Here is a 115343-nt window from a genome sequence, read left to right as displayed (position 1 = left end):
GCCACCATCCACCGCTCCCTCCAGCGCACCCGAAGCCAGGGCCTGACCATCCTGAACACCAAGACCCTCGCCTCCGAACGCCGCATCGCCCTCCCCACCGAATGTCTGAGCTCCCTCAAGATCCACCAGGAACAGCAGCAGGAAGAGCGCCAGGCGGCCGGAACGGGCTGGACGGACAACGGACTCATCTTCACCACCCCGAAGGGCAGGCCGCTCGACCCCGGCAACCTGACCCGCCGCTTCCGCCGCCTCCTCCACAGCGCAGGACTCCGGACCATCCGCTTCCACGACCTCCGACACTCGACCGCCACCCTGCTTCTGGAACAAGGCGTCGACCTCGTCGTCATCAAGGAACTCCTCGGCCACGCCCACATCGGCGTCACCGCCGGCGTCTACGCCCACGTACGACTCCGCCTCCAGCGTCAGGCCATCGACACCCTCGGCAACGCCCTCGGTAACGGCGACGACGCCCCGACGACCCACCCACCGCAGCCGTAGTCCGCTGACGTTGCCGTCAGCGTTGCCGTCAGAAGACGCCAGGCCCCGCCGGATATCATTCCGGCGGGGCCTGTTTGATCAATTTTCCCGAGCAATGGAGATGCTCAGATATCAGGCGTCCCGCGCCAGGCGTTTACCGAACCCCCCGACTCGGTTCAACCTATCCACGTGAAGAAGTATCACTCGCTGGGATCGTGTAGGCAGCTGCGAGGCTCTCGTCGAAGAACACGATCAGCTCGTCGGGCATATACGTAAATCCCTCCCCCTCAGCCGCACCTAGAGCAATAACCAGGCTTGACTTATTGGAGAATCCAAGGCGATACGCCCACGGCATTTCAGGACAACCTTCGTTGGGAACGTGCCAGGCGGGACTGATTTCCACAATATCCACCCCGAGAAACCTCTCCCAATCGACATGGTCGCTCACGTCGACAGTATCCCCAGGCAAGTCGGCGTCCGACTCTCCAGGATCCCTAAGCTCGATTGCCATCCCTTCATTGAGGCCATCCATCGCCCAGGACAGGGACAGTGCGGCCCCGGTGCTCATGACCAGGTCAACGGCCATGTCGACTTCATGAGCACGATCCTCCCTGTGCCCTTCGGGCCAGGTTTCCCCCTGTGGAACTACGTAGCGGACCGCACTCACAGACGCCCCCGCGATCGCACCCCGAAGGTCAGCGCGACTAGCGTCGCCGCGCGCCTTCGCGTCCCACGGCTCGATTACCAACATGCCTAGTACCGCCCGAAGTATTGGAACTGCCCATTTGCGTCGAAGGTTGCACCGATCCCGCGCCCACCAGCAGGGTCCGGCATGATATATCGCGTTCCGCCCGCGAAGTTGCCGGAATTTACAGCGGACGTAGCGGTTTGCGGATTGGTCAGAATGTCGTCCAACAAATCCTGCCCGGCAGTCTTCAACTCCTTGCCGGGAACCACAGGAAGATCGCCGCGGTTCATGTGCTTCTGGTACTCACGACCTGCATGAGTCGTCTTCCCCTTTGCTGGACGCATTCCGCTCTGCGAAAGCGCATCCAGATCAGGGCAGCCTCCGGAGTTATGCACGAGCACGGGAGTCTCGCCCGCCAGCACATAGTACGTGTGCAGGTCCGCGATGGTGAGGTTGTGAACGTCAGCCTGCTGCTTCGTGTGCCTGACGCTCGTGATCTGGAAGGTCTTACCGCTGGTGGTCTTGAGCGTTTGCCCTGCAGTCAGGTTACCGGCGGTGATCCAGGAGTTGAGGGCGGGTACCCAGAACGGATGGCCGTCGGTCGCGGTGATGCTCACCTCTTCGCCTTCGATGGCGAGGGCGATAGTCACCAGGTTCTTCAGGCCGGTGCCGGTGATCTCCGCTGTCACCGTTTTGACCGAGGTCTCGCCGGTCCGGGGATCGGTGGCCAGAACCTTGTCGCCGATACGGACGTCCTCGATGGGCTTCGTCGTGCCGTCGGCCATGAGGACTTCGGTACCCGGAACGAAGCTGTTGCAGCTCTTTGCGGCCTTCAGGACTTTGACGCCCTTCAGGGCGCGCGCCCAGGGCAGGTCAAGAGCGGCAGATCCGCATGCGGTAGCGCTCTGGCCCGAGAGGCAGCTCTTCCAGGCATCGACGTCGGGGACGATGAGCGCAGAGATGATCTGGTCGAAGAGGTTGGGTGTGTGGTCGATGATCCCCAGCGCCTCAGCAGCTCCGCAGAACGCCTTGGTTTCGCTGTCCCCGTTGCGGCACTTGCCTTCCGCCCAGGCTTCGATGCGCTTTTCCTCGGCGTACTGGGGGTACATGCCCTCCAATTCGCGGGCCGCGGGAATGATCACGCCCTCGATCTTGGTCTGCCCGTTCTTCTGGCTGACGTTGATCGCCACTGCCGGGCCGACTTGCGGCTTGCCCTTACCTGAACTCCCGCCGCTCCCTGCTGATTTGGGCTTCCCCTTAGGTGTGCTGCAGCCGTAAGTGCTGCAGCCCGGTCCGTTGCCCTTGTCAGGAGCCCAGGCGGAGTCTGGGTTGCCGTGGCTGCACCCGTCGCAGTAGAGGCCCGTGGGGTCGGAGAAGGTGAGGGGGTTGTTGTTGGCGTAGGCATAGCCGTTGATCTGCTGCGGGTCGGTCAGGTCCATGATCGGGTCGACCGAGAGGAAGCGTCCGGTTGCCGAGTCGTAGGAGCGGGCACCGACTTGAGTCAGGCCGGTGGACTTTTCGATGGTGCCGCCGACGAAGCCCTTGGTACCGGGCCAGGTGGCTGGTTCCGAGCCGCGGGTTCCGCCGAAGGGCAGACTTCGGCGCTGGCTGAGCTGCTGGGTGGCGGCGTCGATGGAGAGCAGTGCGGTGCCGTGGTGGTCGGCGGTGGTGAAGGAGACCTTGCCGTTGTCTTCCTGGACGGCCTGGTGGCCACCGCCGAGGTCGATGTACCGGGTGCCCTTGGGCGTGGTGGTGCCCTTGGCGACGGTGATCTCGGTGTTGCCGAGGTAGAGCGTGGACTCGGTCGGGGTACGGGCGATCAGACGGTTGCCGTCAGCGTCGTAGAGGTAGTCGGTGACCTTCGGTGAGCCGCCCTCGACGGGCTCGGTGACCTTGACGAGCTTGCCTTCGGCGTCCCACTTGAGCGTTTGGCTTGTGCCACCGCCCAAGGTGCGGGTTTCGGTGTTGCCGGTGGCGTCATAGGTGTAGAAGTCCCCCTGGGTGACGCCGGGGCCCTTGCGGGTGACCGATGTCAGGCCGTGCGGACGGACCGTGGTGGCTCCAGGGGTGGGGTAGTCGTAGGTGCTGGTGACGTTCTTCGTGGTGTCACCGGCGGTGTTGTGCTCCGTCTCGGCGGTGCGGTTGCCGGTCTTGTCGTAGCCGTAGGAGGACCAGTAGGGGACGGGGCCGCCGATGACGGCGGCACTTGGCGCGTCCGCGCAGGTATTGGTGGACTGGGTCCACGCCTTCGTCAGGCGGCGCAGGTGGTCGTAGGTGAAGCACTGGTTGTCAGTACCGGTGCGCGAGGTGTCCGAGACGGAGAGGACATTGCCGGCCTCGTCGTAGCGGAAGGTGGACGACTGGTCGACGCCAGGGATGTCCTCGCGATCGACCCGGGTGTTCAGAAGCCGCCGGGTGCCGGGCTCGTACTCATTGAACACCTGTGTCCTCTTGCCGCCCGCGTTGGACAGTTCGTGCTCCAGGGGCTTGCCGGTCAGGCTGTAGGAGGTTGTGGCTTTGATGCCCTCGCGGCCGTTCACGGCAATCGGCCGCAGTGTCGCGTCTTCATGGACGAATACGACGGACGAGGCGGCCAGGCTGCCCGCCTTGGGCAGGCCGACGCCGCTGACCACACCGGACGACTTGTAGGTGACGGTCGACAAGTGAGTGCCGGAGAGTCCGGCGTTGGCGGTGGTGGCCGGGATCGTCACGGAGGTGCGCAGTGGCCGGTAGAGCTTGTCGTAGGCGACCACCTTGTTGACATAGGCCTTGCCGTCGTCCGCGTACCGTGTGGACTCGGCGAAATGGCCCTTGGCGCCGCTGATGGTGTCGTACGTCCACGTGGCCCGCAGGGAGCCGCTCGACGAGTCGGAGCGGATCTCGGTTCGGCGGCCGAGTCCGTCGTAGGCGTAGGCGAGCTTGGTCTTGCGGGCGTCCTCGGTGGAGGTGAGGCGCCCCCGGTCGTCGTAGGAGTACGTGAAAATGCCCTTGTCGGGGTCCGTGGTCTCCTTGACCTGCCCGAGAAGGTCGTACTTGTAGGTCCACTGGTTGCCTGCGGGGTCGGTGGCCTTGGCCAAAACCCCTGTTGGGGTGAAGTCGTACTTCGTGGCGTCGAACGAGGCGTCGACCGTGCGCTGGTGGTGCTGGCGCAGTTCTGTGGTCTGGCCGCGAGCGTCGGTCAGGGTGGTGGTGGCGGTTCCGCCGACGGGCGGGATGACGGTGACACGGTCGCCGCCGTAGATGTTCCGGGTGATGCCGAGGACCTGGCCGCCGTCGCCGTCGCCGAACATCTGCCGGTGTTCCGTCTGCCGGCCGACTCCGTCGTGGGTGTAGCGGTTCTGCGTCTCTATGCCGCGGGCGTCCTCCGGCTTGACGAGGGTGGTGGAGGGCTTGCCAGTGGCGTAATAGGGCAGGAACTCCTTTGTCGCCAGGCCGCGTTCGTCGTAGAAGACGTCGGTGAGCAGCTTTCCGCCCTCCGGGCCGGGAGCCTGCGTCTGGCGCGGGCGGAGGAAGCCGTCGTAGAAGACGTAGGAGGTGTCCTGGCCGCTGTCGTTGCCGAGCGTCTTGGTACCGACGGCGATCGCCTGGTTCTCCCCGACGGTGTAGCTGTACTCGTACGTGGGGGTCTCGCCTGTCAGGCGGTCGGCGAGCCAGACCTTTGTCTTCCGCCCGAGTGCGTCGTAGGCGAAGTTGGTGACCTTGTCGTTGGTGTCCGTGATGCTCAGCTGCATGCCGCGCAGCGGGTCCCGGACGGTAGTGGTCGTATGAGCGGTGGCGCTGTCCGTGCCCTTGGCCGGCGGAGTGGTGACCTTGGCCGAGGCGGGGAAGCCGGAGCTCGGTGTGTAGGCCGTGGTGGTGACGAGGCCGTCGCTGCGCGGGGTCCGGGTCACCGTGTCGTTCTTGACGGTGACGGTGCCACTCAGGTCGTTGGTGGTGAGCTTGCGGCCGTAGCTGTCGTAGGTGGCCGCTGTCTCGGTGTAGGTGGCCGTGGTGCCGTCGTGCGTCTTGAGTATCGCCGTTGCCGTGGCGGTGCCCTTGGTGGGTGTGGCTCCGTAGCCGAGGCCGTCATATGCGGTGCGGATGTCGGATATGACGTCGCCAGGACGTGCGGGGGTGGTGGTGCATGCTTTGGAGACCGCCTCCGCCCGGGAGGGAAGCGCGAGGATCGTGCCCGCCGTCGGGTAGGAGGTGCGGGTGCACTTGTCGTCGCTGGTGGTGGAGTCGTCGCCGCGGTCGTCGATCTGGGTGATGCGTCCAGCGACGGTGTCGAACGTGTTGGAGGTCGTTGTGGTCCGCCACCGGCTGCCGGCGCCGTCATCGAGCGAGGTCCAGGACCGGGTCTGTGCGGTGCCGGTGAAGTTGGCCGTCACTGTGCCCCAGGAGCGGACCTTGCTCGCGGTCTCGTGGTGCCAGGGGCGGCTCACGGTCTTGCCGAGGACGCGGCCCTGGGGGCCTGAGTACTGCACGGTCTTGTACTCGAAGCCCGCGGCCGACTCGTGGTCGGTGAGAGCGTCGCCCTCTCCGGTACCGAGGGCCACGGTGACGGATTTGGTGCCGCCGGACGGCGCCTTGCGGTCACCGTTCATACCGCGCAGGAAGTAGCTGTCCGCCTGGGACTTCATCGCGGCGGCGCCGCCCCGTCCACCCGTCCTGACGCGGACGTGACCATAGCCTCGCCACTGCGACCAGGTCTTGGTCTCCTCCTTGGTCAGCCCGTCATCGTCGTCGTAGTGCCATGCGGCGTCACCCAGGTAGTCGTACATCGTGACCTGGTCGGGCGAGCCACCGGTGCGGTCGGTCAGCGTGACGGTCGAGGTGACGTACTTGTTGAACCAATGCAGCTCGCCGTCGTCGGTGCTGGTGGCTCCGATGGTCTGAGGGAAGCACCGGGTGGCGTTGGTCTGAGGGGTCGGCAGCGCTTCCGCGTTGCACGTGGGAGCCGAGTAGTTGGCGTCGATTTGGCCGCCGGCATCGTCCCAGACAGAGCTGAGGCGTTCCTTCACGAAGGGGGCGTAGCCGTCGTCGGGCCTGTCGAGGCGGTTGACGAGCTGGGTGTATCCGAGGGTGGTCTTCGGCAAGGTGATGGCCGGGGTGGCGCTCCTGCCCGTGCGCTGTATGGACTCCAGCAGCAGTTGGTAATCGGTGTCGGCCATTCCCCAGCGGTGGCTGAGCGTCCACGAGTCGACGTCCGCGTAGGTGCCGTTCCGCAGGACTTGGGTGGCGACGGAAGCGAGCCGCTTGGTGGTGAAGAAGACTGGTGCGAGTCGGCCCCGATCACAGGTCGCACCGGTGTCGCAGTTCAGGTCCCACGGAGTGTCCTTCCAGGGGAAGGCGTCCGTCTCCACCTCGGGGCAGGTGGTACTGCCCGAGGGCACGCATCGCTTGCCGTTGGTGAAGTCGACCTTCGCCAGGGCCTTGGCCGAGTACATGCTGTCGGAGCGCAGCCCGTACTCGATGCGGTCGAGGGAGCCGCCGCGGACGTAGCGGGTGTTGGCCTTCTCGTCCAGGTTGCGGCCGTAGGAGTTCGACTCTTTGTCGTAGTAGTAGGCGATCGCGTTGCCGTGCGGATCGACGACGTAGTCCAAGTTCCAGCGCCAGCCTTGCTGACACCAGGAGTTGGCGAACGTGGAGGCGTGGCAGGGCTCGTTCGCGTCGTCACCGAAGACCGGGGCGGTCCAGGTGGAGTCGGTGGTTTCCTTGCCGGTTGCCCAGCCGGGCAGACGGTTGTACCCGAAGAAGTACCGCACCCCGTCAGGTGTGGTGACCTGCCAGTACTCGTCGTCCCGGGCGCCATTCGCCCGCACGTCCGTGCTTGTTCCTCGCTTGCGCTGGATCTTTGTGCCGTCGTCCTCACGCAACCGGAAGGTGTCGGTGCCGGTCGGTACGAGTTCGCCGCCCTTGCCGTTGAAGGAGATGAACGCATTGTCGTAGGCCCAGCACAGGTCGGCCGGCTTGCCTCCGTCAGGGCGCTCGACCCCGTCATCGGCGCACGACTTGTAGCGGCGCTCGATGGATCCGGGCCACAGGTCGAACCCATCCCCGGCCCACGATGCCTGGTTGTTGCTGTTGCCGGTGCGCCCGTCGATGGATCCTGAGGAGTAGGACAGACCGACGCTGGGTGCCAGTCCACCGGGAACCTCCGGCACATTCATGGCGTACGACCAGGAGAAGTCACCGGTGTTGAGGCTTGTGCTCCACTGCGCAGAGGGTGAGAGGGGGGTCGCCTTGTAGTCGCCGCCCATACCGGCGTCGGCCGCGACCGCGGCCAGGACCGTGGCGCCGGAGGACGCGAGGGAGACACGCGGGGCGGTGAGGGTCTGCTTCTCGGTGTCGTTGACGGTATCGACCGGCTTGGCGAAACGGCACTCGGTCTTCGCCGGCGTGGACAGTGCGCAAGCCGGCAGCTCGACCAGCTTCAGTCGGCCGGCGTAGCCGCCACCGAACGCTCCGACGAAGGAGGAGTAGTCGAGACGGGCGCGGACGGATGTCTTCGACGTGGCCGTGCCAGCGGCTTCCAGACTGAACACAGGTCCGTTCGATCCCGCCAGCCGGGCCACCTGGCGGTCGAACATCCGGGTTCGTACGGACCCGGATGCCTCGGAGTTGCCCAGAGCAAGGGGTAGCCTCCCTGCGCGGACGACGGACGAACCGCTCTTCGGCACGTCCACGGTCACCGTGCCCGCCTCCGGCCACACGGCTCTTGGGACCTTCACGGGAGAGCTTGGCTGCATGGCATCGCGGGGGACGAAGGGGACCGGTGTGACCGCGACCGGCTTCTCCGAGGCGGGGAGGTCGGGGCGACCTGTATCAGAACTGACAGCCGAGGCGACAGGCTGAGTCGCTGCCTGGAGCAGAGTCCCCAGCATGACCACGGCCGAGGCCAGTGCTATCCGGCGGCGCAGGGAACGGACCCGGGTCCGTTGTCTACCGTTCATCCTCATCCTTCGTCGTGCACATCTGGCATAAATGGCGTGGGGAACAGGTGGCCGTACGAGATCCGTACCGCCTGGGCGGGGCGCGGGGGCCCGACGACGTGGTCGAACCTCCACACGGTCAGTCGTTGCCCGGGAGGGTGGTGTCGGTGCCGGGGACGCCCTGGGACAGATGGGCGATGGCGGTCTCGCTCAGCGCCCCCTGGAAGGCCCACAGGTCCGACACTGCACCCGGCCAGTACTCGCCCCACGTGCTCTCGCCGGTCTTGGCCCGGCCGATGTGGAGCCCCTGCGCGGCCTTGAACGTGATCACGTTTTCGGCGCGAGAGATCCTTTCCTCACAGGTCGGCTCGTCCGCCTCACCATCGCCGTCGCCGTCGGTGCACGACGTCTCCTCCAGCGACCCATCGACGTAGAGCCGCAGCTCCCGGGCGAATCCGTCGTAGACCAGGGCGATGTGATGCCACTCGTCCACACCGGAGAACGGTCCGTACGCCGCGTTGCTGCCGAGTGCTGATGCGGTGTCGGCCTGACTGGTGCTGATGCGCCAGCGGCCCCCGTGGGTCTGGGGTGTGGCGCTCGGGACGTACCGCACTTCGAAGGCGTTCTTGTTGGTTCCGGGGGCGCTGATCAGAACGGCCGGTTTGGTCGGCACGGCCGCGGCCTGTGCGAAGGCGCTGACGGTGAAGCTTCCGGAGGTGTCGATGGGGGGCGTGACGCTTACCGTTGCGGCGTAGTCGTTGACACCGTCCAGCTCCAGCCCGCCGTCGACCCAGCCTGATCCCACCTTGGCCCCGTTGTGCAGGCTCAGGTCGGCGTCGGTCGGGGAAGCGTCCGGTGTGATGGGCGGAGTTGTCGCGCTGGCCGTCTCGAACTTCCACCTGCTCTTGACGATGGGGCGCTGGCGGAAGATCTGCTGTACTTCTTCGAGGGAGACCGGGCGGTCGAAGAGGCGGACGTCGTCGATCAGACCGGGGAAGAAGTTCTCCGTGACGCCGTTGACGGAACCGGCTCCGATGGCCATGGACCGGCCGGCGGCGAAGGCGGTGCTGATCGGGGTGGATCCAGCCTTCACACCGTTGACATACAGGGTCAGTGTGCCGGCCGTGCTGTCGCGCACCCCCACCAGGTGTACCCACTCGCCGACCGCTGCTGTTTTGCCGGCCGGCTGCGTGGCCCGGACGATGGTGGCGCCCGGGCTGTCGGCGGTGTACTGGTTGATCACCCACTGGTCGAGGGCCCGGGAGTAGTACAACGCGAACCCGAAGGCATGGTTGCCTGCCTGCGCGACCACGATCGACGAGCCGTCCTGCTTGCGCTCCAGCTTCGCCCACGTCGACACCGTGAAACTGCGGAAGGTGTTGACGTGCGGGCCGGAGACCTGCCCGTAGCCCGTCCTGCCGTCGAAGCGGGCAGCCTTGCCCGTCATCCCGGCAACCCCGCCAGTGACCCCGCCGTGGTAGTCGGCGGGCAGCACCCCACCGTGGCCGCTGACCTCAGTGGCACCCTGCTCCTCGTCCAGATCGAAGACGGCCACCGCGGGCGAGCCCGGGCCCCCCACCGGCTCGAGCGCCTGCAGCCGGGCCACGTCCCCCGCCTCCAGCGCCCGGTCGAACAACTGCACCTGGTCGATCGCCCCTGGCAGGAAACCCGACACCGCATTGTCCGCGCCGGCCACCGCGCCGAGCAGCACACCCTGGCGTGCGTTCCACGGCCTGGTGAGCATGGCCTGGCCGGCCAGCTTGCCGTCGACGAACAGCTTGATCGTCCGGGTGTCGGCGAAGTAGGTACCTACCAGGTGGGTCCAGCGTCCCAGTTGGGCATCGCCGGGGGCACCGGCCATCGCCCGCACCACCGCGGAGCCGGCAGCGTCCTCCTCCCTGTGGTTGAACACCCACCGGTTCACAGCAGCCGAGTAGTAGAGCGACTTGTTCGCCACGTTGCTGCCTGGCAGCGACAGCACCGTTGCCGAGCCATCGGCCGGCAACCGGTCCAGACGTACCCACGCTGCGACCGAATGTCCCGGCGCCGTCTGGATCGGCGTCAGATCCGTCGCCGCGTAACCGTCCACGCCGTTCAGCGCAAGCGCACCGCCGGCCACCCCCGCCGCGCCACTCTGCGCACCACCGTGCAGCCCCAGCACCCGAGGCGGGGTGGAGCCCTTGGCCTGCGTCGCCCCCTCCGCCTCGTCCAGCTGCCAGGTCGCCCGCGCCGGCTGTCCGGCCTTCACCTTGAAGTAGTACGTACGGATCTCCGAACCGTTCCCGGCCGCGTCAAAGGCCTGAGCGGTGAGCCGGTTCACCCCTGGCTTCGAAGGCAGGATTGGGATGCTCCTCGGCGCACCGGCACTCGTGGTCAGCTGACGGGCCGAGGACGGGTCGCTGTTGATGCCGTACCAGTAACGTGTCACATCACTCGACGCCGCGCCGAACGTGAACGTGCCGTACTGACCCACCCCGTCCAGCCACGGGTCCTTCGGGTTCTCCGGCCGGGACTCCGGGTACTCAACCGAAACGATCGACGGTGCGGCCGGAACGGTCTTGTCGTACACGAAGTAACACCCCGTCGGATCACCCGCCGAGGACCACGGCGAATACTGAGCACCGTCGTGGGAACGGACATGCCAGGACACCGCCTTGTTCTGCGGGATCGACGTGGGCAGGCTCAGAGTGAATGTGGAACCCGACCTCTTGTACGGGGTCAGCGCCGGCTTCCACCGGACGATCGACCCCTTGCCGTCACCCGCGTCCCACGCCGCCTGGACCTGGATCGCGATGTTGTCGCCATCAGGGTCGGTGACGTCGTTGATGTTGATCGTGCCCAGCGTACGTACACGCGGAGCGCTGTCGGGGCGCTTGCAGACACCGCCGTACTCCATCGACAGCTGCGACATTCTCGGCTGCGAGGGCGGCCGGTTGTAATTCACGCGCAGGAACGCCTTGTCCGAGAACCGCTTCCAGCCCAGGCCGTCCGACTCGCTCGCCGCCTGCAGGCCGAACGTCATCGTGGACCACTTGCCGTTCGCCGCCTCCTGCACCGCCGACTTCACGTCGAACTCGGCGTCCTTCGCCGCACAACCGGTGTAGCCGTACGCGAACGACTTCGAGGCAAGCTGCTTGATCCAGAACCCGGACTCGTTCTGCGAGTTCCATGTCGTCGAGGACGAAATGTCCTTCGTACGCCACAGCTCCACGCCCTTGGCTGTACAGGAGGCCGACCAGGTGTTCGGCACCACGAACTCCGCCGACAAAATCGACTTTCCCGCGAACGCGGCGGTCGAGATGCGGTAGAACAACCGCTTGGTGTCGTTCGGCTGGCAGTAGTTCCAATTGCAGAAGCCCATACCGGCATCGGACTCACCGTTGAACTTCCACTGCGGGGAGGAGGCCCAGTACTTCGACGCCATCGTCCACGCCCTAGCATCCGGCGTGGACCACTGCGGATCGATGAACACCGGATACTTCGTGTCCTCGCCCCGCAATACATCCGCGTCCGGGGTCAGCACCAGCTCCTTGCCACCCGCCGGGAGCGTCACACCGACCGGAGCGAGCTTCCCCGACTCCGTCGCCGCAGGCTCACCGGAACCGTCCGGGCCCGACGCTTCCAAGCCCGCGCCCGCTCTGGCCACCGTGGCCTTGGCGCCCGCGGCCGATGTGCCTTCGGTCGGCGTGCTGGAATCCCACATCATGGGCCGTGGCGCCTCGAACACCGCCCCCTGGGCGCCCTTGTCGACCGCCTCCAGACCGCCGCCGGATACCTCGCGCACGTCCATGCCGTCCGCGGCCAGCTTCAGGCGCAGCTCCGACAGCTTCTCGTTCTCCGCTGCCTCAGCCGACTTGACCACCAGTAGCTGCGTGAAGCCGTCCTCCTGCGCCTCCATTCTCAGGTCCACATCCGGAAGCACCTCCCGGTACGTGGCCCTGGGACCTTCCAGCACGGGGGCGGGCAGCTTCTCCGGCCACGACAGGGCCAGTTCACGACCGGCCTTCCGCATCCGTACGAGCGGTGTGGCGCCGCCCCCGGAGAACGCCAGGTCCACCGTGGTCACCTTCGGCGCGACACTGCCGTCGGTCGAGCGGGTCAGGCCGGTATCGATGGGCTGCCATGCGCCCTTCACCCGCGCCCACACCGGACGCAGATACTCCCGCGCTTCGAAATCGCCCTCAGGCGTCGCGAAGACTTCTCTGCTCTCACCGCGCATCGGGGCGATCTCGACCGACCGTCCGGTTCGTTTCGCCTCGGTCAGCGCCGCGTCGGCGCCGGTGCGCGACTCTCCGGACTCCCCGGCCCCGCCCACCGAAGCGACCGGCGGGACCGTCGGCGTGGCGGCTGCCTGGGGTGCGAGGGTGACCAGTACGGCAAGTCCCACACCCCCCGCGACCAGCCCAGTTGCCCTACGGCTACGCAGCCGCCACCACAATCCCCACCCCGCCCACCCGTAATGCCCCCCTCACGTGTGAGGAGCTCCGTGGGGCTCTATGAAGATGCTGTGTGAATGACCAGGGACTTATGTGGATACCAAGCAGCAAAAACCGGACATCAGGTATGTGGGCTATGTCACTTCACCTGCTCTGGCGTGGCTGTCACCCCTTCGGCGCCCCCAGCCGCAGCAGATGCTCCCGGCCCGCGCTGAGCAGCCCCGGAAGGTCCGCCGCGCCCGGGTACCAGCGCTTCTCGTACTCCCAGCACACCCAGGTCTCCGGGGCCAGCGGCTCCAGGCAGGCGGCCAGCGGGAGGACGCCCGTGCCGAGGGGGAGCGGGGTGAGGTCGGTGTCCGAGGCGACGTCCTTCACCTGGACGTAGCCGAGGTGCGGGGCCAGTACCGCGTGGGTGGCGGCCGGGTCCTCGCCGGATCGCCAGGTGTGCAGGACGTCCCAGATGGCGCCGATCCTCGGGTGGCCGACCGTGCCCACGATCCGGGCCACGTCGGCGCCGGCGCTGTGCGTGTCATGGGTCTCCAGCAGGATACTGACGCCCATGTCGGCGGCGGCCGGCGCGGCCGTGCCCAGGCGGCGGGCGGCCGTCGCGTCCGCGTCCGCCTCGTCCTGGTCGCCGCCGCCCGGGAAGACCCGGACGTACCGCGCGCCCAGGTCCCGGGCGAGCTTCACCAGCTCGGCCAGTTCCGTGGAGATCTCCTCGTCGTCCTCGTCGGAGGCCACCTGGACGTACCCGGCCACCGCCAGGATCTCCACCCCGGCCGCCTTGAACTCCTCGACCACGTCCGCCCGTTCGACGGACGAGAGGCTCAGGTGTACCGGCTCGTCGGGGTGGGCGCGCAGTTCCACGCCCTCGTAACCGTGCTCGGTGGCGAGCCGGACGACCTCGGCCACCGGCATACCCGGCACCCCGAGCGTGGAGAAAGCGAGCTTCACGTGCGTGTCCTTCCATCGTGACCGCGCGGGACGTGTCCGGCGCCTGTCCCCGGCTCCTTCCCGAAGCCGGGGCCGCTACGCACGGCCGAGCTGGAGCCGGAGCCCGAGCCCGAGCCTGAGCCTGAGCTTGTACCCGTACCGGGCCCGGGCTCGTACCCGGTCCCGGTACCGTACGCGGATCCGTACCGCCAGCGGTTCAGCCGGTGCCCCGCAGCACCTGCTCCAGGCTACCGAGCAGCCGCAGCGCGTCCGCCCGCTCCGCTCCCTCCAGTGCCCGCCCGACGGGTGCGGTCACCGGCTCCGGCGTGATCACGCGCAGCGCCGCCGCCGCCTGCCGGGCGAACATCGCCAGCAGGTCCAGTTCCCGCACGCTGCTCCGGGCCTGCGGGGAGGCGTCCAGCACCTCCAGGACGCCGAGCACGCGCGAGTCGCTGATCAGCGGGGCCGCCATCAGGGAGTTCGGGACGTACTCGGTGGACTCCGCCAGCGAGCGGTCGAAGGACGGGTCGTTCGTCAGGTCGTCCACCACCATCGGCTCGCCCGAGGTCGCCACCCAGCCCGCGATACCGCGCCCGGCCGGGAACCGGCGGCCCACCAGGAACTCCTGGCCCTCGCCGGAGACCGCCCGGAAGACCAGCTCGTCGCTCTCCTCGTCGAGCAGCAGGACCGAGCCGGCCGCCGCGCCGAAGATGGCCCGGGCCACGTCGACGACCGACTGGAGCAGCTCCTCGCGCGGCGCGTCGGCAGGAGCGGGGGCGGACAGGGGAGCGGATTCAGTTCTCGGAACCATGGTGGTCATCTCCTGTGTCTCCTGGCGCTGTCGCGGGACGCGGGCGTGAAGGGCTCGGCTCGTGGCGCACATTGGCCGCCGACAGATAGAGGGCGTTCTTGAGCTGGAAGGCCGTCATGCGCGGGTGCGCCGACAGGATGCGCGCGCAGAGCCCGGCGACGTACGGCGTGGCGAAGCTGTTGCCGGTGGTGCGGATCGTCCGGCCGCCGAGCCACGGTACGGAGACGTTCTGGCCCGGGCCGAAGAACTCCACCGGCGGTCGCGGGTTGTAGAGGTGCAGCTCCGGGTCGTCCTCCTGGTGGCTGCCGACCGAGATCACCGAGGCGAACCGCCAGGGGAAGCTCTCCACCGGCGTGTTGTGGGCCGAGGCGACGATCACCGTACGGGCGAAGTAGGCGCTGTCCGCGAGTGCGTGCAGCTCCTGCGCGAACCGGGTACGGGTGGTCGACAGGCTCAGGTTCACCACGTCGAAGCGCTGCTCGACGGCCCACCGCAGCCCGGCCATCAGCACGTCCCCGGTGCCGGAGAACCGTTCGCCCAGCACCCGGACGCTGTGGATCTCGCACTCCGGCGCGGTCCGGCGGATGATGCCCGCGCACGCGGTGCCGTGGCCGCAGGTGTCGCCGGTGGTCGTCGGCTCGACCGTGATCGCGCCGCTCTCCCCGTCCTTGACGACCACCCAGGACGCGGCCGGCTCGCCGACCAGCGGATGGTCCCGTTCCACGCCGGAATCCACCACGCAGACGCGTACGCCGCGACCGGTGGCGGGACCTGCGGGGTGTCCGTCCGGCGGCCCCGGATCGCCCAGTACGGGGACGTCCTCGGGGCCGCGTCCGCGCAGGCTCCAGGTCAGGCCCAGTCCCGGCGGCGTCGTCTCTGCCGCGGTGCCCATCGGTCAGCTCCCTTCCCTCAGGAAACGTGTCGAACTCGCCGCACTCGTCGTGACCATGGCGGTCACCGAGCGGTCCCGGTGTGCCGTGAGGAAGGCCGCGACCCGGCGGGCCCCCGGCAGGTGCCCCTTGCCCGCGAAGTGCGCCCCGGCGCTCCGGGCCGCCGCCTCGGCCGCCGCCGTGAGGTCCAGCGCGGCGAGCGTGCGGGCCCGGTCCAGCTCGGCGGACGCCTGGACGAGCGGTGAGTCGGTGAGCAGCGACGCGCGTACGGCCCGCTCGGCGTGGTGGAGCGCCTCGTCCGGACGGGCCCGGGCCGCCAGCCGGGCGCGTAACCCTTCCAGGTCGACGGCGTCCGCGCGGCTCAGCCCCGACCCGTCGCCGATGCCCGCCAGCCACCTCGCCGCCCGCTCCTCGCCGCCCGCGTCCAGCTCCAGCCGGGCCGCGTCCAGCGCCACGGCCGTCCGCATCCCCGCCGCCCCCATCCGCCGGGCCGCCGCGTCCGCCCGGTCCAGCAGTTCCAGCGCCTCCGCGCCCCGGCCGAGCAGCGCCTCCACCGTCGCCCGGAACACCGGAAGGAACACCTCCGCCTCCGCGAACCCCAGCTTCCCGGCCAGCCGTTCCGCCTCCGCCAGGCACGCGTACGCCTCGCCGGGCCGGTCCTGGAGCGCGTGCAGCACGGCCAGCGGGCAGTTGAGCGTCACCCGCACCGTCGGCCGGCCCGAACCGTGGGCCGCCAGCAGCGTGCGGCAGCGTTCCACCGCCTCCGGTACCGGGACGGGCCCGCGCCAGAGCGAGATGCCGATCGCGCCCAGCGCCCCGGCCCGCTCCGGTTCGGCCCCGGCCGCCACCGCGTGCTCCAGCGCCCGCGCGTGGTCGCGCTCCGCCTCCTCGTGGCGGCCCGACTGCTGGAGCTGCTGAGCGAGGCGGAGGTGGGCGCGGGCCCGGCCGACCGCGTCGCCGGCCGCCTCGAAGACCGGCAGCACCGCACGGGCCGTGGCGGCGGGACCGGGGCTCGCCGCCGGATCCAGCACCGCCAGCGCGAGGCGGGCGTGCGCGGACTCCACGGGCGCGGTCGCCAAGTCTCGTACTGTACGTAGTAGTTCGGCGCCCTCCGTGACCCGGCCGAGCGCCACCCGTACCTCACCGAGCCCGAGCACCGCGCCCGCCGCGTCCGGCCGCAGCTCCACCGCCCGCTCCAGCAGCCCGTGCGCCCAGTGCAGGTCGGAGCGGGCGGCGGCCTGCGCACCGGCCCGGCCGAGCGCGGCGGCGGCGCGGTCACGCAGCGACCGGGCCCGGTCGTCCAGCAGGCCGAGCTCGGTGCGGTAGCGGTAGGCGCGCTCCAGATGGCCGCCGACCGCGCCGTCGCCGGTCCGCGCCACGCTCGGCAGCTCGGCCGCCCACGCGTGGCGCTCCGCCTTGGCCCGCTTGGAGAGCGAGGCGTAGGCGACCTCGTGGACCAAGCCGCTGCTGAACCGGTACGCCGACGGCTCCCCGGCCCCGGACGGCGCCGGCTCCACCAGCCGCCGCCGGGCCAGCGCGGCGAGCGCCTCGTCGACGCGGCGGAGGCCCTGGGGGTCGGTGGCGCCGGGCCGCTCCGCCGTCCGGACCGCCAGCTCCAGCCGCACCAGCTCCGCCGCCGCGAACTCCCGGCCGATCACCGCCGCCAGGTCCACCACCGAGCGCTCGGGCCGGGCCAGCGCGCCGATCCGGGCGCCGAGCAGGGCCTGGAGGGTGGGCGGCAGCTCGCCTTCCGGAACGGACGCGGTGGCGGTGGCGTCGCCGACCAGGAGCTGTTCCAGATAGAGCGGATTGCCTTCGGAGCGGGCCAGGAGTTGCTCGTCGGCCGGTGCCGGGCGGCCGTCGAGCCGGGCCAGACCGGCGGCGAGGCGGGCCGCCTCTTCGCGCGGGAGGCCGGTGAGCTGGAGGTGGTCCCGCGCCTCCTGCGCCGCGCCGGTGACCTCCGGGCGGCCCGCGCAGATCACCAGCGTGCGCCCGGGACCGGCCGCGCCCGCCAGCCGGTCCACCGTCCGGACCAGCAGCGGCGCCGCAGCGTGCCAGTCGTCGAGCACCAGGACCACCGGCCGGTCCCGGGCCGTCCGCTTCAGGACCACGGTCAGTGCGGCGCACATGTCCTCGAACGGCGCGTTCGGCGTGCCATCGTGCAGGAGGCCGCCGGAGAGCAGGGCCATCGCGTCGGCGGTCGCGTCGTCCACCGGGGAGAGGGCGGGCGGGAGCAGCGGGCGTACGGCGTCGGCGAGCGGCGCCAGCGTGCCGTGGTCCCCGTAGCTGCGGCAGCGCCCGGCCCCGTACGCGAAGGCCTCGCCGCGCCGCGTCAGCCACTCCCGTACCAGCCGGGTCTTGCCGATGCCCGCCTCACCGGTCACCCGCAGAAGTCCGGGCCGGTCATCTCGTACGGTCTCCTCCAACGCACTTTCCAGCGCGCCCAGTTCGGTGGTGCGGCCGACGAACGGCGCGTCGAAGCGGCGCAGCAGCTCCGGGTCGTCCGCTCCCAGGGCGAGCAGCCGGTACGCCTCCACGCTCTCGCGCTTGCCCTTGAGGTGGAGCGGTCCGGTGGGCTCGGCCTGGACCGTGGGGCCGGCGGCCAGGAGGGTCTGCGGGCCGATGAGGATCTCGCCCGGGCCGGCGTTCTGCTCAAGTCGTGCGGCGATGTTGACCACCTCGCCGGAGACGAGCGCCTGCCGGGCCGTGGCATCCGAACCAGCCACCACCTGACCGGTGTTGACGCCGACCCTGGTGGTCAGCCGGATCCCGAGCGCCGCGTCCAGCTCCTCGTTGAGGGCGTCCAGCGCGCGGCGCATCCCGAGCGCCGCCGCCAAGGCCCGCCGGGCGTCGTCCTCCCGGACCACCGGTACGCCGAACACCGCCATGACCGCGTCCCCGATGAACTTCTCCGGAGTGCCGCCGCGCGCCACGATCTGCGCGCTCATCGCCTCGAAGTACCGCAAGGTCACCGTGCGCAGCGTCTCCGGGTCCAGCACGCCCGACAGCGCGGTCGAGCCCACCAGATCGCAGAACAGCACGGTCACCGGCTTGCGTTCGTCCTCCGGCGGCGGCTCCGGGGCCGTCGGCGGACCGGCGCACGGCGTCCCGCAGGACGAGCAGAACCGGGCCGTGGCAGGAAGCTCCTGTCGGCACGAGGGGCAGGTCATGGCGGATCCTCAACTCTTCTGGTCCAACTCGCCCCGGAGAGCAGGGCGGTGACGGGACAGCGGCTGATCCGGACCCGGGACCGCCCGCGCCGGACCCCCGTCCTGGCGCGAGCGCTCCCGAGAGGCCCTAGAACAGCGCGCCGCCCGCGATCTCGCCGTGGGCCTGGACCTCGGGGCCCACCGCGTCGAGCCGGCTCTTGACGTCGATCAGCAGGGTCAGCTCCTGCGGCGTCAACTCGCTCAGCACCAGGCGCTGTTCCTGGGTGAGCAGGTCCACCGGGAAGCCCGCCTCGTACAACACGGTTTCCATCGGCCGCTGTTCGTGGCCGCTCGGGTTCGGTGGCGGTGGTGGTGGTCCGGTCATCGGGTGACTCCCGTCGGTGAGGTGGGTCCGGCTCCCCGCAGCGACGGCGCCGGTGCGGAGCGCCCGAGCCGGACGAACAGCCGGGTGAGCGCGTCGAGGGAGTGCAGCGCGCCGACCGCCACGGCCGCTTCCTGGTCCCGGGTCAGCGGCAGCCGGTCCAGCAGCGCGTACAGCTCGTCCAGATGGTCCGTGTCGAGCGCCGCGTGCTCGCGTACGGTCCGCAGCGCGGCGGCCGGCAGCGCGGTCAGCCTGGCGATCCGGTCGGTCAGACCGGGCGCCGGCGCGTACCCCTCCAGCACCGCGATATAGCCGAGCAGCACCACCGGGTGGTGGTGCTCGATCCAGTAGTACTGAGGGCCCACCAGCGCGGCCACGTCCGGCGGCGGCTGCGGGCCGAGCGTGTCCTCGGGGTCCGCGCCCGCCGCGCGCAGATCCTCCAGCAGCCAGGCGTCGTGCCCGGCCTCCTCCAGGATGTGCTCCGCCAGATACGCGGTCAGCGGCTCGGACAGCGGATCGCCGGGCCGGTCCGCCATGCGCCGCAGCGCCAGCTCCATCAGCGGCACGGAGGCCCGGATCACGGCGTGCATGGTGCAGAGATACGTCCGGTAGCGCGGCAACAGGTCATCGGGGCGCCACATGTGCGTGGTCGCTCCTCGGAACTCCGGTTCCAGCAGCAGGAGTTTGGTGCGCAGGCGCGCCGAAGCCTTCCCGGGGGCGGTGGTGCTCGTCCACGTGATGCTCACCGCGCGCTCCCCGCCACCAGCGGTGCGTACGCCGAGCAGCCGTGCCGCCGGACGACGCCTTCCGGCCCGCCCCGCGCACCGCGCTGCGCGGCGGCCAGGTCCAGCAGCGCACCCGCCGGACCCGCCGCCACCGCACGCGCCCCGGCCGCCACCGCCTCGTCGCCGCCCAGCGCCCGGCACCCGTCGCAGTACGAGCCCGGGTGCGGCACGGCGCCGGAGCGGGCGGCCAGATGCGCCGGCCCCACCGTCCGGATCATCCGCAACACCGGTGACTCCAGGGCCCGTCGGCGTACGGCTTCCCAGTCGTCGGTGCCGATGTGCCCGAGGTCCAGATGGGCCGGGGCCGGGCGGCGGTCCACCGTGTCCTGGTTGCAGCAGGCCAGCACCGTACCGTCGAAGGCGACCACCGGCCAGGCGGCCATCGAGCACGGCGCCGCCGCCGACGGGTCCGGCCCGGTCCGCGCGGGCCGCGCCCACGAGGCGGCCCGGCCGAACGGCCGCACCTCGTTGACCAGCGACGGCACCCGGCCCCCGAACTCCTTGTCGATGGCCCGCGTGATGTCGGCCAGATACGGGTCGTCCGCACCGGTCCCGGTGAGGTGGAAGCTGACGGAGACGCCCGAGTCGCGGATGCGGTGCAGCGCCCGGAACACGTCCGCGCGCGCCACCTCCCGCTCATGGTGGACGTCCAGGCTCGCGGAGAAGTGGTCGACCTGCGCGATCGCCCGCAGGATCGCGGGCGGGATCTCCTGGGAGCGCGCGAAGAACATCCCGCTCAGCACCGCCGTACGCGATCCGGAGCGGCGCGCCAGGAAGCTCAGCTCGCCGGCGAGCGTCGGCAGGAGCAGCGGCTCGCCGCCCGTCAGCATGACCACGTCCGGACGGTTCTCTGCGGTGAACGAGCCGACGAACCTCAGCAGTTGAGCGGCGTCCGGCTCCTCGCGCACGGTCAGGTCCGACCCGGTGGAGCAGTGCCAGCACCGCAGGGGGCAGCGGCGGGTGAGGCCGAGCAGCAGACCGGCGGCCGGGAAGGGCCGGAGTCCGACGAGTTCGGCGAGTTCCATACGGGCCGCCTCCTTCGGTGGCTGGGGCGCGGCCGGAGCTTCAGGGGCCGGTGCGCACCCGCACAGCCTGTGCCGCACCGGTTCACCGGCGGTCTGCGAACGCTTCGGCGACGGTATGGGCGCAGGTCAGGGAGGGGGCGGGGAGGTGCCGAGCGGGCCCGGCGCGCGGGTCCACGGCCGGCGAGCTGGCCCCATACCGCCGCCATACCGGCGCCGAAGCGTCTTCGAGGCCGGCGCTCCTAACTTTCTCGGCAACGGCAGGCAACGGCCCGCCGCACCGGAGACCGCGGCACGCATCCGACGGATTCCGGGTCCAGCAGTGACGAGTGGACGGAGACCACCATGTCCGAGAACACGAAGCCCGCCGCCGACGAGAACAACGAGAACGAGTCCGCCGAGGTCGAGGCGCACTCCGTGCTGGACCTCCAGGAGACGTCCGTCGACAAGGTCGTGGCGCCGGGCAGCTGCGTCAGCGTGCTCAGCGTCGTCCTGGAGAACTGACCGGGCCGCACCGGGGCGGCGCCACGGAGGCTGAGAAAGCTCTCCCCGCCGTGGCGCCCGGCCGGCCGGTGATGTGGGGCGGTTCCGTCACGACGGAGCCGCCCCGCCGTCGATTCCGGCCCGAGCCCGCCCGCCCGAACGGCACCTCGCAAGAAGCCACCCCCCCCCGGGACACCACCCCGCCGAACGGACCACCGACCGACCCTCGGACACCACCCCGCCGAACGGACCACCGACCGACCCCCGCCCACCACCGGGAGACCACGATGTCCAAGCCGCTACGCGAAAACCGGGACTTCCGACTGCTCTGGCTGAGCGGCCTCTTCGCGGTGCTCGGCGGGCAGATGAGCGCCCTCGCCCTTCCCCTGCTGGTCCTCAAGGAGACCGGCTCCCCGGTGCAGGCCGGGGCCGTCGGGACGGTGTCCGTGGGAGCCGTCCTGATCACCATGCTGCCCGGCGGCGTGATGGCGGACCGCATCGAACGCCGCCGGCTGATGAGGCTGTGCGACGTCGGTAGCCTGACCGTCGTCACCGCCCTGACCATCGCCGTCCTGTACGGGCACGCCCCCATGGTGCTCGTCCTGCTCGTCGCCGCGGCGGGTGCGGTGATCAGCAGCGTCTACGCGCCCGCCGTCTTCGGCCTGATGCGCGCGGTCGTCCCGGCCGACCAGATGGGCACCGCCACCGCACGGCTCCAGGCGCGCACCCAGACGGCCCGGCTGGTCGGGCCGCTCGTCGGCGGGGCACTCTTCGGCCTCCACCCGGCGCTGCCGTTCGCCGTCGAGGCGCTCGGCCTGCTCGCGTCGACCGTCTGCGTGGCTCTCGTACGCACCCGCTCGCGCGCCAGGACGGCGGCGGGCTCCGCGTTCAGCAAGCGCGAACTCACGGCAGGCCTCACGTTCCTGTGGCAGATCCCCTACCTGCGGACGCTCCTGCTCATCTTCGGCCTGGGCATGAACTTCGCCTTCGGCTCCCTCACCTTCATCGCGCTGACCGCCTTCTCCGACGGCGGCCGCTCCGGGATCGGCGGCGGCTTCGTCATCAGCTGTGTCTCCGCCGGGGCCCTGGCCGGGGCGCTGTTCGCGCCGAGGATCAAACCCGCCCGGCACTCCCGGGTACTGATCGTCGCCACCTGCTGGACCTGTGTGGCCGCCGCCGGGGTGATGGCGTGGCTCAGCCAACCCGTGGCGGCCGGGCTGATGTGCGCGCTGTGCATGTTCCTGTCGACGGTCGCCAGCATCGGGTTCCTGTCGAAGCTGCTGGTGGTGACCCCGGAGGAGAAGGTGGGCCGGGTGCAGAGCGCGGCCGGGTTCCTGTCCTCCATGGTCCAGCCGTTCGGGCCGCTGGCCGGTGGTGCCCTGCTGATGGCGTTCGGCGCCCGCTGGGCCTTCTCCCTGACCGGGTGTGTCCTGGCCGTGTCGGCGCTCGTGGTCACCTTCGCCTCATCGGCCCGGGCGGAACCGGCGCCTCCGGCCCAGGAGCCGGAGCCCACCGAGCCGGTGGAGCCCGCGGCCAAGCACGCCACCCCCGGGGCCTGACCCCTCCCGACCCCCCCTTCGAGAGGCCTTCGCCCCCTTCGAGAAGAGAGAGCCGAGCGTGCCAGCCGTCCAGGAAACCCAGCTCTACTGCCTCGCCGACCGCACGTACTACGACACCCCGGACCGGCTGCCCGACGCGGACTCCCGCTACCGCCTCGACACCGACCCGCCCCCCGCCGGCTGGCGCCGGTCGGCCGCGGGCCTGTGGACCTCCCTGGTGCCCGAGCACACCCAACTCGCCGAGCAGGGATGGAAGATCCACGTCTCCACGGTGCCCGACGAGGCCGAGGCCACCCTGCGGGACACCGCCCGGATCTGTCTGCGCCACGGCGTACCGTTCAAATTCCTGCGCAGCGCACGGGCGTTGTCGCTGATGGCGGACAAGCACATGAACCGCAGCGGCGCGGGCAAGTTCATCGCCGTCTACCCGCCCGACGAAGCCGCCTTCCTGGCCCTGGCCGGCGAACTCTCCAAGGCCCTCGCCGGGCGCAGCGGCCCGTACATCCTCAGCGATCTGCGCATCGGCGACGCCCCGGTGTACACGCGCTACGGCGCCTATGTGCCCCGCTGGTGCGACGACGGCGAGGGCGGCCGGGTCCTCGCCCTGCGCGACCCCTCCGGGAACCTGGTTCCCGACGAACGCGGCGTCGTCTTCCGTACGCCCTCCTGGGTCGAGGTGCCGCCGTTCCTGCGCCCGCACCTCGCCGCGCGCGCCGCCGCCCGCGACGACACCTTCCCCTACACGGTCACCGAGGCCCTCCAGTTCTCCAACGCGGGCGGGATCTATCTGGCCCAGGACCGGGACACGGGCCGCCGCGTGGTGCTGCGGGAGGCCCGTCCGCACTGCGGCCTCGACGGCGCGGGCGACGACGCGGTGACCCGCCTGCACCGCGAGCACCGGGCGCTGACGGCGCTGGCCGGGCTGGACTGCGTGCCGCGGGTGTACGGCGTACGGACGGTCTGGGAGCACCACTTCCTGATCGAGGAGCACATCGAGGGGCAGACCCTCCTGGACGAGATCGTCGCCCGCTTCGCCCTCGTACGCGGGGCGGTGACCGCCGACGACCTGGCGCCCTACATCGCCTGGACCGAGGCGATGACGGGCGAGCTCTCCCGGGCGCTGGACGCGATCCACGCGCGTGGGCTGCGCTTCGGCGATCTGCACCCCTCCAACATCATCGTCCGGCCCGACAACCGCATCGCCCTGGTCGACTTCGAGTACGCCACCGGGCTGGACGACCAGGACACCCCGCTCGCCGGTGCCCAGGGCCTCCAGGCACCCCCCGGCACCCCCGGCGCCGAGGCCGACGCGTACACGCTCTGGGCGACCTGGCTCACCATGCTGATGCCTCTCACCGAGATGGCCGGTCTTGAGCGGGCCAAGGCGCTCACGCTGGAGAGCTGGGCCCGCCGCAGGTACGGACTGTCCGCCGACGCGGGTCCGGCCAGGCCCGCCCTGCTGCACGGCCTGGACGCCTCACGGCGGCGCGAGGCCGAGGTGGCCGCCCTGTTCGAGCCGGACGTGGACTGGGCGGAGATCCGCGCCCGCCTGCTCGCCGGGATCCACGCCGGAGCCACCCCCGAGCGGGCCGACCGCCTCTTCCCGGGCGGTCCCGGCCTCTTCGCCACCGGCGGGACCGACCTCGCCCACGGCGCGGCCGGTGTCCTGTACGCCCTCCACCGCACCGGCGCCCTCGTCCCCGCCGAATGGACCGACTGGCTCGCGGACGCCGCGTACCGCAGGGACCCCGCCGAGGCGGGCGGTCTCTTCGACGGGCTGCCCGGCACGGCCCTGGTGCTCACGCTGCTCGGCCGCGCCGAAGCGGGCCGCGAGCTGTGGGGCCGGGCGATGTCCGCCGCGCCGCCGCCCGCGTCGGCCGACCTGTTCGACGGGCGCGCGGGCCTCGCCCTCGCCGCGCTGCGCCTGGCCCGGGCCGGCGGCCCCACGGCCCCCGACACCGGACTGGTCGACGCCGCCCTGCGCACCGCCCGGGACCTGGACCGGCTGGCGCGGGGCGGATCGGTGGACGGGATGCGCCTGCCGGAGTCGGCGGGGCTGTTGCGCGGGCTGAGCGGAGCCGCCCTGCTCCATCTGGAACTGCACGAGCTGACAGGCGAGTTGTGGCTGCGCGAGGCGGCCCGCACCGCCCTGGAGCGGGAGGCCGGCCACCTGGTCACCATGGACGACGGCACGATCCAGGTGCGGGACGGCCGACGCCATCTGCTCTATCTGAACCAGGGCAGCTCGGGCGTCGCGCTGGTGGCCCAGGCGTACACGGCCCGGCACGAGGACCCCGCCCTGAGCGCCCTGATCCCCGGGGTGCGGGCGGGCTGCGCCATGGAGTTCGTCCGCGAGCCGGGGCTGTTCACCGGGCGCGCGGGACTGGCCGCCGCCGCGGGCCAGCTCTCACCGGACGGCCGTACGGGGCCCGAAGTCCTGGCCTCCGTGACCAACTTGACCTGGCACCTGATCGCCGACGAGGACCGGCTGCTCGTCCCGGGCGCCACCCTGCGGCGCTGCTCCGCCGACCTGGCGACGGGCGCGGCCGGACTGCTGCTGTCCCTGGATTTCCTGTCGCGCGGAACAGGCGGAACAGGCAGGGCGGGCCGGACGGGCCGGACGGGCGGGGCGGGCGGAGTCGGCGGCTCGGGGCTGCTGGAGCTCCTCACTCTGGGATGAGCGCCCCCTCGCGCTCGCGCGCGTACAGACAGAGCAGCCGCGGCACCTCGTACAGCGCGGCATGGGCGGTGACCTCTCCGGTCGGTGAGGTCACCGCTCCCGCGTCGATCAGCGACTCGACGGTACGGATCGCGGCCCGCTCCCCGCACCCCAGCGCCTCCATCGCGCCGTCCAGCGTGAAGCCGCCGTCCTGCGCGGGCCCGGCCAGCCGTCCCAGCGCCCGCCGGTCGTCCGCCGAGAGGTCCTGCCAGCCGGACGCCATCCGCAGCCGTACGGAGATGTCCCCGGCGACCAGTTCGTCCAGGGCCGCCGACGGATCGGCGAGCCGGTCCGCGTACTCCGCCAGCGGCAGATGGCGCAGCACCGCCAGCCGCATCCCGCTCACGCCGACCGCCAACGGCAGTGCGCCACAGGCCCGGACGATCCGCAGCGCCGCCGCCGGATCGGTCCGCAGCCGCCCGGGCCCGATCAGCCTGCCGAGCAGCTCCAGCGCCTCGCCGTCCGCCAGCGCGGCCGTCGCGATCCGGTGCACGGGAGCCAGCCCGGCCAGCTGTCCGCGCGCGGTGAGCACCACCGAGGACGGCCCGGAGTGCGGCAGCAGCCCGCGTACGGAAGCCTCGTCCGGTACGTCGTCGAGGACGATCAACGCCCGGTGCAGCGCCAGCCACCGCTGCCAGGCGTCCTCCGCGCCCTGCGGCACCGCCGCCGGGCCGCCCTCCGGACCGGTCGGCACCGCCGGATCCACCGGCACCCGCACCCCGCACAACCGCCCGAGCTCGCCCAGCACTTCGGCCTGCGTACGGGTCGAGCCGTCCTCCCGCCGCACCTGTACGTGGAACCGCCCGTCCGGGAAGCCGTCGTCGAGCAGGTGCGCCGCCCGCAGGGCCAGCGCCGACTTTCCGGAGCCCGCGGGACCCGAGACGACCACCACCCGCTCATCCGGCGAACCCAGCAGCGCCAGCAGCTCCCGCAGCTCCTCCCGGCGCCCGGTGAAGTCCTTCGGCGCGGCGGGCAGCGCCGTACCGTGCGCTCTCTCCCGGGTGGCCGCGGCGGTCCTGGCGGTGCGGCCGCGACCGAGCATCGCCCGGTACAGGGCCGCCATCGCCGGACTCGGCTCCAGCCCCAACTCCCTTGCCAGCAGCTGCCGGTAGTCGTCGTAGACCGCCAGCGCCTCGGCCTGCCGACCGGACTGGTGCAGCGAGTTCATCCAGGCCGCCCGGAGCCGCTCCCGCAGCGGATGGCGCTCCACCAGATCGCGCAGGCCGTCCACCGCGACGGCGGCCCGGCCGAGCTCGATCTCGGTCTCGGCCCACTCCTCGTACACGGTCAGACAGCGGGCCTCCAGCCGCTCGGCCTCCTCCGCCACGCCGGTGGAGTCCCGCAGGTCGTTCAGCGGCGGCCCCTCCCACAGGTCCAGCGCCTCGCGCAGCAGCCGGGCGGCGGTGCGCAGGTCGCCGCGCTCGCCGGCGGCCCGTCCGGCGCGGGCCAGGGAGCGGAAGCGCAGCGTGTCCAGCTCGCCCTCGTCGATGGTGAGCCGGTAGCCGCCGCAGCCGTGCACGACCCGGTCCCGGCCGTCGTCGCCGGAGGAGCCGAGCAGGGCGCGGGCGGCGCTCACGTACACCTGGAGGTTCTTGCGCGCGGTGCGCGGCGGGTCGTCGGGCCAGACCGCGTCGGTCAACACGTCCACCGGAACCGGGGTGTTGGGGCGCGAAAGCAGCGTGGCCAGGACGAGGCGCTGTTTGCGCGGGCCGAGCGGGAGCGGACGGCCGTCGCGTACGGCGGTGAGCGGGCCGAGGAGCGAGAAGTACACCGCACCGGCGGCGGCCGGACGGGCGGGAGGTCGGATCATCAGCGGGCCTCCGGAAGCGGGGACGGGCGGCAGACTGCCGTACGCACGTTTCCGATCCTGCCGGTGTCACGCCACGCGCACATCGGGGCACTGCGCGTATGTTCCGCCCGCACACCCGACCGAAAGCGTCCGGTGCCCCCATGTTGTGGGGGCGCCGGACGCGGCTTCAGGCCGGCTCCACCGCGCACTCCGCCGCGAACTCGCAGAGCGCCGAGCGGTCCGCGCGTCCGGTCTTGGAGAGCAGGCTGGCCATGTGCTTCTCCACCGTGCGCGGCGAGATGGAGAGCCGCCGGGCGATCTGCTGGTTGCCGGGCCGCTCCGGGAGCAGCACGAACACCTCGTACTCGCGCGGGGTCACTCCGCTGGTCCGCAGCGAGAGCGGGATCCGGTCCCAGCCGCCCCGGTGCTGGGTCACGCTCGCTCCGGCCTGCCGCAGCGCCGCTCGGCACGCGGAGGCGACCGGCTGCACACCGACCCCGTAGAAGAACTCCTCGGCCCGCCGCAGCCACGCCACCGGCTCGCCCCACCCGTCGGCGGCGGCCGCGTCCGCGACCAGTCGCAGCCCGAGATGGCGGGCGACCGGGAACGGCACGGACCGGGTGTCGAAGGAAGCCACCAGGCGGGTGGCTCCGGACCGGTCGCCGGACCGGCCCAGCAGCACCGCCTCCGCCAGCTCCAGGAACTGCCCGTTCCAAGCGAGTTGGGCCCCGGGAGAGGTGCGTACGGTCTCGTACTCGGCCCGGTCGCCCGCTCCCGCCAGCACCCGCAGGAAGGGCCGCAGCCCGTAACTCCCGCTCAGGTAGAAGTAGCTGGGATGGTCCCGCTCCCAGGCCAGCACCGCGTCCAGGCCCTCCAGCGCCCGCTCCCGGTCCTCCTCGAGAAGCGCGCCGATCGCCTTGCACAGCCCCAACTGGTGCGGCACGAGCAGCGATTGCTCACCGCCGGCCCGCCGGAACGCCGCCAGCGCACGGTCCATGTCCCGCCGCCGCCCCCGGTGCGCGGCCATCGTGGCGGTGGAGAGCAGCAGATAGCGGTGGGCCGAGTGGTTGCCGACCCGGGCGCTGGCCTCCAGCGAACGGTCGATGATCTCCTGCGCCTCGTCCCAACGCCCGCACAGCACCGCGTTCATGGCGAGCAGCCCGTCCACCGTCTGCGTCAGCAGCAGCGCGCCGAGCTCGATGGCCGCGGCCCGCGCCGAGCGCAGCCGGGAGGCGTCGCCGGTCCGCATGAAGGCGTTCGCGCCGAGCCGCACCAGCGCCTCCACCCGCCAGACGGGCAGATCGTGATCGGTGGAGAGCGCGAGCATCCGCTCCAGGCAGCCGTCCGCCGCGTCGAACCCCTTCTCGCGCAGCAGCAGCGCCAGCAACTGCCAGGCCTGGCAGGCGACTACGGGCAAGCCCTCCGCCTCCGCGATCTCCGCGGCCTCGCGCGCGGCCCGCTCGGTCTCGCCGGGGCGCCGGTGCTCCTGCCCGGGCAGCAGGGCGAGGTGGGCGTCGGCGACGGCGAGCGCGGCCCGGCGGCCCGGGGCCGGCTCATGGCCGAGCAGGGTGCGGGCGGCGTCGATCTGGCGGGCCGCGTCGGCCGCGCGCTCGGCCATCACGGCCACCCAGGCGATCTTGATGTGGATCTCGCCGCGCCGGTCGGCGGCCTCGGTCCGCGCCGGAACCGGTGGCAGCGCCTCGGCCAGCTCCAGCGCCGCGTCCAGGTCCCCGCCCTCGGCCCGGGCCACCGCCAGGGACTCGGAGATCGCGGCCCGGTCGGCGTCGGCGGCCAGGGGGCAGGCCCGCTCCAGCAGCACCACGGCCGAACCGTGGGCCCCTGAGGCGAGCATCCGTCTTCCGGCCTCCGCGAACCGCAGGGCCGCGCCCGACCGGTTGCCGGCCGCCAGATGGAGTGAGGCGACGAGCTGCTGGCCGTCCTCGTCGAGCGGCTGCCCGGAGTGCTCGATGGCTCCGGCGGCCCGGCGGGCGAGCGAGGCACGTTCGGCCGGGGCGAGCGAGGAGATCAGGGCCTCGGCGGTGAGCGAATGGCGGAAGGCGTACCGGTCGGGGGCGGCGCCGTCGGGTGCGATCACGCCCGCCTCGACGGCGGAGCGCAGATGGGTGAAGAGGGCCCGGTCCTCGAAACCGGTGACGGTCTGGAGGACGGAGACCGAGAACTGGCCGCCCAGCGTGGCCGCCGCCAGTAAGAGGTCCCGGACCGGCTCGTCCAGCCGGTCGAGCCGCCGGGTCCAGGTCCGCACGATGCCGGAAGGGACCGGCCCGCCGGGGTGCTCGGCCGCCACCCAGCCGCTCTCCGCCTGGCGCAACTGGCCGGTGTCCAGCAGATCCGCGAGCAGCACTTCCACCAAGTACGGGTTGCCGCCCGCTCGTTCCGCCAGCCGGTGGTGCACCACCGGTGGTATCTCCTCGGGCGCCGCCTCCAGACACGCACCGGTCAGGGCCCGCATCTGCTCGTCGGCCAGCGGCTTCAACTCCCGTACCACCGCTGCCTGCCGTCGCTCCGCGGACCGTACGAGGTCGAGCGCGGCACCCGGCTCCGGGCGCAGGGTGCCCAGCAGCAGGATCGGCAGGTCGGCGAGGTTGTCGATGACGTACTCGACGACCGCGACGGTCTCCGTGTCGCTGTCGTGGAGGTCCTCCAGCAGGATCGCGCAGCCTGACTCCCGGCCCAGTACGGACAGCAGCCGCAGCAGCGCCTCCGCCAGCTCGACGACGGTCTCCGGATAGCCGGGAGAGGCCTCCTGGCGCCACTCCGGAACCAGCCGGGCCAGTGCCGGATGGTACGGCGCCAGCTCGGGATCGGTCGGTGTGCCGGCGGCCCGGAAGCGGGAGGAGAGCGCCTCCACGAGTGGCCGGAAAGGGACGACGAGACCGGTCGACGTGGCCCGGCCGCGCAGCACCGGCATACCGAGGCCGTAGGCCCGGTAGGCGGCTTCACCCACCAGCCGGGACTTCCCGATCCCCGCCTCGCCGAGGAAGAACAGAGCGCGCCCCGAACGCCGTCGTACGGCGTCCAGGGCGCTGCTCAGCAGGCCGATCTCCTCGTCCCGCCCGACGATGACCGGCGAAGTGGCGCGCATGGGCGCAGGCTACTTGAGTCGTAACTCATGCGGCAGTGTCCCAATGCGCCACAATGCGGGCGGAGGTGTGGCTAAAGCGGAATCATGGTGGTCCACGGCAGGTCGATCGTGTTGCCGGTCTCGCCCTCCGAGGCGCTGAGGAGCCGGCTGCGCATCCCCAGCCCGCCGCCGATGCCGAGGGAGATCTGCCCGGCCGGGTGGTCGTACGCGCCCTCGTGGGCGAGCTCGCCGGATCCCCGCATCGCCGATTCGCTGATGTGCGTCATCTCTGCCTCATTCTCTGCTGGATGCTAAATCCTGAACGGAAGGAACGCTGAACGGAAGGATTGCTGTACCGAAAAAACGCTGTACGGACGCTTTCTGACGGTAGGTCGACAAGCGAAGTGGTACGAGTGGAACTGTCGGCAGACCGGAGGATCACGCGGTCACCGCGGACGGGTTGAGCAGCAGCGCGGAGCCGATCCGGTCGGGGAATCCCGCCCGCAGCAGTCCGTGCCCGATACCCGAGAGGCCGGTGAGCAGCCCCGGGTGCGGTACGTGTCCGGGCGTCCCGCAGCGCGGGCCCTCCCGGTCGGCGGCGGCCAGCAGCGTCCCGGCCCGGCGCACCCACGGGGTGCGGTCACCGGTCAGGGCCGGGTGGCCGAGCAGTTCGAGCAGGCCCAGCTCGCCGTGGCAGAGGCTGTCGTCGGCGAGCGGCGCACAGTCCGCCAGCTCACCGGTCCGCTCCGCCAGCCAGCCGGACAGATCCGGGTCGGTGAGCGCGTCCGGGCTGTCCGCGACCGCGAGAGCCACGCCGACGCCCCCCTCGCACCAGGCCCGGCCCCCCGTCACCTGCACGGCCGCCCGGCGCAGGGCCCGCAGTCCCGCCGTACGGTACTGCTCACCGCCCCCCGCCGCGGCGAACCGCAGCAGCGCCCAGCCGATGCCCGCGGCCCCCTCCGCGAAACCTCCGGCCTCCGGGAGCGGAGCCACGGAGATCCGCTCGGCACACCGCTCCGCGCCGCGCCAGGCCTCGGCCCGGCCGGTGGTGCGGTGGACCGCGAGCAGGGAGACCAGTCCGCCGGCCGCTCCGCCGCGCACCCCGTACCCGTCCTCGGCCGCGCTTGCCGCGCAGGCCAACCGGGTTGCCGGGCCCGCCAGTTCGAGGACCGCCGGGTCGTCGAGCAGGGAGCCCACCTCGGCCAGGGCGTAGGCGATGCCGCCGATCCCGGCGAAGGCGCCCGAGCCGAGCACCGCGAGGTCGTCCACCTTGCCGTGCAGCGCGTCCAGCAGTCCGGGCACCGGGGCCAGCGCCTCGCGGGCCGCCTCGGCGTACCGCTCGGCGCCGGTGAGGGCGGCCAGCTGGGCGAGGAAGAGCGCGGGGCCGGTGTAGCCGCCGGCCAGATCGGCCGCCATCGGTGCGAGCCGCCAGTAGCGCTCGCCGAGCAGCTCCAGGCCGATCCAGTTGGTGCGGGCCCGGTGCCGGTAGGCGAGCGAGACGAGCTGGTCGCCCACCGACCGTGCGGCGGAGAGGAGTTGTTCCGGTTCGGGTGCGGTCGCGGCGGTCCGGGCCCGCGTGCCGCCCTCCGCCCGGTGCGGCGGCTCGGGAGAGGTGGAGACCATGGCGGCCCGGATGATCCGTTCCTGGTCCTGGCGGTCCACCGTGTCCATGGCCCGCACCTTCGCCGCGACCCTGGCCAGACCGGTCGGCCCCGGCGCGAGGAGCACCTCGCGTCCGGTGCCGCTCCACAGGTCCGTGGTGCCGGGCCGGGTGAGGAAGACCGGCACATCGCCGGCCCACAGCTCCTCGATCTCCTCGTCCTCCAGACCGGGCAGGGCGGGCGTGCCGAGAGCCGGGGTGCGCAGCAGCGAGAGGACCTGGTCGCGCTCGGCGGCGTCCCGCATCAGGTCCGGGTGGGTCGACTCGTCGAGCAGCGTGGTGTAGGTCCAGGTCGGCCGCGGCACGACCCGTACCTCGTCCTGCGCGAACTCCGTCAACAGGCCGTGCTCGCCGAGCAGTTCGTCGCGGTGGTCGCTGATGGCGGTGTAGCCGGCGCGGAACCCTTCGCACAGCGCGTCGGTGTACGCGGACGGGTCGGCCGGAATCCCGTCCAGCCGGGGCCGGTTGGCGGATTCGGTGAACCGCGCGGAGCGCCGTACCAACCGCATGGTGTCCGTGCCGGCGTCCGCCCAGTCGGCGGTCTCGATGGGCGAGGAGGCGGCCCGGCCGCCGCCGATCGCGGAGACGTCGAGCGCGGCAGCGTCACCGACCAGCAGCTGCGGCAGCAGCCCGACCCGGTGGACCGAGGCGTGCAGAGCGAGGGCGGCCGGGTCGGCGGAGTGCGCCTGGGAGAGAGGCGGATGGAACAGGGTCTCCACATCGACCAGGACCGGGTGCGGCCCGCAGGCGATCAGGTTCTCCTGGTGCAGATCGGTCCCGTCCAGCAGATGGAGCAGGGCCAGCAGCGCGCCCTGGCGCCGGTAGAAGAGGTGGGTCTCCGCAGCCGAGGCGCAGGGCCGCTCCTCCACGAACTCCACCCACCCGTACTCACCCCGGTCCAGCACCCGCAGCGCCCGCAGGGTCGGCGTCCCGGGCTGCGAACCGAACCATTCCACCAGAGAGTTGAAGTGCCGGTGCGCCGCGAGCGGGCGCGGCTTGTAGACCAGCCGGGTCCCGTCGGTGAACCGCAGCAGCATCACCGAGCGGCCGCCGCGGTGACTGTCCCCGGCACCGGCGTCCACCCCGGTCAGCGCCACCGGCCCGCGCCCGCCGGCCTCCGGCCCCTGGTCGCCCAGCACACCGGAGGCGGCCAGCAGCTCCCGGTCGTCGGCGAGCCGGCCGAGCATCTCCGTGAGGGCGTCGGCGGCGGCCAGACTCGTCCGGGCCAGGATGCGGGCCAGTACGGGATAGGCGGTGAGGAAGGCGGCGAGCCCGTCCCGCCCGGCCGTCCGTCGCAGGAAGTCCCGGAACCGCTCTTTCGGCCCGTCCCCGGCCAGCCGCCCGGCCCGCCGCGCCTTGTGCAGCTCCAGCACGAGCGTCCGCGCCGCGAGCCGGGCCAGCCGCCGGACGAGGTGCGACCGGAAGTCCTCCAGTACGGGGGCGAGCCCGACGGCGGTCCCGGCCCGTACGGCGTTGTTCGACGGCGAGGTCAGCAGCCGCCCGGCGGCCCGCTCGGCGAACGGGGCCACGACGAGGGCGAATCCGGAGAGCCCCGGATACTCCCGCTCGGCCACGAACGCCTCGTGCGGCGCGTCGGCGATGACGTCCCGGACGAACACGACCCAGTCCGGCTCGACCATGGGCGGCTCGCCGACGATTCCGGAGAGCCACCAGGGGCCGGTGCGGGGGGCGAGGGTGGCGCGGTCACGTACGCCGGTGGCGGCGGCGGGCGATCCGTTCGCCCGCACGGCCTTGGCGGCCCCGGCGGACCCGTGGGTGCCCGGGGGAGCGAGACGGGCAGCGGCCCCCGTACCGCCGCTGCCGATCAGTTCCTTCTCCACCGCACCTCCCAGGTCGGGAACGGCCCACCGGACCGCTCGCGAACCATCCTGGTAGGTGGAGTCCGGTGACGCATGGGGGAGTTGCCCCCATCTTTCGTCTCCCGGCCCGCACAGGGGGCCGGGAGCCGCGCGGAGGAGTCCTCACCCCACCCGCGGCGGAGCCGTCGACCCCCGGATCATCAGCTCGGCCGCGATGGTCGCGATGCCGCCCGGCGGCGGGTCCTCCTTGCCCATGGCCAGCCGTCCGGCCCGCGCGCCCGCCTCGAAGAGCGGCAGCCGTACGGTCGTCAGCGCGGGGACGGCGTCCACCGAGAACGGCAGGTCGTCGAAGCCGGCCACCGAGATGTCCTGCGGGATGCGCAGCCCCTGGTCGCGTACGGCGGCGCAAGCACCCAGCGCCACCGTGTCGTTGGCCGCGACGACGGCGGTGATGCCGGGCTCCCGGCGCAGTATTTCGAGCGTGGCCTCGTAGCCGGAGCGCCGGTCGTAGGGCCCGTGCACGGTGAGCCGCTCCTGGCCCGTGCCCGTGCCCTTCGTGTCCTCCGTGCCCTCCGCGTCCTCCGTGCCCTCCGCGTCGAGCCCGGCAGCGCGCAGGGCCTCGCGGTGGCCCTCCAACCGGTGGCGGGTGGTGGTGCGTTCGGGAGGCCCGGCGACGTAACCGATCCTGCGGTGGCCCAGCGAGATCAGGTGCTCGGTCAACCGCCGCCCGCCGCCCCGGTTGTCGAAGGCGAGCGCGGCGACGAGCGCGTCCCCGTCCGGGAGCGGCGGCCGGCCGCAGAAGACGATCCGGGTGCCGGCGTCGGCCATCTTGGCCAACTTCGCTGCCATGGCCGCCTGGTGGTCCGCGTTCTCGACCGCGCCGCCGGTGAGGACGACGGCTGCGGCGCGCTGGCGCTGGAGGAGGGTGAGGTAGGTCAGCTCGCGCTCGGGCGAGCCGCCGGTGTTGCAGATGACGGCCAGCTTCTCGCCGCCCGCCCGCCCGGACCCGTCCCCGGGCCCGCCGATCTGGGTCTGTGCGGCCCCGGCCATGATCCCGAAGAAGGGGTCCGCGATGTCGTTGACCAGGATCCCGACCAGGTCGGAGGTGGCGGCGGCCAGCGAGCTGGCGGGCCCGTTGAGCACGTAGTCCAGGTCGTCCACCGCGCGCAGGACCCGCTCCCGGGTCGAGGCGGCGACCGGGTAGTTGCCGTTGAGCACACGGGAGACGGTGGCCGGGGACACCCGGGCGCGGGCCGCCACGTCCGCCAGGGTGACTGTCATCGCTTTCCTCCGTGAGGTCACGTGCGGCGCCCCTCTTGTCCGGCCGCTGCCCGCAGGCTAGCGTCATCCCGTATAGAAAGCGCTTGCTACGGCTGTATGGAGGGACCTTCGTGACACGCAGGACAGTGCGCATCGCCATGAACGGCGTCACCGGTCGCATGGGATACCGGCAGCATCTGGTGCGTTCGATCCTCGCGATCCGCGAGCAGGGCGGCCTGGACCTGGGCGACGGCGAGGTGCTCTGGCCGGAGCCCGTCCTCGTCGGCCGCCGCGCCCACGCCCTGGAGGAGCTGGCGGCCCGGCACGGGCTGACCGAGTGGTCGACGGACCTGGACGCGGTGCTCGCGGACGACACGGTCGACATCTACTTCGACGCCCAGGTCACCTCGGCCCGGGTGGAGGCGATCAAGAAGGCGATCGCGGCCGGCAAGCACGTCTATACGGAGAAGCCGACGGCCACGGACGTCGAAGGCGCACTCGACCTGGCCCGCCTCGCACGGGACGCGGGCATCAAGCACGGCGTGGTCCAGGACAAGATCTTCCTGCCGGGCCTACTGAAGCTGAAGCGCCTGATCGACGGCGGCTTCTTCGGCGACATCCTCTCCATCCGGGGAGAGTTCGGCTACTGGGTCTTCGAGGGCGACTGGCAGGAGGCACAGCGCCCGTCGTGGAACTACCGCGCGGAGGACGGCGGCGGCATCGTCGTCGACATGTTCCCGCACTGGGAGTACGTGCTCCACGAGCTGTTCGGCCAGGTCACCTCCGTAACGGCTCATGTGCAGACGCACGTTCCGCGGCGCTGGGACGAGCACGGCAAGCCGTACGAGGCGACCGCCGACGACGCGGCGTACGGGATCTTCCAGCTGGCGGGCGGGGCGGTCGCACAGATCAACTCCTCCTGGACGGTCCGGGTCAACCGCGACGAGCTGGTGGAGTTCCAGGTGGACGGCACGCACGGCTCAGCGGTGGCCGGCCTGCGCAACTGCCGCGTACAGCACCGCTCTTCGACGCCCAAGCCGGTCTGGAACCCGGACCTCCCGGTCACCGAGTCGTTCCGTGACCAGTGGCAGGAGATCCCGGACAACCAGGAGTTCGACAACGGCTTCAAGGCGCAGTGGGAGCTGTTCCTGCGCCATGTGGTGCTGGACGAGCCGTACACCTGGGACCTGCTGGCCGGTGCACGAGGTGTCCAACTCGCCGAGCTGGGACTGAAGTCGTCGGCACAGGGGCGCCGTTTCGAGGTCCCGGAGCTGACGCTGTGACGGCTCCGGTGCTCCTGCCGCAGGGCCCGTACACGCCACGGGCCACCCCGCTGGACCTGGCGGCCGGCGGGGCGCCGCCGACCTCCCGTACGGTCTTCTCGGCGGCCCATGTGGTCGCGGACCCGTACGCGGATGTCAGCCCCGACGACCCGGCGGCCGTCGACTGGGACGCCACGCTCGCCTTCCGCCGCCACCTCTGGTCGCACGGCCTGGGCGTGGCGGAGGCGATGGACACCGCGCAGCGCGGGATGGGCCTGGACTGGGCGGGCGCGGCCGAACTGATCCGCCGGTCGGCGGCGGAGGCGAGGGCGGTGGGTGGCCGGATCGCGTGCGGAGTCGGCACGGACCAGCTACTGCCTTCCACCGAAACGACGTTGGCGGAGGTCGTCGCCGCGTACGAGGAGCAGCTGACGCTGGCCGAGGCGAACGGCGTACAACCGATCCTGATGGCATCGCGCGCGCTGGTGAGGGCGGCGCGCGGCCCGGAGGACTACCTCGCCACCTACGCGCACCTCCTGCGCCAGGCATCCGAGCCGGTGATCCTGCACTGGCTGGGCCCGATGTTCGATCCGGCGCTGGAGGGCTACTGGGGCAGCACGGACCTGGACGAGGCGACGGACACCTTCCTGAAGGTCATCGCCGAACACCCGGACAAGGTCGACGGCATCAAGATCTCGCTCCTGGACGCGGCCCGTGAGATCGACGTACGCCGACGCCTCCCGGGCGGGGTGCGGTGCTACACGGGCGACGACTTCCACTACCCGGAGCTGATCGCGGGCGACGAACGAGGCTTCAGCCACGCGCTGTTGGGCATCTTCGACCCGCTGGGCCCGCTGGCGGCGCAGGCCGTACGGGTCCTGGACACGGGCGATACGGCAGGCTTCCGGGCCCTCCTGGACCCCACGGTCGAACTCTCCCGCCACCTCTTCCAACGGCCCACCCGCTTCTACAAGACGGGCGTGGTCCTCCTGGCCTGGCTGGCCGGCCACCAGGACCACTTCACGATGGCGGGCGGCCTGCAGTCGGCCCGCTCGCTGCCGCACCTGGCGAAGGCGTACCAACTGGCCGACGGCTTGGGCCTGTTCCCGGACCCGGAGCTGGCGGCACACCGTATGCGCGCACTGCTGGCGGTCCACGGAGGAGCACGATGAACGAACAGCTCTCCCGCCTCTCGCTCAACCAGGAGACGATCAAGCAGTGGTCGCTGCCCGAGCTGGCGGAGGGCTGCGTCAAGGCGGGCATCGGCCAGGTGGGCCTGTGGCGGGCGCCGATCCAGGCGTACGGCGTCGAGCGCACGGCGAGGCTCCTGGCGGACGCGGGCCTCACCGTCACCAGCCTCTGCCGGGGCGGCTTCTTCACGGCCCTGGACCCGGCCGAGCGGTCCCGCGCCCTGGACGACAACCGCCGAGCGGTCGACGAGGCGGCGGCCGTCGCCACGGACACCTTGGTCCTGGTCTCCGGCGGCCTCCCGCCCGGCAGCCGCGACCTCCACGGCGCGCGCGAACGCGTGGCGGACGCGCTGGCCGAACTCGGACCGTACGCGGCGGAGCGCGGCGTACGCCTGGCGATCGAACCGCTGCACCCGATGTTCGCGGCGGACCGCTGCGTGATCTCCACCCTGGCCCAGGCCCTGGACCTGGCGGAACGCTTCCCGGCCGAGCAGGTCGGCGTGGTCGTCGACACGTACCACGTCTGGTGGGACGACCAGGCACCCGCGCAGATCGCCCGGGCAGGCGCGGGCGGGCGCATCCATTCCTTCCAGCTGGCCGACTGGATCACCCCGCTCCCGGCGGGCGTCCTGCTGGGCCGGGGCCAACTGGGCGACGGCAGCGTGGACTTCCGCGCGTTCCGTACGCAGGTGGAGGCGGCGGGCTTCGGCGGCCCGATCGAGGTGGAGATCTTCAACGAGGCGCTGTGGGCCCGGGAGGGGGCGGAGGCGCTGGCGGAGGTGGCGGAGCGCTATGTGCAACATGCCTGCTGAGAGGGGTGATCGAAACCGAAGGTAAAGAGATCGTAAAGGGTTGCAACCTTTACGTACCCTCCGGGGTCACACATGGCGTCGGGACTTCCGGGGAGGGGTCCGGGGGGAACGGGAAGGCCCGACGGGGGGAAAGCGAGGGGGGTCCGGCCGCGAGGCCGGGCCCCATTCTTGCTTTCCGCCCTCTTCTTGCGCTGGGGGAGCGGACCGCTGACAGGGGGCCGCCCGGCGGACACCGGACGGCCCCTCCAGTCTCACAGCGTGAGCATGACCCGCGAGGCGGGGATACCGGCGTCTGCGAGCGGCCGCAGCGCCAGCCGTATCAGCGCCAGGGCGTTGTCGTCGCCCGCGATGCGGTTGGCGCTGAGTTCGCCGCAGGTCAGGCAGGCGTGGATGAGCATCCACTCCCCGTCCGCCCGTACCGACAGGCTCAGCGCCGTCATGCGTCCGCCGCAGCCCGCCGCCCGGTCGCCCGGGATCCGCCGGTCCACATGCAGGCTGCCCAGGCAGGACGGGCAGTGGTTGCGGTGGGCGGTGCCCGGCGCGACCACCGAGACATCGAGCCGGCAGCCGACGCACCGGAACGCGTCACCGCGCGCCCCGGCCGACCCGTGAAGCACGTCCTTAGGACGCTGAGGACGACGCGCCCCGCCCGATCGGGCTCCACGCCGCGTCACAGGTCACCGAACGCTTCGAGCGGGAACGGCGGCTGCGCGAGGGGACGTACGGCCATCCGCATCAGGATGAGCTGGTTGTCGTCCCCGCACACGGGGTTCGAGGTCAGCTCGTCGCAGCGGACGCAGCGGTGGACGACCATCCAGTCGCCGGTCCGGAGTACCGCGATGGAGATCGGTGTCATCCGGCCCTCGCAGTCGGAGGGGCCGCCCTCGGCGTGGTCGACGAGGTGCTGGGAGTGCAGACAGCTGGGGCAGTGGTTGCGCCGGCTGCCGTCGGGTGCGGACGCGGCGACGGTCAGGCCGCAGCGGACGCAGGTGAAGGTGGAGAGGGAGGACATGGCTGAGCGGTGCTGGGGGTGGTCGTGTGACACCCGGATACTCCTTGCCGAAGGTGAGGGAAAAGGCAGCAGGGAAGTACCGAGCACCCCTCGCGGCGGAGGGCCGGAGCTGTCGGAGGCCGTGGAGCGTCAGCAGACGGTGAACGTACGGCTGCGCATGAGGTCAGGCCCGGTCGCCCCGGCGCCGTGGGCGCGACGAGGGAGGCTCGGAGTCACTGACCGGGGCATACATCAACTGCTTTCCAGGGCACACGGCCCAGAGGTCACCCGCGGTCGGCACCGCGACAAGGCGGAAGCACCGTAACAACGGCAACGGGAGGCGGACCACCGAATTAGCGAGAGGTGGACCACCGGGTCACGCGGGGCCACGCTCGCTCGCCTGTCCGTTTCCGTCGCTCCGGGTGAAGGACACCAGGTGGGGTACTCGTCGCCGTGCGGCGCGCCGACTACCGGTGGGCCGGCCCGAGGAACAGGAGCGCTCCCGTGCCATCGACGTCCACCACCGCAGCGGCCCCGCCCCGCCGGCGGAGCTGGCTGACGCTCCTCCTGCTGCTCGTGCTCTGCTACGGCGTGGCCGCCGTGGGCGCGACTGCCACGGGCGACGCGGGCAGCACCTACGCCGCCCTGGACCGGCCCGCGTGGGCGCCGCCCGGGTGGCTCTTCGGCCCGGTGTGGACGGTGCTGTACGGGATGATCGCGGTGGCGGGCTGGCTCGTCGCCCGCCGCCCCGGCCCGGGCCGCCGGCCGGCACTCGTGGCGTGGGGCGTGCAGCTGGCGCTGAACGCGCTGTGGACGCCGCTGTTCTTCGCCGCCGAACAGTACGGGCTGGCCTTCCTCGACATCGCCCTGCTGCTGGCGGCCGTGGTGACCACCGCGCTGCTCTCGGCACGGGTGGACCGGCGCGCGGCCTGGCTCCTGGTGCCGTACCTCCTATGGGTCGGCTACGCGGCGGCGCTGAACCTGGCGCTCTGGCTGGCCAACTGATCTTCCCCGGCGCGGGCGGGACCCGGACGACGGCTTATACGTTCGACAGCAGCCCGGGGCGCCAGGCAGAGTGCCTGCCCGTGACGAGCAGCGAACTGTGGACCCGAGAGACCGCCGACCGCTACGACACCGAGGAGGCGGAGAACTCCTCGCCCGCCACCCTGGACCCCATGCTCACCTCCCTGGCCGAACTGGCAGGAGAGGGAAGGGCCTTGGAGTTCGCCATCGGTACGGGACGGGTGGGCGTACCACTCCGGGAACGCGGCGTACCGGTGGCGGGCATCGAACTGTCCGAACCCATGGCGGCGGTGTTGCGCCGCAAGATCGACGAGGAGACGCTCCCGGTGACCATCGGGGACATGGCGACCACGGTCGTCCCCGGTGCCTTCACCCTGGTCTACCTCGTCTACAACACCATCTCGAACCTGCTCACACAGGACGAGCAGGTCGAGTGCTTCCGCAACGCGGCCCGACATCTGGAGCCCGGTGGCCGCTTCGTCATCGAGCTCGGTTTGCCGCCCCTGCGCTCTCTGCCGCCCGGCCAGACCGCGGTGCCGTTCGACGTCTCCGAGCGGCATCTCGGCTTCGACACGTTCGACCTGGTGGAGCAGATCCTCGTCTCGCACCACTTCACACGCGACGGCGACGACGGCCGCTACCGCCGGGGCAACTCCCGCCACCGGTACGCCTGGCCGGCGGAGCTGGACCTGATGGCGAGGATCGCGGGCCTTCAGCCGGAACACCGGGTCGCGGACTGGAACGGAACGCCGTTCACCCAGGACTCCACGAAGCACATCTCCGTGTGGCGCAAGCCGACCTGAAATTTCCTCCACCGGAACCAATCCACCCACCCGCCGGATCCGAACAACACCACGAGGGCTTTGGAACCGGCCCTCACCTCCACCGTTCGGGGGTGCGGCGGCCCGCACCCCCGAACGGCCCCAACGGCGACTGTCCGGCCGCCTCCGGGGTATCCGGCGCACATGGCCTTCATGAAGCGTGTAGCCCTCGCCCCTCGCGCTGTACGTCAACTGCGCCGAGTCCGCTCGGTGTACGCAGGCGGAATGGCGCTCTGCCTCCTGGGACTGCTCCTCCAACTGGACCGCCAAGGAGCAGGCGCCGGCCGCCAGACGGAGATCGCGGCGATCCTGTTGGTGGCGTTCGCAGCGTTGTTCACCCTGACGGTGATCCAACTGTGGCGCCACACGAGGACGGCACACTGCAGCACGGCGAAGAGGCTGACCTCTTCGGCCTGACCAGCGCGGCCTGCGAGTGGGGGCAACGCCATCCATATGCGGGGCCTATTCACCTACCTGGGACCACCCCCGCCTGCGCGGGGACAACACTCCTATGGCCGTACGAACCAGGACCGACACCGGAACACCCCCGCCTGAGCGGGGACAACTCTTCCTGACCTGCACGTTTATAGAGGCTTTGCCATTTCTTGACTCAAGGGTGTGTTGCTCACCAGTACATGGTGACAGAGCGGAACTCCTCACGGACCTTGTCTTTGTTTTGCTGACTGACCCGCCTGCCAGCTGTCGTGAAGCGCTACGGGAGCAAGTGCATTCGCCTCAGGGTGCCCCCTGTCGATCAGCCAGCGCCCCCTCCTCCAGGATGTCCGCCCCCGAAGCGCCGCGTTCGTCAGCTCCTACCTGAACGGGTGAAGGATCAGCGATCGCCGCCATGAGCTGCAGCACCCGGTTCTACGATGGGCGTCCGCGCCGACCCAGGGAGCCGTCGTGTCGGATCACACCCCGGACCATCCGCCGAAGACTCCACCTCCGCCGAAGCGCCCGATCGCCCCACCGCGCCCGAGTACGAGCCTCACGGCCACGGTGGACGCCCGGATGTTGATCCGGAACCGGCGGTCGGCGAACTGGCAGTTGGAGGCAGCCTCCTGGTCGCCGAAGAAGGCGTCGGGCCACGTGCTTCTTCGGCTGCAGGAGTGGGGCTACCGGGAAGTGGGCCGGACAGCAGTAGAGTTGACGGAACTGCTGGTGCGCACAGCGGTCGCGGACGGCGGCCGCAGGGTCTCCGTACACCTTGCTGACCAAGGGCGGCAGGCCCTGATCGTTGCTCTGTCGCACCAACCGGTCCATGCAGTCGCGCACGACTCGGTGCTGCCGGAACTCGCCCGGTTGGGCGCGGTGACGTGCGGAACGGACACGGCGGAGGACGGTCGGCGGGTGTGGGCGGTGCTCGACCTGTAAGCGACTCGTTTGGGACACGTGTGGGCGCCAGCCACCTGCCCGGCCTCGACCGGAACGCCTCGGCCGCGCGAGGATCACGTGGGCCGGGACAAGGTGTGAACATCGAGTGCTTCGACGAGCGGGGGTACGAGAGACGCTCGTGTTCGCCACCGTCACCTTGTGAGCAACGCACCGCGCCCGACCGGTGGCGTGCTTCTTGATCACCGGGCTACGTTCGGTCACGCCCTGGCTACCCGGCCGGGCCCACGATCGCCAGTGTGACGTGGTGGGCTCCGGCCTTCATGCCTTGGGCAGGGCGACCTGGCGGGCGGCGCGGATGCGGTCTTCGGTGGTACGCCGGTGGGCGATTGCGCCCGGTTAGGCGTCATGACTCGGTAAAGACGCCCCGCCGGGGGTCCCGCAGAGCAAACACCCCCGCTCGCGCGGGGACCACGTCCGGCACCGGCTTACCGGCGAGGGTCTGCACGGAGCACCCCCGCTCGCGCAGGGACCACTCGGCGACGGAGAGAGTGCGAGACATCATGTCCGGATCACCCCCGCTCGCGCAGGGACCACAAGTACGAGGCCGCCCAGGTGGCCCGCGAGCACGGATCACCCCCCCTCGCGCGGGGACCACGCCGGAGCGGGGGCCGGCACGTCCTGGGGAAGCGGATCACCCCCGCTCGCGCGGGGACCACTTCCTGAGCTGCTCGTTTATAGGGCCTTTGCAAACCCTCGACCTTGATCCTCGCATTCGCTGCTCACGCCTGCGTGGTGGCAGACAGAGCGCTGAAGTGGCCGAGGCACCTCCACGTCCGCCAAATCATCAGATCCAACCGGTAAGTTCACCTCAGCGAGCTGCACCCGATGGTCACGCCGTGCGTATCGTCCCCGGCCAGGCCTCAGAAGCACGCTCCACCCGCCTACCCAGCCAATCAGCCCCGCCCCCTCCACTGTTCACCCCCGCAGATCACCCAGTCGGGCAAGGGCATCACGCGCGGCCTCCCGCTCCTTCGTGTCGAGTTGGACCGAGTCGGCCTCCTCCAGCCACTTCTGCGCCCCCTCCGCGTCCCCCAGCCGCTGCGCGATGTCCCCGCGCAGGAGCAGCAGTTGCACCCGCTGTACCGGAGTCGGCCGCTCGTCCTCCAGGTTCAGCACCCGGTCGATGATCCTGGCGGCCCCCGGGTAGTCCTGCTTGGAGTCCGCGAACAGGTCCGCCATGTGCAAGGCCCGGGCGAACGTCTCCTTCGGGGCGGTTGCTGCGGGCTCCTCGGTGTCGGCGTTGCCGAGCGTCTGGCCCACCCGGATCGTGTTGCCGGTCGGGTCGGTCGTCAGGAACTGCCGTACTCCGTACGACATGTCCTTCAGCGGGCCGATACGCGGCAGCCCTCGCGTCGGGATGCGTCCGTACGCGGCCTTGAGGCCCGAGCGGAAGGCCGCGTGCAGGCCGTCCACGTCGTCGGTGAGCACGTAGCAGGTCGAGTGCGACGAGGCCGGGTCGTAGTCCTTCATGCCGTACAGCTGTATCTCGACGGCTCCCCGCTCGACCACCGCGTACGCGTACGGGCTCTTCTGCAGGTGCGTCGTCTCGAAGCCCAGGGCTGTGTAGAAGTCGACCACGGACTGGATCAGTTCCGTCCGGCATGGCAGCAGCGGAATGGTCTTCTCTGTCCTGACGCCGACCCTAGTCAAGTTTGAGTAGCCGGGCAATGAGTCATGACAACGGCCCCGTCAGGTCGGTGACCGTGACGGGGCCGCTGGTGAGTCGTCGTATGCCAGGTGTCAGGCGGCGAGCTCGCCGTGCTTGACGGCGGTGACGAACCGGGTCCAGTCCTGGGTGGAGAACATCAGCGCGGGGCCGTTCGCCGCCTTGCTGTCGCGTACGGGGACGGTGGCGTGGCCCCGCGCGACCTCAAGGCACTCGCCCTGGCCGCCGCCGCTGTAGCTGGACTTGAACCAGCCCGTGAGCGTGGACGCGTCCGCAACGCTCCGCCTACTGCTGCTGACCATGTTCGTGCTCCTCCGCTGCGGCCCGTACCCGGGCCACCGACTCCTGGTGCGACAACGCATCGCTCAGAGCGAGATCGTAGGCCGTGCGGCTGAATGCCACCAAGCGCGGATCATCCATCAAGTTGCCGGTCTGGAAGCCCTCGACGTACGCCACCGGAGCGGAGTCGGCGAAACTCATCAGTGTCAGCAGGCTCTCCTGGAGAGAGTGGGCTCCCACATCGAAGGGCAGCACGTGCAGCCGCAGCCGTCCTGCGTCAGCCATGTCCGCGATCTTCCGCAGCTGCCTGGCCATCACCTGCGGGCCGCCGACCCGCCGCCGCAGCACCGCCTCGTCCAGCAGAGTCCACAGCACCGGATTCATCGGGCCGTGGAGAATGCGGGCGCGCTCCGTTCGGTTGACGACGTCCTGGTCAACCTCCTCCTGGCGGTGGTTGGGCCGGTACGCCTGGAACAAGGCCCGTGCGTAGTCGTTCGTCTGCAGCAGGCCCGGTACGAGTGACAGTGCGAACTGCTGGATGAGTACTGCTTGCAGCTCCAGCTCCGCAACCGCCGCGAAATGGTCGGCGTACTTTGTCTCCAGGTCCTGCAGCCACCGCTCGAAGAACCCGTCCGTCTCCAGCGCCCGGTCGATCCGCCGCGCGTCGTCCGGACTCGGCAGCCGCCGCCCCGCCTCGTAATGGCTGATGAGCGTCGGTGAGCAGACCACCTGCTCGGCCAGCGCCTCCTGGGTCAACCCGGCTGCCATGCGGCGCAGCTTCAGCTCCTCGCCGTACTTCTGCCGTGCCGTACGCGGCTGTCCGTCTGCCTTCATACGCGCCCAACTCCTCGATCTGACCAGCGTGCTGTCATGCCCGACCCCCTGGAAGCGTAGCGACCCGCGACCCCACTCTGTGATGGATTCGCTACGGAAAGAAGCGATGCCCGTCCGGCCCGAACGACGAGAGAGCAGGCCCCATGACGTACGCCCTTGCCCGCGCCCTGGAACCGCTGCCGCCGCCCCCGAGTCTTCGCTCCGGCCCCGAGAGCGAGGCCGCCGCATGAGGGTGGCCGGAGAGCGGGACGCCTCCGCCGCGCGGCTGCTGCCGTGGACGGGTACGGGTGGCAAGCCCTGCTACGTCGTCGGGGACGGCACCGGCTATGTGTCGCGGAAGGCCGACGAGGTGGAGGAGATCCAGCTCGACATGGCCGACGAACTGCTCGGCCACGCCGCCGATCTGCTGGCCGAGGCCGAGGTCGAGTCCGAGGCCCACGCCACCGCGCCGCAACTCCGCTTCCTCGCCAGCAGGTTGTGCGAGTCGCTGGAGCAGGTCAAGCGGATCGCGGAGAGCAGGGGTTCCCGGTTGGAGGCGGTGTTCCCTCAGTCCCAGCCGGACAGCGAGATCAGCCCGTAGCGGCACTCCGGACCGTCCCCGCGCACGCGGAGACGGTCCTCCACCGAGCCCTCGGCTACCGGCTCCGGGTCGGCAGCCAGGTGTCGATGACCTCCGCGACAAGGGCGGCGCCGCGGCTGTTCTGGTGGATGTGGTCGGTCGTGAGTACGAGGCCCCGGCGCCGCGCGACCGTGTCGAGGCTGCGGCCCAGAACGGCGCGCCGGACGAGGACGCCGAGGCCGGCCGCGGGCGTCGGCTCCCGGTACGGGATCGGCGGCGGGTCCGCTCGGCGTAGCTCCTCGGTCTGGCGTTCGTGGAGCGGGAGGTAGGCCGCCCCGGTGGTGGTGGCGACCTCGGCGATCACCCGGCTGTACGCCTGCGATGCCTGCGCCGCAGCTCCGTCGAGTTGCTGGCCGAGGACCGGGAGCGACAGCAGGCCGATCGTCGCGTCGGTCTCCGTTCGCAGCCGTTCGACGACGGCTCCCAGGCACTGCTGGAACCAGCCGGCCGACGGGCGCTCGGGGAGGTGCTTGCGCTTCATGGCCCGCTCGACGGGGTAGCCGGCGAGGCTCGCCCGGGCGTCGTTGGTCCCGATCAGGACGGTGATCACGTCGGGCGGGTCCGCGACGACGGCATCGAGGCGCCGCGAGAGGTTGTAGGCGAAGTCGCCGTTGGCGCCGAAGCGGGTGAGCCGCAGGTCGCCGGGAGGGTGGCGTCGTTCGAGAAGGTCCAGGTAGTCGGTGCTGAGCTGCGCGCGGGTGAGGCTGTCACCGAGGCACGCGACGTGTGTCGTCACGGCGCTTGCGGGCCGGGCGTCCCGACGTGCTCGGTCGGGTTGACGTCGGTCCGGGGGCGGTGGTCGGTGCCGAGGCCGGCGGTGATGGTCAGGATGGACGCCGGTCCCGCCATGTCGACCGCGTGCCATGTCCCGGCCGGGTTGACGGTGGCCTCGCCCGGCCCGAGCACGACGCGGTGGGGCACCCCATCCACCTCGCGGGTGACCGTCACCGACCCGGTGAGGCAGACGACCAGTTCGTCGCCGGCGGGGTGGCGCTCCCAGTGGTCGCCGGGGCCGTCGCCGTCGAAGATGGCCACCATCCGGCCCTCGGCGCCGTCCTCCGCGACGGCGGCGCTGTATGCCTGGAGCACCTCCGGGTCCCAGGCGAAGCCCTCGACGGGTTTCGCCCGCGATCCCAGCCCGAGGTGTACGGGGGTGGTCCGCAGGTCGACGGCGTTGGGTTCGTGGTTGACGAGTCTCATACCGACGATCGTCACAGGGCGGGGTTCGGGCGGTCTTGAAGGAAAGGGAACAGCGGAAGGGGAGCGCGGCGGGCTACCCGTCGGTGACTAGCCGGTCCCGAGGAGGACTTCGCCGCGACGCCAGGCCGTCGGCGATCGGCCGGTGAACTCGCGCCAGTCCCGTACGAGATGAGCCTGGTCGGCATAGCCGGAGACGGTCGCCACATCGGCCCACGGGAGCGGGGCGTGCACCGTCGCCAGTTCGTGCGCGTGCTCGAAGCGCAGAACGCGGGCGAAGGTCTTCGGCGGCAGGCCCACCTCATCGCGAAACCGCTCGGTGAGGTAACGACGGCTCCAGCCCAGTTCCGCGGCGACCGCCTCGACCTGGACGCGGCCCCGCGCGGCGACCAGGCGGCGCCATGCCTCGGCCACCTCGGGGCGCACCCGGGGCACGCGATCTCCGTCGGCGCCGCGGCCGACGGCTCGCAGGAGCAGCTCGTCGAGCACGGCGAACCGCGCGGCCCATGTCGTCGCCGCTCTGAGCCGGTCGATCAGCTCGACGCCGAGCGCTCCGAGAAGATCGTCGAGCGGGACCAGCTGGTGGGCGAGCGCGGCGGCGGGCATCCCGTAGACGGCCCGGGCCCCGAGCGGCGTCAGTGACACCTGCACGCCTTGCTGGCGTCCGTCGTGGTGGATCGCGACGGACCGGCTCATCAGACCGCCGGCCACGCTGCCGAACCGGGTGACCGGTGACCCGTCGTCGACGCCCGCCGCCACCTGCAGCGGGTCGGCCAGGCTGATCACCGCGGTGAGCACGCGACCCGGCGGACCGCAGTGCACCCCCGCCGGGAACCCGCGCAGGTCGAACCCGGCATACGAGCCGACGTACCGCCGCAAGGCAGGCGCCGGGCGTGCATCGATCCTGGTGGCCGTATGGTCCTGCACTCTCATCAGTGTACAAACCGGCGAGTGCGGCAAGTTGGCCGTCCGAAACAGCACGTGGGAGCAGCACGCGGGAACAGTACGCGGGAACAGTACGCGGGATGTTCCCGGGACGAGCCCGGTATCGCGCAGGCCGACGAGGTGTGAGGACATCCACCACGGCCTGAGCCCCAGCCCCGGTCCCGGCCTCAGTCGAACAGCGAGACCAGCCCGTACAGGCGGTAGACCTCGGCCAGGCGGCGGCGGGGCGCGGGCTCGTGCGGGTAGGGGGAGACCAGGCCGCGTAGACGCTGTCTCGCCACCGGAACGCGCCCGGCGGTGAGGTCCGCGTCCACGCGGGCCAGGGTGTTCTTCAGCGCCACGTGCTCGTCATGCGGGTGGGGGAGGGGGAGGGGGCCGTACGAGTCAGTTGTTCAGCGGGCCGGGCCCGGCACGTCCTCCAGGTCGCTCCGCTTCTCCCCGGCCCTGGCGCCCGTACGCGCCTTCGGTGACATGAACAGCGTCGCCGCCAGCGCCAACAGCAGCAGCCCCGCGCACACGTATCCGGAGACCTGCACCCCCACCGCCATCGCCTCGCGCGCCGCCTCCGCCGCCGTCGCCGTACGCGGGTCCGCCGCGAAGGCCCCGATCACCGAACCGGCGCTCTCCGTGACGACGTCGCCCAGCCGTTCCGCCTCACCGGCGGCCACTCCGTCGCGGGTGAGGCGGTCGGTCATGCCGGACGCCAGCGTGCTGAAGAAGAGGGTCGTGAGGAGCGCGATGCCCAGCGCCGAGCCGAGTTCGCGCGCCGCGCTCTGGATGCCCGAGCCCTGTCCGGCGCTTCGGGGCGGGACGTCGACGAGCACGATGTTGGTGACCTGCGCCGTGGCGAAGCCGACGCCGACCCCGTACACGAACAGCGCGATCGCGATCAGCCACCAGGCGCTGTCCGTCGAGGCGATCAGCGCCAGCATCGCCAGCCCCGCCGCCTCCAGCACCAGGCCGATCCGGACCTGCGTGAGGGCGGAGACCGTCGCCGACATAGGGAAACTGGCCCCGGAGGCGGCGAAACTGCCCGCCGCCAGGGCGACCAGCGCGAGGCCCGCCTGGAACGCGCTGTAGCCGAGGGCGAACTGGAGCCAGAGCGGCAGCACCGCGATGATGCCGAACTCGCCGAGCCCGACCATCAGCGTCACGAAGTTGCCGTTGCGGAACGAGCGGATGGAGAAGAGGCCGACGTCCATCAGCGGCTCGCCGTCCGACCGGCCGAGCACCGCCTGCCGCCGCCAGAACGCGCCCAGGGCCAGGGCGGACGCGAGGAAGGCCACCAGCACCGGCGACGGGCCGCCGCTCCACGTGAGGCCGCCCACCTCCAGCGGTTTCGTCGTCATCAGCCAGCCGTGCGTGCGGCCCTCGATCAGGGCGTACGCGAGCAGGCCGAGGCCGGCCGCCGAGAGTACGGCTCCGACGCCGTCGATACGGCCCCGGGTGCGCGGCGACACGTCCAGGTACAGCAGGCCGCCCGCCACGATCAGGGCCACGAGCGGGATGTTGATGCCGAAGGCCCAGCGCCAGGAGATGTCCGCGAGCCAGCCGCCCAGCAGCGGTCCCACGGCAGCGGCCGCTCCGATCGTCGAGCCCCAGATGGCGAACGCCTGGCCGCGCGCCCGGCCGGAGAACGTGGCGTTCAGCAGGGCCAGCGAGGTGGGCAGGATCATCGCTCCGCCGACGCCCTGGACGAACCGGGCCAGGATCAGCAGCCCGCCGCTGGGTGCGAGGGCTGCCAGCAGGCTCGTCGCGCCGAACACCACGAGGCCCAGCAGGAAGATCCGGCGCGCGCCGTAGAGGTCGCTGAGGCGGCCGGTGACCAGGAGGAGGGCCGCGAAGGTGATCGCGTAGGACTCCTGGATCCACTGGGCCTCGGACGAGCCGATGGCCAGGTCCTCGATGATCGGCGCGAGGATCACGTTGACGATCGTGATGTCCACGACGATCAGCGCCACGCCCAGGGCCACGGCGACGAGGCCGAGCCACTGACGTACCGAGGGAGGGGTTTCCGCGGGCCGGGAAGGTTCGGGCAGGCCGGAAGGTTCGGGCATGGCGCTTCGACTCCCTTGATTGCTTTACCGCAAAGGTAATTAGCTTTGTGGCAAAGGTAAAGTGGGCGCGGTAGGTTGTCAAAGCGAGGGAGAGCGGAAGAGCGTGGAAGAGCGGAAGCGGAAGAGAGAGGGTGGGGCAGAGCGATGGCCAACGCCGATGCGGGAGCCGGCGGGAACGGCGGCGACGACGACGCGACCCGCGTCGACCACCTCATGGACGGCCTGCGCGCCTTCGGCGCCAACTACACCGAGTTCACGCGCCGCTTCGCGACCTGGCTCGGGCTGCACTCCACCGATGCCGCCGCCCTGGTGGAGATCCTGTACGCCGAGGACCAGGGCACACCGCTCTCACCCGCCCGCCTCAGCGAGCGCGTCTCGCTCTCCTCCGGCGCGACGGCCATCCTCCTCAAGCGGCTCGAACAGGCCGGACACATCGTCCGCACCCGTGAGAGCACCGACCGCCGGGTCGTCACCCTGCGCAGCAGCCCCGACATCCGGCCGCGCGCCGAGGCGTTCTTCGGGCCGTACGCGGAACGGATGGCCGAGGCGATGTCCGCGTACTCGCCGCAGGAGATCCAGCGGTTCGAGGACTTCATCGGCCGGCTGCGGTCGACCATGGACACCCTGCTCGCCAACGAGTACCGGGACGGCGGGCCTGCGGCGTAGGTGGCATTCCGGGGCGCGAACCGCACTGTCAGTGGCGGACGGTAGCGTCGGGTCATGTCCAACACGGCCGTTGTCGAAGGGGTCCTGGAGAGGATCACGTACGCCAACGAGGAGAACGGGTACACGGTCGCCCGCGTCGACACCGGGCGCGGGGCCGGGGATCTCCTCACGGTGGTCGGTGCGCTGCTCGGCGCGCAGGTCGGTGAGTCGCTGCGGATGGAGGGCCGTTGGGGCTCGCACTCCCAGTACGGCAAGCAGTTCACCGTCGAGAACTACACCACCGTCCTGCCCGCCACCATCCAGGGCATCCGCCGCTATCTCGGCTCCGGGCTGATCAAGGGCATCGGTCCGGTGATGGCCGACCGGATCACCACCCACTTCGGCGTCGACACCCTCGACATCATCGAGAACGAACCGAAGCGGCTCGTCGAAGTCCCCGGCCTCGGCCCCAAGCGCACGAAGATGATCGCGGCCGCGTGGGAGGAGCAGAAGGCGATCAAGGAGGTCATGGTCTTCCTCCAGGGCGTCGGCGTCTCGACCTCCATCGCCGTCCGTATCTACAAGAAGTACGAGGACGCCTCGATCTCCGTCGTGCGGAACCAGCCCTACCGGCTCGCCGCCGACGTCTGGGGCATCGGGTTCCTCACCGCCGACAAGATCGCCCAGGCGGTCGGCATCCCGCACGACAGCCCCGAGCGGGTCAAGGCGGGCCTGCAGTACGCCCTGTCGCAGTCCTCCGATCAGGGGCACTGCTACCTCCCCGAGGAGCGGCTCATCGCGGACGGGGTCAAGCTCCTCCAGGTCGACACGGGCCTCGTCATCGAGTGCCTGGCCGAGCTGGCCGCCGATCCGGAGGGGGTCGTACGGGAGAAGGTGCCGTCGCCGGAGGGGGGTGAGCCGATCACCGCTGTCTACCTCATGCCGTTCCACCGGGCGGAGCTGTCCCTCGCCGGGCAGGTGCGGCGGCTGCTGCGGACGGACGAAGACCGGATGCCGGCCTTCCAGGACGTTGACTGGGACAAGGCGCTGGCCTGGCTCGCGACGCGTACGGGGGCCTCGCTCGCGCCCGAGCAGGAGGAGGCCGTACGGCTCGCGCTCAGCCGGAAGGTGGCCGTCCTGACCGGCGGGCCCGGCTGCGGGAAGTCCTTCACCGTGCGGTCCATCGTCGAGCTGGCGCGGGCCAAGCGGGCGAAGGTGGTGCTGGCCGCGCCCACGGGGCGGGCCGCCAAGCGGCTGGCCGAGCTGACGGGGGCCGAGGCGTCCACCGTGCACCGGCTGCTGGAGCTGAAGCCGGGCGGGGACGCGGCGTACGACCGGGACCGGCCGCTCGACGCGGATCTGGTCGTCGTCGACGAGGCCTCGATGCTCGATCTGCTGCTCGCCAACAAGCTCGTGAAGGCGGTGGCACCCGGTGCCCACCTCCTCCTCGTGGGCGATGTCGACCAGCTGCCCTCGGTCGGGGCGGGGGAGGTGCTGAGCGACCTGCTCGCGGAGGGCAGTCCCGTCCCCGCCGTTCGGCTGACCAGGATCTTCCGCCAGGCCCAGCAGTCGGGCGTGGTCACCAACGCCCACCGGATCAACGCCGGGCAGCCGCCGCTCACCCAGGGGCTGAACGACTTCTTCCTCTTCGTGGAGGACGAGACGGCGGACGCGGGCAAGCTGGCGGTGGATGTGGCGGCCCGTCGCATTCCGGCCAAGTTCGGCCTCGACCCCCGTCGTGACGTGCAGGTTCTCGCGCCGATGCACCGGGGTCCGGCAGGCGCGGGCGAGCTGAACGGTCTGCTCCAGCAGTCCATCACCCCCGCCCGTCCCGACCTCCCCGAGAAGCGGTTCGGCGGCCGCGTCTTCCGCGTCGGCGACAAGGTCACCCAGATCCGCAACAACTACGACAAGGGCGAGAACGGCGTCTTCAACGGCACGGTCGGCGTCGTCACCGGCCTTGACCTGGACGAACAGCGGCTCACCGTCCGCACCGACGAGGACGAGGAGATCGGGTACGACTTCGACGAGCTGGACGAGCTGGCCCACGCGTACGCCATGACCATCCACCGCTCCCAGGGCAGCGAGTATCCGGCCGTCGTCATCCCCGTCACCAACAGCGCCTGGATGATGCTCCAGCGCAACCTTCTCTACACGGCTGTGACGCGAGCCAAGAAGCTCGTCGTGCTGGTCGGGTCCCGTAAGGCGATCGGCCAGGCAGTCCGTACGGTTTCCGCAGGCAGACGCTGTACGGCACTGGATTTCCGGCTCCGGGGCGGCTCGGGCGAAGACTTCTCGTGACCCCCGCACAAAAATGATCGATCAAATCGGTGGGAAACATCACGGAGGTCTTCCGGAACCGCAGTCAAGGGGGCAGGATGAGAAAGTTGACGGCACTCAGTGCCGCCAGTAGGTCCAATGGACGACCCCGAGTGCACTCTCCTGAGCCGAATGGGGGAGGGTGGAGACAGTCAGGGCACCTCGAAGAAGAGGCACTACGTCGGTGAGGGATGACGTGAGCGAGCACACCAACAACGCTGTAGTACTGCGGTACGGCGATGACGAGTACACCTACCCGGTGATCGACAGCACCGTCGGCGACAAGGGCTTCGACATCGGGAAGCTCCGGGCCAATACCGGCCTGGTGACGCTGGACAGCGGATACGGCAACACCGCCGCCTATAAATCCGCCATCACGTACCTCGACGGTGAGCAGGGCATTCTGCGCTACCGCGGATACCCGATCGAGCAGCTCGCCGAGCGCTCGTCGTTCCTCGAGGTCGCGTACACGCTGATCAACGGCGACCTCCCGAAGGTCGACGAGCTGGCGACCTTCAAGAACGAGATCACCCAGCACACGCTGCTGCACGAGGACGTCAAGCGGTTCTTCGACGGCTTCCCGCGCGACGCCCACCCGATGGCCATGCTCTCCTCGGTGGTCAGCGCGCTGTCCACGTTCTACCAGGACAGCCACAACCCGTTCGACGAGGAGCAGCGCCACCTCTCGACGATCCGCCTGCTGGCGAAGCTGCCGACGATCGCGGCGTACGCGTACAAGAAGTCGATCGGGCACCCCTTCGTCTACCCGCGCAACGACCTCGGGTACGTCGAGAACTTCCTGCGCATGACCTTCTCGGTCCCCGCCCAGGAGTACGAGCTGGACCCGGTCGTCGTCTCGGCCCTGGACAAGCTGCTCATCCTGCACGCGGACCACGAGCAGAACTGTTCGACCTCCACCGTCCGTCTGGTCGGCTCCTCGCAGGCGAACATGTTCGCCTCGATCTCCGCCGGCATCTCGGCGCTCTGGGGCCCCCTGCACGGCGGCGCCAACCAGTCGGTGCTGGAGATGCTGGAAGGCATCCAGGCCAACGGCGGCGATGTCGACTCCTTCATCCGCAAGGTGAAGAACAAGGAGGACGGCGTCCGCCTGATGGGCTTCGGCCACCGGGTGTACAAGTCGTTCGACCCGCGCGCCAAGATCATCAAGGCTGCCGCGCACGACGTGCTGTCCGCGCTCGGCAAGTCCGACGAGCTGCTCGACATCGCGCTCAAGCTGGAGGAGCACGCGCTCTCCGACGACTACTTCGTCTCGCGCAACCTCTACCCCAACGTGGACTTCTACACCGGTCTGATCTACCGGGCCATGGGCTTCCCGACCGAGATGTTCACCGTGCTCTTCGCGCTCGGCCGCCTTCCGGGCTGGATCGCCCAGTGGCACGAGATGATCAAGGAGCCGGGTTCGCGCATCGGCCGCCCGCGCCAGATCTACACCGGCGAGGTCCTGCGCGACTTCGTCCCGGTCGAGGGTCGCTGACCGTATCTCGTCCCGGTCGAGGGCCGCTGACCGTACCTCGCCCCGGTCGAGGGCCGCTGACCCGGCCTCGTACCACCCTGTAGTACCCCGGCCTCTTCGGCCGACTGCCTTCGCCCCGCGTACCGCGCTTCGCACAGAGCGCGGTGTCCGGGGCGATTCGGCGTTCCGGGCCCGTGCGGGCTTCGAGTGCCAGGCCGGGAGCGGGGGCCTGAACAGCCTGAACAGCGAGAAACGCCCTGCCGCCGATCCCCCCACGGGTCGACGGTCAGGGCGCTTCCCATATCCCGGAGCGGATTCCCCCCACGGGATCCGGCCGGGCGTCTGAAGGGAGCCGAAGCTCCCGTTGTTGTGCTGTGCGCGGTCTGCCGGGGTACGTACGCACGGGAGGGCCGCTCAAAGCTCCCCGGTGCACGTGCCCCGGCTCAACGCTTGCCACAGGAGCGTCCCCCAAGACACTCCATCGGACGTCCCCCAAGACATCCTTGGCATCGCACTCTAAGACTCATGAACCCATCGGATGGTTACCCTGAATCCGGTGTGATCTAAATCTCTTTGTGGAAGTTACGTGAAGGCACGCAACCGGAGGCTGTTCGTGACGACGAACACGGACGAAAACGCCATGGCGGCTCCCGCGATCATAGGGTTGAGCAGGCCACTTGCAGCCAGGGGCAGTGCCGCGACGTTGTACCCGAAGGCCCAGACGAGGTTGCCCCTGATGGTGGAAAGAGTACGCCTGGAAAGGCGGATTGCGTCAGCTGTCACCTTGAGATCTCCACGTACCAACGTGAGGTCGCTCGCCTCGATCGCCGCATCCGTCCCGGTACCCATCGCCAGCCCCAGATCTGCCGTGGCCAGAGCCGCCGCGTCGTTGACCCCGTCGCCGGCCATCGCGACGCTCCGGCCCTCCGCCTGAAGGCCCTTGACGACCTCCACCTTCTCCTCGGGGAGCACCTCGGCGTGGACCTCGTCGATGCCCACCTCTCGGGCCACGGCCTCGGCCACCGCGCGGTTGTCGCCGGTCAGGAGGACGGGCCGCAGCCCCAGGGCCCGCAGCTCGGCCACAGCGGCCGCGCTGCCGTCCTTGACGGCGTCGGCCACCCCGAACACGCCCCGGGCCCTCCCGTCCCAGGCGACGGCCACCGCTGTACGCCCCATCTCCCCGGCCTCCGCCAGGGCGGCGGTCAGCTCCGGAGGGAGCGCGATGCCCGCATCGGCGAGGAGGCGGGGCCGGCCGACGAGGACGGTGCGGCCTTCGACGGTGCCCTGGACGCCGAGTCCGGGGAGATTGGTGAAGTCCTCGGGGGTGGGGAGGGCGGTTCCGTTCAGGCGGTCGGCTGCGCCTGCTGCCACGGCTTGCGCGATCGGGTGCTCGGAGGAGTGCTCCAGGGCTCCGGCCAGGCGCAGGAGGTCGTTCTCGTCGGTCCCGTCGGCGGTGTGGACGGCCAGGAGGGTCATCCTGCCGGTCGTGACGGTGCCGGTCTTGTCGAGGACGATGGTGTCGATGCGGCGGGTGGTTTCGAGGACTTCGGGGCCCTTGATGAGGATGCCGAGCTGGGCGCCGCGGCCTGTGCCGACCATGAGGGCGGTGGGGGTGGCGAGGCCGAGGGCGCAGGGGCAGGCGATGATCAGGACGGCGACGGCCGCGGTGAAGGCGGCGGTGGGACCGGCGCCGCTGCCGAGCCAGAAGCCGAGGGTGCCGAGCGCGAGTGCGATGACTACGGGGACGAAGACGGCGGAGATGCGGTCGGCGAGGCGTTGGGCTGCTGCCTTGCCGTTCTGGGCGTCCTCGACGAGGCGGGCCATGCGGGCGAGTTGGGTGTCGGCGCCGATGCGGGTGGCTTCGACGACGAGGCGGCCGCCGGCGTTGATCGTCGCGCCGGTGACGGAGCCGCCCGTACCGACGTCCATCGGCAGCGACTCTCCGGTCAGCATCGAGGCGTCCACGGTCGAGCTGCCTTCGACCACCGTGCCGTCGGTGGCGATCTTCTCTCCTGGCCGTACGACGAAGCGGTCACCGACGGCGAGCCGGTCGGCCGGGACGCGTACCTCCGTACCGCCTCGGAGTACGGTGACGTCCTTGGCGCCCAGGTGCATCAGCGCCCGCAGCGCGGCCCCGGACCTCCGCTTCGCGCGCGCCTCCAGGTAGCGGCCGAGCAGGATGAAGGTGATGACCCCGGCCGCGACCTCCAGGTAGATCGTGGAGCTCGCGTCGGCGCGCGAGACGGTGAGGTCGAACCCGTGCCGCATGCCCGGCATCCCCGCGTCGCCGAGGAACAGGGCCCACAGCGACCAGCCGAAGGCGGCCAGCGTGCCCATCGAGACGAGCGTGTCCATGGTGGCCGCGCCGTGCCGGAGGTTGGTCCAGGTGGCGCGGTGGAACGGCAGGCCGCCCCAGACGACGACGGGCGCGGCGAGGGTCAGGGAGAGCCACTGCCAGGAGTCGAACTGGAGCGCCGGGACCATGGCGAGCAGGACGACGGGGATGCTGAGGACGGCGGAGACGGTGAGCCGCTGCCTCAGCGCGGCGAGGGAGGCGGCTTGTTCGGTTTCTGCCTTTGCCACTGCCTCTGCCTCTGCCTCTGCCTCTGCCTCTGCCTCTGCCTCTGCCTCTGCTTCGGCGGTTCCGGCGGCGTCGGTGGTTCCGGTGGTTCCGGTTGTTCCGGCGGCTTCGGAGGTTCTGGCGGTTCCGGCGGTTCCGGCTGGTCCGGCGGCTTCGGCCGGGGCGTCGGCCGGGGGCGGTCCGGGTTCCCGCTCGGGCGCGGGTTGCGGCTCAGGCTCCAGCTCGGGTTCCCGCTTCGGGGGTGCGAGGGGGCGGGCCGTGTAGCCGGTCTTCTCGACCGTCGTGACGAGGTCCGCCAGTTCCAGGCCCTCCGTGAACGTGACACGGGCCTTCTCGGTCGCGTAGTTCACCATGGCGGTGACGCCGTCCATCCGGTTGAGCTTCTTCTCGACCTGGGCGGCGCACGAGGCGCACGTCATGCCGCCGATCATGAGCTCGGCCTCGGAGGCGTGGGCGGCCGGGGTCTCGGCTGCTGCTGTGCTGGCCATGTCCGAACTCCTGGGTGACGCAGGTCGGGCCGTACCCCACCAGTATCTGCTGGTGGGATACGGCCCGACGGAGAGAGGGTGGTGCGACGGGCGCTCAGGCGGCCCGGCCGACGAGCTCGTAACCGGCCTCGTCGACGGCGGCGCGCACGACGTCCTCGGCCAGCGGGGCCTTGGAGGAGACGGTGACGCGGCCGGTGGCGGCGACGGCCTCGACGGACGTCACGCCGCCGAGCGCGGAGATCTCCTCCGACACGGCGCCTTCGCAGTGGCCGCAGGTCATGCCCTTCACCTCGTACACCGTGGTGACCGAGTCCGTCGGCTCGATCTGCACGTCGGCGGCGCCGCCACCGTGGCAGGAGCCGGCGGGCGAGCAGCAGGAGCCGGTGGACTGGGTGGTGGGCTCGGTCTCGGCGGTCATGGCGTTCTCCTCTTCGGGGACACGTTCGGCGTACGCGTGGGGCGTGGGGGAACACAGGGGAGCCCGGGGTGCCTCACTTACTCCACACTATACCCCTAGGGGGTATTAAGGAGATGTGGGCGCGCCCGGCGTGGGCCACCGCTCGCGGACTCCGGTCTACTCGCGGACTCCGGTCCCGGGGGTGGGGCTCTGGCGGGCTTGCGGGGTCAGGTCGGGTGCGTCGTCGCCGATGAGCGGGTCCAGGTAGCGGTACATGGCCGTCTTCAGCTCGCGGATGTAGGCCGCGCGCTCGTCACCTTCGTTGGCCAGGACCAGGTCGAGCCCGGCCTTGAACACCATGAAGGTCATCTCGGCGACCCGGTGGAGCTGGGCGGCGGGGGTGTCCGGCAGGTAGCCGGCGAGGACCTCCTCGACCCGGCTCAACATGGTGACGTGCAGGGTGTCGTGCGCCTCGGTGATCCGGCCGGGGATCTCCGAACCGTGCATCAGTACGAAGAACGCCGGGTTCTCGCAGTTGAACGCGATCAGCGGGTCGAGGACGGCGTCGAGCATCCGGTCGAGCGGCAGCTCGATGTGGCTCGGCGTGAAGGCCGCTCCGTAGGTGTCGCGCCAGCGGAGGAGCAGCTGGTCGCCGAGCTCGACGGCGATGGCCTCCTTGTTCGGGAAGAACTGGTACAGCGTGCCCGGTGAGACGCCGGCCTCGCGGGCGATGGCGTTGGTGCTGGACGCGGTGTAGCCGTTGGCCCCGAAGACGGTGGCCGCGGCGTCGAGCAGCTGCGCGATGCGCGCCTCGCCACGGGCTTGGCGCCGGCGTGGGCGCGCCGCCCCCGCGCTGCCGCCGGGCCCCTCGGCTGCGGGTTTCCCGGTTGCGCCGTCCCCCGCGGCGCCCTTCTTGGCTCTGGCCTCCGGCACGGCTATCCCCAGCTTTCGTGATGCGTTTGACAAACACGAGTGCTCGCTCGCATTCTTGTGAAACGCGAGCGACTACTCGTGTTTGCCAGTGTAAGTGGCAATGACTGACCCATGCTGCCCTGCGCCGCCCGGGTCTCGGTGAAGGGGACACCGCACCATGTCCGAAGTCAACGGTCCACCCGGCACGGCCGCACCGGCTGCTCCCGCAGGTACGCCCGCTTCCGCGGGTACGCCCGGTCCGCAGCCTGTCGGGCCCGGTCCGCAGCGTCTCGGAGGCTGGACCCGGTTCGTCACCGCCAGGCCCCGGCTCGCTCTGCTGACCGCCCTGGTGATCACCGCCCTCGCCGTCTTCGCCGGAAGCGGGGTCGCCGACCGGATGGGGAGCGGCGGCTGGCAGGCTCCCGACGCCGAGTCGTCGTACGCCACCGAGGCGCTGGAGCGCGAGTTCCCGGCCTCGCAGCCCAACCTGCTTCTCCTGGTGGACAGCGGCACCGCGACCGTCGACGATCCGGCGGTGGCCGCCGAGGCCGCACGGCTCACCGAGCGGCTCGCCGCCGAGCAGGGCATATCGGGGGTCACTTCCTACTGGCAGACCACGTCGCCGGCCCTGCGCGCCGAGGACGGCCGCGAGGCGCTCATCGCGGCCCGGATAGGCGGCGACGAGACGGAGGCGGGCAAGACGCTCGAACGGATCGCCCCGGCCTTCGCCGGGGAGCGCGGCCCGGTCACGGTCTCGGTCGGCGGGCCCGTCGCCGTCCAGCAGGAGATGCAGACGATCATCCAGGAGGACCTGCTGCGGGCCGAGCTGATCGCTCTGCCGGTGACGCTCGTCCTGCTGGTCATGGTCTTCGGCAGTGCGGTCGCCGCCCTGCTGCCGCTCCTCGTCGGCATCGTCGCCATCCTCGGTACCAACGCCGTGCTGCGCGGCCTGACCGAGTTCACCGACGTCTCGGTCTTCGCGATGAACCTCACCACGGCCCTCGGCCTCGGACTGGCCATCGACTACGCCCTGTTCATCGTCCGCCGCTTCCGCGAGGAGCTGGACTCCGGAGCCGACACCCGGACGGCCATCGGCACCACGCTGCGCACGGCAGGACGCACGGTGCTCTTCTCCGCGCTGACGGTCGCCGTGTCCCTGTCGGCGATGCTCGTCTTCCCGCAGTACTTCCTGCGCTCCTTCGCCTACGCCGGGATCGCCGTGGTCCTGCTGGCCGCTGCCGCCGCACTGATCCTGCTGCCCGCCGCGTTCATGCTGCTGGGCCACCGGGTCAACGCGCTCGACCTGCGCCGCCTGCTGCGCCGCAGGAAGGGGACGGAAGCCGCCGCTGAAGGCTCCGGCAGAGGATGGGCGCGCTTCGCCGAGCTGGTGATGCGCCGGGCACCGGTCTTCGCCATCGTCACCACGGTGGGGCTCGTCCTCCTCGGACTGCCCTTCCTCGGCGTCAAGTTCGGTACGGCGGACGACCGCCAGCTCCCCGTCGGAGCCGAGTCCCGCGTGGTCCAGGAGCACATCCGGGAGGGCTTCCCCGGCAGTCCCGGTGGCGGCCTGTCGATGCTGGTCGAGGAGGAGGGCACGCCTGCCGCGTACGCGGCCCTCAAGGGCCGGATCGAGAAGGTGCCGGGCGTGCAGCGCGTCGAGGGCCCGCTCACATCGGACTCGGCCGCGTACTTCAACGTGCTGTCCGGCGGTGAGGCGGTCGGTCAGGACACCCAGCAGCTCGTACGGGACCTGCGCGCGCTGCCCGCCGGCTCCTTCGACACCTCGGTGACCGGCACGGCGGCGGTCCTCGTCGACTCCAAGGACGCCCTGGCGGACCGGCTGCCCTGGGCGATCGGCATCATCGTCGTGGTGACGCTGCTCCTGGTCTTCCTGCTCACCGGCAGCGTGATCATCCCGATCCAGGCGGTCGTGCTCAACGCCCTCAGCCTGACGGCCATGTTCGGCGCGGTGGTCTGGGTCTTCCAGGACGGGAACCTCTCCGGGATCCTCGCCTTCACCAGTACGGGGGACATCGAGACGACCCTGCCCGTTTTGATGTTCTGCGTGGCCTTCGGCCTCTCCATGGACTACGGGGTCTTCCTGCTCTCCCGTATCAAGGAGGAGTACGACCGGACCGGCGACCACGAACGCTCGGTCACCTTCGGACTGTCCCGCACCGGCGGCCTGATCACCGCGGCCGCCGTGATCCTCGCGGTCGTGATGGTCGCCATCGGCACCTCACGGGTCACCAACACCAAGATGCTGGGGCTCGGGATCGCCCTCGCCGTCCTGATGGACGCCATGGTGGTCCGCAGCCTGCTGGTCCCCGCCGTGATGAAGCTGACGGGCCACGCCACCTGGTGGGCCCCCAGGCCGCTGCGCGCCTTCCACCAGCGGTTCGGCCTCAGCGAAGGAGAGTCGGCCCCGGCCACACCCTCCGGTACGAAGGGTGCGCCGGGTGGTCCGGGCGCCCCGGGTGAGCCCACGGCCGATGGAGAGATACCCGAGGCGGGGACCCGGGACGGGGAGAAGGTCACCGCGGGGGCGTAGGGGGCGTAGGGGGCGTCTCCTTGCGCGGCCGGCCCGGAATCCGTTCGGAAACGGCTCCCGGGTCGGCCCCGCAAGGCCTTCCGACGGGCCGTGGCAGGCATACGGAGGGCCTGGCGGCAGGAGCGGAGGGGCGGTGGTCACCGACCCCGCCGCAGCCTGCTCGGCAGCCCCCAGCGCGTTCGCCGAACCGGCTGTGACCTGGGCTTTCTTCCAGTCGATCCCTAAAATTGGCGCATGAGGAAAGGGGACCGGATGGACCGGAACATCCGCACGGCGGACGACGTACTGACGCTCCTGGACGGCCTGTTCGCACCTGAAGCGCACCGCTGGACCTCCGACGCCGCCTCGTGGTGGGACGGCTTCTACGAGGACCGCGCGAAGCCGGTGCCGTTCTTCGCGGAGAAGCCCGACGAGAGCCTCGTCTCGTACATCGACCGGGGACTGGTCACTCCGGGCCGCGCGCTCGAACTCGGCTGCGGTCCCGGGCGCAACGCGCACGCGCTGGCCTCACACGGGTTCGACGTCACCGCGATCGACCTCTCCCCGGCGGCGATCGCCTGGGCCGAGGAGCGCGCCGAAGTGCCGGGAGCCGGGGCCCGGTTCCACTGCGGTGACGCCTTCGTCCTGACAGCGGAGGGGGCGGAGGCGGCGGGCCCGTACGACCTGATCTACGACTCCGGGTGCTTCCACCACCTGCCGCCCCACCGGCGGATCAGCTACCTCGCGCTCCTCGACCGCTGCCTCGCCCCCGGAGGCCATTTCGCGCTCACCTGCTTCGCGGCTGGAGAGGGCGGCATGGGCTCCGAGCTGCCGGACGAGGAGCTCTACCGGCAGGGGAGCCTGGGCGGCGGACTCGCCTACACCGCCGAGGAGTTGCGCGGCATCTTCTCGGTACCGGACCTGACGGAGATCGAGCTGCGCCGCATGCGCGACGAGGCGCCCGGGTCCCCGGTCTTCGGTGAGTCCTTTCTCTGGACGGCGCTGTTCAGGAGGGAAGCCCGGCAGTGAGGCAGGGCGGGGGCGAGGGCGGGGTCGGGACCGGGTTCAGCGGCCGCGGTTGCGGGGGCGGGAGGCGACCCAGGCGCGGACGGTGTCGCCGTACCAGTAGGGCTTTCCGTTCTTGACCTGGTCGGGCGGGGGAAGGAGGCCGTGTTTGCGGTAGGAGCGGACGGTGTCCGGCTGGACCTGGATGTGCGCGGCAATGTCCTTGTAGGACCAGAGTGTTCTGTCCGTCATCCGTGACACCTCTCTGCGCTGCTCTGTTCTGAGGACCGGTTCTGCCCTCGTGATCACGCAGCCTGCGCTCGGTTGAACGACCACGGACGGCAGGCGGGGTGGGGCTGTTGAGCGCCTGTGACGGAAAACCCGCGTAACGGAGATATGTGTGGCGAAACAGTTACTGGTGTGACGGAAGGGGCGAACGGTAAACGCCTTGGCGAGTCGTACGCCTGCTGCCCTAAGGTGCCGAGGTGAGTAACTCCCTTGCTGCTGCCGTCCTCACCACCGCGGATCTGGGCGAAGCGATACGCGCGGTCCATACCTTGCTGGCCGTCGCCGACACCGAACGGATCGAGGTGGACTTCGACGCCGTCATCGGGTCGCCGGATGTCCTGGCGCGGGTGGGCGACGTACTGCCGGGCCTGGAATGGTGGGCGTTGGCCGACCCGGAGCACGGCTCGTCCGACGCCGGTGACGACCCGGCCGCCTGTCTGCCGATCCAGGTGATGGACTGGTGCCGTCCGGTGGACCTCGCGGAGCCATTCATCGCCGCGCTGGGTCCGGAACCTGCGGCTGTCCGGTGGGACCTGGGCGGATGGCTCGAGGTTCCCGAAGCGGGACTGGAGCCGATCTCGCAGAAGTTCGCCTACCTCACCCGGACGGTGAACTCCCGGGACCTCTACCAGAACGAGCCGTCGCGGGACCACACCGTCCATGTGCACTGCCGGAACCGGGACGGCGACCAGACCGCCCGCGTCCACTGGCTCGCCGCTCGCGTGGGCGGCCGGTTCACCGGCAGGGTGGAGCAGTCGACGCTCTGACCTGTGAGGCCGGTGATGCCTGTGAGACCTGTGAGGGCGAGGGCAGCGGCGCACTCCTCACCGTCCGGGCGATGTCAGACCCGGATGCCACGATGGTGACCATGAGTACTTCCGAGCGTTCGATGCCCCCGCTGGTCGCCGACGAGCGCACCTCGTTGGAGAGCTGGCTCGACTTCTACCGCGCCACTCTGGCCCAGAAGTGCGCGGAGTTGCCCGAGGAGCGACTCCGTGAGGCGTCCGCGGCACCCTCGGCGATGACGTTGCTCGGCCTGGTCCAGCACGCGGCGGCGGTCGAGCGGAACTGGTTCCGGCGGGTCCTCGTGCAGGAGGACGTGGAGCGGCTGTTCGCCCCGGCCGACGAGAGCGGTGGCGGTGGCGAAGGCCATGACGGGGGGTTCGAGCTGGCCGAGGACGCCACGTACGAGAGCGCGGTGGCGGTGTGGCAGCGCGAGATCCGGCGGGCTCGGGAGAACTGTGCGGGCCGGGCGCTCGACGACACCAGCCCGTTCATGGGCGGCGAGGTGACGCTCCGCTGGATCTACACGCACATGATCGGCGAGTACGCGCGCCACTGCGGGCACGCCGACCTGATCCGCGAGCGCATCGACGGGCGTACGGGGGTGTGACCCGGCGGTCAGGGCCGTCCGCAGGAGCGGAGGAACTCGCGGGTGCGGCGCGCGATCGGGAGCGGCTTGTCCGGGTCGCACGGGTACATGTCCTGCTCCACGATCGCGAACAGGTCGACGTCCAGAGCGCGCGCCGCGTCCAGGACCGGCTCCAGGGCGGGCACGCCACCGGGCGGTTCGCACATCACGCCGCGCGCCACGGCCGGGCCGAACGGGACCTCGTCCGCCACCACGGCGGCCAGGATCTCGGGGTCGACCTGCTTGAGGTGGAGGTAGCCGATGCGCTCCCCGTAGGTCTCGATGAGCTTGACGCTGTCGCCGCCGCAGTAGGCGTAGTGCCCGGTGTCCAGGCAGAGCGAGACCAAGGAGGGGTCGGTGGCGTCGAGGAAGCGGTTGACGTTCTCCTCGCCGTCGATGTGGGTGTCCGCGTGCGGGTGGACGACGATGCGGAGCCCGTAGCGCTCCCGGACCTCCCGGCCGAGCCGTTCCGTCTGGGTCGTCAGGTCCCGCCACTGCGCGGGCGTGAGCGTGCGGTCCTCCAGCACCTCGCCCGTCCTGTCGTCGCGCCAGAAGGAGGGGATGACGACCAGGTGTTCGGCGCCCATGGCCCGGGTCAGCTCGGCGATGTCCGCGACATGCGCCCAGGTCCGGTCCCAGACGTCGGGGCCGTGGTGCAACCCGGTGAAGACGGTGCCGGCGGAGACGGTCAGCCCACGGCTGCGCGTCTCGTCCGTCAGCCGGGCCGGATCGGTGGGCAGATAGCCGTACGGACCGAGCTCGATCCACGCGTACCCGGCCTCGGCGACCTCGTCGAGGAAGCGCTGCCAAGGCACCTGCCGCGGGTCGTCGGGGAACCACACACCCCATGAGTCGGGTGCCGAGCCGATACGGATGCGGGCCGAAGAGGGTGCGGAGGGGGTCATATCGCCCAGCGTCGCGGCCCGTACGGACAGGTGTCAAGAGTTCGTCCGAATGTCCGGACAAAATGTTGACAGGGTTCGGGGGAGAGGGCTAGACCTGACCTGGGATCAGCCGACCACCGGGGGCAGAGCCGGTGGGCCGAAGGGATGCGCATGGCCGAGCCGTACGACGTGATCACCATGGGGCGGATCGGGGTGGACCTCTATCCGCTCGACATCGGCGTGCCGCTCGCCCGGGTGGAGACGTTCGGCAAGTTCCTCGGCGGCTCCCCGGCGAACGTGGCGGTGGCGGCGGCGCGGCTGGGACGGCGTACGGCGCTGATCACCCGGACCGGCCGGGACGCGTTCGGGGAGTACCTCCACCAGGAGCTCCGGGGGTTCGGGGTGGATGACCGGTGGGTGACGGAGGTCGCGGAGTACCCGACGCCGGTGACCTTCTGCGAGATCTTCCCGCCGGACGACTTCCCGCTCTACTTCTACCGGCAGCCCAAGGCGCCCGATCTGGAGATCCACCCGCCGGAACTCGACCTGGACGCGGTGCGCGATGCGCGGATCTTCTGGATGACCGGTACGGGGCTCAGCGCCGAGCCCAGCCGGGCCGCGACGCTGGCGGCCCTCCGAGCGCGCAGCGAGAGCCCGGCCCGAGCGTCTCGTACCGCGACCGTGTTCGATCTCGACTGGCGGCCCATGTTCTGGGACGGCGGCGACCACAGCTCGGTCGCGCCCGCCCGCTACCGGGAGGCGCTCGCCCACGCCACCGTCGCCGTCGGCAACATCGACGAGTGCGAGATCGCGACCGGCGAACGCGAACCGCACGCCGCCGCCCGCGCCCTGCTCGCCGCCGGCGTGGAGCTGGCCGTCGTCAAGCAGGGGCCGAAGGGCGTTCTCGCCGTCCACCGCGACGGCTCCACCGCCGATGTGCCACCGCTGCCGGTGGAGGTCGTCAACGGGCTCGGCGCCGGGGACGCGTTCGGCGGGGCGCTCTGCCACGGGCTGCTGGCCGGCTGGGACATCGCCCGGATCATGCGGTACGCGAACGCCGCCGGGGCCATCGTCGCCTCCCGCCTCGCCTGCTCCTCCGCGATGCCGTTCCCGGACGAGGTGGAGCGGGCCCTCGCGGCGGGAGCCGTGACGGCGGACAGCACGACCGGGCCCGCCGGAGCGGCCTCATGACCCCCGCCGCGGCCTCCCTCCGCGAATTGGTCCGGCTCCGCGCCGAGCGCCCCGAAGCGGTGGCCGAAGCCGCCGCGCGACGGAAGCGGAGGCCTCTGCTCCGTACGGCGGACATCCCCACCGACCGCGACCGTACCGCCCGCCCTGGCCGCGACCGCACCGCCCACCCCGGCCGGCTGATGATCATCGCCGCCGACCACCCCGCACGCGGCGCCCTCGCCGTCGGGGACCGGGCGCTCGCCATGGCCAACCGGTTCGAGCTGCTCCAGCGGCTCTGCCTCGCCCTCTCCCGGCCCGGCGTCGACGGCGTCCTCGCCTCCGCCGACGTCCTGGACGACCTGCTCCTCCTCGGCGCCCTGGAGGACAAGGTGGTCATGGGCTCCATGAACCGGGGCGGGCTCGCGGGCGCGGCCTTCGAACTGGACGACCGGTTCACCGGACACCGCCCCGAGGACCTGGTCCGCCACGGGTTCGACGCCGGGAAGCTGCTGCTCCGCATCGACCACGAGGACCCCGGCTCGCTCGACACCCTGCACACCGCCGCCCGCACCATCGACGCCATGGCCGCGCACCGGCTGCCGGTCTTCGTCGAGCCGTTCCTCTGCCGGCGCGTCGACGGCCGCCTCCGCAACGACCTCGGCGCCGCCGCCGTCGCCACGTCCATCGCCATCGCCTCGGGCCTGGCCGGGACCTCCGCGTACACCTGGCTCAAGGTCCCCGTCACCGAGCATCCGGACGACATGGCGCAGGTCATGGAGACCTCCACGCTGCCCGCCGTCCTGCTCGGCGGCGAGGTGGGCGACGACCTGGACGGGGCGTACGGGAAGTGGCGCGAGGCGCTGCGGCTGCCGACGGTGCGGGGGCTGGTCGTGGGGCGTTCGCTGCTCTACCCGGTCGACGGCGACGTGGCGGGGGCCGTCGACACCGCCGTATCGCTGCTGTAGCCGGGTAAGGAGGGGCCATGGAAACGCACCATGAACACCACGGGCACCACACCGGAGGCGCTCCGCCCGCCGCGCCACGCCACCATCTCTCCGCCGGCACCGCCGCACGCGGGCCCTATGTCCTGGACATCGATCCGGAAATGGCTGGATGGGACCGGTCCCATCTCCGTGTTCTGGAGCTGGAGCCGGGCGGAGTTCATACGCTGGTCACCGGGGAATGTGAATGGATCGTCCTGCCGTTGGCCGGTGCCTGTACGGTGCGTACGGCAGGGGAGACCTTTGAACTGCTGGGCCGGGAAAGCGTGTTCAGCGGGGTGAGTGATTTCGCCTACGTGCCGCGCGACGACCGAGCACAGATCGCCTCCGGCGCAGGAGGCCGCTTCGCCCTGGCAGGAGCGAAGTGCGAGCGACGACTCCCCGCTCGCTACGGCCCCGCGCCGGAGGTACCCGTCGAGCTGCGCGGCACCGGCAGCTGCTCGCGCCAGGTGAACAACTTCGCCGCCGCCGACACCTTCGACTGCGACCGCCTGATCGCCGTCGAGGTCCTCACACCCGGCTCCAACTGGTCCTCCTACCCGCCGCACAAGCACGACGAGCACGTGCCGGGCGAGGAGTGCGAGCTGGAGGAGATCTACTACTTCGAGGTGGAGGGCGGCGGCCTCGGCTACCACCGGGTCTCGCCGTCGCGCGCAGGCGGTACGGAGGTCCTCGCCGAGGTCGGCAGCGGCGACGCGGTCCTCATCCCCGACGGCTGGCACGGCCCGTCCATCGCCCCGCCCGGCCGCACGCTCTACTACCTGAACGTCATGGCGGGGCCGGGGGAGGAGCGGGCCTGGCTGATCCGCGACCATCCGGACCACCGATGGATCCGCGACACCTGGCGGGACGAGCCGGTCGACGCCAGACTGCCGCTGTACACGGCGCATCCGCAGACGGCCCGCCCGGACACGGCGCATCCGTCGCCCGGCCCGGAGGTAACAGGTTGAGCCCGACGAGTCCCGCGAGCGCACGGCCCGCCAGCACCCGCCGCCTGACCACCGCTCAGGCCCTGGTCGCCTTCCTCGCCCGGCAGTACACCGAGCGCGACGGCCGCCGCCACCGTCTGATCAGCGCCACCTGGGGCATCTTCGGCCACGGCAACGTCGCCGGCATCGGACAGGCGCTCGTGGAGGCGGGCAACGGGCCGGGCAACGGGGCAGGCAACCGGGCGGGCAACGGGACGCTGAACGGCGACGGCCACGGGAACGGCACCGCGCCCCGCATGCCGTACCTCCAGGGCCGTAACGAACAGGCCATGGTGCACGCGGCCGTCGGGTACGCGCGCCAGTCCGGCCGGCTCTCCGCGCACGCGGTCACCACCTCCATCGGCCCGGGCGCCACCAACCTCGTCACCGGCGCGGCCCTTGCCACCATCAACCACCTGCCCGTCCTCCTCCTCCCCGGCGACACCTTCGCGACCCGGCCCGCCGACCCCGTACTGCAACAGCTCGAAGTGCCGTACGCCGGTGACGTGTCGGTCAACGACTGCCTGCGCCCCGTCTCGCGCTACTTCGACCGGGTCACCCGGCCGGAGGCGCTCATTCCGGCGGCCCTCCAGGCGATGCGGGTGCTGGCCGATCCCGCCGAGACGGGCGCGGTCACCCTCGCGCTGCCCCAGGACGTGCAGGCGGAGGCGTACGACTGGCCGGAGGAGTTCTTCGCCGAGCGGGTCTGGCGGGTCCGCAGGCAGGCGCCCGACACGGCCGAACTGGAAGCGGCGGTACGGGCGGTGCGCTCGGCCCGCCGCCCGCTGATCGTCGCCGGCGGCGGGGTCCGTCACAGCGGAGCCGAGGAGACGCTCGCCGCCTTCACCGCCGCCACCCGCATCCCGGTCGCCTCCACCCAGGCGGGCAAAGGGGCTCTGCGCCACGACCACCCGGCGGACGTGGGCGGCATCGGCCACACCGGCACCGCCACCGCCGACGAGCTGGCCCGCACCGCCGACCTGGTGATCGGCGTCGGCACCCGGTACACGGACTTCACCACCGCCTCCGGCACCCTCTTCGAGAACCCGGCCGTCCGCTTCCTCAACCTCAACATCACCGGCTCCGACGCCCACAAGCTGGCCGCCCTCCCGCTGGTCGCCGACGCCCGCACCGGCCTGGAGGCGCTCACGGCGGCCCTCGCCGGACGGGGCTACCGGATCGACCCGGCGTACGAGACGGAGTACACCGGCGCGAAGGAGGCATGGGAGCAACAGGTCGAAGCGTCCTTCACCACCCCCGACCCCACCGCGCGCCCCACCCAGACCCAGCTCCTCGGCCTGCTCGACGCGCTGGTCACCGAGGACGACATCCTCATCAACGCCGCCGGTTCGCTCCCCGGCGACCTGCACAAGCTCTGGCGCACCCGCTCCCGGGACCAGTACCACGTGGAGTACGGCTACTCCTGCATGGGCTACGAGATCCCGGCCGCGATCGGCGTCCTGCTCGCGACCCGGGCCCAGAGCCGTGAGGGTCGCCCCGTCTGGGCGCTGGTCGGCGACGGTACGTACCTGATGAACCCCACCGAGATCGTCACCGCCGTCCAGGAGAACCTCCCCCTCAAACTCCTGATCCTCCAGAACCACGGGTACGCCTCCATCGGCGGCCTCTCCGAGGCGGTCGGCGGCGAGCGCTTCGGCACCGCCTACCGCCACCGCGACCCCGACGGAGGCTTCACCGGCCCGCCGCTCCCGGTCGATCTCGCCGCCAACGCGGCCTCCCTCGGCATGCGGGTCCTACGCGCCGCCACCGTCGACGACCTGCGCAAAGCCCTCTCCGAGGCTCGCGACGCCGAGGGCCCCACTTGTGTCTACGTCGAGACCGAAACGCCCGACACAGTGTCGGGCCCCCCTCCGGCACAGGCGTGGTGGGATGTTCCGGTAGCCGAAACCGCGAGCCGTCCGGCGGCGGTCACGGCCCGGGAGGAGTACGACCGGCAGGTCGCCGCCCGACGCCGCCACCTGTGAGACCGGCCTGACCACCTGAACCGGCCCCCACGCCTGCCTGAAGCCTGAAGGAGTACGTCATGACGAAGACCGTCAACCACTGGATCGGCGGCAAGACAGTGGAGGGCACGTCGGGCCAGTACGGTCCGGTCACCGACCCGGCCACCGGCCAGGTCACCACGCAGGTGGCGCTGGCCTCGGTGGAGGAGGTCGACGCGGCGGTGGCGGCCGCGAAGGCCGCGTACGCCACCTGGGGCACCTCCTCGCTCGCTCAGCGCACCACGGTCCTCTTCCGCTACCGCGCGCTGCTCGACGCCCACCGCGACGACATCGCCGCGCTGATCACCGCCGAGCACGGCAAGGTGCACTCGGACGCGCTCGGCGAGGTCGCCCGCGGTCTGGAGATCGTGGAGCTGGCGTGCGGGATCACCACGCAGCTCAAGGGCGAGCTCTCCACCCAGGTCTCCAGCCGGGTCGACGTCTCGTCCATCCGCCAGTCGCTCGGCGTGGTCGCGGGCATCACGCCGTTCAATTTCCCGGCCATGGTGCCGATGTGGATGTTCCCCCTCGCCATCGCGTGCGGCAACACGTTCGTGCTGAAGCCGAGCGAGAAGGACCCGTCGGCGGCCAACCTGCTGGCCCAGCTGGCGTCGGAGGCGGGCCTTCCGGACGGCGTCCTGAACGTCCTGCACGGCGACAAGGTGGCGGTCGACGGCCTGCTCAACCACCCCGACGTGGCGGCGGTCTCCTTCGTCGGCTCCACCCCCATCGCCCGCTACATCCACGCCACCGCCTCCGCCAACGGCAAGCGCGTCCAGGCGCTCGGCGGCGCGAAGAACCACATGCTCGTCCTCCCGGACGCCGACCTGGACGCGGCCGCCGACGCGGCGGTCTCGGCGGCGTACGGCTCCGCCGGTGAGCGCTGCATGGCGATCTCGGCGGTCGTCGCGGTCGGCGCGATCGGCGACGAGCTGGTCGCCAAGATCCGCGAGCGCGCCGAGAAGATCACGATCGGCCCCGGCAACGACCCCGCCTCCGAGATGGGCCCCCTGATCACCGCCGCCCACCGCGACAAGGTCGCCTCGTACGTCACGGGCGCCGCCGCCCAGGGCGCGGAGGTCGTCCTCGACGGCACGGGCCACACGGTGGAGGGCTTCGAGGACGGCCACTGGATCGGCCTCTCCCTCCTGGACAAGGTCTCCACCGACTCCGACGCGTACCAGGACGAGATCTTCGGCCCGGTCCTGTGCGTGCTCCGCGTGGAGACGTACGAGGACGGCGTCGCCCTCATGAACGCCTCGCCGTTCGGCAACGGCACCGCGATCTTCACCCGCGACGGCGGCGCGGCCCGCCGCTTCCAGCTGGAGGTCGAGGCCGGCATGGTCGGCGTCAACGTGCCGATCCCGGTCCCGGTGGGCTACCACTCCTTCGGCGGCTGGAAGGACTCCCTCTTCGGCGACCACCACATCTACGGCAACGACGGCGTGCACTTCTACACCCGCGGCAAGGTCGTCACCACCCGCTGGCCCGACCCGGCGGACGCCCCGGCCGGCGTCGACCTGGGGTTCCCGCGCAACCACTGACCGTCCTGGCGCGGCTCTCCGCCCGTCCTCGGTGATTGCCGGGGGCGGGCGGGGGAAGCGCGCCGGCTGCTACCCCGGCGGACGGCCCGGCGCCCGGCGGAGGACCTCCTCCGGGAGAGCGGCACGGGCTCCGACGGCCTCGATGCCGAGCAGACGGCCGGCCGCGTCGAAGTCGAGGGTCAACTCGGCGTTCCCGTCGGGCGTCCCGACGGTAATCTGCCGTACGGAGGCGCCATCGGCGATGTGGGCGACGAGGGAGACGTACGCGCTGTCGTTCTCGTGGTCGTACTCGACATGCATGGTGGTGGCGCGCTCCCCGGATGTATGACTCGATGGTGCGATTCGATGAACGGCCGACGGCCCCCGCAGCCACGGCCCTGGCCGATCATGCCGCACCATGGCGGCGGACGGCCGGGAATAAACGGGGTGCGGCCCCGCATCCACGTCCCGCACCCTGGCTCCATGAACACCCCGCCCCTCCCGCCCCGTTACGAGATCCGCGCGCTGCACACCGCCACCACGGTCACCGTCTACCAGGCGTACCCGCCCGCCATCGGGCTCCCCGCCGCGCGCGACGGGAGGTTCCCCGCCCAGTGGAAGCGGGACCGGATGACGTGGATCAAGCCCAGCTTCCTGTGGATGATGTACCGCTGCGGCTGGGGCACCAAGGAGGGCCAGGAGGTCGTCCTCGCCGTCGAGATCGACCGGGCCGGCCTGGAGTGGGCCCTCGCGCACGCCGAACTCTCCCACCACGTACGCGATGTGCACCCCGACGAGGCGTCCTGGAAGCAGAGCCTGCGCACCGCCCCCGCCCGCGTGCAGTGGGACCCCGAGCGCGACCTGGATCTGAACCCGCTCCCGTACCGCTCCCTCCAGCTGGGGCTGAGCGGCGAGGCGTCCCGGCGGTACGCGGACGAGTGGACCGTCTCCGTACGCAATGTCACCCCGCTCGCCCGCGAGGTGCACGCGGCGGTGCGCGCGGGGGAGCGGGAGAAGGCCGCCGCGCTGCTGCCGGCGGAGACGCCGCTGGACCTCACCGCGCCGCGGCCGGTACGGGCCGGGGAGTAGTCCGGTCCGTCACGGTCGTTGCGCGGCCAATGTCCGCAATGGCCTTCGGCCGGGATAAGGGCCGTACCGCGTCCGGAGTACGGGAAGGGCGCACCGTACCTCTCAGGGAGGCTGCCCACCTCCCCCTGGCGGCACTCAACCGGGTTGCGTCCTCCGTTTAGGGTCGAGGGATGGAGACCCCTACTGTTCGATGGCGGCGCCTGCTGCCCCGTACACCTGGCCGGTGGGCCGCGGCCGTCGCCGTGCTCGCCGTGCTGGTGGGCGGTGGCACCTGGACCGCCGTCGCCGATGACGGCCCGCCCGCCGTGCAGCGCGAGGACCGGATGCTGCGGCCGGGCGGAGTGCCGATCGACACCTCGTACTTCACCACCGGAGGTTCCGGTAAGCGGCCCGCCGTGCTCATCGGCCACGGCTTCGGCGGCAGCAAGAACGACGTGCGGGCCCAGGCCGAGAAGCTGGCCGCCGACGGGTACGCGGTGCTGACCTGGTCGGCGCGCGGGTTCGGCAAGTCGGGCGGGGCGATCTCGCTCAACGACCCCGACGGCGAGGTCAAGGACGTCTCCGGGCTCATCGACTGGCTGGCGGAGCGGCCCGAGGTCGAGCTGGACAAGAAGGGCGACCCCCGGGTCGGCCTCACCGGCGCCTCCTACGGCGGGGCCGTTTCCCTGCTCGCCGCCGGGCACGACCAGCGGGTCGACGCCATCGCGCCCGTGATCACGTACTGGAACCTGGCCGACGCCCTCTTCCCCGACGGGGTCTTCAAGAAGCTCTGGGCCGGGATCTTCATCACCACCGGCGGCGGCTGCGAGAAGTTCGAGAAGCAGCTCTGCGAGATGTACGAGCGGGTCGCCGTCAGCGGCAAGCCCGACGCGGCCGCGACGAAGCTGCTCACCGAGCGCTCGCCCTCCGCCGTCGCCGACCGCATCAAGGTCCCCTCGCTCCTCCTCCAGGGCCAGTCCGACTCCCTCTTCCCGCTCGGCCACGCCGACGCCATGCAGAAGGCGATCAGCGCCAACGGCGCACCCGTCTCCGTCGACTGGATCTCCGGCGGCCACGACGGCGGCGACAACGAGACGCCCCGGGTCGAGGGGCGCGTCGGGGCCTGGTTCGACCGGTACCTGAAGGAGGAGACCGGCACCGACACCGGACCCGCCTTCCGCGTCACCCGTACCGGAGGCATCGACTCCACCGACGGTGCCGCCCTCAAGCGCGGCGCGAGCAGCGATACCTACCCGGGGCTGCGCAGCGGCGGCCGCGATATCCCGCTCGGGGAGGGGACGAAGACGTTCCGCAACCCCGCCGGCTCCGCCCCGCCCGCCATCTCCGCCGTCCCCGGCATCGGCGGCGGCCTCTCCCAGCTCTCCTCGCTCGGCGTCGGCCTCTCGCTCGACTTCCCCGGGCAGTTCGGCCGCTTCGAGTCGGCCCCGCTGGGCACCTCCGTACGCGTCACCGGCACCCCCACCGTCCGCGTGAACGTCAAGGCGACCGAGAGCCGCGACGCGGTGCTCTTCGGCAAGGTGTACGACGTGTCGCCGGACGGCCGCCAGCAGGTGCTGCCCTCCCAGCTCGTCGCCCCCTACCGGATCACGCCCGACCAGCAGGGCAAGCCGGTCGAGCTGGCGCTGCCGGCCGTGGACCACGAGTTCGACGCCGGGCACCGGATGCGGCTCGTCTTCTCCGCGACCGACCTCGGGTACGCGTCCCCCGCCGAGCCCGCCACCTACACCGTGACGGCCGACGGACCGCTGACCGTCCCCACCGCACCCGCCGTCAGGACCGCTGCCGCCACCCTCCCGTGGTGGACCTGGGGCCTCCCGGCCGCCGCCCTCGTCATCGCGGCGGCGCTCCTGATCACCGCCCGCCGCCGGACCGCCACGCCCGCACCGGACCCCGAACTCACCGACGTACCGCTCCAGATCACCGGGCTCTCGAAGAAGTACGCGAAGTCCGTCGACCGGTACGCCGTGCGCGAGCTGTCCTTCCGCGTCGAGAAGGGCCAGGTCCTTGGGCTGCTCGGGCCCAACGGCGCGGGCAAGACGACCACGCTGCGCATGCTCATGGGGCTCATCAGCCCGGACGAGGGCGAGATCCGCGTCTTCGGCCAGGCCATCCGGCCGGGCGCGCCGGTGTTGTCCCGGGTGGGCGCCTTCGTCGAGGGCGCGGGCTTCCTGCCGCACCTCTCCGGGCGCGCCAACCTGGACCTGTACTGGCAGGCCACCGGCCGCCCCGCCGAGGACGCCCACATCGAGGAGGCCCTGGAGATCGCCGGTCTCGGCGACGCGCTGGCTCGCGCCGTACGGACGTACTCCCAGGGCATGCGGCAGCGGCTCGCCATCGCGCAGGCCATGCTCGGCATGCCGGACCTGCTCATCCTGGACGAGCCGACCAACGGGCTGGACCCGCCGCAGATCCGCGAGATGCGTGACGTGATGATCCGTTACGCGGCCGGGGGCCGGACCGTCATCGTCTCCAGCCACCTGCTCTCCGAGGTCGAGCAGTCCTGCACCCACCTGGTCGTCATGGACCGGGGCCGGCTCGTGCAGGCCGGACCGGTCGCCGAGATCACCGGTTCCGGCGACATGATCCTGGTGACCACGGCCGAGGAGGTGTCCGAGCCGCTCGCGGAGAAGGTCGCCGCCCTGCCCGGCATCGGCTCCGCCGTCCGCACCGACGACGGGCGCGGCCTCCTGGTCCGCCTGGACGGGGCCACCACCTCGCGCCTCGTCGCCGACCTCGTCCGCCTCGACGTCCCGGTCACCGGCGTCGGCCCGCACCGCCGCCTGGAGGACGCCTTCCTCACCCTGATCTCCGGAGGAGCAGCATGAGCGCCGCCGTACAGCCACCCGAGGCCGAGGTGGCGCCCGAGCACCCGGAGGCCGCCGGCTACCGCGCCGGGCGCACGCTCCCGCTCCGCGTCGAGGCCATGCGCCAGCTGCGCCGCCGCCGCACCCTGCTCATGGGCGGAATCCTCACGGCCCTGCCCTTCATCCTGATCATCGCCTTCGCGATCGGCGGCACGCCGGACGGCGAGGACGGCGGCGGAGGAGGAGGCCGGGGCGGCGGCCGGATCAACCTGATGGACGTGGCGACCGAGTCCGCCGCGAACTTCGCCGCCACGTCCCTGTTCGTCTCGGCGGGCTTCCTGCTGGTGATCCCGGTGGCCCTGTTCTGCGGGGACACCGTCGCCTCCGAGGCGAGCTGGTCCTCGCTGCGCTACCTGCTCGCCGCGCCCGTACCGCGCGTCCGGCTGCTGTGGTCCAAGCTCGTCGTCGCGCTCGGCTTCAGCCTCGCCGCGATGGTGCTGCTGCCGCTCGTCGCGCTGGCGGCGGGTACGGCGGCCTACGGGTGGGGGCCGCTGAAACTGCCGACCGGGGGCGCGCTGGCGGCCGGGGACACCATCCCGCGCCTCGCGCTCGTCGTCGCGTTCATCTTCGTCTCCCAACTCGTGACCGCGGGGCTGGCGTTCTGGCTCTCGACGAAGACGGACGCGCCGCTCGGCGCGGTCGGCGGAGCGGTCGGTCTCACCATCGTCGGCAATGTGCTCGACGCGGTCACCGCGCTCGGCTCCTGGCGCGACTTCCTGCCCGCCCACTGGCAGTTCGCGTGGGCCGACGCGCTCCAGCCGGAACTGGAGTGGGGCGGCATGATCAAGGGGGCGGCGATCTCGGTGACGTACGCGCTGATCCTGTTCGCTCTCGCGTTCCGTGGGTTCAGTCGTAAGGACATCGTGTCCTGAACCTGATGTTCCGCGGTTTCGGCGTCCGCGAAGGCGCCCCGCCCGGCCCCGTATGACCGCCGTCCGGCCTCTGTTGCCGCATCGAGATGGTTCCGCAACGCTTTCGTCGACTCCGGTCGGCGGCCCCGTACGTCACATTCACAGGTGTCGGAGATAGGAACGCGACACCGTGATGACGTGGGGGGTTACGGATGGACCAGCGAAACGGCAAGCGAGCGACAGAGGTCCGGTCAGGGCGCCGGGTGGGAGGCCTGGCAGGGGCGGTGGCGCTTCTGCTCGCCGCCGGGATGGTGCTCACGGCGTGCGGTGCGGGTGATTCGTCGGACGGCGCCACCGCCGACAAGCGCTCCGGCTCACGCCCGGCGCAGGGCACGACCGGCGACGGAAAGGGCGCCCCCGACGCGGTGGCACCGGACCAGGGACGGCCGTCCGAGGCGAACGGAGACAAGGCGGCCCCGGATATCGCCGCCCCGGACTACCTCTCCACCTTCGCCCTGGACGTCGACACCGCCAGCTACGGCTACGCACGCTCCACCCTCGGCAACGGCACGCTGCCCGATCCGGCGAACGTACGGCCGGAGGAGTTCGTCAACAGCTTCAAGCAGGGCTACGAGCGTCCGAAGGGCAACGGCTTCTCCGTCACGGTCGACGGAGCCCGGATCCCCGCTGGCTCCGGCGCCTCCGACTGGTCGCTGCTCCGCGTCGGTCTGGCCACCAAGGCCGCCCCGCCGAGCAGCGAACGCCCGCCCGCCTCGCTCACGTTCGTCGTCGACATCTCCGGCTCCATGGCAGGCGAAGGCCGTCTCGGGCTGGTGCAGAAGTCCCTGAACATCCTGACCGACGAGCTGCGCGACGACGACTCCGTCTCCCTGGTCACCTTCAGCGACGAGGCCGAGACCCGGCTCCCGATGACCCGCCTCAAGGGCAACCGGAACAAGATCCGCGACGCGGTGGAGGCCATGGAACCCGCCCAGTCCACCAACGTGGAGGCGGGGATCATGCGCGGTTACGAGGAGTCCGTCAAGGGCCACCGCAAGGGCGTGAACAACCGGGTGGTGCTGCTCTCCGACGCGCTGGCCAACACCGGCGACACCCACGCCGACAACATCCTGGAACGGATCGACTCCGCCCGCCGCGAGTACGGCATCACCCTCTTCGGCGTCGGCGTCGGCAGCGACTACGGCGACGCGTTCATGGAGCGGCTCACCAACCGGGGCGACGGCCACACCACGTACGTCGGCGACGAGGAGCAGGCCCGCAAGGTCTTCGTCGACCAGCTGCCCGCCCACATCGAACTCCGCGCGCGCGACGCCAAGGCCCAGGTCGCCTTCGACCGCAGGAACGTCAAGCAGTTCCGGCTGATCGGCTACGAGAACCGCAAGGTCGCCGACGAGGACTTCCGCGACGACAGCGTCGACGGCGGCGAGGTCGGCCCCGGCCACACGGTGACCGCGCTCTACGCCGTACGGCTGCGCGAAGGCGCCTCCGGCGAGGTGGCCGAGGCGACGGTGCGCTGGCTCGACCCCAAGACCCGCAAGGCGTACGAGGAGAGCGGCTCGGCGCGGACCGGCACGATCGACGGCACGCTGTGGGGTGGTGACTCGCAGCGGCTCCAGGTGGCAGCCGTGGCGGCCTACTTCGCCGACACCCTGCGCGGCGGCGACCTGCCCGGCACGCCCGCACTGCGCGAACTGGCCTCGCGGGCCGCGAAGCTGGCGGACGAGACCGAGGACGATTCCGTACGGAAGCTGGCGACGGCGATCGGCCAGGCGGAGGCGCTCAGGAACGGGACCGAGCCGGAGGCCGGTGGAGGCGAGGACGAAGGCGAGATCGGCTGAGCGGAGGGTCGGACGGCGTTCGCACACTCACACGAAAACGGGCTGTGCGAACCGCTGTCACCGGTCATGATGTCCGCCATGACCTCCCTGCTCCTGGTGCTCTCCGTGATCGTCACCGGCCTCTACGCGGGCATCATGCTGACGTTCCTGATCGCGATCATGCCCGGCCTCGCCGAACTGACGGACGAGCAGTTCACGGCGGCGATGCGCCGCTTCAACGAGAAGGTCCCCGGGCCGCTCTTCCTCGTCCTGTTCCTCGGCGTGGTCGCCCTGCCCGCCGCCGCGCTCTTCACCGGGCTCGGCGAGCACGACGAGGTGGCGGGCCCGGCGCTCGTGGCGGCGCTCGTCTGCGTGGTCGCCGGCCATCTGGTCACGATCGCCGGGAACATCCCGCTCAACAACGCGCTCGCCGCGTCGGAGGGCGGCGACGACAGCGCCGCCCGCCGGGCGTTCGAGCCGCGGTGGAACACCTTCCACCAGATCCGCACCGCCTTGGTGCTGGTGGCGTGCGTCCTGCTGGCCGTCGCGCTGTAGCCGACTCGCCTTCACCGGCTCACACGTTGGGCACCCTGAGCCGGTCCCAGCTGGTTTTGCCCGGGATGCCGTCGGCGTCGGTGCCGGTGTAGCCGAGCTTGCGCTGCCAGGCCGCGTACGAGTTCCGATCCGCCGTGGACCAGGCCGGACCCGGCCCCACCGTGTACCGCCCGCACCCCTCGGCCACCAGGCGCCTGCCCATGGCGGTGACGACAGGACTGTTGCGGCCGGCCTTGAAGAACGAGGCTCCGGGGAACGGCTCGTACGCCGGTTTCGGAGGTGGTTCGGCGGGTCCGTCCGGCGCACCGTCCAGCCGCTTGCCGATCCTGGAACGCATCGAGCTCATGGTGAAGCCCCGCGGATCGACCTTGCCCGGCTGCCACTCCAGGTGCCCGATCACCGACCGCTCGCCCCACCCGTGCGCCCGGCAGACGGCCGCGGCGGCCCGCTCGATCGCCAGCAGCTGGGCGGCCGGCCAGGGATCCTTCCCATCCCCGAGGTTGACGCACTCGAAGCCGTAGAAGTACCGGTTGCCGTCGGTGTTGGCCTCGTTGTCCGGCGGCAGGGCCTTCTCCGCGACGACGGCCCGCAGGACGTCGTCGTCGCCGAGCCCGGCGTGGTTGGCGCGCCCGTTCCCGACGAGATGGACGGTCCCGTCCTTGGCGATCACGCCGTGGCAGAGGGGGCCGGGGAGGGCGGAGTGGCCGTTGTAGCAGAGCTCGACGGAGGAGGCGGTGCCCGATGTGACGGTGTGATGGATCATGACGCCGTGCGTCGGACCCCAGGGCCCTTTGTGATTCCGGTTGTTCGTACGCCAGCTCCGGTGCTCGACGACGTGGAGGCCTTCGGCGCGGAGGGCTTTGAGCAGCTTGTCGGCGGACAGAGGCGTCGCCATCGTGGTGCTCCTTTCCAGGTGGTACGGGGGTTCGCAGGGTTGTTCGAGGGATGGCGGGCAGGCTCGGATGCCAGACGGCACAACGAAGTTGCGCTCGCCCGAACGGGTTTGCGGAGAGGTGGGGGAGCCCGGCGGAGGGATTCCGCCTAGGGGCCGTACAGGATCGATTTGCCCGTTCTCGCGCCGCCCTGAACGTCCTCCCGTACCGAACGTTTCGTCGGCCCGCCACTCTTGTGCGGCGGATTCCGCTTAGGGGGAGGGGTGGGGTGGATGGGGCGGCAGTTCCGGCGCCGGGGTGCGTACGGGAAGGGGTGCCCTCCTCCGTGCTGGGCGCGCCCCTCCCCGTACTCCCACCGTCGTATGCGCCCGGCGCACCCGGCTCCTACCGTGAAGGGGTGACGACCTTCGACCGCCTCACCGCGCGCGTGCGCGCCCTTCCGCCGCTCGCCGCGGATCTGCTGGTGGTGGCGGTGGTGGGCCTGTTCACCGCCACCGACCTGGCGGTGAACGACCCCGGCTACCGGCAGGCCGACGCGCTCAGCTGGGCCCTGCTCGCGGTCTCGGTCGCGGCGCTGGCCTTCCGCCGCCGCTGGCCCGTTCCGGTGGTATGCGTGACCGGGGCGGCGTGCGCCGGATGGGCGCTGTACGGGCACATCGGCGAGCTGCTGAACCTGCCGGTCATCGTGGCGCTGTACACGGTGGCCGTCCTCGGCGACCGCCGCCGCACCTTGTGGACCGGCTGGATCGCCGCGACCACCTCCGGCGTGGTCGCCCTGTTCGTGGGCCGGGACGTCGTCGACCCGCAGGGCCTGCCGGTCCTGGAGATGGTCTGGCCGCTCGTACCGCTGCTGCTGGGCGAGGCCGTACGGACCCGGCGCCTCCAGCCGTCCGGCGAGTCATCCGTCGCGCCCGACGGCCTGACGCGCCTGGGCGCCGACGCCCCGGCCGACCAGCTGGCCGTCCGCATGCTTCCCCGGATCTCCAGCCCCGCCCCGCACAAGGGCCTCCGGCTCGTCCGTGCGGAGGTCAGGGGCAAGCTGACGGTGACGGACCCGAAGACGTTCGTGGGGGCACTGACGAGGGGACTCGGGCACGGGAAGGCCTACAGCTGCGGGTTGCTGCTGGTGCGGTGAGGGCCGGGCCCCGGCCCACCTGTTCGGTCAGTTTGAGTCGGCTTCAGTCCGCGATGTCGACGCCGTAGCCCCGTGCCAGGTTCGCGAGCCCCTCGTCGTACCCCTGCCCGACCGCGCGGAAGCGCCAGACCGCCCCGCGGCGATAGAACTCGGCAAGGAGCAGGGTGCGTTCCGTGGTGGCGGCGTCCAGGGTGGCCCTGGCCAGGGGCGCAGCTCCGGTGCCGGGTACCGCGGTGACCTGGACCGCGCCGATGTCGCCGAAGGTCGCCTCGCCGTCGATGGCGGCCGCGACGGCCACCTTGCGGGAGCCGGGCGGCAGCGAGGCGAGGTCGACGGCGATCGTCTGCTCGGCGGGGCCGTCGGTGAGGAGGCGTACGGTGCCGGCGGGGTTCTCCGGGGCACCGTAGAAGACGAAGTCCTCGTCGAAGGTGACCTGTTCGTCCTCGTCGAGCACGAAGGCGACGACGTCGATCTCGCAGCTCCCGCCCTGCGGCGCCCAGGCCGCGGTGATGTGCCACGGCGGTGCCGCGTCCTGCCCCGGCGCGGGCAGGTCCACGACGCCGCCGCGCGGCAGGACGAGAGGCGACGGCGTACGGTCCGCCTCCGGCTCCGGGGACGAGGAGCCGGCTGACGGGGACGCCGCGGCGGGCGCGGCCCCGGGAGCGTTCAGCCAGTGTTCGTCATGGACGGGGAGCCCCAGCTCCGGCATGCGCCGCAAGCGGCGATCGGCCTCTCCTCCCGGCAGGAGGACGGCATCGGTGACCGTGCGGGAGAGGTTGATGGCGGCGGAACCACCCAGCTCGACGACCCTGGTACGCGCGGCGGCCGCGGCGGGGTGTGTGCCGCCGAGTATGAGGACCCGCCGCCCGGCCAGCGGGCGGCCCGTCGGCGTCGCTGCTGGGGCCGGTCGGCGCGGGGCCGGAACGACCGCCACCGGTGTGGTGGGAGCGGGAGCCGCCGTAGAAGCAGGGGCGGCAACAGCGGCCCCGGACGCCGACGCCGCAGCCCCGGCCGCCCCAGCCCCTTCCGCCCCGCCCCGGTGCGGCGTCCCCGCGCGTACGTCGCCCAGCAGCCGCAGGAACGTGTGCTCGTCGATCACCGGTACGCCCTCGGCCGTCGCCCGCCGGGCCTTGGCCGAACCCGAGCCCGCCTCGTTGGTGACCAGCGCGCTGGTGTGGCGGCTCACCGAGGACATCACGTTCAGCCCCGCCGCGACCGACCGCGCCACGAGCTCCGCGCGCGAGGTCGCCGTCTCGCCGGTGATGGCGATCTTCATGCCCTGCACGAGCGGACCGCCCGCCTCCGCCCGCCCCGGATTGCGGTACGCGCACGGCGTCTTGGGCAGCTGAGGCGCGAACTGCACGTCCTGGCGCGGCGGGCACGCCACCAGGGGGAGGGGCAGATCGAGCCGTGCGGCCTCCCGGAGCGTCGCGCGCAGGATGCCGGCCAGCACGCGGGTGTCGTCCAGGGCGTCGTGCGCCCGCGTCTGCGGTACGCCGTAGTGCGCCGCGAGCGTGCCCAGCTTCATGTCGGCGGCCGGCGGGTCCACCTGCCGGTTGAGGGCGAGGGTGCACAGCCGCTGAGAGACCGGCAGATACAGGCGGGCCCGCGCGAACTCGTGCGCCAGGAAGTCGTAGTCGAACTGGGCGTTGTGGGCCACCAGGACCCGGTCCTGCAGCAGCGCCCCTATCCGCCCCGCCACCTGCTCGAAGGTCGGCGCCCCCAGCAGCCGCTCGGCGGTCAGCCCGTGCACATGCACCGGCCCCGGATCGCACCCCGGATTCAGCAGGGTCGAGAACTCCCCGGTCTGCTCGCCGTCCGGACCGATGGTCACCACCGCGACCGACAGCACCCGGTCCCGCCGCGCGACGACCCCGGACGTCTCCACATCCACCAGCGCCCAGTCGAAGGCGTAATCGCGCGGGCCGGAAACATCACGGGACGGGGAGCTCAGGGTCATGCCCGCAAGAATGATCCGGCATGTGCCCACTCCTCAACCGGAATGGCCTTTTTCCCGGATATACGAAGGCGCTTGGCCTGCCGGGGCCAGGTCCGGGATCTTCCCTTACGCCGCCGCTACCCCGCTCCCCGTTAACCTGCCCCGACCAGCGAAAAGGCCCTCCGGTGCGGAGGGCCTCACGGTCGTGCGGTCGGTGCGCCCCCGGCAGGACTCGAACCTGCGGCCAAGCGCTTAGAAGGCGCCTGCTCTATCCACTGAGCTACGGGGGCCGGGAGCCCTGATCGGGTGGTTCCGTGGCCGTGCCGGGACAAGGATAGGGCTCCGATCGCCTGGACCCGGTTGCTTCACCTGCGTGGCACGATGTGGAGGTTCGGTGAAGCGAACCGATAATCGCAGGTGAGTGCGGATCGTGCATAGCTTTTCGCGCCATGCGGCCCGGGTGTTGTGCACTCGTTATGCCTGCGCCCCACTCGTCCCTCTTGTCCTGAGTCTGCCCGAGGCCTGCCCGGGGTCCGCTCTGAGGCTGTCCGGAGAGTGGAACCGCCGCGCAGAGGGGTCTATAAGCTTCAAAAGGGCGCCAAAATTGGGCATTCTTCGCATGTGGTGACCATGGACGTACGGCCTCAGCTCATCGACGCACTTTCCGCCCTGCGCGACCGTGTCGCCGCCGTGCGTCTTCCACTCCCGCTGCCGGGGGCCGAACGCGCCCGGCAGACGAGGGTCGAACTCCTCGCGCAGCTGGACGACTACCTCCTGCCCCGGCTCAAGGACCCCGAGGCCCCGCTGCTCGCCGTGATCGGCGGATCCACCGGGGCCGGGAAGTCCACGCTGGTCAACTCGCTCGTCGGGTGCCGGGTCAGCGAGGCCGGGGTGCTGCGGCCCACCACGCGGACGCCCGTGCTGGTCTGTCACCCCGACGACCATCACTGGTTCGCGGGCGTACGGGTGCTGCCGCAGCTCACCCGGATCTGGCTGCCGCCGGGTCAGGCCCGGGACCCCGACGGGCTCGACGACCTCGGCGCCGGTGCGGACGACGACGCGAACGTGCTGCGCGTGGAGACCGCCGTCAGCCTGCCGCGCGGGCTCGCCATCCTCGACGCCCCCGACATCGACTCCCTCGTCGTACGCAACCGGGTCCTGGCCGCCGAACTCATCTGCGCCGCCGACGTCTGGGTCATGGTCACCACGGCGTCCCGGTACGCCGACGCGGCGCCCTGGCATCTGCTGCGTACGGCAAAGGAGTACGACGCGGCCCTCGTCACCGTCCTCGACCGGGTACCCCACCAGGTGATCGCCGAGGTCTCCCGGCAGTACGCGGCGCTCCTGACCCGCGCCGGACTCGGGGACGTACCGCGCTTCACCATCCCCGAACTCCCCGAGTCCGCCGGCGGCGGCAGCGGGCTGCTCCCGACCACCGCCGTCGCCCCGCTGCGCGCCTGGCTCACCCACCGGGCCCAGGACCCCGCAGCGCGGCAGCAGGCGGTGGGGCGTACGGCCTCCGGGCTCATCGAATCGCTGAACGTACGGATGCCCGAGCTGGCGTCGGCCGTGGCCGCGCAGTACGCCGCCTCCGTACGGCTCACCGGCGTGGTCGAGGACGCGTACGGCAAGGAGGCCGCCCGCATCCGGCGCCGGCTCCAGAGCGGAGCGGTCCTCTCCGGCGACGCGCGGACCCGGTGGCGCGGCTACCCCCTCTACAGCGCGCCCGGCGAACTCCTCGAAGCCCTGGTGGACAGCCTCATCGCCCTCCTCCAGTGCTCCGTCTCCGCCGCCGACGCGCAGATCCGTACGCGGTGGAGCCGCGAGCCCGCCGCCGGAGTGTTCCGGTTCGAGGGCGCCGGGCGGGAGGCCGGCGGGTGGGGGCCGGCCGAGGACATCGAGGGCCGGATCGCCGTGGCCGTACGGCGGTGGCGGCGGGTCCTGGAGGAGCTCGCCGAGGAGGAGGTGCGGCAGCTGGAACGCAGCGTGGCGCCCGACCCCGAGACCGTGGCCGCCCTGCTCGCGGCGGCCCTGCTCGGCGGCCGGCGGGCCCGTACGGCCGGCGAGCAGCTCGCCGAACGCATCGGGGCCCAGGGCGCGCTGCGCCTGCGCGACAAGGGCGGCCAACTGCTGACGACCTATCTGGACCAGGTGCTCGGCGGCGAACGCGACCGCCGCCTCGCGCCGCTCGACGCGCTCGACGTCGCTCCCGAGCCGCAGGCCGCGCTGATCGCCGCGCTTTCCGTACTGCAGAAGGAGAGGTGGCAGCGATGACTGCCGTCACGGACGAGGACCAGGGCAACGGCACGGCGGGGGCGGGAGCGGGGGCTCCGGAAGCCCCGGAGGCTCCGGGGATTTCCGGCAAGGAGGACGCCGGGCGCTGGGACGACGGGCTCATCGCACGGCGTGCCGCGGCGGTCGATGCGCGGAGCGGCGCGTCCGCGGGCGGCGATTCCGGAACCGGCACGTCCGGTACCGGTACGTCCGGACGCGGCGATTCCCGTACGGACGCGGGCTCCGCCGGTTCCGCTCCCGAGGACGACGACGTACGGCCTCAGGTCGAGGCGTACGGGCCCTCCGGCGGCCCTCTCCCGACCCGGCTCGACGCGCTGCGCGAACTCGTCGGCCTCTCCCGGGCCCGGCTCGACCGGGACACCCTCGCCGAGGCCGGACGCGTACTGGACGAGGCCGCCGCCCGGCAGCGGCTCTCCTCGCGGCACACGGTCGTCGCCATCGCGGGGGCCACCGGGAGCGGGAAGTCGACGCTGTTCAACGCGCTCGCCGGGGCCCAGATCTCCGACACCGGGCTGCGCCGCCCCACCACCTCCCAGCCCATCGCGTGCAGCTGGACCGACGGGGCGGCGGGCCTGCTCGACCGCCTCGCGATCCCCGGCCGTCTCCGCCGCAGGCCGCACCCCGGGCCCGCCGCGTTCGACGAGGCGCTCCAGGGGCTCGTCCTGGTCGACCTGCCCGACCACGACTCCGCCGCCACCGCCCACCGCGACCAGGTGGACCGGGTGCTGGCGCTGGTCGACGCGGTGATCTGGGTCGTCGACCCGGAGAAGTACGCGGACGCCGCCCTCCACGAGCGCTATCTGCGCCCGCTGGCCGGGCACGCGGAGGTCACCTTCGTCGTCCTCAACCAGATCGACCGGCTGCCCGGCGAGGCCGCCGACCTCGTGCTCGACGATCTGCGCCGGCTCCTGGACGAGGACGGCATGGCGCTCGGCGAGCACGGCGAACCCGGCGCCACCGTCATGTCCCTGTCCGCGCTGACCGGCGACGGGGTGCCCGAACTGCGGGAGATGGTCGGCCGGTTCGTCCAGGACCGCACGGCCGCCACCCGCCGGCTCTCCGCCGACGTGGACGCGGCGGCGGCGCGGCTGCGTCCGGTGTACGTGGCGGAGGGGCGGCCGGGACTGGGGGAGCGGGCCCGGGAGGAGTTCACCGACCGGCTGGCCGAGGCGGTGGGCGCGGCCGCCGCCGGGCAGGCCGCCGAGCGGGAGTGGCGCCGGAACGCGGGGCGCGCGTGCGGGACGCCGTGGCTGCGGCTGTGGCGATGGTACGAGTCCCGGGGGCTGCCGGGCAGCCTGGACCGGATGGGCCAGGCGCTCGCCCCGCCGGAGGAGGAGCCGACCGCCCGGCAGCGGGTCGAGCAGGCGGTCCGGATCGTCGCCGACGACGCGGCCGACGGGCTGCCCGCGCCCTGGGCGCAGGCCGTGCGCGAGGCGGCCTTCAACGGGGCGAAGGGGCTGCCGGAGGCGCTGGACGAGCTGGCGGCGAAGGCGGCTGCGGGAGGCGGTTCCACCAAGGGGTCCAGGGCTTCCAAGGGATCCAAGACGTCCAGGGGATCCCAAGGGTCCAGGGCGTCCGAGGGATCCGAGGCTTCCGGCGGTTCCAGTGGTTCCAGTGGGTTCGGTGGTTCCGAGCGGGTCGGTACGTCGGTGGGGCGGCGTCCCGCGACCGGCGTGGCGCTCGGCGGGCGGCCGGCCAAGCCGCCCCGGCCGAAGTGGTGGCCCGCCGCGGTGCTGGCCCAGGTGTCCATGACGCTGCTCCAGGTCTTCGGCGGTCTCTGGCTGCTCGGCCAGATCGTCGGGGTCCTGGAGCCGGGACTCGTCACCCCGGCCCTGATCATGCTGGCCGGAGTCGTCGGCGGGCCGCTGGTGGAGTGGTCCTGCGCGGCGGCGATCCGCGGCCCCGCCCGGCGCTACGGGCAGGACGCCGAACGACGGCTGCGCGAGGCGGCGGCCGGGTGCGGCCGGGCCAGGGTCCTGGACCCCGTCTCGGCGGAGCTGGTGCGGTACCGGGAGGTGCGCGAGCGGTACGTGGCGGTGACGGAGTTTTCCACAACCGGCCAGTAGTCCACAGGCCCCGGCGGGATTCGCTTCCGGCGTCCACCATGAAGTCCGTGCATCGGTACGCCGGTGGACGGAACGACGGAACGACGGAACGACGGAATCGAGCGGTACGACCGAAACGGGGCGGGAAATGAACGAGACGATGGTGACGCTGGTGGGAAACGCCGCTACGGCGGTGGAGTTCCGCGAGACGGCCACCGGGGGAATGGCACGCTTTCGCTTTGCCGTGACCCCGAGGCGCCGGGACCGTGAGACGCAGCTCTGGACGGACGGGCCCACCAGCTTCTACACGGTGTGGGCCTGGCGGACGCTCGCGGCCAACCTGGCCGCCTCGGTGGCGATCGGGGAACCACTGGTGGTGTACGGCCGGTTGAAGGTCCGCGAGGAGGAACGGGACGGCGGGCGGCGGACGTTCGTCGACGTCGAGGCGGTCACGGTCGGCCACGACCTGAGCCGCGGTACCGCCGCCTTCCGCCGGGTCGTCAGGACCGAGCCGGCGCTGACGGCGGCCTCGCACAGCAGAGCTGACGGAGAGTCGGAAGACGGTTCCGGCGCGTCACGGGCCCTGTCGGAACGAGCCGCCGAAAAGGTGGCCGTGTCCTGAAAGGGCTGGTCGCAGGGGCGGCCCGGCGATAACGATTCCGATTCGGAATGGTTGGCCGGGGGCAGTACGGGGGACTGTGCTTCGCCCGGTCCTTAGGATTCCCAGAGCTCATGGGTCACTTGAGTCTGCTGGCGGGGCATTCCCCACACGCGCACCACGCGCGAGGGTCCCGCCCGGAGGGGAATTCTGTGTTTTCTGCGCCTTCAGTGTCCGCTTCGCCGTCCGACGCGAAGGCGGTGCACACCGTCCGTGGCAGAGCGTCGCGGGCCGGGGAGGCCTCCGGGACCGGGCGGCTGCGAGGAGGCCGGGGCTTCCTCCGGCCGGTGACCGCGCTGCTGCTCTCCGGCCTCGTCACGGCGGCCACCCTCGCCGGGACGGGCACGGCGGCCGCCGACGACCCGGCCCGGCACCAGGGCGGCGCGGCCGCGGTGCTCGACGGGCTGAAGACGTTCGACAGCGCCGTGCTCCGCATGCCGGGTGAGAACGGCGCGCCCGACGTCACGCAGGAGTTGCCCGCCGGGCTCTTCGAGATGACCGTGGACGGCGGCGGCAAGCTCAAGACGTACTGCATCGACCTCCACAACCCCACCCAGGACCAGGCGAAGTACCTGGAGACCCCGTGGGCCGAGACCTCGCTCGGCGCCAACCGGAACGCCGGGAAGATCCGGTGGATCCTCCAGCACTCCTACCCGCAGGTCGACGACCTCGCCGCGCTGGCCGAGGCGGCGGGCACCGGGCCGCTCACCGAGAGGACCGCCGCCGCGGGCACCCAGGTCGCCATTTGGCGCTACTCGGACGGCGCCGACGTCACCGCGTCGGACCGGCAGGCCGAGAAGCTCGCCGACTGGCTGCAGAAGAGCGCGCGCAACGTCGCCGAACCCCGGGCGTCCCTGACGCTGGAGCCCGCGGCGGTCTCCGGCCGGGCCGGGGAGCGGCTGGGGCCGGTGACCGTCCGTACGGACGCGGACCAGGTCTCCGTCTCGCCCCCGGTGGACGCGGCGGCGAGCGGCATCAAGGTGACCGACGAGAAGGGCACGCCCGTCACCGCCGCCACCGACGGCGCCCGCCTCTACTTCGACGTACCGGAAGACAGCGCCGACGGCTCCGCCTCGCTGAGCGTCCAGACCACCACCTCCGTACCGGTCGGCCGCGCCTTCGCCGGGACCACCCGCACCCAGACCCAGATCCTGGCCGGCTCCAGCGAGTCCACGGTCTCCGCACGGGCCACCGCCACCTGGGCGAAGACGGGCGCCGCCCCGGCGCTCACCGCCCGGAAGAACTGCGTGGCCGGCGGCGTCGACATCACCGCGGCCAACCAGGGCGACGAGCCCTTCACCTTCGAGCTGGGCGGCGCCGAGCACACCGTGGCCGCCGGAGACACCGAGACGGTGACGATCCCGGTGGCCGAGGACCAGGCGTACGACTTCACCATCACCGGCCCCGGTGGCTTCCGGAAGAACTTCACCGGCGTGCTGGACTGCGCCACCAGCGGCAGCGTCGCCGCGGCCGAGAAGGACCTGCCGGCCGACGAGGACAGCGGGATCGACACCCAGACCGCCCGCGACCCCCTCCCCGCCTCGACCGGCACCACCACCTCCGGCCTGGAGGGCGACCTCGCGGCCACCGGCGGCTCCAGCACCACCCCGATGATCGCCGCCCTCGCCGTCGGCTTCCTCGTGATCGGCGGCGGCGCGCTGTTCGTCCTGCGCCGGAAGGAAGCGGTCCAGGCGGCCCGGCAGCACAGCGCGTAACGGCTGGTCCCCGGGCCGGGACCTGTTCATCCCTGGACGGGTTTCCGTCCGGGGATGGACGTCAGGCAAGATGGGGTGTATCTGCCCACACCTCTATTGCTGCCGGACGGTTTCTCTTGGCTGAGTTCATCTACACCATGCGCAAGACGCGCAAGGCGCACGGCGACAAGGTGATCCTTGATGACGTCACCTTGAACTTCCTGCCCGGCGCGAAGATCGGTGTCGTGGGGCCCAACGGCGCCGGTAAGTCCACGGTGCTGAAGATCATGGCGGGCCTGGAGCAGCCGTCCAACGGTGACGCGTTCCTGTCGCCCGGGTTCAGCGTCGGCATCCTCATGCAGGAGCCGAAGCTCGACGAGAGCAAGACCGTCCTGGAGAACGTCCAGGCCGGCGCGGCCGAGATCATGGGCAAGCTCCAGCGCTTCAACGAGGTCGCCGAGCTCATGGCGACCGACTACTCCGACGCGCTCATGGACGAGATGGGCAAGCTCCAGGAGGACCTGGACCACGCCAACGCGTGGGACCTGGACGCCCAGCTGGAGCAGGCCATGGACGCCCTGGGCTGCCCGCCCGGCGACTGGCCGGTCACCAACCTCTCCGGTGGCGAGAAGCGCCGCGTGGCGCTCTGCAAGCTCCTCATCGAGGCCCCGGACCTGCTCCTCCTCGACGAGCCCACCAACCACCTGGACGCCGAGTCGGTGAACTGGCTGGAGCAGCACCTCTCGAAGTACGCGGGTGCGGTCGTCGCCGTCACCCACGACCGGTACTTCCTGAACAACGTCGCCGAGTGGATCCTGGAGCTCGACCGCGGCCGCGCGATCCCGTACGAGGGCAACTACTCCACGTACCTCGACAAGAAGGCCGCCCGCCTCAAGGTCGAGGGCCGCAAGGACGAGAAGCGCCAGAAGCGGCTCAAGGAAGAGCTGGAGTGGGTGCGGTCCAACGCCAAGGGGCGCCAGACCAAGTCCAAGGCCCGTCTCGCCCGGTACGAGGAAATGGCGGCCGAGGCCGACAAGATGCGGAAGCTGGACTTCGAGGAGATCCAGATCCCGCCGGGCCCGCGCCTCGGGTCCATCGTCGTCGAGGTCGAGAACCTCTCGAAGGCCTTCGGCGACAAGGTCCTCATCGACGACCTGTCCTTCACGCTGCCCCGTAACGGCATCGTCGGCGTCATCGGCCCCAACGGCGCGGGCAAGACCACGCTGTTCAAGATGATCCAGGGCCTGGAGACGCCGGACACCGGCTCCATCAAGGTCGGCGACACGGTCAAGATCTCCTACGTCGACCAGTCCCGCGCCAACATCGACCCGAAGAAGACCCTCTGGGCCGTCGTCTCGGACGAGCTGGACTACATCAACGTCGGCCAGGTCGAGATGCCGTCGCGCGCCTACGTCTCCGCGTTCGGCTTCAAGGGCCCGGACCAGCAGAAGCCGGCCGGCGTCCTCTCCGGTGGTGAGCGCAACCGCCTCAACCTGGCGCTGACGCTCAAGGAGGGCGGCAACCTGCTGCTCCTCGACGAGCCCACCAACGACCTGGACGTCGAGACGCTCTCCTCGCTGGAGAACGCGCTGCTGGAGTTCCCGGGCGCCGCAGTGGTCATCTCCCACGACCGCTGGTTCCTGGACCGCGTCGCCACGCACATCCTCGCCTACGAGGGTGAGTCCAAGTGGTACTGGTTCGAGGGCAACTTCGAGTCGTACGAGAAGAACAAGATCGAGCGCCTCGGTGCGGACGCGGCCCGCCCGCACCGCGCCACGTACAAGAAGCTCACGCGAGGCTGATCGTCTTGGCTCGTCACCTCTACAGCTGCCCCCTGCGCTGGTCGGACATGGATGCCTTCGGCCACGTCAACAACGTGGTCTTCCTCCGCTACCTGGAGGAGGCGCGCATCGACTTCATGTTCCGGCTGGCGCCGGGGGACGGCTCGCCGTCGTTCTCGGGCGGGTCCGTCGTGGCCCGGCACGAGATCGACTACGTACGGCCGCTGGTCCACCGGCACGAGCCGGTGACCGTCGAGTCGTGGGTCACGAAGATAGGCGCCGCGTCGCTGACGATCGCCTACGAGATCAAGGACCCCGACCAGGTGTACGTACGGGCCTCGACCGTCGTCGTCCCGTACGACCTGGCGGCCGAGCGGCCCCGGCGGATCTCCGCCGAGGAGAAGCTCTTCCTCCAGCAGTACCTGGCAGAGGAGCCCGCCGCGGCATGACCGTGCCTGTGCAGTCGCTGCTGTTCGCCGACCCGAGGGAGGCGGCGGATCTCGCCGCCTTCCTCGGCCGGCTGCTCCACTACGACCGGGCCGCCGCGGTCCGGTTGCAGGCGGGCGGCGGCGACGCACTGGCCGTGTTCGGCCGGCCGCCCTCCTTCGAGGTCCTCGCCGTCCGTACGGCCCGCCTGGCCCGGCCCGAGACGCTCGACGTCACGGTGTCGGCCGGCGAGCTGCTGGAGTCCCTCTCCCTGTCCCCGTCCCCAGATACGGCCGGGGAGGGGCCGGGTGAGCGGGGCGGTGCGCTGCCCGAACCCGTCACCGGGCCGCCCTGGACCGGCGTCCTGCCGCCCCGGGGGCCCTGGCGCGAACAGGCCGGGCTGCCCCGGCCGGACGACCTGCGCGCCGCGCTGGACGCGGCCGTCGCCGAATTCCGTACGCGGGACGAGGCGCTGCCCGAAGAGCTGCGCACCCGCGCCGAACGCGACCGGATCGGCCGCGAGATCTGGTCCCGGCCCGTCGGCGCCACCGAACTTCCGCTGCGCGCGGTCCACGCCGCCCAGTCCCTCGGCTTCCTCCGTGCCGACCCCGGCTTCCCCGTCTCGCTCTTCGCCTCGGGCGGCTGGCTGCGGCTGCGGACCCCGTTCGGCTCGGTCGCCCTGCGCCGGGACCCGGTCGGCGGGCTGGGGTCGCTGGCTCTGACCGTGGGGCACGGCTGAGGCGGACGGGCCGCTGCCCGCTGCTCTCCTGCCGGAGTGTTTCGGTCCGCCGTGCCGACTCTCCTGCTGGAGGGGTCAGTCCGCCGTGTTGACCATCGAGGCCGCCGCGTACGTCAGGTAGTCCCACAGCTGCCGCTCGTGCTCCGGCGCCAGCCCCAGCTCGTCCAGCGCGACCCGCATATGGGCCAGCCACGCGTCATGGGCCGCCCGGTCCACCCGGAACGGGGCATGCCGCATCCGCAGCCTCGGGTGGCCGCGGTGGTCGCTGTAGGTGCGCGGGCCGCCCCAGTACTGCATCAGGAAGAGGGTGAAGCGCTCCTCGGCCGGGCCCAGATCCTCCTCCGGGTACATCGGCCGCAGCAGCTCGTCGCCCGCGACCCCCTCGTAGAAGCGGTGGACCAGGCGCCGGAAGGTCTCCTCGCCGCCGACCTGCTCGTAAAAGGTCTGCTCCTGAAGCGTGTCGCGCGGAATCTCTGTCACCCGTCCATGGTCGCAGACGCGGCGGCCGAGGTCAGGGGTCCTAGGACCAATGGCCGGGACCGCCTCCCGTCCGACCGCCTGCGGTCGCGTGCGGCCGCGTGCGGTCGCCTCCGCCGTCCCGCCGCAGGACAGTGGAGACATGGGCGCACACCGGGAAGTCCCCGCCGAGACCGGCTCCGGCCCCGAGACCGGCTCCGGCCCCGAGACCGGCTCCGGCCCCGAGACCGGCTCCGGCCCCGAGACCGGCTCCGGCCCCGAGGCCGACGAGGCGCGGCAGACCCTCGTGCGGAACATCGTCGCGCAGGGCGGGCTCACCGACCCCGCCTGGCGCCGGGCCTTCGAGGAGGTGGAGCGCCACCTCTTCGTGCCGTACTACTACGTGCACGGCAGCCGCGGCTACGAGCGGCTCTGGGGCGACGATCCGGACCCCGTACGCCGTCGGCGCTGGCTGCGCGGAGTGTACGGCGACGAGGCGCTGGCCACCCGGATGCGGGACGGCGAGCTCATCTCGTCCTCCAGCCAGCCCTCGCTGATGGCCCTGATGCTCGACGCCCTGGACCTGCGCGACGGCCACACCGTCCTGGAGATCGGCACCGGGCCCGGCTACAACGCCGCGCTGCTCTCCCACCGGCTCGGCGACACGGCGGTGACCAGCGTCGATCTCGACCCGGAGATCACGGAGTCGGCCCGCAGCCATCTCGCCGCCGCCGGATACCGCCCGACGGTCATCACCGGCGACGGGGCCCGCGGCTGCCCGCAGCGAGCCCCGTACGACCGGATCATCGCGACCTGCACGCTCCCCTCCGTACCGCACGCCTGGCCGGAACAGTGCGCTCCGGGAGCGCGGATCCTGGCACCGGTCGCGACCGGGCTCGTCTCGCTGGAGGTGCGCGCGACGGCGCACGGCCCGCGGGCCGAAGGGCACTTCCTGCACACCCCGGCGTACTTCGTGCCCCTGCGCGGAGCCTCACCGCTGCTGGAACCCATCGCGCGCCCCGGCGGAGTGCCGAGGCGCGCGATCGGGGACGAGCTGTTCCGGTTCTTGCTGACCCTGACGGCGGGCAGCCTCGATCCGCGCGAGGCCCTCTCGCTCTGGGAGCGCGAGGAGCACCCGCGGCGGGAGAGGTACGGCGTCACGGTCGCGGACGGCCGCCAGTGGTCCTGGCTGGACGACCCGGAGGGGCCGTACACCTGGCCGCTGGGCGGATGAGGGTCTTCAGTCCCGGCGGATCGTGATCGTCGTCCAGGCCCCGACGTGCACCTGGTCGCCGTCCTGGAGCGGGACGGGGACGTACGGCTGGATCGGGTCCTCGGCGCCGTTGAGAGTGGTGCCGTTCGTGGACTTCTGGTCGACCACGGACCAGCCGCCGTCGGGCTGCTGCACCAGCACCGCGTGCTGGTGGGAGACGCCCGGGTCCTCCGGCGGCACCGACAGGTCGATGTCCGGCGACTCGCCCGTGCTGTGCCGGCGGCGGCCGATGGTGACCTGGGTCCCGGTGAGCGGCAGGCGCTGCTCGGGGGAGTACGCGGGCAGGTTCAGGCCGGTCGCCTCGGGGCCGCTGCGCTGCATCATCGCCAGGAAGTACTCACGGTCCGGCGCGATGACGGCGGTCCAGGTGGTGGCGGTGGGCTGCTGCGGCTGTCCCTGACCGGGGACCTGGCCGTAGCCCTGGTTGCCCTGGCCCTGGTCGTAGCCCTGGTCCTGGCCGTGCTGTGGCCCGTTACGGTCGTAGCCCTGGTCCTGGCCGTAGCCCTGGTTGCCCGGGGCCGCCTGGTTCCGGTCGGGGTGACCAGTCTGCTGACCGCCCTGGCCTTGCTGACCGCCCTGGTACGGGGCCTGCTGCTGGAACGCCTGGGGCGGCTGCTGGGCCTGCTGCGGTGCCTGGGTCTGAGGCTGGGAGGGCGGCGACAGGACCCAGTCGTCGCCACCACCGCGCTGGCCCTGCTGCTGGGGCGGCGCGAAGGGCGAGGACTGCTGCGGCTCGAACGGTGAAGGCGCCTGCTGCTGGTGCGGAGGCGGCGGGCCCTGCTGCTGGAAGGCCGGCGGAGGCGGCGGACCCTGCTGGAACGCGTGCGGCGGGGGAGCACCCTGGCCACCCGGTCCGGTCCGGCCGCTCTGTCCTCCGGGACCTGCGGGGCCACCGCGCTCGTCCTGGCCGCCGTGGCCGGACGCGCCGCCGTGACCGGAACGGTCGCCGTGACCGGTTTGCTCCGGAGCGAGCGGCTCGGCCGGACGGTTCACCTGCGAGGGCCGCGAACCCTGGAACTCGAACGGGTCCCGATGCGGCTGGGACTGAGGCTGGGACGGAGGAGCGCCACCGGGACCGCCAGGACCGCCCTGGCCGCCAGGACCGCCCTGGCCGCCAGGACCGCCCTGGCCGCCAGGACCGCCCGGGCCTCCAGGACCTGCCTGGCCACCCGGGCCACCCTGGCCTCCAGGACCCTGCTGGGCCAGGAAGCCGGGCGGCAGGTTGAGACCGGGCGGCGGGCCGACGGGGCCACCGGACCCGCCCGGGCCGCCGGGCGTGCTGTGCTGCGGGGCCAGCGGCGTGTACGAGGTCGCCGTGCTGGTGATGAAGTTCCAGCGGCACTCCTCGCAGTACGGCGCACCCGCCTCACGCGGCGTACGGCACTGCGGGCAGAGCTCCGCCTGCATCGTCGGCGGGCCGCCGTCGTTGCCGACGGGCGGCGGGTAGCCGTAACCGGGCGCGGGAGGCGGCGGGGGCGGCGGAGGCACGGCGCCGGTGGGGGCGCCCGTTCCGGTCATGCGGTGTCCGCAGACCTCGCACCAGTCCTCGGAACCCGACTGGTGTCCGTTCGGGCAGGTCGGCATGTCGGCGCTTCCCCCTCTCCTCGTCCGGCCCCGGGGGCCGTCATGCTGTCGATCGGTCGTGACCGTTCGGCCACCGAGTGCTGCTACTTCTTGACGCGAACGGTCTTGGTGGAGCGCGTTTCGAGGGTCATCTCGTCCGCTTCCGCGACCTTCGCTTTCAGTCGCACAGTACCGGTCGCCGCATCGACGACGTCGACCACCTTCGAAAGCAGTTTCGCAGTGTCCTGGTTCCCGGATGCCGATGCCAATTGCACCGCACGGCCCAGTTTCGCCGTCGCACCGTCGAAGTCGCCCGACTTGCGGGCGTCCAGCCCCTGCTGGATGACTTGTGCCAGTTCCGCCTGACCTGTGTAGTGCGCGACCTGCGGATTGATCGAGGTCGACGCCACCATGTCGTCCGTCCACACCGCCCGTACGAGCCCCTGCGAGAGCACCTGCGGAGCCCCCGCGCCCGAGGGGTCGGGCAGGATCAGCGAGACCCGGGCCGCCAGCATCTCCTGGCCGATCCCGGCCTCGGGGACCAGGACGCAGACGTGGTAGTCGCGGGACTCGTCGCCCCAGGAACCGGTCGGGTAGTCCCCGGCGCGCGGGCCCGCCTCGGTGCGGCGGCCGGTCAGGTCCTCGACCGTCGGCGCCACCTGCTTCACGAACCGGATCTCCACGCCGACGGGCGTCCAGAGCCGCAGCGCCACGTCCGCGACCTCCTTGCCCATCGCGTTCTCCATCATCTGCGTGAAGTCGGCGGCGAGTCCGGCCGGGTCGGCGACGATGTCGGCGGTGCCGAGCAGCGCGGAGGCGATGGAGGTGACCTCCTTCACCTCCCAGTCCGTACCGACGCCCCGGGCGTCACAGGTGAACCGGCCCGCGCAGGAGTCCAGTGCGGCCCGCAGATCCTCCGGCGCCTCGTGCTCGTTGCGGCCGTCGGTCAGCAGGATGCCGTGCCGGATGCCGACGTCGGCGGAGGCGAGCAGCCGGTCGGTCAGCCGCAGCCAGGTGCCGATCGCGGTCCCGCCGCCCGCGCTCAGCCTCCGTAGCGCCTCCTTGGCCTGGGCCTTCGTCTGCGCGTCGGCGACCGCGAGCTGCCCGTTGCCGGGGTAGACGTCCTTGGCCACATGCGTCCCCGCGACCACCGCGAACCGCGTGCCCTCGCGCAGGGTGTCGATCGCGGCCGCCGTCGCGGCGCGTGCGTTGCGCATCTTCGTGGGCGGATAGTCCATCGAACCGGAACAGTCGACCATCAGCACCACCGCGGCGCTCGGGGCCTGCCCGGGCCCGGGCCCGTATCCGGGTACGTGTCCGGGTGAGGTCGCCGCGCGCGGCAGCGGGACGCCGCCGGTGGTGCCGCCGCCGGTGGAGGTGACGGTGACGATCGCGTTGACCTCGCGGCCGCCCTCGGGCAGGAACGCGTTCTGGTACACCTCGACGGAGAACTGCGGCACGTTCGACTTCGAGAAGTTGGCCATCCGGTCTGCTCCCTGAGACTCAAACGGTGGTGCAGGCCGATCCTGCCCCTTGCGGCTCCACGGCGAACGGCAGCAGAGCCACTGTTACGTTGTCGTGGCCCCCGCCGTCGAGCGCGTGCCCGACGAGCACCTGGGCGCCGTGCAGCGGTCGCCGGTGGGCCTCCGGAGGCACGGCGGCGGCCATCTCCTCGGCGGACTCCGCGTAGTTCCACAGGCCGTCCGTGCAGACCACCACCAGGCCGGGGCGGTCCGGCTTGAACGAGGCGGTGTGCGGCTCCAGTTCGTAGGAGTCGGCGCCGAGCCAGCCGGTGATGGCGTGGGCGCGCTCGTCCGCGTACGCCTCGGCCTCGTTCATCAGGCCCGCCGCCACCATCTGCGCGGCCCACGAGTCGTCCTCGGTGAGCCGGGCGGGCGGGCCGGTCCGGTCGTCCGGCACCCAGTAGACCCGGCTGTCGCCGACCCAGCCGACCACCAGCAGCCCGCCCGCCATGATCGCGCCGACCAGCGTGCAGGCCGGTGCGTTCTGATGGCGGTGGGCCTCGTGCTCGGCCGCCCCGGCCGGGCCCTGGGCCAGTGCGTTGACCGCCTCGGACGCGGCGACGATCGCCTCGTGCATCGCCTGCTGCGGGTGCGTGCCGCGCGGCAGCGACTCCAGCAGCGCCTCGTTGGCGGCGCTCGCGGCGGCCGCCGACGCCTCGTCGGGCCGGCTCGCCGAGGAGACGCCGTCGCAGACGATCGCCACGACGGCGGGCGAACCGTCCGGCAGCGCGGTCGAGGAGACCGCGAAGGAGTCCTCGTTACGGTGGTGGCGCAGGCCCCGGTCGCTGACGGCGGCCACCGAGCCGAGCTCCTGCTCCATGTGGTCGCGCTCGCGGGGCTGGGCGTGCCCGCAGTTCTCGCAGTACCCGTCGGGGTCGACCCGGCCGGACCGGCAGGCCACACAGACCTTGGTGCCGGAGGCGGGCGTCGGGGTGGGCTCCGCCGTACGGGGATCGGGGGCGGCGAGCGCGAAGTCGCCCGAGGCGCCCGGGGGTACGGCGGTGGCCGGTTCCGCCGCCACCGCCCGGTCGTCGTGGCGCACCGGGGGTGTCGTCGGCTGGTCGTCGTGGTGCGCCGCAGGCGTCGCCGGCAGCGGCGTGCCGCCCGAGTCCGTGCCGGGCAGGTCGGTCGCCCGGTGCACGGGTACGGGCACGTCGGAGCTGTCCGTCTCGGAGGCGGCCGGCCACTCCACGGCCGACACCGGCGGCGCGGGTGCGTCGGGCGCGGCGACGTGCGCGGGCGCGGCGGGCGCAGGCGGGGCCGCCGGAGCGGCCTGGGCTGCCGGCGGCACGGTGATGGGCATCGTCGGCCGGTCGCCGGAGCGGGGCGGCACGGCCGAGAGGTCGTAGCCGCACGCGCCGCAGAACAGGTCGCCGGACGCCGGCGGTTCCTCGCAGCCGGGGCACCGCGCCAGGGCGGGCTGCTGGTGGCTCTCTGACATCTTCACACCCACGTCCGGGGGCGGAAACGGTTGGCCCGCTCCACCAGTTCGATCCTCTCGTCGCCCCGCTGCGCGAGCCGGGCGAGCATGCGGTACGAGCGTTCCAGGCCCAACCGCAGCCCCCGCTCGTCCAGTTCGGCGTCGAGCAGCTTCCGGGTGCCCGGAGCTCCGGCGGCCGCCGGTCCGCCCGGCGGCGGGGCACCGGGACTACCGGAGAGTACCCAGTCCAGCGCCTTGCCCAGAACCTCGGTCGTCAACTGCTCGCGCCGCACCGGGTCCAGGCCGAAACCGGCCAGCGCCGCCACCTGGACGGCGGCCGCCGTCAGATCGGTCAGCAGGGGCTCGGCCGGGTCCCGCTCGCGCAGCCGGGCCCGTACGGCGGCGACCCGGGCCGCGGTGTAGTGGATCGACGCCTCCGGCACCGACTCCAGGGTGTGCGCCGCACCCGCCCGGTCCCCGGCGGCGATCTGCACCCGGGCCAGGCCGAACGCGGCGCTCACGAAGCTCGGATCGGTCGCCCATACCAGCCGGTAGTACTCGGCCGCGTTGTCCAGCTGGCCCAGCACCTCCGCGCAGATCCCCAGCGCCAGCTTGGGCGCCGGCTCCCCGGGGAACGCGTCGTACACCGCGTCGAAGGAGAGCGCCGCCACCTCGTGGTCACCGGTCACCAGCGAGGCGACGCCCCGGTACCAGACGACCCGCCAGTCGTCCGGGTGGCGGGCCTCCAGCGCGGTCAGCGCGGCGGCTGCCGAGTCCAGCTCACGCATCTCCAGCCGGGCCCGCAGCTCCCGCAGCCGGGTCTCCAGCGAGGCCGCGGGCACCGCCTGCAGCGCCGCGATCAGCTCGGCGGGTGCGGAGGCCATCAGCCCGGCGAGGAACCCGGCGTTCGGATCGTTCGCGTCGACCCGGGGCACCGGCAGCGCCAGAGAGGTGGCCCGCGCGTCGAACACGGCCAGCCGGACGCCTCCGGAGGTGCCCCCGGAGGTGCCGTACGGGGTGGTGGGGCCGGGCTGCGCGGCGGGGGAGGGCGGGGCCTCCCGGGGTGCCGGGACGGGGGCTTGCCCGTACGTCCGGGGTTGAGCAGGCACAGGAGCGTGGGCCGGGGGCGCGTACGCCGCTGCCGGTCCGCCGCCCCGTACATGCGTCGCCGTCGCCGTCAGCGGAGCCGCCCCCGCGGACCCCGGACCGGCGGGCTGCGACCCCACCGGCAGCGCACCCGCCACCGCCGACGTCACGGCTCCCGGAGCCACCGGCGCCGCACCGCCCTGCCCCGTTACGCCACCGCCCTGCGCCGGAATCCCCGGCAGCGGCCCCGCACCCGCACCGCCCTTGCGCCGTCCGAAGCGGCCACCGCGCCCCGAGGCAGCCGCCCGGGCGCCCAGCCGGGACACGTCGTCCACCTGCTCGGCGAACAACTCCGTGTCCATCACCCGCAGTTCCGTACCGAACAGCGTCGACAGCGCCGGTCTCGGCCGCCCGCTCTGGAGCGCCACGACCTCGCGCAGCACCCCCGTCAACTGCTCGGCCATCTCCGATGCGGAGGCGAACCGCCTCCCCGGGTCCGGGTCGGTGGCCCGGACCAGCAGCCGGTAGAAGGACTCGTAGGCGCGGAACACCTCGATGCTGTCCGGGTCCGGCAGCGAGTCCACGAAGACGTTCGTGTACCCCTGGAAGTCGAAGGTGAGGACCGCCAGCGTCCGCGCCACCGTGTACAGGTCGGAGGCGACCGACGGGCCCACCTCCGCGACCTCGGGGGCCTGGTAGCCGACGGTGCCGTAGATGGCGGACTCGTCGTCGTCCATCCGGCGCACCGCGCCCATGTCGATCAGCTTCAGCTGGTCCTCGGTCTGGATCGCGTTGTCCACCTTGAAGTCGCAGTAGAGCAGGTTGCGGCTGTGCAGATGGCCGAGCGCCTCCAGCGCCTCGATCCCGTACGCGCAGGCCTGCTCGACCGGGAGCGGGTCGCGCTTGCCGGACGGGGTGCGGCGCTGGTTGGCGATCTCCTTGAGCGCCTTGCCGCCGACGTACTCCATGACGATGTACCCGTCGAGCGAACCGGTCCGCTGGTCCAGGTGCTCCACGAAGTTGTAGATCCGCACGATGTTGGCGTGCTCGATCTCGGCGAGGAAGCGGCGCTCGGAGATGGCTGCCGCCATCGCGTCCTGGTCGCCGGTGTCGAGCAGGCCCTTGAGGACCACCCAGCGGTCCGACACGGCCCGGTCCACCGCGAGGTAGACCCAGCCCAGCCCGCCGTGCGCCAGACAGCCCACCACCTCGTACTGGCCGTGCACGATGTCGCCGCCGGTCAGCTTCGGCACGAAGGAGTACGGGTGGCCGCACTTGGTGCAGAACCCCTCGGTGCGGCCGGGCCGCTCCCCGCGCGAACGCCCTACCGGCGCCCCGCAGTCGGAGCGGGAGCAGAACCGCTTGCGCTCGGGCACCTCCGGGTTCTCCATCACCGCCGTACGCGGGTCGGGCCGCGGCACGTCCGGGACCTGCACCAGGCCGACGCCCAGCCGGCCCCGGGTGGAGGAGGCTGCCGAGGAGCCCGAGGAGCGTACCGAGACCGAACGGGAGGTGGAGGAGCCGGAGAGCGAGCGGGACAGCCGCCCCGACACCGAGCGCCGCGAGGTCGACGAACGCGACGAGGAGCGCGCGGAGGCACGGGAGGAGGAGCGCTGCGAGGAGCTGCCGCGGCTGCTCGCCCGGCCGCCGCCGCCCGCGATCCCGGTGGGCGGCGAGGAGACCATGCCCGTCGGCGAGACGACCGGGGCCAGACCGCAGGTGTCGCAGTACAGCTCACCGCCGCCCATGTCCTCGTAGGCGCCCTCGCACGCCGGGCGCTGGCACTGCGTACTCATCGTGTCTCCCCCTGATCGCCCCGCCGGTCCTCGGGCCCCCGGGGCCCGTCCGGTCCTTCGGGCCGTTGCGGTGTCAGCAGCTCGGCCGCCGCCTGCTGGTAGCGCAGCACGTTCTGCTCGGCCACCCGCAGATCGCACGGGGCGCTCCACAGCATCCGGCGCGCCGCGTCGTACCGCTCGATCAGCAGCGGGTCCTCCGCCAGACCGTGCCGGGCCACCTTCGCCTTGTACGCGTCGAGCCGGCCGCGCAGCTCGGCCCGGACCGCCAGCGGGGCCGTCACCGAGGTCAGCGACTCCCGGGCGCGCAGCAGCTCCTCCTCGGCCTCCTGCTCCAGCGTCTCCAGGAGCGGGGAGAGCCGGTTCCACTGGGCGCGCCTGCGGTACTCGGCGGCGATGTCCAGCCGCTCCTGGAGTGCGGTCGCCGGTCCGCTGACGGCGGGCACCTCGGACGCGGCGATCTTGGCCAGCACCTCGCCGCGCGCCGCCCGCGCCTCGGTCAGCGTGCGGTCGGCGCGCGAGAGCACGTCCCGCACCCGCATCAGCCGCGCCTCGGCGTCCTGCCGCACCGCCAGCACCGCCTCGATCTCCCGCCGTACGTCCTCCAGCGCGCGGGCCGCCCGGTCGTACCGCGAGGTGTCCGGCCGGCCACCGCCGGGCGCGGCGCTGCCGGGGCCCGGCAGCCAGAACGCCAGCGGGTCGGAGATCACCTGCACCCGCAGCGTGGTCAGCTCCTCGGTGATCTCCTCCAGATCGTCCCCGGCCGGATGCTCACCGGGCCGCACACCGACCGAGTGGGCCAGCGAACGGGTGCGGTGCAGCTCGGCGGCGAGCAGGTCGATCCGGGCGGGCAGCGCCGACCAGACGGAGTCCGAGGCGACGACCATGTCCAGCGACCTGGCGTACAGCTCGTTCATCCGGGCCACCAGCTCCTGGAGCGAGAACCGCTCCGAGAGCCGGGCCGGTCCCGTCACCGAGGACGGCGGCACCGCACCGGAGTTGGCGACCGTGACCGCTTCGCCGCGCAGCAGCTCGGTCAGGGCCGCCAGATCCTCCCGGTTCGGGTGGCGGCGGCGCGCCCGTATGTCCCGGGCCTCCTCCAGCGCGCCCGCGTAGGCGTCGAAGTACCCCCACAGCAGCGTGATCGACTGCTCGGTCGTGGCCCAGCGCTCCCGGGTGAGACCGGTCAGCTCGGCGCCCTCCAGGAGGCGGCGGCCCGCATGGTCCTGCAGGGCGAGGAGCGAGGTCTCGATCGCCTCGTGCTCCGCGCCGAGCCGGGCCAGCGCACGGTCCGCCTCGTCCCGGTCCATGACCGGGCCGGGGGGCCTCCCCGCGAAGCTGGGGAAGGATCCCGCGACGCCCATCGATCACCTCTCCGCTCTCGCCGCCGGGCCGGTGGGCCCGGACGGGGTCAGTTGCTCCGGTACGCGCGCGACCGGTCCGGTCCGTACGCGGTCACCGCCGGTACGGACGCGGCCCGGCGCGCCGGGGTCACTCGCTGCGGTACTTCGGGGCCGGTGGCGCCGATATACCGGGTAGGCCGGCCGCCAGCCACTTGCGGTACGACACCATCCAGGCGCTGTCCTGCCCGCCCGCGCGGTAGTCGACCAGGACCTTGTTGACCCGGGCCACCAGATCGTCGGCGCCCTTCTTCGCCGCCACACCGTAGAACTCGGTGGTGAACGGCCCCGCGCCCTTGAGGGCCACCGCCGGGTCCTGCGCCGCCTGCCCGGCGCCGAGCGCGTTGTCCGTGAGGACGGCGTCGACCTCACCGAGCTGGAGCCGGACCAGGCAGTCCAGCTGGTTGGGGACGGTCAGCCGGTCCGGGTCCCGGTCGGTGCCGTCCATCTCGTCCTTGAATATCGCCCCGTACGACTCCTTCTCCAGCGCCTCGTACGCGGTGGTGCCCTCGCCGGAGCAGACCCGCTTGCCCTTCAGCGATCCGTCGTACCCCGTGATGGCGGAGTCCTTGGGGGCCAGGATCTGCTGGCCGGTGCGGAAGTAGGCGGTGGAGAAGGAGACCTGCTCCAGCCGCTTGCAGTTGATGGTCATCGTCCGCACGATGACGTCGACCCGGTCCCGCTCCAGAGCGGCGATGCGCTGGTTGGTGGGGATCGCCCGGAAGATCACGGCGTTCGGATCGCCGAGGATGTCCTTGGCCAGCGCCCGCACCAGGTCGATGTCGAACCCTTCGAGCTCACCGCTGTACGGGTTGCGGTAGCCCCAGCGGTAGCTGTTCTGGTCGACGCCCGCGACCAGCTTCCCGCGCGCCTTGATCTTCGCGATGCCCGGCCCGTCCGCCGACGAGGGCGGCAGGCTCGCCTCGGGATCGGTGCACGCCTCGGCCCGCACCGGCAGGGTCGCCGTCGTCCCGCCGCCCACCGGGTTCGCCCCGGCGGTCCCCCCGCTGTGCTGCGAGAGCGGCAGCAGCGTGAGCGCGGCGGTGATCACGCACGCTACCGCCATCGCCGTCACACCACCCCAGCCGCGCAGCCGGACCCGTGAGGTACGGCGCCGCGCCCACGTTCTCGCCCTGGCCATCGCTGCCCCTCTCACCGGTACTCCGAGAGCCTGCGGTTGACCCCGAGGATCGCGGCGACCGCGCCCAGCACCGCCAGCGCGGCGGCTCCGGTCGGCAGGCCGCGCAGGGCCCCGCGCCCGTCCTCGGCGGCCGCGGTGAACTCGCCCTGCTCATGGGCGAGCGCGGTCCGCAGCGCGGTGTCCACCTGCTGGAAGGACTGCCCGGTGGAGTCCTTCGCCCCGATGATCTGCTTCAGCGCACCGTCGTAGTCGCCCTGGTCGTCCGTGGCACGCGCCTTGCGGTGGCGGTCCTGCCACTCGGTGACGCTCCTGGCGGCCCGGGCCACCGGGGCGCTGCCGCTCTCGTCGTCGGCGAGCCGCTCGGCCTTCTTCAACTGCTCCTGAAGGGCTTTCATGCCCGTCGTGTAGTCCGTCTCGTACTGGTCGGCGGAGCCGTCGGCGGTCAGCACCGCGCCGCGCGCCACCAGCGTCAGATTCTCGTTGGCGCGCGCCTTCAGGGAGTTGATGCGCGCGTTGTTGAGCACGTCGAGCGACTCCTGGCCCTGCGTCATCGCGGACCGCAGCTCGGTGCGGGCCACCGTGTGCCCGACCGCCAGCCAGAGCAGCACCACCGACGCGGCGGCCGTCGCCACCAGCAGCCCGTGGTTGAACACCCGGTTGGTGCGGCGGTAGTTGCGGCGCTGCATCCACACCAGCGCGCCCAGCACCACCAGTCCGGCGGCGAGCGAGAGGAAGGGCCACCGGCGGGCGTCGGCGGAGTCCCGGTCGAGCCGGCCCGTCTCCGCCGCGTACAGCCGCTCGGCCGCGGGCAGCAGCTCGTTCGTCATCTTCTGGTTGGCGTACCGCAGATAGGCGCCGCCGAGCGGAAGCCCCTGCCGGTTGTTGGCGCGGGCCCGCTCGATCAGGCCGGTGTAGACCGGCAGCAGCTCGTTGAGGGTGGTGATCTCCTGCCAGGAGCTGGTCGACGAGTCGGTGTTCGCCGACGCCTTCACCAGCAGCCGGGCCGCCTCCTCGATGTCCTTCCGATACTGCTCCTGCACGGCCTTCGGCTCCTGCGCCCCCGCGAGGAAGCCGCCGGCCGCCATCGTGTCCGCGTCGGCGAGCGAGCGGTAGATGCTGGCCGCGTCCGCGCTGAGCGGCTGGCTGCGCCCCACCACGTCGTCGGCGGCGGAGGCCCGGTGCGAGATCTCCAGGGCGGTCACCGCGCCGAACGCCACGACCAGCAGCGCCAGCACGGCCCCGATGATCTGGAGGCGGCCGGGCTCGGTCGTCGCCACGGCGCGCAGCCGACGGCTCTGCGCGGCCCAGGAGCCCGGGCGTTGAGCGGGCAGGCCGGCCGGCGCGGGCGCCTGCTCCGGCGCGCGCTGCGTCTGCGGGCCGCCCTGCGGCAGCTGTGTCACTCGACCTCCCCCTCGGTCACCGACGGTGCTCCGGACCCCGGCCGATCGCGGTCCGGTGCCCGGCCAGAAGTATGGCCGCGGTGACGGACCGGCACATCGAGAACGCCTGGATCCCGCACCGGACAACGCATTCGATCAGGGCGGACGCGGTGGATCAAGGCGATCGGCGCGACGTGCCCCGAAACATCCCCATAAACGAACCGGCATCGTCGCCGGCCCCTTCGCACCGCTCCGGTTCCGCCCCGAGCCTCCCCGACCGTCCAGCCATCCCCATGCGTTGCGGACTCCCCATCAGGTACACGTACGAGACGCCCGATCGGTTCCCCGGGCACCCCCACGTTCCCCCGAACGAGGGGCGCCCCGCCGCACGAACGCGACGGGACGCCCCTCCTGCCGGCCCTGACGGGCGATCAGGCTTCCAGCGGATCAGGCGTACTGCTCCCGCAGCCGCCGGTGCACCTCCGGCGCCGCCCCCTTCACATCCAGGCCCAGCAGCGCCGCACCCAGCACCGGCGGCTCCGACACCACCCGCACCACCGCCTTCGGGGCGCGTACCGCCAGCAGTTCGGCGACCCGGTCGTTCAACTGCGGATGGCGCGCGGCCAGCACGCTGCCGCCCAGCAGCACCGGAGCCTCCTCCTCCAGCAGCCCGAGCCGGCTGAGCGCCACCGACGCCATCGCCACCACCTCCTCCGCCAGCCGCTCCACCAGCGCGGCCGCCACCGGATCCCCGGCGGCGCCCGTGGCGAACAGCACCGGCGTCAGCTCATGGCGCCGGGTCAGCGGGATCGCGCCCCGGTGCAGCGCCTCGATCAGCGCGTACATCGAGTCGAGCCCGAAGTGGCCCGGCAGCGTACGGGCCAGCTCGGTCGGCTCACCGCGCCCGTCCTCGGCGCGCGCGGCGAACCACAGCGCCTCCTCAGCCAGCCCCGCACCGCCGCCCCAGTCACCGGATATCCGCCCGATCGCCGGGAAGCGGGCCGTCCGCCCGTCGGGCACCATGCCCACGCAGTTGATCCCGGCCCCGCAGACCACCGCGACGCCCCGCGGCTCGTCCACCCCGGCGCGCAGGATCGCGAAGGTGTCGTTGCGCACCTGCACCGACGTCCCCCAGCCACGGGCCTCCAGCGCCCGGGCCAGCTCGGCCTCCTCGACCGGCAGGTCGGCGTTGGCGAGACAGGCGGAGATGTGCCCGAACGAGCCGGGAGCAGCGGCCAGTTCGGCGGCTGCCTCCTCCGGAAGCCCGGCCACCGCCCGGTCCAGGACCGAGCCCAGGACGTCGATCGCGGAGTCCACGCCCACCAGCGGTGGCTGGAACCCGCCGCCCCGGGCCGTGGCGAGGACCGTGCCGTCGTCACCGATCAACGCCACATCGGTCTTGCTGTTGCCCGCGTCGACTGCGACGACCGAGACGTTCACGCCCACGCCAGGTGCTCCCGGTTGTGCGCGATCAGCCGGTCGGTGAGCTGCTCGGCGTACTCGTACTGGCCGATCAGCGGGTGCGAGAGCAGCGCCTTGAAGACCCGGTCCCGGCCGCCGCGCAGCGCGGCTTCCAGGGCGAGGTCCTCGTACGCCGTCACGTTGGCGATGAGACCGGCGTACAGCGGGTCCAGCGCCGGTACGGGCAGCGGCGCCGCGCCGTCGTGGCCGACCCGGGCCTGCACCTCGATGACCGCGTCGTCCGGGAGGAACGGCAGGGTCCCGTTGTTGTACGTGTTCACCACCTGGACCGGCGAACCGCCGCCGCCCAGCAGCGAGGCGGCGAGGTCCACCGCCGCCTCCGAGTAGAAGGCGCCGCCGCGCTTGGCGAGCAGTTCGGGCTTCTCGTCCAGCGCCGGGTCGCCGTACATCGCCAGCAGCTCCTTCTCCATCGCCGCGACCTCGGCAGCGCGGGACGGCTTGGTCCCCAGCTCCCGTACGACCTCGTCGTGGGCGTAGAAGTACCGCAGGTAGTACGAGGGGACGACGCCGAGCCGGTCCACCAGCTTCCGTGACATGTGGAGGTCGTCGGCGATCGCGTCACCGTGCTCGGCCAGCAGCCTCGGCAGCACGTTCTCGCCGTCCGGGCCGCCCAGGCGCACGCCCAGCTCCCAGGTGAGGTGGTTGAGCCCGACGTGGTCCAGGTGCACCTCGGAAGGGTTCACCTCCAGCAGCCGGGCGAACTTGCGCTGGAAGCCGATCGCCACGTTGCACAGGCCGACCGCCTTGTGCCCGGCCTGGAGCAGGGCGCGGGTGACGATGCCGACCGGGTTGGTGAAGTCGATGATCCAGGCGTCTGGGTTGGTGCGGCGCACCCGCTCGGCGATGTCCAGGACGACCGGCACGGTCCGCAGCGCCTTGGCGAGGCCGCCGGCGCCGGTGGTCTCCTGGCCGACGCAGCCGCACTCCAGCGGCCAGGTCTCGTCCTGGTTGCGCGCGGCCTGTCCGCCGACGCGCAGCTGCAGGAGGACCGCGTCGGCGCCGGCCACGCCCGCGTCCAGGTCGGTGGTCGTGGTGATCTTCCCGGCGTGGTCCTGCTTGGCGAAGATCCGCCGCGCCAGGCCGCCGACCAGCTCCAGCCGGTCGGCCGCCGGGTCGACGAGCACCAGCTCCTCGACCGGCAGCGTGTCCCGCAACCGGGCGAAGCCGTCGATCAGTTCAGGTGTGTAGGTGGACCCGCCACCCACTACTGCGAGCTTCATTGTCAGCCCTTTACTCCGGTCAGTGTGACGCCCTCGACGAATGCCTTCTGAGCGAAGAAGAAGACGGCGATCACGGGGGCCATGACCAGAACGGTCGCGGCCATGGTCAGGTTCCAGTCGGTGTGGTGCGCGCCTTTGAAGGATTCCAGGCCGTAACTGAGCGTCCAGGCGGCCGGGTTCTCGGAGGCGTAGATCTGCGGTCCGAAGTAGTCGTTCCAGGCGGCGAAGAACTGGAAGAGCGCGATGGCCGCGATGCCGGGCTTGGCCATCGGCAGGACGACCTTCATCAAGGTGCGGAACTCACCGCACCCGTCCACCTTGGCGGCGTCCAGGTACTCGTTCGGGATGGTCAGAAGGAACTGCCGCAGCAGGAAGATGGAGAACGCGTCACCGAAGGCCATCGGGATGATCAGCGGCCACAGGGAGCCGGAGAGGTCCATCTGCTTCGCCCAGAACAGGTACATGGGGATGATCACGACCTGCGGCGGCAGCATCATCATGGAGATGACGAGCATCAGGGAGAGCTTGCGGCCCCGGAAGCGGAACTTCGCCAGCGCGTACGCCACGGGGATCGACGACACGACGGTCAGGACGGTGCCGAGTCCCGCGTACAAGAGGGTGTTGCGCCACCAGACAAGGAAGCCCGGAGTGTTGAAGACCCTCTCGTAGTTGCCCCACTCCCAGGTGTTGGGTGTGAGGTCACGCGTCAGCGCCTGTTGGTCGCTCATCAGCGAGGTGAGCACCACGAAGACGAACGGCAGCACGAAGAAGAGCGCGGCGGCGATCCCGAGCGAGTGGACGGCGATCCAGTGCAGCAGCGCCTTACGGCGTGCGGTGCGCGCGGCGGGCGTGGGCGCATCCCCTCTAGGGAGTGCGCCGGGTTTGTCGAGGAGTTGGGTCATGGCTCAGTCACCGGCCTGGATCAGGTTGTTGCGGCCCCGCATGAGCAGCGCGGTGAAGGCCATGGCCAGGGCGAACAGGATGAGGGCGACGACACAGGCGGCGCCGTAGTCGAAGCGCTGGAAGCCGAGGTTGTAGACGAGCTGAGGGAGCGTGAGTGTCGACTTGTCGGGATAGCCGGGTTCGAAGGACTGTCCTGAGCCGCCGATGACCCCGGAGGCGACCTTTCCGGCCACCAGCGGCTGGGTGTAGTACTGCATGGCCTGGATGACGCCCGTCACCACGGCGAACAGCACGATCGGCGAGATGTTCGGCAGGGTCACGAAGCGGAACTTCTGCCAGGCGGAGGCGCCGTCCAGCTCGGCCGCCTCGTACTGCTCGGTCGGCACGTCCAGCAGCGAGGCCATGAAGATGACCATCAGGTCCCCGATGCCCCAGACCGCGAGCATGGTGAGCGCCGGCTTGGACCAGGTGGCGTCGTTGAACCAGCCGGGCGTCGGCAGCCCCAGGTCGCCCAGGATCGCGTTGACCGGCCCGGTGCCGGGGTTGAGGAGGAAGACGAAGGCGAGCGTCGCGGCGACCGGCGGGGCCAGGTACGGCAGGTAGAACAGCGTCCGGAAGACACCCGTGCCTGTCTTGATCTTGGTGATCAGCAGGCCGATCCCGAGGCCGAAGACGACCCGGCAGGTGACCATGACGACCACCAGCCAGAGCGTGTTCCACAGGGACGGCCAGAACATCGGATAGTCCTGGAAGACGTACGTCCAGTTCGTCAGCCCGTTGAAGACCGGCGCGCCGAACCCGTCGTACGACGTGAAGGAGAAGTAGACCGTCGAGACCATCGGGTACGCGAAGAAGACCGAGAACCCGATCAGCCACGGCGACATGAAGGCCGCGTTCCGCAGCGCCGACCTGCGGCGCTTGGAGCGGAGTGTGTGCGTCGTCATCGGCGGGCTACTTGGCCCTGGCGATGTCGGTGTCGATCTGCTTCGCGGTCTTCTCCAGACCGGCCTGGAGGTCCTTCACCGCGCCCTTCTCGTACTGGTAGCCGAAGTCCTGGAGGGTCAGCTGGTACGCGGAGCCGTTGACGGCCCCGTCCGAGGTGCTGGACTTCGGGTGCTGGGCGATGTCCAGGAAGGTCCGGAAGCGCGGGTCGAACTTCAGGTCGGGAGACTTCAGCGCCGCCAGGGTGGAGGGCACGTTCCGGATGCCGTTGGAGAAGTTGACGACCGCCTCCGTGTCGGTGGTCATGTACTTCACCAGCTCCCACGCGGCGTTCTGCTTCTGGCTGGCCGGAGCGATGCCCACGATGGTGCCGGAGAGGTAGCCCTTGCCGTAGCTGTCCGCCTCGTCGTCCGCGACGGGCATCGGCGCGACGCCGATCTCGAAGTCCGCCCCCGCGTCCTCGGCCATCCCGAGCCGCCACTCGCCGTCCAGCTGCATGGCCACCTGGCCGGTGTGGAAGGGGTGTTTGGCGCCCCACTCGTCACCGAAGGTGGAGCGGTACTTCTCCAGCTTCGCGTAGCCGCCGAGCGTCTCCACGAGCTTCTTCTGGTACGTGAACATCTTCGCGAACGCCGGGTCCTCGGCGATGTTGGACTTGCCGTTCTCGTCGAAGTAGGTGTGGTCCCACGAGGGCATGTAGTGGCTGACGACGGTCTCGTAGCCGTGGAAGTTCGGCATGAAGCCGAGCTGCTGGTAGGTGTCGCCCTTCTCGACCGTCAGCTTCTTCGCCACGCTCGCCAGCTCGGACATCGTCTTCGGCGGAGCGGTGATCCCGGCCTTCTTGAAGGCGTCCTTGTTGTAGTAGAGGCCGTAGGCGTCCGTGAGCAGCGGCAGGGCGCAGCGCTTGCCCTCGAACTGGGTGTAGTCCAGGAGGACCTTCGGGAACGTCTTCTCCAGGTCGAGCTTCGACTTCTCGATGAACGGCTTGAGGTCGGCGAAGGCACCGGACGAGCAGAACTTGCCGACGTTGGCGGTGGTGAAGGAGGAGACGACGTCCGGCCCGTTCGAACCGCCCGCGCGCAGCGCCTGGTTGAGCTTGTCGTCGTTGATGTTGCCGGAGACCTTCACCGTGATGTTCGGGTGGGCCTTCTCGAACCGGTCGATGTTGTCCTGGACGGCCTTGACCTCGGCGGGCGAGCTCCAGCCGTGCCAGAAGTTGATCGTCGTCCTCGCCTTCGGGTCGTCGGTGGCTCCGGCCTCCGACTGGCCGGTACACGCGGTGGCGACCACCGATATCGCGGCGACGGCGACAGCGGTGGCGGTGAGACGGCTTGTGCGCATGACGAAACTCCCAGGTACGGGGAAGAGAGGCAGACGGCAGGGACAGGGGAGAGAGGCAGACAGCAGGTACGGGGGAAGGGGCGGGCTCAGCGCGAGGTGTCGAACACTTCGTCGCGGGTGTCGGCGAGCGCCCTCTCCAGGGCGCCGCGCAGCACCGGGGTGCGGTCGATCTCGCCGACGACCAGCCGGGGCCGGGAGGCGGCGAGTTCGGCCAGTTCGGACTGGATCAGGGAGCGCAGGACCTCGCCGCCCGCCGCGACCGCACCGCCGGAGAGCACGATGAGCCCGGGGTCCAGGACGGCGGTGACGGAGGCGAGGCCGGTGGCGAGCCGGTGGGCGTACTGGCGCAGCAGCTCGGTGAGCGCGTCGTCCCGCTCGTACGCGGCGGCCGCCCGCTCAAGCAGAGTGGCGGCGGCCTCGGCGTACGGCTGCTGCGGTGTGTCGATGCCGAGCGCCTTCGCGAGCCGGGGCACCGCCTGGGCGCCCGCCAGCTCCTGGAAGCCGCCGCTGTTGGCCTTCACGACCTGGCGTACGAGAGGGGTCCCGGGCACCGGCAGGAAGCCGACCTCGCCCGCGCCGCCGGTGAAGCCGCGGTGCAGGCGCCCGTTGATGACGAGGGCGGCGCCGAGGCCCTCCTCGTTCCAGAGCAGCACGAAGTCCTCGTGGCCGCGGGCCGCACCGAGGCGCTGCTCGGCCACGGCGACCAGGTTGACGTCGTTCTCGTACTCCACCGGCATCGGCAGCGACGCGGCCAGCTCCTCCAGGAGGGTGGGGGAGTGCCAGCCGGGCAGGTGCGAGGCGTACCGCAGCCGCCCGGTGCCCGGGTCGAAGGCGCCCGGGGTGCCGATGACGACCCGGTGGAGGTCGGCGCGGGTCAGCCCGGCCTCCTTCGTCGCCCCGTCCAGCGCGTCCGCCACCTGCCGCACCACGCTGTCGGCGCGCCGGCCCGGTGTCGCCAGCTCGAACTGCCCGACCTCCGCCCCGGTCACGTCTGCCACGGCGGCGACGATGCGCCGCTCGTTCACATCGAGCCCGGCGACATGGGCGGCGCGCGCGTTGACGGTGTAGAGCTGCGCGTTGGGCCCGGGCCGCCCCTCACTGGTCCCGGTGGCGACGACCAGACCGGCCGCCTCCAGCCGGGCCAGGAGCTGGGACGCGGTGGGCTTGGAGAGGCCGGTCAGCTTGCCGATCCGGGTGCGTGAGAGGGGGCCGTGCTCCAGCAGCAGATCGAGGGCGGCGCGGTCGTTCATGGCCCGCAGCACCCGGGGGGTGCCCGGTGTGGTTCCCGTCATCGTGGATGCCCCACCCTCGTCGACTCTGTTAGGAAACTTTCCTATTCAGGGAGACGGTAGGACGCGGGCCACCGGGGCGTCAATGGGAAGCGCCCGTCCGGCAACGAAAGCGTTACCGCGCACGCGAAAGCCCCCGGCCACCCTCCTGGGGCTGCCGGGGGCTTCCGTGAGCGGGAGCTACTTGTTCAGGTTCGTCGCCGGCGGCGGTATCGGCGTCGCGGCCAGCGACTGCGGCGAGGTGGCCGACGCGTACGCCGACGGGGCCGCCATCGCCGCCGTCGGGTCCGCCGTGGACTCGCCGTCCGTCTGGAGCGGCACCGCGCCGATCATGCGGATGCCCGCGTCGTCCAGCGCCTGCTTGATGCGCCAGCGCAGCTCGCGCTCGACGCCCACCGACTTGCCCGGCATCGTCTTCGCGGTGACCCGGACCGTCATGGAGTCCAGCAGGACCGCGTCCAGGCCGAGCACCTCCACCGGGCCCCAGAGCCGCTCCGACCAGGGCTCTTCCTTGGCCATGGTCTCGGCGGCGGTGGTGATCGCCTCGCGGACGTGCTCCAGGTTCTCCGTCGGGCGAACGGTGACGTCGACGCCGGCGGTGGACCAGCCCTGGCTGAGGTTGCCGATCCGCTTGACCTCACCGTTGCGGACGTACCAGATCTCGCCGTTGTCGCCGCGCAGCTTGGTGACCCGCAGGCCCACCTCGATGACCTCACCGGAGGCCACCCCCGCGTCCACCGTGTCGCCGACCCCGTACTGGTCCTCCAGGATCATGAAGACGCCGGAGAGGAAGTCCGTGACCAGGTTGCGGGCGCCGAAACCGAGCGCCACACCGGCCACACCGGCGGAGGCGAGCAGGGGCGCGAGGTTGATCTTGAAGGCGCCCAGCACCATCAGCGCGGCCGTTCCCATGATCACGAAGGAGGCCACCGACCGCAGGACCGAGCCGATCGCCTCCGAGCGCTGACGTCTGCGCTCCGCGTTCACCAGCAGACCGCCGAGCGCCGTGCCCTCCACCGCCTGGGCGCTGCGGTTCATCCGGTCGATCAGGTTGGTCAGGGCGCGCCGGATCAGATAGCGCAGCGTGATCGCCACGGCCACGATCAGCAGGATCCGCAGACCGGTGCTCAGCCAGGTGGACCAGTTCTCCTCGACCCATCCCGCGGCGTTCCCGGCCTGCTCGGCGGCTTCCTCAAGCGAGCCGCCCGGCTCGGGTGACGGGGCTGCGGCCAACAGGGCGGACAGGTGCACGGCGGGGACCTCCAGAGGGACGACGGCTGACCGATAACAGTAACGAAGCCGGGGGAGTGGATCGTTGCCGTCCTCGGAGGAGAGACGGGTCTCACCGGGAACAGGTGTGCTGTGGCCGATCGCACAGCGCGTGACGCCGCCCTGGTGAGACACCTCCGACGAGCACGGCGGGCGCCCGTCGCGCCGGAGGGTGAGAAAAATCCTCTCGGCCCGTTACCCGTACGTGGTGGCGCTTTGACCAGGCATGAGGAGAGACTGAGATCGGATCGTCCCGGCGCGAGCCACGCGCCGCCGGCGTACAAGGAGGCATCCACCGTGCCGCACGTCCTGGTTCTCAACGCGTCGTACGAGCCGCTCGGCGTCGTACCGCTCCGCCGCGCGCTCGTCCTCGTCCTCGAAAACAAGGCCATCTGCCTGGAGGAGACCGGCGCCTTCCTGCACAGTGCCACCCGTGCCGTGCCCGCTCCCAGCGTGGTCCGGCTCAAGCGTTTCGTCCGGGTCCCCTACCGGGGGCCCGTTCCTCTGACGCGCCGGGCGCTGTTCGCCCGGGACGGAGGGCGCTGCATGTACTGCGGGGCCGCCGCGACCAGCGTCGACCACGTCATTCCGCGCAGCCGCGGTGGACAGCACGCCTGGGACAACGTGGTGGCCGCCTGCCGCCGCTGCAACCACGTCAAGGCCGACCGCCACCTCCCCGAGCTCGGCTGGAGACTGCGCCACCAGCCGGCCCCGCCGACCGGGCTGGCCTGGCGGATCATCGGGACCGGACACCGCGACCCGCGCTGGCTGCCGTATTTGCAACCGTTCGGCGCGGACGACGTGATGGCCCGGATCGACGGCGTTTCCGCCTGAGACCGGGCCTTCGTCGTCCGCCGTACGGCTCACTCCGCGACCGCGTACGCCTCCACCGACCAGAGCGAGTAGCCGTACTGCGTGGCCCGCGCCTCGCCCTGCACCCGGATGAACCGGGTGTCCTTCGCGTCCATCCGCACCGACTCGCGCCCGCCCCGGCCCTCCCGGACGGTCGCGGCGGTGCGCCAGGTGCGACCGTCGGCGGAGGTCTGTATGCGGTAGGCGGAGGCGTACGCGTCCTGCCAGGACAGCACCACCTGTCCCAGCCGCACCGGCTGCGGGAGTTCGGCCTGCCACCACGCGCCGTCCTCCACCGGCGAGGACCACCGGGTCTCCGGATCGCCGTCCGAGGCGGCGGACGCTGGGAAGCCCGGGGTCTCGTCGGCGGAGGAGGAGGCCGTGGCCGTACGCACCAGATCCGGGCCGCCGGTCCGGGGGAAGGCCCGCACGGTCAGCGTGGACTCCTGGCCGCCGAAGGTCAGCGGCACCTCGTACTCACCCGCCGGGGTGTCCGCCGGAACGGTGATGTCCACCGGCACTTCGGTACGGGACCCGCGCGGCACGGTCGTCTGCTTCGGGACCCGCACCTCGATGCCCTTGGGCGCCTTCGCGGTCAGCTTGCCCTTCACCTCGGCCGGACGCCGCCCGGCCAGCCGCGCCGCCACCCGCTGCGGCTCG

Annotated in this window: 87 protein-coding genes, 1 tRNA gene and 2 pseudogenes (2 of these 90 only partly in view); 40 read left to right on the top strand and 50 right to left on the bottom strand. The window is 71.7% G+C overall.

The genetic code is table 11. The features are described 5' to 3' along the window. Positions 1-498, top strand: the 3' end of a protein-coding gene (locus tag ACQP09_RS10520) for a tyrosine-type recombinase/integrase (protein WP_433397859.1). It extends 777 nt beyond the left edge of the window; only the last 498 of its 1275 coding nucleotides appear in the window; its start codon lies beyond the left edge, outside the window; its stop codon occupies positions 496-498. Between the two features lie 160 nt (positions 499-658). Here the strand turns inward: ACQP09_RS10520 and ACQP09_RS10515 are convergent, their stop codons facing one another. From ACQP09_RS10515 to ACQP09_RS10470, 10 genes are all read right to left on the bottom strand, one after another. Then, positions 659-1063, bottom strand: a complete 405-nt coding sequence (locus ACQP09_RS10515) for a hypothetical protein (RefSeq protein ID WP_433397858.1) — start codon at positions 1061-1063, stop codon at positions 659-661. A 167-nt stretch (positions 1064-1230) separates the two neighbouring features. Continuing rightward, on the bottom strand, positions 1231-7737 hold the full coding sequence (locus tag ACQP09_RS10510; protein ID WP_433397856.1) for a polymorphic toxin-type HINT domain-containing protein: 6507 nt from the start codon (positions 7735-7737) through the stop codon (positions 1231-1233). A 481-nt stretch (positions 7738-8218) separates the two neighbouring features. Further along, positions 8219-12298, bottom strand: coding sequence for a LamG-like jellyroll fold domain-containing protein (locus ACQP09_RS10505; RefSeq protein WP_433406541.1), 4080 nt, complete (start codon positions 12296-12298; stop codon positions 8219-8221). Positions 12299-12680: 382 nt separating this feature from the next. Beyond that, positions 12681-13469 carry a sugar phosphate isomerase/epimerase family protein gene (locus tag ACQP09_RS10500; RefSeq protein ID WP_433397854.1) on the bottom strand — a complete coding sequence of 263 codons (789 nt, stop codon included), beginning with the start codon at positions 13467-13469 and terminating at the stop codon, positions 12681-12683. Between the two features lie 196 nt (positions 13470-13665). After that, positions 13666-14259: a GAF domain-containing protein gene (locus ACQP09_RS10495; protein ID WP_433397852.1), complete on the bottom strand. Its 594-nt coding sequence runs from the start codon at positions 14257-14259 to the stop codon at positions 13666-13668. Beyond that, positions 14243-15151 carry a S8 family peptidase gene (locus ACQP09_RS10490; protein WP_433397850.1) on the bottom strand — a complete coding sequence of 303 codons (909 nt, stop codon included), beginning with the start codon at positions 15149-15151 and terminating at the stop codon, positions 14243-14245. Before ACQP09_RS10490 ends, ACQP09_RS10495 begins: the two co-directional genes overlap by 17 nt. A gap of 3 nt (positions 15152-15154) precedes the next feature. Beyond that, a complete protein-coding gene (locus ACQP09_RS10485) occupies positions 15155-18319 on the bottom strand; it encodes an adenylate/guanylate cyclase domain-containing protein (protein WP_433397848.1) in 3165 nt (1054 codons plus the stop codon). 127 nt (positions 18320-18446) lie between these two features. Next, positions 18447-18683: an aroma-sacti cluster domain-containing protein gene (locus ACQP09_RS10480; RefSeq protein WP_433397846.1), complete on the bottom strand. Its 237-nt coding sequence runs from the start codon at positions 18681-18683 to the stop codon at positions 18447-18449. Next, a complete protein-coding gene (locus tag ACQP09_RS10475; RefSeq protein ID WP_433397844.1) occupies positions 18680-19426 on the bottom strand; it encodes an iron-containing redox enzyme family protein in 747 nt (248 codons plus the stop codon). Before ACQP09_RS10475 ends, ACQP09_RS10480 begins: the two co-directional genes overlap by 4 nt. Next, on the bottom strand, positions 19423-20490 hold the full coding sequence (locus ACQP09_RS10470) for a radical SAM protein (RefSeq protein WP_433397842.1): 1068 nt from the start codon (positions 20488-20490) through the stop codon (positions 19423-19425). Before ACQP09_RS10470 ends, ACQP09_RS10475 begins: the two co-directional genes overlap by 4 nt. A 342-nt stretch (positions 20491-20832) precedes the next feature. Between ACQP09_RS10470 and ACQP09_RS10465 the strand changes: the two genes are divergently transcribed. The 3 genes from ACQP09_RS10465 (at position 20833) to lanKC (ending at position 25209) form a co-directional block, all read left to right on the top strand. Then, positions 20833-20991 carry a hypothetical protein gene (locus ACQP09_RS10465; protein WP_176727421.1) on the top strand — a complete coding sequence of 53 codons (159 nt, stop codon included), beginning with the start codon at positions 20833-20835 and terminating at the stop codon, positions 20989-20991. A 266-nt stretch (positions 20992-21257) separates the two neighbouring features. Continuing rightward, the gene (locus ACQP09_RS10460; protein WP_433397840.1) at positions 21258-22529 is read left to right on the top strand and encodes an MFS transporter; all 1272 of its coding nucleotides are present in this window, start codon (positions 21258-21260) and stop codon (positions 22527-22529) included. A gap of 58 nt (positions 22530-22587) precedes the next feature. Next, positions 22588-25209, top strand: coding sequence for a class III lanthionine synthetase LanKC (gene lanKC / locus ACQP09_RS10455; protein WP_433397838.1), 2622 nt, complete (start codon positions 22588-22590; stop codon positions 25207-25209). Here lanKC and ACQP09_RS10450 read toward each other — a convergent pair. The 5 genes from ACQP09_RS10450 to ACQP09_RS10430 form a co-directional block, all read right to left on the bottom strand. Next, on the bottom strand, positions 25196-27058 hold the full coding sequence (locus tag ACQP09_RS10450; protein ID WP_433397836.1) for a BTAD domain-containing putative transcriptional regulator: 1863 nt from the start codon (positions 27056-27058) through the stop codon (positions 25196-25198). The two genes, lanKC and ACQP09_RS10450, sit on opposite strands and share 14 nt — an antisense overlap. Before the next feature lie 166 nt (positions 27059-27224). Next, positions 27225-30140: an AAA family ATPase gene (locus tag ACQP09_RS10445; RefSeq protein ID WP_433397834.1), complete on the bottom strand. Its 2916-nt coding sequence runs from the start codon at positions 30138-30140 to the stop codon at positions 27225-27227. Positions 30141-30211: 71 nt separating this feature from the next. Beyond that, positions 30212-30406, bottom strand: a complete 195-nt coding sequence (locus ACQP09_RS10440) for a hypothetical protein (protein WP_404058167.1) — start codon at positions 30404-30406, stop codon at positions 30212-30214. Positions 30407-30557: 151 nt separating this feature from the next. Continuing rightward, a complete protein-coding gene (locus ACQP09_RS10435; protein ID WP_433397832.1) occupies positions 30558-33620 on the bottom strand; it encodes a type 2 lanthipeptide synthetase LanM family protein in 3063 nt (1020 codons plus the stop codon). A gap of 141 nt (positions 33621-33761) precedes the next feature. Further along, positions 33762-34880 carry a LacI family DNA-binding transcriptional regulator gene (locus ACQP09_RS10430; RefSeq protein ID WP_433397830.1) on the bottom strand — a complete coding sequence of 373 codons (1119 nt, stop codon included), beginning with the start codon at positions 34878-34880 and terminating at the stop codon, positions 33762-33764. Between the two features lie 110 nt (positions 34881-34990). Here ACQP09_RS10430 and ACQP09_RS10425 point away from each other — a divergent pair, with 110 nt between their 5' ends. From ACQP09_RS10425 to ACQP09_RS10415, 3 genes are read left to right on the top strand one after another with little or no spacing between them, the layout of a single operon-like run. Then, on the top strand, positions 34991-36142 hold the full coding sequence (locus ACQP09_RS10425) for a Gfo/Idh/MocA family protein (RefSeq protein WP_433397828.1): 1152 nt from the start codon (positions 34991-34993) through the stop codon (positions 36140-36142). Next, positions 36139-37293, top strand: coding sequence for a dihydrodipicolinate synthase family protein (locus ACQP09_RS10420; protein ID WP_433397826.1), 1155 nt, complete (start codon positions 36139-36141; stop codon positions 37291-37293). Before ACQP09_RS10425 ends, ACQP09_RS10420 begins: the two co-directional genes overlap by 4 nt. Further along, complete coding sequence (locus ACQP09_RS10415; RefSeq protein WP_433397824.1) at positions 37290-38123, top strand: sugar phosphate isomerase/epimerase family protein; 834 nt, start codon at positions 37290-37292, stop codon at positions 38121-38123. Before ACQP09_RS10420 ends, ACQP09_RS10415 begins: the two co-directional genes overlap by 4 nt. 251 nt (positions 38124-38374) lie before the next feature. Here ACQP09_RS10415 and ACQP09_RS10410 read toward each other — a convergent pair whose 3' ends face one another. After that, positions 38375-38797, bottom strand: coding sequence for an RNHCP domain-containing protein (locus ACQP09_RS10410; RefSeq protein ID WP_433397823.1), 423 nt, complete (start codon positions 38795-38797; stop codon positions 38375-38377). Continuing rightward, the gene (locus tag ACQP09_RS10405) at positions 38794-39135 is read right to left on the bottom strand and encodes an RNHCP domain-containing protein (protein ID WP_356751532.1); all 342 of its coding nucleotides are present in this window, start codon (positions 39133-39135) and stop codon (positions 38794-38796) included. The genes ACQP09_RS10410 and ACQP09_RS10405 overlap by 4 nt, the downstream gene beginning before the upstream one ends. A 483-nt stretch (positions 39136-39618) precedes the next feature. Here ACQP09_RS10405 and ACQP09_RS10400 point away from each other — a divergent pair, with 483 nt between their 5' ends. From ACQP09_RS10400 to ACQP09_RS10385, 4 genes are all read left to right on the top strand, one after another. Beyond that, a complete protein-coding gene (locus ACQP09_RS10400) occupies positions 39619-40119 on the top strand; it encodes a TspO/MBR family protein (protein WP_433397821.1) in 501 nt (166 codons plus the stop codon). Positions 40120-40199: 80 nt separating this feature from the next. After that, positions 40200-40940 carry a class I SAM-dependent DNA methyltransferase gene (locus ACQP09_RS10395; RefSeq protein WP_433397819.1) on the top strand — a complete coding sequence of 247 codons (741 nt, stop codon included), beginning with the start codon at positions 40200-40202 and terminating at the stop codon, positions 40938-40940. A 162-nt stretch (positions 40941-41102) separates the two neighbouring features. After that, on the top strand, positions 41103-41375 hold the full coding sequence (locus ACQP09_RS10390; protein ID WP_433397817.1) for a hypothetical protein: 273 nt from the start codon (positions 41103-41105) through the stop codon (positions 41373-41375). Positions 41376-41969: 594 nt separating this feature from the next. Next, positions 41970-42332, top strand: coding sequence for a hypothetical protein (locus tag ACQP09_RS10385; protein WP_433397815.1), 363 nt, complete (start codon positions 41970-41972; stop codon positions 42330-42332). 936 nt (positions 42333-43268) lie between these two features. Here the strand turns inward: ACQP09_RS10385 and ACQP09_RS10380 are convergent. The 3 genes from ACQP09_RS10380 to ACQP09_RS10370 all read right to left on the bottom strand — a co-directional run bounded on the left by ACQP09_RS10380 (position 43269) and on the right by ACQP09_RS10370 (position 45132). Further along, positions 43269-43931: a VOC family protein gene (locus ACQP09_RS10380; RefSeq protein ID WP_433397813.1), complete on the bottom strand. Its 663-nt coding sequence runs from the start codon at positions 43929-43931 to the stop codon at positions 43269-43271. Positions 43932-44093: 162 nt separating this feature from the next. Then, positions 44094-44321 (bottom strand): DUF397 domain-containing protein, encoded by a 228-nt coding sequence (locus ACQP09_RS10375; RefSeq protein WP_433397812.1) that lies wholly within the window; start codon positions 44319-44321, stop codon positions 44094-44096. Next, positions 44305-45132: a helix-turn-helix domain-containing protein gene (locus ACQP09_RS10370; RefSeq protein ID WP_433397810.1), complete on the bottom strand. Its 828-nt coding sequence runs from the start codon at positions 45130-45132 to the stop codon at positions 44305-44307. Before ACQP09_RS10370 ends, ACQP09_RS10375 begins: the two co-directional genes overlap by 17 nt. A 226-nt stretch (positions 45133-45358) precedes the next feature. Here ACQP09_RS10370 and ACQP09_RS10365 point away from each other — a divergent pair, with 226 nt between their 5' ends. Continuing rightward, on the top strand, positions 45359-45712 hold the full coding sequence (locus tag ACQP09_RS10365; RefSeq protein WP_433397808.1) for a hypothetical protein: 354 nt from the start codon (positions 45359-45361) through the stop codon (positions 45710-45712). A gap of 55 nt (positions 45713-45767) precedes the next feature. Here ACQP09_RS10365 and ACQP09_RS10360 read toward each other — a convergent pair whose 3' ends face one another. The 5 genes and pseudogenes from ACQP09_RS10360 to ACQP09_RS10340 all read right to left on the bottom strand — a co-directional run bounded on the left by ACQP09_RS10360 (position 45768) and on the right by ACQP09_RS10340 (position 49950). Beyond that, the gene (locus ACQP09_RS10360; RefSeq protein ID WP_433397806.1) at positions 45768-46487 is read right to left on the bottom strand and encodes an SGNH/GDSL hydrolase family protein; all 720 of its coding nucleotides are present in this window, start codon (positions 46485-46487) and stop codon (positions 45768-45770) included. Beyond that, positions 46484-46951, bottom strand: a complete 468-nt coding sequence (locus ACQP09_RS10355) for a cupin domain-containing protein (protein ID WP_433397804.1) — start codon at positions 46949-46951, stop codon at positions 46484-46486. The genes ACQP09_RS10360 and ACQP09_RS10355 overlap by 4 nt, the downstream gene beginning before the upstream one ends. 87 nt (positions 46952-47038) lie before the next feature. Continuing rightward, positions 47039-47875 (bottom strand): helix-turn-helix domain-containing protein, encoded by an 837-nt coding sequence (locus ACQP09_RS10350; RefSeq protein WP_433397802.1) that lies wholly within the window; start codon positions 47873-47875, stop codon positions 47039-47041. A 206-nt stretch (positions 47876-48081) separates the two neighbouring features. Continuing rightward, a pseudogene (locus ACQP09_RS10345) lies at positions 48082-48234 on the bottom strand (DUF6584 family protein); the annotation flags it as partial. 51 nt (positions 48235-48285) lie between these two features. Further along, the gene (locus ACQP09_RS10340; RefSeq protein ID WP_433397800.1) at positions 48286-49950 is read right to left on the bottom strand and encodes an MFS transporter; all 1665 of its coding nucleotides are present in this window, start codon (positions 49948-49950) and stop codon (positions 48286-48288) included. Positions 49951-50094: 144 nt separating this feature from the next. Between ACQP09_RS10340 and ACQP09_RS10335 the strand changes: the two genes are divergently transcribed. From ACQP09_RS10335 to ACQP09_RS10325, 3 genes are all read left to right on the top strand, one after another. Beyond that, positions 50095-50616: a MarR family winged helix-turn-helix transcriptional regulator gene (locus ACQP09_RS10335; RefSeq protein WP_433397798.1), complete on the top strand. Its 522-nt coding sequence runs from the start codon at positions 50095-50097 to the stop codon at positions 50614-50616. A gap of 54 nt (positions 50617-50670) precedes the next feature. Next, positions 50671-52896 (top strand): SF1B family DNA helicase RecD2, encoded by a 2226-nt coding sequence (gene recD2, locus ACQP09_RS10330; RefSeq protein WP_433397796.1) that lies wholly within the window; start codon positions 50671-50673, stop codon positions 52894-52896. Between the two features lie 214 nt (positions 52897-53110). Further along, a complete protein-coding gene (locus tag ACQP09_RS10325; RefSeq protein WP_109165615.1) occupies positions 53111-54409 on the top strand; it encodes a citrate synthase in 1299 nt (432 codons plus the stop codon). Positions 54410-54970: 561 nt separating this feature from the next. Here ACQP09_RS10325 and ACQP09_RS10320 read toward each other — a convergent pair. The 3 genes from ACQP09_RS10320 to ACQP09_RS10310 form a co-directional block, all read right to left on the bottom strand. Next, positions 54971-57457, bottom strand: a complete 2487-nt coding sequence (locus ACQP09_RS10320) for a heavy metal translocating P-type ATPase (RefSeq protein WP_433397794.1) — start codon at positions 57455-57457, stop codon at positions 54971-54973. A 94-nt stretch (positions 57458-57551) separates the two neighbouring features. Beyond that, positions 57552-57875 (bottom strand): heavy-metal-associated domain-containing protein, encoded by a 324-nt coding sequence (locus ACQP09_RS10315; protein ID WP_433397793.1) that lies wholly within the window; start codon positions 57873-57875, stop codon positions 57552-57554. Between the two features lie 156 nt (positions 57876-58031). Next, positions 58032-58787, bottom strand: a complete 756-nt coding sequence (locus ACQP09_RS10310) for a TetR family transcriptional regulator (RefSeq protein ID WP_433397791.1) — start codon at positions 58785-58787, stop codon at positions 58032-58034. A 157-nt stretch (positions 58788-58944) separates the two neighbouring features. On the opposite strand from ACQP09_RS10310, the gene ACQP09_RS10305 reads away from it, so the two are divergent. Then, positions 58945-61317: an MMPL family transporter gene (locus ACQP09_RS10305; protein ID WP_433397789.1), complete on the top strand. Its 2373-nt coding sequence runs from the start codon at positions 58945-58947 to the stop codon at positions 61315-61317. A 252-nt stretch (positions 61318-61569) separates the two neighbouring features. Further along, complete coding sequence (locus tag ACQP09_RS10300) at positions 61570-62325, top strand: class I SAM-dependent methyltransferase (protein WP_433406540.1); 756 nt, start codon at positions 61570-61572, stop codon at positions 62323-62325. 36 nt (positions 62326-62361) lie between these two features. Here ACQP09_RS10300 and ACQP09_RS10295 read toward each other — a convergent pair whose 3' ends face one another. After that, positions 62362-62553: a helix-turn-helix transcriptional regulator gene (locus ACQP09_RS10295; protein ID WP_010064909.1), complete on the bottom strand. Its 192-nt coding sequence runs from the start codon at positions 62551-62553 to the stop codon at positions 62362-62364. A 233-nt stretch (positions 62554-62786) separates the two neighbouring features. Here ACQP09_RS10295 and ACQP09_RS10290 point away from each other — a divergent pair, with 233 nt between their 5' ends. Both ACQP09_RS10290 and ACQP09_RS10285 read left to right on the top strand, forming a co-directional pair. Beyond that, positions 62787-63356: a hypothetical protein gene (locus tag ACQP09_RS10290; protein WP_433397787.1), complete on the top strand. Its 570-nt coding sequence runs from the start codon at positions 62787-62789 to the stop codon at positions 63354-63356. A gap of 101 nt (positions 63357-63457) precedes the next feature. Beyond that, on the top strand, positions 63458-63982 hold the full coding sequence (locus tag ACQP09_RS10285; RefSeq protein WP_433397785.1) for a DinB family protein: 525 nt from the start codon (positions 63458-63460) through the stop codon (positions 63980-63982). 8 nt (positions 63983-63990) lie between these two features. On the opposite strand, the gene ACQP09_RS10280 is transcribed toward ACQP09_RS10285, so the two are convergent. Next, a complete protein-coding gene (locus tag ACQP09_RS10280) occupies positions 63991-64905 on the bottom strand; it encodes a sugar phosphate isomerase/epimerase family protein (RefSeq protein WP_433397783.1) in 915 nt (304 codons plus the stop codon). A 150-nt stretch (positions 64906-65055) separates the two neighbouring features. Here ACQP09_RS10280 and iolC point away from each other — a divergent pair, with 150 nt between their 5' ends. From iolC to ACQP09_RS10255, 5 genes are read left to right on the top strand one after another with little or no spacing between them, the layout of a single operon-like run. Further along, entirely contained in the window at positions 65056-66075 is a 1020-nt protein-coding gene (gene iolC / locus ACQP09_RS10275; protein WP_433397781.1) for a 5-dehydro-2-deoxygluconokinase, read from the top strand. Further along, the gene (locus ACQP09_RS10270; RefSeq protein ID WP_433397779.1) at positions 66072-67019 is read left to right on the top strand and encodes a Cgl0159 family (beta/alpha)8-fold protein; all 948 of its coding nucleotides are present in this window, start codon (positions 66072-66074) and stop codon (positions 67017-67019) included. The genes iolC and ACQP09_RS10270 overlap by 4 nt, the downstream gene beginning before the upstream one ends. 17 nt (positions 67020-67036) lie before the next feature. Further along, positions 67037-68005 (top strand): 5-deoxy-glucuronate isomerase, encoded by a 969-nt coding sequence (iolB, locus tag ACQP09_RS10265; RefSeq protein ID WP_433397777.1) that lies wholly within the window; start codon positions 67037-67039, stop codon positions 68003-68005. Then, a complete protein-coding gene (iolD, locus tag ACQP09_RS10260; protein ID WP_433397775.1) occupies positions 68002-70008 on the top strand; it encodes a 3D-(3,5/4)-trihydroxycyclohexane-1,2-dione acylhydrolase (decyclizing) in 2007 nt (668 codons plus the stop codon). Before iolB ends, iolD begins: the two co-directional genes overlap by 4 nt. 59 nt (positions 70009-70067) lie before the next feature. Then, positions 70068-71570 (top strand): CoA-acylating methylmalonate-semialdehyde dehydrogenase, encoded by a 1503-nt coding sequence (locus tag ACQP09_RS10255; RefSeq protein WP_433397773.1) that lies wholly within the window; start codon positions 70068-70070, stop codon positions 71568-71570. A 69-nt stretch (positions 71571-71639) separates the two neighbouring features. Here ACQP09_RS10255 and ACQP09_RS10250 read toward each other — a convergent pair whose 3' ends face one another. Continuing rightward, positions 71640-71870: a DUF2283 domain-containing protein gene (locus ACQP09_RS10250; RefSeq protein WP_433397771.1), complete on the bottom strand. Its 231-nt coding sequence runs from the start codon at positions 71868-71870 to the stop codon at positions 71640-71642. A 162-nt stretch (positions 71871-72032) separates the two neighbouring features. Between ACQP09_RS10250 and ACQP09_RS10245 the strand changes: the two genes are divergently transcribed. The 5 genes from ACQP09_RS10245 to ACQP09_RS10225 all read left to right on the top strand — a co-directional run bounded on the left by ACQP09_RS10245 (position 72033) and on the right by ACQP09_RS10225 (position 78746). Next, entirely contained in the window at positions 72033-72638 is a 606-nt protein-coding gene (locus ACQP09_RS10245; RefSeq protein ID WP_433397769.1) for a DUF4291 domain-containing protein, read from the top strand. A gap of 170 nt (positions 72639-72808) precedes the next feature. Then, entirely contained in the window at positions 72809-75463 is a 2655-nt protein-coding gene (locus tag ACQP09_RS10240; protein WP_433397767.1) for an alpha/beta fold hydrolase, read from the top strand. Next, positions 75460-76374: an ABC transporter permease gene (locus ACQP09_RS10235; RefSeq protein ID WP_433397765.1), complete on the top strand. Its 915-nt coding sequence runs from the start codon at positions 75460-75462 to the stop codon at positions 76372-76374. The genes ACQP09_RS10240 and ACQP09_RS10235 overlap by 4 nt, the downstream gene beginning before the upstream one ends. 287 nt (positions 76375-76661) lie before the next feature. Further along, positions 76662-78212, top strand: coding sequence for a YfbK domain-containing protein (locus ACQP09_RS10230; RefSeq protein ID WP_433406538.1), 1551 nt, complete (start codon positions 76662-76664; stop codon positions 78210-78212). A 66-nt stretch (positions 78213-78278) separates the two neighbouring features. Further along, positions 78279-78746: a DUF1772 domain-containing protein gene (locus tag ACQP09_RS10225; protein ID WP_433397763.1), complete on the top strand. Its 468-nt coding sequence runs from the start codon at positions 78279-78281 to the stop codon at positions 78744-78746. Between the two features lie 19 nt (positions 78747-78765). On the opposite strand, the gene ACQP09_RS10220 is transcribed toward ACQP09_RS10225, so the two are convergent. Next, a complete protein-coding gene (locus tag ACQP09_RS10220) occupies positions 78766-79641 on the bottom strand; it encodes a peptidoglycan-binding protein (protein ID WP_433397761.1) in 876 nt (291 codons plus the stop codon). A gap of 395 nt (positions 79642-80036) precedes the next feature. Here ACQP09_RS10220 and ACQP09_RS10215 point away from each other — a divergent pair. Both ACQP09_RS10215 and ACQP09_RS10210 read left to right on the top strand, forming a co-directional pair. Beyond that, positions 80037-80519, top strand: a pseudogene (locus tag ACQP09_RS10215) (DUF7134 domain-containing protein); the annotation flags it as partial. Further along, the gene (locus tag ACQP09_RS10210) at positions 80493-80774 is read left to right on the top strand and encodes a type I-E CRISPR-associated protein Cas6/Cse3/CasE (RefSeq protein WP_433406537.1); all 282 of its coding nucleotides are present in this window, start codon (positions 80493-80495) and stop codon (positions 80772-80774) included. The pseudogene ACQP09_RS10215 and the gene ACQP09_RS10210, both read left to right, overlap by 27 nt. A 43-nt stretch (positions 80775-80817) precedes the next feature. Here the strand turns inward: ACQP09_RS10210 and ACQP09_RS10205 are convergent, their stop codons facing one another. Then, positions 80818-82734 carry a TerD family protein gene (locus ACQP09_RS10205; RefSeq protein WP_433397759.1) on the bottom strand — a complete coding sequence of 639 codons (1917 nt, stop codon included), beginning with the start codon at positions 82732-82734 and terminating at the stop codon, positions 80818-80820. A gap of 196 nt (positions 82735-82930) precedes the next feature. Further along, positions 82931-83003 (bottom strand) — tRNA-Arg (locus ACQP09_RS10200). Positions 83004-83343: 340 nt separating this feature from the next. On the opposite strand from ACQP09_RS10200, the gene ACQP09_RS10195 reads away from it, so the two are divergent. From ACQP09_RS10195 to ACQP09_RS10165, 7 genes are all read left to right on the top strand, one after another. Then, positions 83344-84987 (top strand): dynamin family protein, encoded by a 1644-nt coding sequence (locus tag ACQP09_RS10195; RefSeq protein WP_433397757.1) that lies wholly within the window; start codon positions 83344-83346, stop codon positions 84985-84987. After that, positions 84984-87074, top strand: a complete 2091-nt coding sequence (locus tag ACQP09_RS10190; RefSeq protein ID WP_433397755.1) for a GTPase — start codon at positions 84984-84986, stop codon at positions 87072-87074. The genes ACQP09_RS10195 and ACQP09_RS10190 overlap by 4 nt, the downstream gene beginning before the upstream one ends. Before the next feature lie 127 nt (positions 87075-87201). Further along, positions 87202-87675 carry a single-stranded DNA-binding protein gene (locus tag ACQP09_RS10185; RefSeq protein ID WP_433397753.1) on the top strand — a complete coding sequence of 158 codons (474 nt, stop codon included), beginning with the start codon at positions 87202-87204 and terminating at the stop codon, positions 87673-87675. Between the two features lie 188 nt (positions 87676-87863). Further along, a complete protein-coding gene (locus ACQP09_RS10180) occupies positions 87864-89426 on the top strand; it encodes a Cys-Gln thioester bond-forming surface protein (protein ID WP_433397751.1) in 1563 nt (520 codons plus the stop codon). A gap of 116 nt (positions 89427-89542) precedes the next feature. Beyond that, positions 89543-91207 (top strand): energy-dependent translational throttle protein EttA, encoded by a 1665-nt coding sequence (gene ettA / locus ACQP09_RS10175; RefSeq protein WP_404058086.1) that lies wholly within the window; start codon positions 89543-89545, stop codon positions 91205-91207. A gap of 5 nt (positions 91208-91212) precedes the next feature. Then, positions 91213-91635 (top strand): acyl-CoA thioesterase, encoded by a 423-nt coding sequence (locus tag ACQP09_RS10170; RefSeq protein WP_007448086.1) that lies wholly within the window; start codon positions 91213-91215, stop codon positions 91633-91635. After that, positions 91632-92351 carry a hypothetical protein gene (locus ACQP09_RS10165; RefSeq protein ID WP_433397749.1) on the top strand — a complete coding sequence of 240 codons (720 nt, stop codon included), beginning with the start codon at positions 91632-91634 and terminating at the stop codon, positions 92349-92351. The genes ACQP09_RS10170 and ACQP09_RS10165 overlap by 4 nt, the downstream gene beginning before the upstream one ends. A gap of 75 nt (positions 92352-92426) precedes the next feature. Here ACQP09_RS10165 and ACQP09_RS10160 read toward each other — a convergent pair whose 3' ends face one another. After that, on the bottom strand, positions 92427-92831 hold the full coding sequence (locus ACQP09_RS10160; protein WP_433397747.1) for a globin: 405 nt from the start codon (positions 92829-92831) through the stop codon (positions 92427-92429). Between the two features lie 139 nt (positions 92832-92970). Here ACQP09_RS10160 and ACQP09_RS10155 point away from each other — a divergent pair, with 139 nt between their 5' ends. Further along, positions 92971-94041, top strand: coding sequence for a methyltransferase domain-containing protein (locus ACQP09_RS10155; protein ID WP_433397745.1), 1071 nt, complete (start codon positions 92971-92973; stop codon positions 94039-94041). Between the two features lie 6 nt (positions 94042-94047). Here the strand turns inward: ACQP09_RS10155 and ACQP09_RS10150 are convergent, their stop codons facing one another. The 14 genes from ACQP09_RS10150 to ACQP09_RS10085 all read right to left on the bottom strand — a co-directional run bounded on the left by ACQP09_RS10150 (position 94048) and on the right by ACQP09_RS10085 (position 113813). Further along, complete coding sequence (locus tag ACQP09_RS10150; RefSeq protein ID WP_433397743.1) at positions 94048-95664, bottom strand: FHA domain-containing protein; 1617 nt, start codon at positions 95662-95664, stop codon at positions 94048-94050. Between the two features lie 83 nt (positions 95665-95747). Continuing rightward, positions 95748-97127, bottom strand: coding sequence for a vWA domain-containing protein (locus ACQP09_RS10145; protein ID WP_433397741.1), 1380 nt, complete (start codon positions 97125-97127; stop codon positions 95748-95750). A 19-nt stretch (positions 97128-97146) separates the two neighbouring features. Further along, a complete protein-coding gene (locus ACQP09_RS10140; RefSeq protein ID WP_433397739.1) occupies positions 97147-98607 on the bottom strand; it encodes a protein phosphatase 2C domain-containing protein in 1461 nt (486 codons plus the stop codon). A gap of 2 nt (positions 98608-98609) precedes the next feature. Next, entirely contained in the window at positions 98610-101468 is a 2859-nt protein-coding gene (locus ACQP09_RS10135) for a tetratricopeptide repeat protein (RefSeq protein ID WP_433397737.1), read from the bottom strand. Continuing rightward, a complete protein-coding gene (locus ACQP09_RS10130) occupies positions 101465-102829 on the bottom strand; it encodes a hypothetical protein (protein WP_433397735.1) in 1365 nt (454 codons plus the stop codon). Before ACQP09_RS10130 ends, ACQP09_RS10135 begins: the two co-directional genes overlap by 4 nt. A gap of 127 nt (positions 102830-102956) precedes the next feature. After that, the gene (locus tag ACQP09_RS10125) at positions 102957-104006 is read right to left on the bottom strand and encodes a glutamate ABC transporter substrate-binding protein (protein WP_433397733.1); all 1050 of its coding nucleotides are present in this window, start codon (positions 104004-104006) and stop codon (positions 102957-102959) included. Between the two features lie 11 nt (positions 104007-104017). Beyond that, positions 104018-105406, bottom strand: coding sequence for a hypothetical protein (locus ACQP09_RS10120; RefSeq protein WP_433397731.1), 1389 nt, complete (start codon positions 105404-105406; stop codon positions 104018-104020). Positions 105407-105832: 426 nt separating this feature from the next. Beyond that, positions 105833-106831 carry an N-acetylglucosamine kinase gene (locus tag ACQP09_RS10115; RefSeq protein ID WP_433397729.1) on the bottom strand — a complete coding sequence of 333 codons (999 nt, stop codon included), beginning with the start codon at positions 106829-106831 and terminating at the stop codon, positions 105833-105835. After that, positions 106822-108087, bottom strand: coding sequence for a 6-phospho-beta-glucosidase (locus tag ACQP09_RS10110; RefSeq protein ID WP_433397727.1), 1266 nt, complete (start codon positions 108085-108087; stop codon positions 106822-106824). The genes ACQP09_RS10115 and ACQP09_RS10110 overlap by 10 nt, the downstream gene beginning before the upstream one ends. Positions 108088-108089: 2 nt before the next feature. Then, positions 108090-108989, bottom strand: coding sequence for a carbohydrate ABC transporter permease (locus tag ACQP09_RS10105; protein ID WP_433397725.1), 900 nt, complete (start codon positions 108987-108989; stop codon positions 108090-108092). A 3-nt stretch (positions 108990-108992) separates the two neighbouring features. Next, the gene (locus ACQP09_RS10100; protein ID WP_433397723.1) at positions 108993-109934 is read right to left on the bottom strand and encodes a carbohydrate ABC transporter permease; all 942 of its coding nucleotides are present in this window, start codon (positions 109932-109934) and stop codon (positions 108993-108995) included. A gap of 7 nt (positions 109935-109941) precedes the next feature. After that, positions 109942-111273: an ABC transporter substrate-binding protein gene (locus tag ACQP09_RS10095; protein WP_433397721.1), complete on the bottom strand. Its 1332-nt coding sequence runs from the start codon at positions 111271-111273 to the stop codon at positions 109942-109944. An 86-nt stretch (positions 111274-111359) separates the two neighbouring features. Continuing rightward, a complete protein-coding gene (locus ACQP09_RS10090) occupies positions 111360-112565 on the bottom strand; it encodes an ROK family transcriptional regulator (RefSeq protein ID WP_433397719.1) in 1206 nt (401 codons plus the stop codon). A gap of 177 nt (positions 112566-112742) precedes the next feature. After that, a complete protein-coding gene (locus ACQP09_RS10085) occupies positions 112743-113813 on the bottom strand; it encodes a mechanosensitive ion channel family protein (protein WP_433397717.1) in 1071 nt (356 codons plus the stop codon). Between the two features lie 315 nt (positions 113814-114128). On the opposite strand from ACQP09_RS10085, the gene ACQP09_RS10080 reads away from it, so the two are divergent. Further along, positions 114129-114665 (top strand): HNH endonuclease, encoded by a 537-nt coding sequence (locus tag ACQP09_RS10080; protein WP_031122726.1) that lies wholly within the window; start codon positions 114129-114131, stop codon positions 114663-114665. Positions 114666-114694: 29 nt separating this feature from the next. Here ACQP09_RS10080 and ACQP09_RS10075 read toward each other — a convergent pair whose 3' ends face one another. Next, positions 114695-115343 carry the final stretch of a beta-N-acetylglucosaminidase domain-containing protein gene (locus ACQP09_RS10075; protein ID WP_433397714.1) on the bottom strand. It continues 2336 nt past the right edge of the window, so only the last 649 of its 2985 coding nucleotides appear in the window; its start codon lies off the right edge, out of view — the gene reads right to left on this strand; its stop codon occupies positions 114695-114697.

The organism is Streptomyces sp. CA-146814, from assembly GCF_050942385.1.
Taxonomy (GTDB): Bacteria; Actinomycetota; Actinomycetes; order Streptomycetales; family Streptomycetaceae; genus Streptomyces.
Note: the sequence above shows the minus strand (reverse complement) of the source record. Positions and strands in the feature narration are given on the sequence as shown.

Bases quoted from the DNA above. Each gene is read 5' to 3' on its own strand.
- ACQP09_RS10370 (WP_433397810.1), bottom strand. From the start codon at position 45,132: ATGAAGGCAGACGGACAGCCGCGTACGGCACGGCAGAAGTACGGCGAG.
- ACQP09_RS10100 (WP_433397723.1), bottom strand. From the start codon at position 109,934: ATGACGACGCACACACTCCGCTCCAAGCGCCGCAGGTCGGCGCTGCGG.
- ACQP09_RS10470 (WP_433397842.1), bottom strand. From the start codon at position 20,490: ATGGAACTCGCCGAACTCGTCGGACTCCGGCCCTTCCCGGCCGCCGGT.
- ACQP09_RS10505 (WP_433406541.1), bottom strand. From the start codon at position 12,298: ATGCGCGGTGAGAGCAGAGAAGTCTTCGCGACGCCTGAGGGCGATTTC.
- ACQP09_RS10220 (WP_433397761.1), bottom strand. From the start codon at position 79,641: ATGGCGACGCCTCTGTCCGCCGACAAGCTGCTCAAAGCCCTCCGCGCC.
- ACQP09_RS10285 (WP_433397785.1), top strand. From the start codon at position 63,458: ATGAGTACTTCCGAGCGTTCGATGCCCCCGCTGGTCGCCGACGAGCGC.
- ACQP09_RS10125 (WP_433397733.1), bottom strand. From the start codon at position 104,006: ATGGCCAGGGCGAGAACGTGGGCGCGGCGCCGTACCTCACGGGTCCGG.
- ACQP09_RS10110 (WP_433397727.1), bottom strand. From the start codon at position 108,087: ATGAAGCTCGCAGTAGTGGGTGGCGGGTCCACCTACACACCTGAACTG.
- ACQP09_RS10430 (WP_433397830.1), bottom strand. From the start codon at position 34,880: ATGACAGTCACCCTGGCGGACGTGGCGGCCCGCGCCCGGGTGTCCCCG.
- ACQP09_RS10155 (WP_433397745.1), top strand. From the start codon at position 92,971: ATGGGCGCACACCGGGAAGTCCCCGCCGAGACCGGCTCCGGCCCCGAG.
- ACQP09_RS10385 (WP_433397815.1), top strand. From the start codon at position 41,970: ATGTTGATCCGGAACCGGCGGTCGGCGAACTGGCAGTTGGAGGCAGCC.
- iolC (WP_433397781.1), top strand. From the start codon at position 65,056: ATGGCCGAGCCGTACGACGTGATCACCATGGGGCGGATCGGGGTGGAC.
- ACQP09_RS10485 (WP_433397848.1), bottom strand. From the start codon at position 18,319: ATGACCTGCCCCTCGTGCCGACAGGAGCTTCCTGCCACGGCCCGGTTC.
- ACQP09_RS10150 (WP_433397743.1), bottom strand. From the start codon at position 95,664: ATGCCGACCTGCCCGAACGGACACCAGTCGGGTTCCGAGGACTGGTGC.
- ACQP09_RS10390 (WP_433397817.1), top strand. From the start codon at position 41,103: ATGGCCTTCATGAAGCGTGTAGCCCTCGCCCCTCGCGCTGTACGTCAA.
- ACQP09_RS10205 (WP_433397759.1), bottom strand. From the start codon at position 82,734: ATGACCCTGAGCTCCCCGTCCCGTGATGTTTCCGGCCCGCGCGATTAC.
- ACQP09_RS10450 (WP_433397836.1), bottom strand. From the start codon at position 27,058: ATGATCCGACCTCCCGCCCGTCCGGCCGCCGCCGGTGCGGTGTACTTC.
- ACQP09_RS10445 (WP_433397834.1), bottom strand. From the start codon at position 30,140: ATGCGCGCCACTTCGCCGGTCATCGTCGGGCGGGACGAGGAGATCGGC.
- ACQP09_RS10190 (WP_433397755.1), top strand. From the start codon at position 84,984: ATGACTGCCGTCACGGACGAGGACCAGGGCAACGGCACGGCGGGGGCG.
- ACQP09_RS10305 (WP_433397789.1), top strand. From the start codon at position 58,945: ATGTCCGAAGTCAACGGTCCACCCGGCACGGCCGCACCGGCTGCTCCC.
- ACQP09_RS10495 (WP_433397852.1), bottom strand. From the start codon at position 14,259: ATGGTTCCGAGAACTGAATCCGCTCCCCTGTCCGCCCCCGCTCCTGCC.
- ACQP09_RS10295 (WP_010064909.1), bottom strand. From the start codon at position 62,553: ATGACGGACAGAACACTCTGGTCCTACAAGGACATTGCCGCGCACATC.
- ACQP09_RS10240 (WP_433397767.1), top strand. From the start codon at position 72,809: ATGGAGACCCCTACTGTTCGATGGCGGCGCCTGCTGCCCCGTACACCT.
- ACQP09_RS10510 (WP_433397856.1), bottom strand. From the start codon at position 7,737: ATGTTCGACCGCCAGGTGGCCCGGCTGGCGGGATCGAACGGACCTGTG.
- ACQP09_RS10135 (WP_433397737.1), bottom strand. From the start codon at position 101,468: ATGAGTACGCAGTGCCAGCGCCCGGCGTGCGAGGGCGCCTACGAGGAC.
- ACQP09_RS10300 (WP_433406540.1), top strand. From the start codon at position 61,570: ATGGACCGGAACATCCGCACGGCGGACGACGTACTGACGCTCCTGGAC.
- ACQP09_RS10320 (WP_433397794.1), bottom strand. From the start codon at position 57,457: ATGGCCAGCACAGCAGCAGCCGAGACCCCGGCCGCCCACGCCTCCGAG.
- ACQP09_RS10165 (WP_433397749.1), top strand. From the start codon at position 91,632: ATGACCGTGCCTGTGCAGTCGCTGCTGTTCGCCGACCCGAGGGAGGCG.
- ACQP09_RS10280 (WP_433397783.1), bottom strand. From the start codon at position 64,905: ATGACCCCCTCCGCACCCTCTTCGGCCCGCATCCGTATCGGCTCGGCA.
- ACQP09_RS10235 (WP_433397765.1), top strand. From the start codon at position 75,460: ATGAGCGCCGCCGTACAGCCACCCGAGGCCGAGGTGGCGCCCGAGCAC.
- ACQP09_RS10245 (WP_433397769.1), top strand. From the start codon at position 72,033: ATGAACACCCCGCCCCTCCCGCCCCGTTACGAGATCCGCGCGCTGCAC.
- ACQP09_RS10375 (WP_433397812.1), bottom strand. From the start codon at position 44,321: ATGGTCAGCAGCAGTAGGCGGAGCGTTGCGGACGCGTCCACGCTCACG.
- ACQP09_RS10230 (WP_433406538.1), top strand. From the start codon at position 76,662: ATGGTGCTCACGGCGTGCGGTGCGGGTGATTCGTCGGACGGCGCCACC.
- ACQP09_RS10355 (WP_433397804.1), bottom strand. From the start codon at position 46,951: ATGAGACTCGTCAACCACGAACCCAACGCCGTCGACCTGCGGACCACC.
- ACQP09_RS10270 (WP_433397779.1), top strand. From the start codon at position 66,072: ATGACCCCCGCCGCGGCCTCCCTCCGCGAATTGGTCCGGCTCCGCGCC.
- ACQP09_RS10460 (WP_433397840.1), top strand. From the start codon at position 21,258: ATGTCCAAGCCGCTACGCGAAAACCGGGACTTCCGACTGCTCTGGCTG.
- ACQP09_RS10140 (WP_433397739.1), bottom strand. From the start codon at position 98,607: ATGTCAGAGAGCCACCAGCAGCCCGCCCTGGCGCGGTGCCCCGGCTGC.
- ACQP09_RS10130 (WP_433397735.1), bottom strand. From the start codon at position 102,829: ATGGGCGTCGCGGGATCCTTCCCCAGCTTCGCGGGGAGGCCCCCCGGC.
- ACQP09_RS10105 (WP_433397725.1), bottom strand. From the start codon at position 108,989: ATGACCCAACTCCTCGACAAACCCGGCGCACTCCCTAGAGGGGATGCG.
- ACQP09_RS10340 (WP_433397800.1), bottom strand. From the start codon at position 49,950: ATGCCCGAACCTTCCGGCCTGCCCGAACCTTCCCGGCCCGCGGAAACC.
- ACQP09_RS10145 (WP_433397741.1), bottom strand. From the start codon at position 97,127: ATGGCCAACTTCTCGAAGTCGAACGTGCCGCAGTTCTCCGTCGAGGTG.
- ACQP09_RS10365 (WP_433397808.1), top strand. From the start codon at position 45,359: ATGAGGGTGGCCGGAGAGCGGGACGCCTCCGCCGCGCGGCTGCTGCCG.
- ACQP09_RS10250 (WP_433397771.1), bottom strand. From the start codon at position 71,870: ATGCATGTCGAGTACGACCACGAGAACGACAGCGCGTACGTCTCCCTC.
- ACQP09_RS10480 (WP_433397846.1), bottom strand. From the start codon at position 18,683: ATGACCGGACCACCACCACCGCCACCGAACCCGAGCGGCCACGAACAG.
- ACQP09_RS10335 (WP_433397798.1), top strand. From the start codon at position 50,095: ATGGCCAACGCCGATGCGGGAGCCGGCGGGAACGGCGGCGACGACGAC.
- ACQP09_RS10465 (WP_176727421.1), top strand. From the start codon at position 20,833: ATGTCCGAGAACACGAAGCCCGCCGCCGACGAGAACAACGAGAACGAG.
- ACQP09_RS10405 (WP_356751532.1), bottom strand. From the start codon at position 39,135: ATGTCCTCCCTCTCCACCTTCACCTGCGTCCGCTGCGGCCTGACCGTC.
- ACQP09_RS10095 (WP_433397721.1), bottom strand. From the start codon at position 111,273: ATGCGCACAAGCCGTCTCACCGCCACCGCTGTCGCCGTCGCCGCGATA.
- ACQP09_RS10315 (WP_433397793.1), bottom strand. From the start codon at position 57,875: ATGACCGCCGAGACCGAGCCCACCACCCAGTCCACCGGCTCCTGCTGC.
- ACQP09_RS10255 (WP_433397773.1), top strand. From the start codon at position 70,068: ATGACGAAGACCGTCAACCACTGGATCGGCGGCAAGACAGTGGAGGGC.
- ACQP09_RS10415 (WP_433397824.1), top strand. From the start codon at position 37,290: ATGAACGAACAGCTCTCCCGCCTCTCGCTCAACCAGGAGACGATCAAG.
- ACQP09_RS10490 (WP_433397850.1), bottom strand. From the start codon at position 15,151: ATGGGCACCGCGGCAGAGACGACGCCGCCGGGACTGGGCCTGACCTGG.
- ACQP09_RS10090 (WP_433397719.1), bottom strand. From the start codon at position 112,565: ATGACGGGAACCACACCGGGCACCCCCCGGGTGCTGCGGGCCATGAAC.
- iolB (WP_433397777.1), top strand. From the start codon at position 67,037: ATGGAAACGCACCATGAACACCACGGGCACCACACCGGAGGCGCTCCG.
- ACQP09_RS10440 (WP_404058167.1), bottom strand. From the start codon at position 30,406: ATGACGCACATCAGCGAATCGGCGATGCGGGGATCCGGCGAGCTCGCC.
- ACQP09_RS10195 (WP_433397757.1), top strand. From the start codon at position 83,344: ATGGACGTACGGCCTCAGCTCATCGACGCACTTTCCGCCCTGCGCGAC.
- ACQP09_RS10225 (WP_433397763.1), top strand. From the start codon at position 78,279: ATGATGTCCGCCATGACCTCCCTGCTCCTGGTGCTCTCCGTGATCGTC.
- ACQP09_RS10515 (WP_433397858.1), bottom strand. From the start codon at position 1,063: ATGGCCGTTGACCTGGTCATGAGCACCGGGGCCGCACTGTCCCTGTCC.
- ACQP09_RS10185 (WP_433397753.1), top strand. From the start codon at position 87,202: ATGAACGAGACGATGGTGACGCTGGTGGGAAACGCCGCTACGGCGGTG.
- recD2 (WP_433397796.1), top strand. From the start codon at position 50,671: ATGTCCAACACGGCCGTTGTCGAAGGGGTCCTGGAGAGGATCACGTAC.